The 115,343-nt window shown below is 62.0% G+C and carries 97 protein-coding genes, 1 tRNA gene and 1 riboswitch (2 of these 99 cut by a window edge); of the genes, 35 read left to right on the top strand and 63 right to left on the bottom strand.

Going from position 1 to position 115,343, the window contains the following annotated elements:
* From IPK70_16410 to fbp, 5 genes are all read right to left on the bottom strand, one after another.
* Positions 1-895: the 5' portion of a molybdopterin molybdotransferase MoeA gene (locus IPK70_16410; protein ID MBK8228746.1), read on the bottom strand. 281 nt of this gene lie to the left of the window's left edge; the window shows 895 of its 1,176 coding nt (coding positions 1-895); it begins with the start codon at positions 893-895; its stop codon lies beyond the left edge, outside the window.
* Positions 889-1,548: a ThiF family adenylyltransferase gene (locus tag IPK70_16405; protein MBK8228745.1), complete on the bottom strand. Its 660-nt coding sequence runs from the start codon at positions 1,546-1,548 to the stop codon at positions 889-891. Before IPK70_16405 ends, IPK70_16410 begins: the two co-directional genes overlap by 7 nt.
* Positions 1,549-1,662: 114 nt before the next feature.
* A complete protein-coding gene (locus IPK70_16400) occupies positions 1,663-4,479 on the bottom strand; it encodes a VCBS repeat-containing protein (GenBank protein MBK8228744.1) in 2,817 nt (938 codons plus the stop codon).
* A gap of 76 nt (positions 4,480-4,555) precedes the next feature.
* Positions 4,556-5,686: a bifunctional 3-deoxy-7-phosphoheptulonate synthase/chorismate mutase type II gene (locus tag IPK70_16395; GenBank protein ID MBK8228743.1), complete on the bottom strand. Its 1,131-nt coding sequence runs from the start codon at positions 5,684-5,686 to the stop codon at positions 4,556-4,558.
* Between the two features lie 61 nt (positions 5,687-5,747).
* Positions 5,748-6,710 carry a class 1 fructose-bisphosphatase gene (fbp, locus tag IPK70_16390; GenBank protein MBK8228742.1) on the bottom strand — a complete coding sequence of 321 codons (963 nt, stop codon included), beginning with the start codon at positions 6,708-6,710 and terminating at the stop codon, positions 5,748-5,750.
* An 84-nt stretch (positions 6,711-6,794) separates the two neighbouring features.
* Here fbp and IPK70_16385 point away from each other — a divergent pair, with 84 nt between their 5' ends.
* From IPK70_16385 to IPK70_16375, 3 genes are read left to right on the top strand one after another with little or no spacing between them, the layout of a single operon-like run.
* Positions 6,795-7,271, top strand: a complete 477-nt coding sequence (locus IPK70_16385; GenBank protein MBK8228741.1) for a GNAT family N-acetyltransferase — start codon at positions 6,795-6,797, stop codon at positions 7,269-7,271.
* Entirely contained in the window at positions 7,268-8,542 is a 1,275-nt protein-coding gene (locus IPK70_16380; protein MBK8228740.1) for an aspartate kinase, read from the top strand. The genes IPK70_16385 and IPK70_16380 overlap by 4 nt, the downstream gene beginning before the upstream one ends.
* A gap of 9 nt (positions 8,543-8,551) precedes the next feature.
* Positions 8,552-9,583, top strand: a complete 1,032-nt coding sequence (locus tag IPK70_16375; GenBank protein ID MBK8228739.1) for a hypothetical protein — start codon at positions 8,552-8,554, stop codon at positions 9,581-9,583.
* A gap of 4 nt (positions 9,584-9,587) precedes the next feature.
* Here the strand turns inward: IPK70_16375 and IPK70_16370 are convergent, their stop codons facing one another.
* The 15 genes from IPK70_16370 to IPK70_16300 form a co-directional block, all read right to left on the bottom strand.
* Complete coding sequence (locus IPK70_16370; protein MBK8228738.1) at positions 9,588-10,826, bottom strand: tetratricopeptide repeat protein; 1,239 nt, start codon at positions 10,824-10,826, stop codon at positions 9,588-9,590.
* A gap of 4 nt (positions 10,827-10,830) precedes the next feature.
* A complete protein-coding gene (locus tag IPK70_16365) occupies positions 10,831-11,145 on the bottom strand; it encodes a hypothetical protein (protein MBK8228737.1) in 315 nt (104 codons plus the stop codon).
* Between the two features lie 10 nt (positions 11,146-11,155).
* Positions 11,156-12,601, bottom strand: coding sequence for a TolC family protein (locus tag IPK70_16360; GenBank protein MBK8228736.1), 1,446 nt, complete (start codon positions 12,599-12,601; stop codon positions 11,156-11,158).
* Positions 12,598-13,968, bottom strand: a complete 1,371-nt coding sequence (locus tag IPK70_16355; GenBank protein MBK8228735.1) for an HlyD family efflux transporter periplasmic adaptor subunit — start codon at positions 13,966-13,968, stop codon at positions 12,598-12,600. Before IPK70_16355 ends, IPK70_16360 begins: the two co-directional genes overlap by 4 nt.
* A gap of 4 nt (positions 13,969-13,972) precedes the next feature.
* On the bottom strand, positions 13,973-15,640 hold the full coding sequence (locus IPK70_16350; protein MBK8228734.1) for an ATP-binding cassette domain-containing protein: 1,668 nt from the start codon (positions 15,638-15,640) through the stop codon (positions 13,973-13,975).
* Positions 15,637-16,323 carry a TetR/AcrR family transcriptional regulator gene (locus IPK70_16345; GenBank protein MBK8228733.1) on the bottom strand — a complete coding sequence of 229 codons (687 nt, stop codon included), beginning with the start codon at positions 16,321-16,323 and terminating at the stop codon, positions 15,637-15,639. The genes IPK70_16350 and IPK70_16345 overlap by 4 nt, the downstream gene beginning before the upstream one ends.
* 140 nt (positions 16,324-16,463) lie before the next feature.
* On the bottom strand, positions 16,464-17,369 hold the full coding sequence (locus IPK70_16340) for a glycerophosphodiester phosphodiesterase (GenBank protein ID MBK8228732.1): 906 nt from the start codon (positions 17,367-17,369) through the stop codon (positions 16,464-16,466).
* Entirely contained in the window at positions 17,356-18,303 is a 948-nt protein-coding gene (locus IPK70_16335; GenBank protein ID MBK8228731.1) for a phosphoglycerate dehydrogenase, read from the bottom strand. The genes IPK70_16340 and IPK70_16335 overlap by 14 nt, the downstream gene beginning before the upstream one ends.
* A gap of 3 nt (positions 18,304-18,306) precedes the next feature.
* Positions 18,307-19,701, bottom strand: coding sequence for a magnesium transporter (mgtE, locus tag IPK70_16330; GenBank protein MBK8228730.1), 1,395 nt, complete (start codon positions 19,699-19,701; stop codon positions 18,307-18,309).
* A gap of 51 nt (positions 19,702-19,752) precedes the next feature.
* Complete coding sequence (locus IPK70_16325; protein MBK8228729.1) at positions 19,753-21,015, bottom strand: HlyC/CorC family transporter; 1,263 nt, start codon at positions 21,013-21,015, stop codon at positions 19,753-19,755.
* Between the two features lie 39 nt (positions 21,016-21,054).
* Positions 21,055-21,279, bottom strand: a complete 225-nt coding sequence (locus IPK70_16320; GenBank protein MBK8228728.1) for a hypothetical protein — start codon at positions 21,277-21,279, stop codon at positions 21,055-21,057.
* Between the two features lie 2 nt (positions 21,280-21,281).
* Complete coding sequence (lptC, locus tag IPK70_16315; GenBank protein ID MBK8228727.1) at positions 21,282-21,821, bottom strand: LPS export ABC transporter periplasmic protein LptC; 540 nt, start codon at positions 21,819-21,821, stop codon at positions 21,282-21,284.
* Positions 21,822-21,855: 34 nt separating this feature from the next.
* Positions 21,856-23,175 carry a hypothetical protein gene (locus tag IPK70_16310; protein ID MBK8228726.1) on the bottom strand — a complete coding sequence of 440 codons (1,320 nt, stop codon included), beginning with the start codon at positions 23,173-23,175 and terminating at the stop codon, positions 21,856-21,858.
* On the bottom strand, positions 23,175-24,617 hold the full coding sequence (locus IPK70_16305; GenBank protein MBK8228725.1) for a hypothetical protein: 1,443 nt from the start codon (positions 24,615-24,617) through the stop codon (positions 23,175-23,177). The genes IPK70_16310 and IPK70_16305 overlap by 1 nt, the downstream gene beginning before the upstream one ends.
* Complete coding sequence (locus IPK70_16300; GenBank protein MBK8228724.1) at positions 24,562-25,332, bottom strand: type III pantothenate kinase; 771 nt, start codon at positions 25,330-25,332, stop codon at positions 24,562-24,564. The genes IPK70_16305 and IPK70_16300 overlap by 56 nt, the downstream gene beginning before the upstream one ends.
* Before the next feature lie 72 nt (positions 25,333-25,404).
* Between IPK70_16300 and IPK70_16295 the strand changes: the two genes are divergently transcribed.
* Positions 25,405-25,477 (top strand) — tRNA-Phe (locus IPK70_16295).
* A 42-nt stretch (positions 25,478-25,519) separates the two neighbouring features.
* On the opposite strand, the gene IPK70_16290 is transcribed toward IPK70_16295, so the two are convergent.
* Positions 25,520-26,107: an HD domain-containing protein gene (locus IPK70_16290; protein ID MBK8228723.1), complete on the bottom strand. Its 588-nt coding sequence runs from the start codon at positions 26,105-26,107 to the stop codon at positions 25,520-25,522.
* Positions 26,108-26,247: 140 nt separating this feature from the next.
* On the opposite strand from IPK70_16290, the gene IPK70_16285 reads away from it, so the two are divergent.
* Both IPK70_16285 and IPK70_16280 read left to right on the top strand, forming a co-directional pair.
* Positions 26,248-27,171, top strand: coding sequence for a HAMP domain-containing histidine kinase (locus tag IPK70_16285; protein MBK8228722.1), 924 nt, complete (start codon positions 26,248-26,250; stop codon positions 27,169-27,171).
* Positions 27,171-28,694, top strand: coding sequence for a 2,3-bisphosphoglycerate-independent phosphoglycerate mutase (locus tag IPK70_16280; protein MBK8228721.1), 1,524 nt, complete (start codon positions 27,171-27,173; stop codon positions 28,692-28,694). The genes IPK70_16285 and IPK70_16280 overlap by 1 nt, the downstream gene beginning before the upstream one ends.
* Positions 28,695-28,698: 4 nt before the next feature.
* On the opposite strand, the gene IPK70_16275 is transcribed toward IPK70_16280, so the two are convergent.
* Entirely contained in the window at positions 28,699-30,924 is a 2,226-nt protein-coding gene (locus tag IPK70_16275) for a choice-of-anchor L domain-containing protein (GenBank protein ID MBK8228720.1), read from the bottom strand.
* 16 nt (positions 30,925-30,940) lie between these two features.
* Positions 30,941-33,580, bottom strand: a complete 2,640-nt coding sequence (locus IPK70_16270; GenBank protein ID MBK8228719.1) for a gliding motility-associated C-terminal domain-containing protein — start codon at positions 33,578-33,580, stop codon at positions 30,941-30,943.
* 131 nt (positions 33,581-33,711) lie between these two features.
* Between IPK70_16270 and IPK70_16265 the strand changes: the two genes are divergently transcribed.
* Positions 33,712-35,079, top strand: coding sequence for a dipeptidase (locus IPK70_16265; protein MBK8228718.1), 1,368 nt, complete (start codon positions 33,712-33,714; stop codon positions 35,077-35,079).
* 58 nt (positions 35,080-35,137) lie between these two features.
* On the opposite strand, the gene IPK70_16260 is transcribed toward IPK70_16265, so the two are convergent.
* Positions 35,138-35,398, bottom strand: coding sequence for a hypothetical protein (locus tag IPK70_16260; GenBank protein MBK8228717.1), 261 nt, complete (start codon positions 35,396-35,398; stop codon positions 35,138-35,140).
* A 67-nt stretch (positions 35,399-35,465) separates the two neighbouring features.
* Here IPK70_16260 and IPK70_16255 point away from each other — a divergent pair, with 67 nt between their 5' ends.
* The 8 genes from IPK70_16255 to IPK70_16220 all read left to right on the top strand — a co-directional run bounded on the left by IPK70_16255 (position 35,466) and on the right by IPK70_16220 (position 43,497).
* Positions 35,466-35,801 (top strand): tRNA-binding protein, encoded by a 336-nt coding sequence (locus IPK70_16255; protein MBK8228716.1) that lies wholly within the window; start codon positions 35,466-35,468, stop codon positions 35,799-35,801.
* 102 nt (positions 35,802-35,903) lie between these two features.
* Positions 35,904-36,053: a hypothetical protein gene (locus IPK70_16250; GenBank protein ID MBK8228715.1), complete on the top strand. Its 150-nt coding sequence runs from the start codon at positions 35,904-35,906 to the stop codon at positions 36,051-36,053.
* 82 nt (positions 36,054-36,135) lie between these two features.
* Entirely contained in the window at positions 36,136-36,966 is an 831-nt protein-coding gene (gene cysQ, locus IPK70_16245; protein ID MBK8228714.1) for a 3'(2'),5'-bisphosphate nucleotidase CysQ, read from the top strand.
* 36 nt (positions 36,967-37,002) lie between these two features.
* Entirely contained in the window at positions 37,003-38,127 is a 1,125-nt protein-coding gene (gene gmd, locus IPK70_16240) for a GDP-mannose 4,6-dehydratase (protein MBK8228713.1), read from the top strand.
* 65 nt (positions 38,128-38,192) lie between these two features.
* Positions 38,193-39,140: a GDP-L-fucose synthase gene (locus IPK70_16235; protein MBK8228712.1), complete on the top strand. Its 948-nt coding sequence runs from the start codon at positions 38,193-38,195 to the stop codon at positions 39,138-39,140.
* Between the two features lie 76 nt (positions 39,141-39,216).
* Positions 39,217-40,782, top strand: coding sequence for a hypothetical protein (locus IPK70_16230; protein MBK8228711.1), 1,566 nt, complete (start codon positions 39,217-39,219; stop codon positions 40,780-40,782).
* Positions 40,783-40,789: 7 nt separating this feature from the next.
* Positions 40,790-41,905, top strand: a complete 1,116-nt coding sequence (locus IPK70_16225; protein ID MBK8228710.1) for an undecaprenyl/decaprenyl-phosphate alpha-N-acetylglucosaminyl 1-phosphate transferase — start codon at positions 40,790-40,792, stop codon at positions 41,903-41,905.
* Positions 41,881-43,497, top strand: a complete 1,617-nt coding sequence (locus tag IPK70_16220; GenBank protein MBK8228709.1) for a hypothetical protein — start codon at positions 41,881-41,883, stop codon at positions 43,495-43,497. Before IPK70_16225 ends, IPK70_16220 begins: the two co-directional genes overlap by 25 nt.
* Positions 43,498-43,500: 3 nt before the next feature.
* On the opposite strand, the gene IPK70_16215 is transcribed toward IPK70_16220, so the two are convergent.
* The gene (locus IPK70_16215) at positions 43,501-44,202 is read right to left on the bottom strand and encodes a lycopene cyclase domain-containing protein (protein MBK8228708.1); all 702 of its coding nucleotides are present in this window, start codon (positions 44,200-44,202) and stop codon (positions 43,501-43,503) included.
* Between the two features lie 80 nt (positions 44,203-44,282).
* Complete coding sequence (locus tag IPK70_16210; GenBank protein MBK8228707.1) at positions 44,283-46,115, bottom strand: T9SS type A sorting domain-containing protein; 1,833 nt, start codon at positions 46,113-46,115, stop codon at positions 44,283-44,285.
* 91 nt (positions 46,116-46,206) lie between these two features.
* On the opposite strand from IPK70_16210, the gene IPK70_16205 reads away from it, so the two are divergent.
* Positions 46,207-46,722: an ATP-binding protein gene (locus IPK70_16205; protein ID MBK8228706.1), complete on the top strand. Its 516-nt coding sequence runs from the start codon at positions 46,207-46,209 to the stop codon at positions 46,720-46,722.
* Positions 46,723-47,313: 591 nt separating this feature from the next.
* On the opposite strand, the gene IPK70_16200 is transcribed toward IPK70_16205, so the two are convergent.
* The 3 genes from IPK70_16200 to IPK70_16190 all read right to left on the bottom strand — a co-directional run bounded on the left by IPK70_16200 (position 47,314) and on the right by IPK70_16190 (position 50,563).
* The gene (locus tag IPK70_16200; protein MBK8228705.1) at positions 47,314-48,504 is read right to left on the bottom strand and encodes a T9SS type A sorting domain-containing protein; all 1,191 of its coding nucleotides are present in this window, start codon (positions 48,502-48,504) and stop codon (positions 47,314-47,316) included.
* A gap of 189 nt (positions 48,505-48,693) precedes the next feature.
* Entirely contained in the window at positions 48,694-50,142 is a 1,449-nt protein-coding gene (sufB, locus tag IPK70_16195) for a Fe-S cluster assembly protein SufB (GenBank protein MBK8228704.1), read from the bottom strand.
* 94 nt (positions 50,143-50,236) lie between these two features.
* On the bottom strand, positions 50,237-50,563 hold the full coding sequence (locus IPK70_16190; GenBank protein MBK8228703.1) for an iron-sulfur cluster assembly accessory protein: 327 nt from the start codon (positions 50,561-50,563) through the stop codon (positions 50,237-50,239).
* 431 nt (positions 50,564-50,994) lie between these two features.
* Between IPK70_16190 and dinB the strand changes: the two genes are divergently transcribed.
* Positions 50,995-52,221 carry a DNA polymerase IV gene (dinB, locus tag IPK70_16185; protein MBK8228702.1) on the top strand — a complete coding sequence of 409 codons (1,227 nt, stop codon included), beginning with the start codon at positions 50,995-50,997 and terminating at the stop codon, positions 52,219-52,221.
* Here the strand turns inward: dinB and IPK70_16180 are convergent.
* Positions 52,218-53,849, bottom strand: a complete 1,632-nt coding sequence (locus IPK70_16180; protein ID MBK8228701.1) for an SBBP repeat-containing protein — start codon at positions 53,847-53,849, stop codon at positions 52,218-52,220. The two genes, dinB and IPK70_16180, sit on opposite strands and share 4 nt — an antisense overlap.
* A gap of 35 nt (positions 53,850-53,884) precedes the next feature.
* On the bottom strand, positions 53,885-55,480 hold the full coding sequence (locus IPK70_16175; protein MBK8228700.1) for a hypothetical protein: 1,596 nt from the start codon (positions 55,478-55,480) through the stop codon (positions 53,885-53,887).
* 177 nt (positions 55,481-55,657) lie between these two features.
* Here IPK70_16175 and IPK70_16170 point away from each other — a divergent pair, with 177 nt between their 5' ends.
* Positions 55,658-56,548 (top strand): ABC transporter ATP-binding protein, encoded by an 891-nt coding sequence (locus IPK70_16170; GenBank protein MBK8228699.1) that lies wholly within the window; start codon positions 55,658-55,660, stop codon positions 56,546-56,548.
* Positions 56,545-60,126, top strand: coding sequence for an ABC transporter permease subunit (locus tag IPK70_16165; protein ID MBK8228698.1), 3,582 nt, complete (start codon positions 56,545-56,547; stop codon positions 60,124-60,126). The genes IPK70_16170 and IPK70_16165 overlap by 4 nt, the downstream gene beginning before the upstream one ends.
* A gap of 4 nt (positions 60,127-60,130) precedes the next feature.
* Here IPK70_16165 and IPK70_16160 read toward each other — a convergent pair whose 3' ends face one another.
* A complete protein-coding gene (locus IPK70_16160; GenBank protein ID MBK8228697.1) occupies positions 60,131-63,370 on the bottom strand; it encodes a DNA polymerase III subunit alpha in 3,240 nt (1,079 codons plus the stop codon).
* An 85-nt stretch (positions 63,371-63,455) separates the two neighbouring features.
* Between IPK70_16160 and thiL the strand changes: the two genes are divergently transcribed.
* Positions 63,456-64,499 carry a thiamine-phosphate kinase gene (gene thiL, locus IPK70_16155; GenBank protein ID MBK8228696.1) on the top strand — a complete coding sequence of 348 codons (1,044 nt, stop codon included), beginning with the start codon at positions 63,456-63,458 and terminating at the stop codon, positions 64,497-64,499.
* Here thiL and IPK70_16150 read toward each other — a convergent pair.
* The 4 genes from IPK70_16150 to IPK70_16135 all read right to left on the bottom strand — a co-directional run bounded on the left by IPK70_16150 (position 64,496) and on the right by IPK70_16135 (position 70,297).
* Positions 64,496-66,055 (bottom strand): hypothetical protein, encoded by a 1,560-nt coding sequence (locus IPK70_16150; protein MBK8228695.1) that lies wholly within the window; start codon positions 66,053-66,055, stop codon positions 64,496-64,498. The two genes, thiL and IPK70_16150, sit on opposite strands and share 4 nt — an antisense overlap.
* 148 nt (positions 66,056-66,203) lie before the next feature.
* A complete protein-coding gene (locus IPK70_16145) occupies positions 66,204-66,485 on the bottom strand; it encodes a hypothetical protein (protein MBK8228694.1) in 282 nt (93 codons plus the stop codon).
* Positions 66,482-69,532 carry a histidine kinase gene (locus tag IPK70_16140; GenBank protein ID MBK8228693.1) on the bottom strand — a complete coding sequence of 1,017 codons (3,051 nt, stop codon included), beginning with the start codon at positions 69,530-69,532 and terminating at the stop codon, positions 66,482-66,484. The genes IPK70_16145 and IPK70_16140 overlap by 4 nt, the downstream gene beginning before the upstream one ends.
* Before the next feature lie 12 nt (positions 69,533-69,544).
* The gene (locus IPK70_16135) at positions 69,545-70,297 is read right to left on the bottom strand and encodes a response regulator transcription factor (protein ID MBK8228692.1); all 753 of its coding nucleotides are present in this window, start codon (positions 70,295-70,297) and stop codon (positions 69,545-69,547) included.
* 446 nt (positions 70,298-70,743) lie between these two features.
* On the opposite strand from IPK70_16135, the gene IPK70_16130 reads away from it, so the two are divergent.
* From IPK70_16130 to IPK70_16120, 3 genes are all read left to right on the top strand, one after another.
* Positions 70,744-71,001 (top strand): hypothetical protein, encoded by a 258-nt coding sequence (locus tag IPK70_16130; protein MBK8228691.1) that lies wholly within the window; start codon positions 70,744-70,746, stop codon positions 70,999-71,001.
* Positions 70,998-71,150: a hypothetical protein gene (locus IPK70_16125; protein ID MBK8228690.1), complete on the top strand. Its 153-nt coding sequence runs from the start codon at positions 70,998-71,000 to the stop codon at positions 71,148-71,150. Before IPK70_16130 ends, IPK70_16125 begins: the two co-directional genes overlap by 4 nt.
* A 132-nt stretch (positions 71,151-71,282) precedes the next feature.
* Complete coding sequence (locus IPK70_16120) at positions 71,283-73,085, top strand: T9SS type A sorting domain-containing protein (GenBank protein ID MBK8228689.1); 1,803 nt, start codon at positions 71,283-71,285, stop codon at positions 73,083-73,085.
* 72 nt (positions 73,086-73,157) lie between these two features.
* On the opposite strand, the gene IPK70_16115 is transcribed toward IPK70_16120, so the two are convergent.
* Entirely contained in the window at positions 73,158-73,496 is a 339-nt protein-coding gene (locus tag IPK70_16115; GenBank protein MBK8228688.1) for a hypothetical protein, read from the bottom strand.
* A gap of 101 nt (positions 73,497-73,597) precedes the next feature.
* Entirely contained in the window at positions 73,598-74,902 is a 1,305-nt protein-coding gene (locus tag IPK70_16110) for an aminopeptidase P family protein (GenBank protein ID MBK8228687.1), read from the bottom strand.
* Between the two features lie 115 nt (positions 74,903-75,017).
* Here IPK70_16110 and IPK70_16105 point away from each other — a divergent pair, with 115 nt between their 5' ends.
* Positions 75,018-75,440 (top strand): DUF1801 domain-containing protein, encoded by a 423-nt coding sequence (locus tag IPK70_16105; protein MBK8228686.1) that lies wholly within the window; start codon positions 75,018-75,020, stop codon positions 75,438-75,440.
* A 4-nt stretch (positions 75,441-75,444) separates the two neighbouring features.
* On the opposite strand, the gene IPK70_16100 is transcribed toward IPK70_16105, so the two are convergent.
* Positions 75,445-76,191 carry an NYN domain-containing protein gene (locus IPK70_16100; GenBank protein MBK8228685.1) on the bottom strand — a complete coding sequence of 249 codons (747 nt, stop codon included), beginning with the start codon at positions 76,189-76,191 and terminating at the stop codon, positions 75,445-75,447.
* 116 nt (positions 76,192-76,307) lie between these two features.
* Between IPK70_16100 and IPK70_16095 the strand changes: the two genes are divergently transcribed.
* A complete protein-coding gene (locus IPK70_16095) occupies positions 76,308-76,763 on the top strand; it encodes an LEA type 2 family protein (protein ID MBK8228684.1) in 456 nt (151 codons plus the stop codon).
* Here the strand turns inward: IPK70_16095 and IPK70_16090 are convergent.
* The gene (locus tag IPK70_16090) at positions 76,753-77,340 is read right to left on the bottom strand and encodes a hypothetical protein (GenBank protein ID MBK8228683.1); all 588 of its coding nucleotides are present in this window, start codon (positions 77,338-77,340) and stop codon (positions 76,753-76,755) included. The genes IPK70_16095 and IPK70_16090 overlap by 11 nt on opposite strands.
* Here IPK70_16090 and IPK70_16085 point away from each other — a divergent pair.
* Entirely contained in the window at positions 77,339-79,363 is a 2,025-nt protein-coding gene (locus tag IPK70_16085; protein MBK8228682.1) for a thioredoxin domain-containing protein, read from the top strand. The two genes, IPK70_16090 and IPK70_16085, sit on opposite strands and share 2 nt — an antisense overlap.
* Positions 79,360-80,280, top strand: coding sequence for a hypothetical protein (locus tag IPK70_16080; protein ID MBK8228681.1), 921 nt, complete (start codon positions 79,360-79,362; stop codon positions 80,278-80,280). The genes IPK70_16085 and IPK70_16080 overlap by 4 nt, the downstream gene beginning before the upstream one ends.
* A 7-nt stretch (positions 80,281-80,287) precedes the next feature.
* Here the strand turns inward: IPK70_16080 and tsaB are convergent, their stop codons facing one another.
* The 14 genes from tsaB to IPK70_16010 form a co-directional block, all read right to left on the bottom strand.
* Entirely contained in the window at positions 80,288-80,962 is a 675-nt protein-coding gene (tsaB, locus tag IPK70_16075; protein ID MBK8228680.1) for a tRNA (adenosine(37)-N6)-threonylcarbamoyltransferase complex dimerization subunit type 1 TsaB, read from the bottom strand.
* Between the two features lie 40 nt (positions 80,963-81,002).
* A complete protein-coding gene (locus tag IPK70_16070) occupies positions 81,003-82,436 on the bottom strand; it encodes an aldehyde dehydrogenase family protein (protein MBK8228679.1) in 1,434 nt (477 codons plus the stop codon).
* Positions 82,437-82,503: 67 nt separating this feature from the next.
* On the bottom strand, positions 82,504-83,922 hold the full coding sequence (locus IPK70_16065; protein ID MBK8228678.1) for a TolC family protein: 1,419 nt from the start codon (positions 83,920-83,922) through the stop codon (positions 82,504-82,506).
* A 99-nt stretch (positions 83,923-84,021) separates the two neighbouring features.
* The gene (locus IPK70_16060) at positions 84,022-85,263 is read right to left on the bottom strand and encodes an OmpA family protein (protein MBK8228677.1); all 1,242 of its coding nucleotides are present in this window, start codon (positions 85,261-85,263) and stop codon (positions 84,022-84,024) included.
* 32 nt (positions 85,264-85,295) lie between these two features.
* Complete coding sequence (gene metH / locus IPK70_16055; protein MBK8228676.1) at positions 85,296-88,034, bottom strand: methionine synthase; 2,739 nt, start codon at positions 88,032-88,034, stop codon at positions 85,296-85,298.
* 1 nt (position 88,035) lies between these two features.
* A complete protein-coding gene (locus IPK70_16050) occupies positions 88,036-88,479 on the bottom strand; it encodes a hypothetical protein (protein ID MBK8228675.1) in 444 nt (147 codons plus the stop codon).
* Positions 88,480-88,624: 145 nt separating this feature from the next.
* Positions 88,625-89,626 (bottom strand): homocysteine S-methyltransferase family protein, encoded by a 1,002-nt coding sequence (locus IPK70_16045; protein ID MBK8228674.1) that lies wholly within the window; start codon positions 89,624-89,626, stop codon positions 88,625-88,627.
* Positions 89,627-89,839: 213 nt separating this feature from the next.
* Positions 89,840-89,954: riboswitch (SAM riboswitch) on the bottom strand.
* A gap of 77 nt (positions 89,955-90,031) precedes the next feature.
* On the bottom strand, positions 90,032-90,583 hold the full coding sequence (locus IPK70_16040) for a DUF420 domain-containing protein (protein ID MBK8228673.1): 552 nt from the start codon (positions 90,581-90,583) through the stop codon (positions 90,032-90,034).
* A 13-nt stretch (positions 90,584-90,596) separates the two neighbouring features.
* On the bottom strand, positions 90,597-91,337 hold the full coding sequence (locus IPK70_16035; protein ID MBK8228672.1) for an SCO family protein: 741 nt from the start codon (positions 91,335-91,337) through the stop codon (positions 90,597-90,599).
* Positions 91,337-91,708 (bottom strand): cytochrome C oxidase subunit IV family protein, encoded by a 372-nt coding sequence (locus IPK70_16030; GenBank protein MBK8228671.1) that lies wholly within the window; start codon positions 91,706-91,708, stop codon positions 91,337-91,339. The genes IPK70_16035 and IPK70_16030 overlap by 1 nt, the downstream gene beginning before the upstream one ends.
* A gap of 33 nt (positions 91,709-91,741) precedes the next feature.
* Positions 91,742-92,644, bottom strand: a complete 903-nt coding sequence (locus tag IPK70_16025) for a cytochrome c oxidase subunit 3 (protein MBK8228670.1) — start codon at positions 92,642-92,644, stop codon at positions 91,742-91,744.
* 23 nt (positions 92,645-92,667) lie between these two features.
* Entirely contained in the window at positions 92,668-93,396 is a 729-nt protein-coding gene (locus IPK70_16020; protein MBK8228669.1) for a heme-copper oxidase subunit III, read from the bottom strand.
* Positions 93,393-93,701, bottom strand: a complete 309-nt coding sequence (locus tag IPK70_16015; GenBank protein ID MBK8228668.1) for a hypothetical protein — start codon at positions 93,699-93,701, stop codon at positions 93,393-93,395. Before IPK70_16015 ends, IPK70_16020 begins: the two co-directional genes overlap by 4 nt.
* Complete coding sequence (locus IPK70_16010; protein ID MBK8228667.1) at positions 93,620-94,252, bottom strand: UbiA family prenyltransferase; 633 nt, start codon at positions 94,250-94,252, stop codon at positions 93,620-93,622. Before IPK70_16010 ends, IPK70_16015 begins: the two co-directional genes overlap by 82 nt.
* A gap of 156 nt (positions 94,253-94,408) precedes the next feature.
* On the opposite strand from IPK70_16010, the gene queG reads away from it, so the two are divergent.
* Positions 94,409-95,338, top strand: coding sequence for a tRNA epoxyqueuosine(34) reductase QueG (gene queG / locus IPK70_16005; protein ID MBK8228666.1), 930 nt, complete (start codon positions 94,409-94,411; stop codon positions 95,336-95,338).
* Positions 95,339-95,408: 70 nt separating this feature from the next.
* On the opposite strand, the gene IPK70_16000 is transcribed toward queG, so the two are convergent.
* From IPK70_16000 to IPK70_15980, 5 genes are all read right to left on the bottom strand, one after another.
* Complete coding sequence (locus IPK70_16000; GenBank protein MBK8228665.1) at positions 95,409-95,624, bottom strand: hypothetical protein; 216 nt, start codon at positions 95,622-95,624, stop codon at positions 95,409-95,411.
* 149 nt (positions 95,625-95,773) lie between these two features.
* The gene (locus tag IPK70_15995; GenBank protein ID MBK8228664.1) at positions 95,774-96,631 is read right to left on the bottom strand and encodes an Omp28 family outer membrane lipoprotein; all 858 of its coding nucleotides are present in this window, start codon (positions 96,629-96,631) and stop codon (positions 95,774-95,776) included.
* Positions 96,632-96,634: 3 nt separating this feature from the next.
* The gene (locus IPK70_15990; protein ID MBK8228663.1) at positions 96,635-98,329 is read right to left on the bottom strand and encodes a hypothetical protein; all 1,695 of its coding nucleotides are present in this window, start codon (positions 98,327-98,329) and stop codon (positions 96,635-96,637) included.
* A gap of 10 nt (positions 98,330-98,339) precedes the next feature.
* Entirely contained in the window at positions 98,340-98,831 is a 492-nt protein-coding gene (locus tag IPK70_15985) for a TlpA family protein disulfide reductase (GenBank protein MBK8228662.1), read from the bottom strand.
* 90 nt (positions 98,832-98,921) lie between these two features.
* Positions 98,922-100,643: an Omp28-related outer membrane protein gene (locus tag IPK70_15980; GenBank protein ID MBK8228661.1), complete on the bottom strand. Its 1,722-nt coding sequence runs from the start codon at positions 100,641-100,643 to the stop codon at positions 98,922-98,924.
* Between the two features lie 229 nt (positions 100,644-100,872).
* Between IPK70_15980 and IPK70_15975 the strand changes: the two genes are divergently transcribed.
* Positions 100,873-101,625, top strand: a complete 753-nt coding sequence (locus IPK70_15975) for a T9SS type A sorting domain-containing protein (protein ID MBK8228660.1) — start codon at positions 100,873-100,875, stop codon at positions 101,623-101,625.
* Here IPK70_15975 and IPK70_15970 read toward each other — a convergent pair.
* Positions 101,615-102,313, bottom strand: a complete 699-nt coding sequence (locus IPK70_15970; GenBank protein ID MBK8228659.1) for an NAD-dependent deacylase — start codon at positions 102,311-102,313, stop codon at positions 101,615-101,617. The two genes, IPK70_15975 and IPK70_15970, sit on opposite strands and share 11 nt — an antisense overlap.
* Positions 102,314-102,465: 152 nt before the next feature.
* Between IPK70_15970 and IPK70_15965 the strand changes: the two genes are divergently transcribed.
* From IPK70_15965 to IPK70_15945, 5 genes are all read left to right on the top strand, one after another.
* Positions 102,466-103,077: a Holliday junction branch migration protein RuvA gene (locus tag IPK70_15965; protein ID MBK8228658.1), complete on the top strand. Its 612-nt coding sequence runs from the start codon at positions 102,466-102,468 to the stop codon at positions 103,075-103,077.
* A gap of 8 nt (positions 103,078-103,085) precedes the next feature.
* Complete coding sequence (sprA, locus tag IPK70_15960) at positions 103,086-110,345, top strand: cell surface protein SprA (GenBank protein MBK8228657.1); 7,260 nt, start codon at positions 103,086-103,088, stop codon at positions 110,343-110,345.
* Positions 110,346-110,477: 132 nt separating this feature from the next.
* On the top strand, positions 110,478-110,858 hold the full coding sequence (gcvH, locus tag IPK70_15955) for a glycine cleavage system protein GcvH (protein ID MBK8228656.1): 381 nt from the start codon (positions 110,478-110,480) through the stop codon (positions 110,856-110,858).
* On the top strand, positions 110,855-111,247 hold the full coding sequence (locus tag IPK70_15950; protein ID MBK8228655.1) for a VanZ family protein: 393 nt from the start codon (positions 110,855-110,857) through the stop codon (positions 111,245-111,247). Before gcvH ends, IPK70_15950 begins: the two co-directional genes overlap by 4 nt.
* Before the next feature lie 49 nt (positions 111,248-111,296).
* Positions 111,297-111,962 (top strand): TonB family protein, encoded by a 666-nt coding sequence (locus tag IPK70_15945; GenBank protein MBK8228654.1) that lies wholly within the window; start codon positions 111,297-111,299, stop codon positions 111,960-111,962.
* A 67-nt stretch (positions 111,963-112,029) separates the two neighbouring features.
* On the opposite strand, the gene cysN is transcribed toward IPK70_15945, so the two are convergent.
* Genes cysN through cysC form a run of 3 tightly spaced genes read right to left on the bottom strand, consistent with a single transcriptional unit; the run spans position 112,030 to position 114,823 of the window.
* Positions 112,030-113,304 carry a sulfate adenylyltransferase subunit CysN gene (gene cysN / locus IPK70_15940; GenBank protein ID MBK8228653.1) on the bottom strand — a complete coding sequence of 425 codons (1,275 nt, stop codon included), beginning with the start codon at positions 113,302-113,304 and terminating at the stop codon, positions 112,030-112,032.
* 4 nt (positions 113,305-113,308) lie between these two features.
* On the bottom strand, positions 113,309-114,214 hold the full coding sequence (gene cysD / locus IPK70_15935) for a sulfate adenylyltransferase subunit CysD (GenBank protein MBK8228652.1): 906 nt from the start codon (positions 114,212-114,214) through the stop codon (positions 113,309-113,311).
* Positions 114,215-114,217: 3 nt separating this feature from the next.
* Positions 114,218-114,823, bottom strand: a complete 606-nt coding sequence (gene cysC, locus IPK70_15930; protein MBK8228651.1) for an adenylyl-sulfate kinase — start codon at positions 114,821-114,823, stop codon at positions 114,218-114,220.
* Between the two features lie 75 nt (positions 114,824-114,898).
* Here cysC and deoC point away from each other — a divergent pair, with 75 nt between their 5' ends.
* A protein-coding gene (gene deoC, locus IPK70_15925; GenBank protein ID MBK8228650.1) for a deoxyribose-phosphate aldolase crosses the window boundary here: on the top strand, positions 114,899-115,343 show its 5' portion. It continues 479 nt past the right edge of the window; 445 of the gene's 924 nt are visible here — the first part of the coding sequence; it begins with the start codon at positions 114,899-114,901; the stop codon falls past the right edge of the window.

The raw sequence follows: 115,343 nt of genomic DNA, 5'->3' as shown, positions 1-115,343 counted from the left end.
AGACCAGCACAGCGCGCGGATTGCCGGGCAGCGCGAACACCGGCTTGCCCTTGATCGTAGCGAAGAGCATGGGCTTGCCTGGCTTCTGCCTTACGCCATGGAAGTGGATGCTGGCTCCCATGCTGTCCAAGACCTGACGGATGGAATCGTGATCACCGACGGAGACGCCGCCTGTGGTGATCACCGCATCACTATCCGCCAGCGCTGCTTCCAGTACGGCGCGGATCTCCGCCGGGTCGTCGCTCGCGGTGAAGGGCGGCTCCTCCGTATGGAACCAGGCCGACCTGATGGCTGCCACCAGCATGCGCTCATTGCTGGAGTGGATCAAGCCAGCATGGTCCTCGCCCGGCTCAATGAACTCACTGCCGGTGCGCACGATCGATACGATCGGCTCCGTGACCACCATCACTTCGTCGAGCCCCCCGCAGGCCAGCAGACCCACTGCAGCGGCGTTCATGCGTTCGCCCTTGGCCACGAGCAGCTCACCTGAGCGGAACGACTCGCCGCGCCTGCGGATGTTGGTGCCAGGGAGCACCTCTGTGAGCGCACGGATGGATTGGGCTCCACCGCCCGTTCCAACGCGCTCCTGCATCACAATGCCATGCGTGCCTTCGGGCACCGCTGCACCCGTGAAGATCCGCGCGCACTCACCCGCTCCGAGCGATCGGCCAAGCACCTGTCCAGCGGCAATGCTCCCAATGCGTGTCCATGGTCCACTTGGGTCCGACACAGCGTAACCATCAACAGCGCTCACATCCATGCGCGGGTAATCGTCCGCTGCGAAAGCATCTTGGGCGAGGCAAGCGCCAATGGCATGCTCCAGCCTCCGGAACTCTGCAGGCATCGCAGGCGCATTCGCCATGCAGATCCGCTGAGCCTCCTCCACGGTCAGCATGTCAACTCGGGCTTGAAAGTGATCCAACGCCTTTCACCGCCATCATACAGGTCGAGCGACCCATTGACCATTCGTTCCCCCCGAAGCAGCGATGTGATGGTCCCGCTCATGCGCTCAGCAACGGCTTCGACCGCGTCCATCGGCACCTGTTGCATATCGCAGCCATCCTGAGCCGGACCGATGCGCCCATCGAAGACATCGGCACGCGATAGCTCGCTTCTTTCACCGCGAGCGTGCAGCAACAGCATCTGGCCTTGATCGCGGTGCAGCGCGCCGCTGACCAATGGGATCCCCAACGCTGAACATGCCCGATCAAGAAGATCCCTTGCGTGGAGGTCATCCGTGCAGTCCGCGATCAAATCGTGTCCTCTCAACGAATCCGTGGCATTCCCGGCATCGATGAACCGTGGTTCTGATTCAACCTTTGCACGAGACAGGATGGATCCGAGCCTCGCCCGTAACGCATCTGCCTTGAGCAAACCGACATCCTGCAGGGCATAGAACCGTTGCCTGACGAGGTTGCCGGCTTCAACGCGATCTCCATCGAATACGGAGATGGCTTCAATGGGCAGACCACGCAGACGGTGAAGCAGCTCACTCCCGAGCGCGCCAGCACCGATGATCGCGATGCGAGCGGTGGCCATGCCCTTCATGCGGCCGAAGTTAGCCTGAGGCCAATGGCCGGATCGATGGCATGCAACCACGAGGATGGAAAGAAGAAGCCCCGCGAGCGGATCGCGGGGCTTCCAGCAATTCCTCCGTGCGCCTTATTGCACCACGATGCGCTGATGGCTGCTGCCATCGGCATGGCGAACACGCACCACGTATTCGCCCGGCGCGATGCCTTGCAAGCTGAGCGTCAGGGTACCCGTGGTGCTCGTTCCCAAGCTGAGCGCGATGCGACCGGTCACATCCACCAGTTCGTAGCCGGTGATTCCAGCCAGGCCGTTGGCCACAACCGTGACCGACTCATGTGCCGGGTTAGGGAACACGCCTAACTGAGCCGCGCCTGCTTCGGCGATGCCCACGCCGATCTCCACGGTCGCAGGGTCGCGCAAGCTTTCGCAGGCTACGCCTTCGGCCTCCACTTCCCAATCGTAGAAGAAGTAGTAGAAGTTGAGCGCATTGGCGCCCGTTACGCTGCTGGTAGTGATGGCGCCCACGGTGCCCAAGGCATAGGGGTAGGTGGGGTTGCTGCCATTGCCGTCACGCCAGAGCTGCGGGTTGCCGCCCACGCAACGCAGGCCATATTCGCCAGGGCCGGGCACGGAGTAGTTCAAGTCGATGCGGCTCTCGCCATCGGGGATGTTGATCACCTGGCTGGCAATGGTGCTGCCATCCGCACGGTCGATGAGCGCCACGGTACGGTTGCCGGCGCCGTTGGCGTACACTTTCACGCTCACGATGGTGAAGGCCTCCGAGGCAGTGAACACCGGGTAGTTGTCGCTATTGGTGTGGTACGCGCCGGGCGCTGCGGTGGTGAGCCTGTCAACCGGCCCTCCGAACCATTCACCGCCGCCATGGATGGTGGTGGCGCTGGCGTAATAAGTGGTCGTGGAGTTCAAGAAGGGGGTGATGAACGTGTTTCCAGTGGCGATAGCAGGGCCGCCAGCGTTCTCCGCGAACCATTGGATGTTATCCCCGATCGCCTCCAAGCTCGCTGATCCAGGACCGGAGAGGATCACGTCTTCAGCCACCGGCATCGGTGCGGCAAGCACTTCGACCTCAATGGGCGCGCTGGTGAATTCGCCGCAGGTGCCCGTAATGGTCACCGTGTAAGTGCCGGACTGGGTAATGCTCGCCTGCTGGGTGGTGGCGCCATTGCTCCAGCTGTATCCGTTGGCGACTGAGCTCGTCAGCTGAACCGCGCCGCCCTGGCAGATGGTGGTAGGCCCATCGGCAGTAACGGTTGGGGTCTCGTCGGGGCTCTGTTGCACGAAGAAGCTGGTGGTACCGGTGCAGCCGCTGCCATCGTCGATCACCACCGAGTAGTTCCCCGGCGCGGTCACGTCGATGGACTGGGTGCTGGCGCCGGTGCTCCAGGTGTACTCGAAGCCGGCATTCGCCTCCAGCACCACGCTATCGCCATTGCCGCAAAGGACAGGATTGCCGATGGGCGTGATCGTCGCAACCGGGCTGATGCAGGTGTTCTCGACGATCGTGATGTACTGGTCTGCGGCGATGTTGGTGAAGGTCTCGGTGCCGCCAGCGGGCCAACGAACAGTGAGGGTGGGGATCACGGTATGCGCACCTAGGCCGAACATGCCAGCGAAGGTGGTGACCATGCCGTAGCTCTCACCCGAGCGCACCTCACGGATCTGCGTGCCCCATGGGCCGGTGATGGTGATGCGGGCCCCCACGGCGTCGCGGTTGCTCACGGTGCCTTGCAGGCGCACGCCGAACCAGTGATTGTCGTTGCCGTCGTTCAGCCAGAGGCGGTCCGGGTTGTTGTTGTCAGGGGTGATGTAATTGGAACCGTAGTTGGCGAAGACGTCCACGAAGCCATCGTTGTTCAGGTCGCCGGTCGCGAAGCTGTGCAGCGCCTTGCTGCTGGGCAGCAGGTTGGTGATACGGGTGAAGGTGCCGTCGCCGTCGTTCTTGAAGTAGTACTCCACGCCGCCAGCGATCAGGATGTCAATGAAGCCATCGTTGTCGAAATCTGCGAACTTGCTCTGGAGCATGAAGCCGCCGAACTCCAGGCCGCTGCCTGCACTGATATCGGTGAAGTGGCCGGTTCCGTCGTTCTCGAATAGCTGGATATCGTTGTCGTGGTTGGTCACAACCATGTCGAAGTCGCCATCGTTGTCGATGTCGCCGAAATCGGCCGTCCAGCTCTGGTAGCGGATCTGCACACCGTAGTCCTCCGCCTGATCCGTGTAGTTGTTGCTGCCGTCGTTCACGAAGAGGCGGTTCCAGCGGCGGGGATCGTTGGGGTCGTTCACGCCCTGGCGGCAGTGCGCGATGTAGAGGTCGAGGTCGCCGTCATTGTCGAAGTCGGTCCACACGCTGCCGTAGTTCCCGCTCATGTCGCTGGTCGGGTTGGTGGTATAGTCGATGATATCGGCGTAGGAGAGATTGCCGGTGCCGTTGTTGAGCCACTGACGTGGAGCGCCGTCGTCATGGCAGGCCCAGTAGTCGTTATGGCCGTCGTTGTTGATGTCGGCGATGTTCACGCATTGCGTGAAGAGGCTGCCATTGTTAAGGTCGCTGATCGTGCTCTGGCCAACGCCGGTGATGCGGCGGTAGTGAACGCCGTCATAGCTCCCGCCGCTCACCACGTCCTTGTGGCCATCATTGTCGATATCAGCCGCCGCGAAGCCCCATTGGCCGCTGGCGCTCATGTTGCCGTAGTTCACCGAGGTGAAGGTCCCGTTGGCGTTCTGGTAATCGACCTTGAGCACGCGCGCGTTGTCGAGCTTCACGATGTCGTCGAGCCCGTCGCCGTTCATGTCAGTCACGCCCATGCAGCCGCCGCTCACGCTGGCGCCCATCAGGGGGGTGCTGTTGGTGAAGGAGAGCTGCGCTTGCAACAGGCCTGGCAGTGAAGCGACAACTGCAGCCACGAGTAGTTTTCGTCCGTTCATCTGGGTTGGTTGGTTTCGGTTCCGGTAAAGGGTTTTGCTTGCAGGCGCGCCGAATGTAGGGGAAGGCCCTTTGGCGCTACGCTCCCTTCGATAAGATCTCTTTAGATCCTACGGGGAGCCCATCGGCGCCCTCGAAGGTCTGGCGGCGGATGCTCTCCCGGTGGATGGCATCCATGAACTCGCGGACGAAATCCTCGCTCAGCCCAAGGTGCCGGGCCATGCGGAGCTGGCGATCCATGATCCGTTCCCAGCGCTCCGGCTGCAGGATGGCCACGTTGTGCAAGCGCTTGTGGTCGCCGATTCGCTCGGCGATATCCATGCGCGTCCCGAGCTTCTGGACGATCTCCTCGTCCAATTGGTCGATCAGGTCACGAAGTTCCTCGAGGCCGTCGCGCATGGCATCAGTGGGCACGGCTTGCCGGAAGATCAACCCATCCAGGGTGTGGCCGAAGGCTTTCGGTGATAGCTGTTGGTCAGCATCGCTACGGGCCTTCGCGGGATCTGGATGCACCTCAACCATCAGCCCGGAGAAGCCCAGGTCCAGGGCCTGCTGGGCCACCTGTCCGATGCGCTCCGTACTGCCAGCGATATGACTGGGGTCGCACAACAGCTCCAACCCCGGGTGGGCGGCCTTCAAGCGGATGGGGAATTCCCACATGGGGCTGTTCCGGTAGGGCGTACGCTCGAACCAGCTGAATCCACGGTGCACGGCGGCCAGCCGCTTCAGGCCGGCCCGGCTCAAGCGCTCCAAAGCCCCCAACCACAGGTGCAGGTCCGGATTGATCGGGTTCTTCACCAGCACCGGGACATCAACACCTTGCAGGGTGTCGGCAATGGCCTGCACGCTGAATGGATTCGGTGTTGTGCGGGCCCCAATCCAAAGCATGTCGATGCCAGACTTCAGCGCAGCTTCCACATGTTCCGGGGTGGCTACCTCGGTGGCAAGCAGCAATCCGGTCTCGCGCCTGGCTTCCTCGAGCCATGCCAACGCTGATTCACCGGCTCCCTCGAAGCTGCCTGGCCGGGTGCGCGGCTTCCATACCCCGGCGCGCATCACTTGGGCGCGGCCATCGGCCTTCAAGGCCCGCGCCGCTTCCATCACCTGCGCTTGGCTCTCGGCGCTGCATGGGCCCGCAATCACCAAGGGACGTTCCAAGCCCAGGCCCCAAGCCGGAAAAGGAAGAGGCTCGAAGCCATTGGATTCCATCGCTTTCAAAAGTACGCCTTGCCCGGCGCCTATGTTCGCTCCGATCCCGGGCCTTGGCGCCCTAGGCCTTCATCGCCCCTTCCACCATGTTCTTGCTCCCGATGAAGAGCGGGCAGCGCTGGTGAAGCCCTGTGGGCTTGAGGTCCAGGATGCGCGTGGTCCCGTTCGTCGCTGCTCCTCCGGCTTGCTCAACCAAGTAGGCGAGCGGGTTGGCTTCGTACAGCAGGCGCAGCTTCCCTTGAGGCGATTTCGCCGTTGCCGGATACAGGTAGATGCCGCCCTTCATCAGGTTGCGGTGGAAATCGGCCACCAGGCTGCCGATGTAACGCGCGCTCATCTTCTGCTTCTTGCAAGCGTCGATGTAGCGCTGAACGCCGGGGTCGAAGTCGTGGAGATTGCCCTCGTTCACGGAGAAGATCTTCCCATCCGCCGGCGTCTTCATGTCGGGATGGCTCAGGCAGAATGTGCCGATGCTGGGATCCAGCGTGAAGCCATTGACGCCGTGGCCCGTCGTGTACACCAGCATGGTGCTGCTGCCATAGATGATGTAGCCTGCAGCCACTTGCGCGGTGCCCCGCTGCATGAAGTCCTCCATCGTGGCCTTGTCACCCGTGCTCACGCGCCGATAGATGCTGAAGATGGTGCCGATGCTCACGTTCACGTCGATGTTGCTGCTGCCATCGAGCGGATCCATGGCCACCACGTATTTGCCGCCGTTGTCGAAGTGCACGATGTCGTCGTTCTCCTCGCTGGCCACGGCGCACACCATGCCTTGGCTTCGCAGCAATCGGATGAAAAGGCCGTTCGCGTACACATCGAGCTTCTGTTGCTGCTCTCCTTGGATATTCTCGCTGCCTTGCGCGCCCAGGATATCCTCGGCCAGCCCGGCCTTGTTCACCTCACGGTTCACCATTTTGCCAGCCAAACGGAAGCTGGTGAGCAACTGGCTCAATTCGCCCGTGGCGTAGGTGAATTCATGCTGCCGCTCGGTGATGAACTCGGCGAGGGTCTTTACGTGGGCCATGTGATCAGGGTAGAGTGGACGAAAGCGCTTGTGGGGATGATGCGATTCCGAGGCGAAGATCGGTCGGGCGTTTCTTTGCACCGCATGGAAACGAACATTCGCCGCGCCAAGGCAGCTGACGTGCCGCGCATGCTCGAACTTGTGCGCGAGCTCGCCGTGTTCGAGCGCGCACCGGAGGAAGTGACGGTGACGCTGGACCACATGCGCGATGCCGGCTTCGGGCCGGACCCGGTCTGGGTTGGTTGGGTGGCCGAAATCGATGGCATCGTGCAAGGGATGGCGGTCTGCTATGAACGCTATTCGACCTGGAAGGGGCGCCGCCTGTACCTGGAGGACATCGTCGTGACGGAAGCTGCGAGGGGGCAAGGCCTTGGTGAAGGTCTATTCCGTGCCTGCGCGGAATTCGCACTGAGCAAGGAGCACGATGGCATGACCTGGCAAGTCCTTGATTGGAACCAAGGGGCCGTCCGTTTCTACGAGCGGCTGGGCGCCTCCTTCTCGAAGGAATGGTGGAACGGCTCGGTGAGCAAGGAACAACTCAAGACCCTCGCCGCGGGATGAAGGTCTTCAAGTTCGGCGGGGCCAGCGTGAAGGACGCGGCGGGCGTGCGCAACGTGGCGAAGGTGCTCTCCCATTTCCCGGATGATGACCTGCTGATCGTGGTGAGCGCGATGGGGAAGACGACGAATGCGCTGGAGGAGGTGGTGTGGGCCGATCTGGAGGGACGCGACCCCGCGAAAGCCATCGATGAACTGGTCGAGTTCCATAAGCGGATCAACAATGATGTTACCACGGAGGCGGCCCGTCATGGGATTGAGTTGTACGAGGCCCTTGAGAAGCCGCTCACCGCGAGGCTCATCAACGCGGACCTGCGCGTCCCTGACCGCTATTACGACCGCATCGTTTCATGGGGCGAGTTGACCAGCACGCGTATCGTGAGCAACCACCTCATGAGCATCGGCTTGCTGAACACCTGGGTCGATGCACGCGATATCATCAGGACCGATGATCTGTACCGGTCGGCCCGCGTGGACTGGAGCGCTTCAAAGGCTGCTGCCGCGTCCCGGCTGATACCACTGATGAAGAGCGGAAAGGACCCTGTACGTATCGTCACTCAAGGCTTCATCGGGAGGAGTCATCATGGCCAGACCACTACGCTCGGCCGCGAAGGCTCTGACTTCTCCGCTGCGATCTTCGCTTACTTGCTGGATGCCGAAAGCGTGACCATCTGGAAGGACGTCCCCGGCATGTTCAACGCTGACCCGAAGCGCTTTCCCGACACCAAGCTCCTCTCGCACATCAGCTACCGCGAGGCCATCGAGCTCAGCTACTTCGGCGCCAGCGTGATCCACCCGCGCACCCTGCAGCCCTTGCAGAAAAAGGGCATACCGCTCTACGTGCGCTCCTTCGTCGACCTGGACGCTCCCGGCACCACCATCGATGACCGGAGCGAGAATGACTCGCTGATCCCCTCCTTCATCGTGAAGCCGAAGCAATTGCTGATCAGCATCACGCCGCGAGACCTCAGCTTCATCGTGGAAGGGAACCTCAGCGGCATCTTCGCCCGATTCGCCCAGCAGAACGTGCGCATCGACCTCATGCAGAACAGCGCACTGGCCTTCAGCGTGGCCGTTGATGACACGCCGCGCAGCCGAGGCCTGATCGAGGAACTGCGCGCTGAGTACGAGGTGCGCTACAACGAGGGCTGCGAGCTAGTGACCGTGCGGCATTACGATGAGCCCACCTTGGCCAAGCTCCTTGAGGGCAAAGAGGTGATGCTGGAGCAGCGCAGCCGCACCACCGCGCGCTTCGTGCTGAAAGCCCAGGCCTAGCTTCGCATCATGCTCCGCCTTGCGGTCATCGTCCTTGTTCTCGTCCTCGCAGGGGAAACGTCCGCCCAATCGCGCTCAGCACGGAACGGAGCGCAACGCCCGACCAAGGCAGCGGTTGCCGCCGAACTCGCGCGCATCGATTCGGCCGGTGACGTCGCACGATCGATCGATGAGCGCATGCGCATTGCAGCATCGCTGAAGGGAAAGGAAGCACTCGCCATCCTTCGAGATGCCGCATTGCTATCGGATTCCCTGCGGGACCCTTGGCGGGGAGCCGCAGTGCGCACGAGGCTGATGGAGCGTTATCGTTCCGCCGGTGACGATAAGCGCGCGCTCAATGAAGCCGTGACCATCATCGCCTTGTGGCGCGAGGGGCGTGAGCTGGACCTCAGGGATGCGGCGGAGGAAGCCGGTGAAATGAGCCGCGGGCATCAGCATGAACTAGACAGCCTCATTGCCCTGCACGAGCATAGCGCATCCGCCTCTCGCGATGCGCTAGGCCAAGCCCAGCAGACCATCGCGCAGCGTGAGATGGCGATCATCGCTGTTGGTTCCATCGGAATCGTTCTCCTGCTGACTGCCATCCTCGTCCTGCGCCGCGGCCACCGCCGCGCCATGGAACAGGTTCGCCGGGAGCTGAGCGTCTTCCAAGCCCGCATCGCCGAAATGGCCGAGGAGATGAAGGGCTTGGCGAGCCGAATGGAAGCGCAGCGCGCAGCGCCGCCAGCGGCTCCGTCATCCGAGGCTCCAGCGCCTGCAGCAGGAAAAGAAGCTCTTTCGCCCGACCCCATGGTGCTCGCGCTCTTCATGCGCCAAGCACCCGAACGCATCGAGGCATTGGAGACCGCACGCGCGGCGAATGATCATGAGAAGGTGCTGCGCGTGCTGCATTCGTTGCGCCCGCAGCTCGATGCGCTGGATCCTGACGGGCTGGGTGCTTCATGCGCGCGATTGCGCGCCATGCGGCCTTCCGATGCTGACCGTGATGCTGGCCTCGACCGGCTGATCGCCGGCATGCGCGCCCTGATGGCGCATCGCTGAGCCCTCAATTCGCGCAGAAATAGCCCATGGCGTCGAGCGCCTTCTCGTTTCCCAATTGCGCGCTGCGCCGCAGGTCATCGCATCCTCGATCCGGCCTATAGGTCATGTGCTCGGCCATTGCGCGGTTGAAGTAGGCCTTGGAGTGCCTGTCGTCGAGCTGGATCGCCCGGTCAAAGCACTCGATGGCACGCGAGAATTCGCCGTAGAGCAAGTGGATGCTGCCCTTCATGTTCCACGCATCGGCATCATCCGGTGCGCTTTCCAGTGCTTCTTCAGCATCGGCGAAGGCTCCCGCATGGTCGCCGAGCTGCTTGCGCACGAAAGCCCGGTTGTATTGCGCTTCGAGGTAACCGGGATCGAGTTCCAAGGCGCGATCGTAATCCTCGCGAGCGCCCACGAGGTCGCCATCCTCCTTGCGCAGCAGTGCTCGCTGGAAGAAGATGTGCGGCCGATCAGAGGCCAACGCGAGCGCTTTGTCCATGTCGGCTCGAGCTTGCTGCTCGTTGCCGAGTTGCCGATGCACGAGTCCCCGGTTGAAATGCGCGAGGTCGAAATAGGGATCCAAGAGCACGGCACTATCGAGTGCTGCGAGCGCCTCCTTCCAGAGCCTGAGGCGCATGAGGGCCACTCCGCGCAGGTCGTGCGCGATGGCCAGGCGCGGCGACTGGCGCTTGGCCGCATCGAAGCTGGACAACGCTTCCCTTGGGTCATCCTGTTGCAAGCTGGCCGAACCGCGCTTGAGCAAGAGCAGCACGTCCTTGGGCTTGTCCATGAGCAGCGAGTCGAGCTGCTCGATGGCGCGCTCCACCTCGCCGGCCGCAAGCCACGCATCGATGCGGCTCTCGCGCAACAGGTTGTCGTACGGATGCAACCGAATGGCCGCGCTCCAATCCTCCTCTGCGCCCTTCACGTCGTTCATCAGGAGCTTCACCTTGGCTCGGCGGTCGAGGATGTATTCGCTGTATGGATTCAGCTCGAGGGCGCGGTTGATGTCGGCCATGGCCATCTGCGGCTGGCCGAGGCGCTCGTAGAGTGCCGCGCGCTTCATATAGGCATCCGCGAAGCCGCGGTCGGTCTCAACAGCCATGGTGTAGAGCCGCAGCGCCTGCTCGCTGTTGCCGAGGCGCAGCTGCATGTCGCCCTGCTGCACCCACTGCACGGCATCGAGCCGATTGCTGAATTGCGCGCCGCTCGCGAGAGGCAGCGCGAGCAAGAGCATGAGGAGGATCGATCTGCTGTCCATGGCTTCAAACCTTTGCGACCTGCTCCAATAAGGTGCGCTGCGCCACAGGATCCATGTGCGTTATGGGCGTGGCATGGATGCGCACGATATCGTCGCCAAGCAATTCGTAAGAGGCCGCTTCCACCTCGCGGTAGAGCAGCGCCTTGGTCATGCCCTGCAGCAGCAGCTGCTTGTCTCGCCGCAATTCGCCGTTGACGAGCAGGAGCTCCTCATGGTCGGTGTCGAGCGTCGCGAACTGGATCAGCTGCCGCTCAATGAGGTGCATGGCCAGCCGTTCGGCGGATTCGACGGTGCGGGTCTGGATGGTGAGGTGTATCATGGCGATGGTTCTAGCGCGTCCAAGCGTTCCAGAGCGTGCCCGCCTCGTGATCGAGCGCGAAGAAGGCTTTCCGCAAACGCGCTTCAAGCTCCACTTGGCGGATGCGCGCATCGATGAGCGGCACTTCGCGGGCGTTCACAAGGAAGAGCGAGCTCTCGCCGGCGGCGAAGCGCTGGTTCTCGCCATTGAGCAGGCGCTCGTTGTTCAGCACCATGCCCGCGCCAAGGTCCGCCTGCTGGCGCAGCACTGCGATGTCGTTGGCGCGCTCGCGGATCCGGTTGCGGATCACCTGGCGATCACGGTCCACGGCGAGGCCCGCATCGGAAAGGCGCAGGCGTGCCATGGCCAATTCGCCGCGCTCCCGTCGAAGCAGCAACGGCATGCTGAAGCCCACGCCAACCAATCGGCCATTGCCCGAGAGGCGGGCACCGTCATCGGTGCCAGCGACTCCTGCGTTCCCCAGCCATTGGTACTTCACATCGAGCGAAGGCTTCAGGTATTCGCTGCGCAGGCGGCGGTCCACTTCCAGCTGGTCGATCCTTGCGAGCGATTGCACCAGCAACGGATGCCCATCCACCGCAGTGGTGAGAAGCGTGTCAGGCAGCAGGAATGCGGCAGGCGAGATGAGGTCGAGCGCATCGGGCCTCACCCCATCTTGCAGCTCCAACGGACGTTGGGCGGCGTCCCACAGGTGATTGCTCAGCCTCAACGCGGCATTGCGCACATTCAACTGTGCCTGTTGCTGGCGCATCAGCCTATCCTGGAATTGAAGGTAGGCCTCGAGCGTGTCGATGGCCGGCCGGTCCCCTCCGCGCCAGCTTCCACGCACGGCATCGAGGCGTATCCGCGCGAGTGACACGGCATCGTCGCTCACGCGCAGTGCCGCGTGCGCGGCCACCCAATCGGTGTGGTCGCTCAAGGCCTGCAGCAGCAGCGCGTTCAGCAGCATGCGGCGCTCGCCTTCCGTGGCCCGCTGATACGCCTGCGCTTTCCGCAAGGCCGCCCGGCGCTCGTCGATGAAGAGCCCTTGGCCGAGCGATGCTCTCACCCCGGCCTTCAACAGGCCATCGCTCGGTGTCGCGAGCTGCGGATTGAGGAATTCGCCATCGCCTTGCTCAACGCCTGCGAGCAGGTCGATGCCGTACCAGGTGGGCAGCTTCAGCCCCGCCTGCACCAAGCTGTAGTAGTTCTTCTCATCGAAGTCCTTGGCGTCGTACGACGCGGAGGCCACCGGGTCGAATCCGCCGCGCGCGCTCCGCACCGCCGCATCGCCCATCTCGTTGCGCAAAGCGGCTTGGCGCGCCATCGGATGATGCTCGAGCACCAAGCGGACGAAGGCCTCGCGCGTAAGGGCGGCCGGCACCTGCGCCATGGCGAGCGCGCTCGCGAGCATCGCGATCGCCGCGTGGAGCGACCGCCAGATGCCCGTGCCTTCACTGTTGACCGACCGCATCATTCCTTGCCTGTTTGCTCTGCCGCACGCATGCCGTTCATAACCTGCGCGGCATCGTACAAGTCGGGCGGGAAGCCGTTGATCTGACGCCAGAGCTCGTACCAGATGGGCACATTGCTCATCAGCGCGAAGCCCACTGCGCCTCCGCCCACGCGCAGCGCGCTAGGCCAGGGATCGTCCTCCGGATCAGCGGCCACCAGGATGCGGTACTTGCCATTGGGGCTGATGAAGTTGTCGATGGCCGCCACGCGCCCGCCGAAGGTGCCGTAGCTCGAATTGGGCCAGCCGCTGAAGACGATGCTTGGCCAGCCGTCGAACATGAAGCGCACCTTCTGCCCTTTGGTGATCAGCGGCATGTCCATGGGACGCACGTAGAGCTCCACGGCGAGGTCGAACGATGCGGGCATCACGCTCACCAGCGGATCACCCTCTTTCACGGTCTCGCCCAAGCCGGTTACCACCGCACGGGTGATGTAGCCGCGTTGCGGGGCGGTGACATAGTAGTTGCCCGCGCGCACGGTGTAGTTGGCGAGGTCCACCTGCATCTTGCTCACCTCGGCTTCGGTGGTGTACATCTGGCTCATGCTCGCGAACTTCTCGCTCTCGGCCTTGCTGAGCTTGTCGCGGTAATCGTTGCGGATGCCGTTCACCTCCAGCTGCGCGTTGAGCAGCTCGTTGCGCGCGTCGAGGAGCTTGTTGCGCGCATCGATGAGCGTGGCGTTGGCGCGCTGCTGCTGCACCTGCCGCCGCTCGAGCTCCACCTTGCTCACCAGCCCCTCCTTGAATTGCTGGCCGCCGCGCGTGAGCTGCTCCTCGGCCACGCGCATCTCGGTCTCGGCCGCCTGCACGCGGATGCTGTCGCTCTGCAATTCCAGCCGGGCCTGCTGGATCTTGTTCTGGGCCTGCTCGAGCTTGATGCGAAGACCGCCGGTGAGCGCATCGATCTGCGCATCGAGCGAGCGCACTTTCTCATCGTAGCTGCGGGCGGTGAGCTCTTTGGCGGTGATCTGCTCCTGCGTGCGGTCGAGCAGCAGCGGATCGAAGTACTCAGGCTTCACCTCGCTGAGGCGCAGGATGGTGTCGCCCTTCTCCACGAGCTGGCCCTCTTGAACGAACCATTCTTCCAAGCGGCCGGGAATGATCGCGTGGATGGTCTGCGGCCGCTGGTCGGGGCTGAGGCTGGTGACGGTGCCGCGTGCCCGGATGTTCTGCGTCCACGGAAGGAAGAGGCCGATGAGCACGGTGGCACAGGCTGCGATGAGCCAGCGCGCGAATAATCGGTTGGCGCTGGCGATGCCGATGACCCGGAAGCAGCCGAAGGTGCTGCGGTCGAGCGTGTGCACGGCGTTGTGCGGGCTGAGGTCGAGCATGGCGTCAGGCGTTCTCGATGATTCGTCCATCGCGCAGGCCCAGCAAGCGCTGGCAGCGCTGCTGAAGCCAGGTGTCGTTGCTCACGGCCAGAAGGGTCCACGGGCGCTCTGGCGCGCTGATCCAGCCCAAGAGCTGCTCACGCTCCTTCTGCTCCCAGTCCTGCAGGCTGTCCTCCAGCAGGATCATGCGCGGCTTGCCCGCGATGGCCCGCGCAAGGACGATACGCTTCACCAGGCTTTTCGGCAGCCGAGCACCGTCGGGATCGAGCTGGGTGAGGAGGCCATTGGGCAGCAGAGCGAGTTGTTCCATGAGGCCGGTGACACGGCATGCCTCCACCACATCCGGCTCGGTGATCCAATCGCGGCCAACAGTGATGTTCTCCATGACCGTGCCGGTGAAGACATCGTCATCACTGAGGCAGTCGCCGATAAGCGACCTTACATGCTCCAGCTCGAGGCTGGACATGGGCTGACCGTCGAGCATCACACTGCCTTCCGTAGGCTCCATGCCGCCGCCAAGGATGCGCAGCAAGGTGGTCTTGCCCGAGCCATTGGAACCGCTCAAGCACACCTTCTCGCCGGGCGCCAGGCTGATGCTGATGTTCTCCAGCACATAGCGCCCGCTCCAGCCGCTCCGGAAGCCTAGGTCCTTGGTCATAACGGCTAGCCCGCGCTGCGGATCCGTGTCCAGCACCGTCAGCCCGCCGTTGCGCTCAAGCGCGATGTCGGTGACTGACCCGATCTTCTCCAGCGCGGTCACGAGGTCGTACACACGGTCAAGGCTGAGGATGATCTTCTCCACCGCGTTGAGCAGCACCAGGATCACGATCTCGGCCGCCACGAATTGACCCAGGTTCATCTGCTCGTTCATCACTAGCAAGCCACCAAGGGCGAGCAGCGCGAGGGTGATGATGACCTTGAAGGCCACCAGGGCGGAGTACTGGCCGACCAGCACGCTGAAATGCGCTTTCCGTTCGCGCACGTAGCTGCCCACGAGCTCGTCGGCGCGATCGATCGGAAGCCGTGTGCGCCCCACCATCTTGAACGTGTCCTGGCTGCGGCCAAGCTCTTCGAGCCAATAGGCGGTCTTGTACTTGTAGGCGCTCTCCTTCAGGCTGGTGGACAGGCCGCGCTGGCCCGTGAAGCGGAAGATGAGGATGAGAAGCAGCAGGAGCAGCAGACCGAATATGATGAAGAAGGGATGGTAGAGCGCTAGCAGGATCAGCGAGAGCATGATCTGCAGGAGGGCCAGAGGGATGTCGAGCAGGAGCTTGGCCATGCTCTTCTGCACGGTCATGGTATCGAAGAAGCGGTTCACCAGCTCAGGCAGGTAACGGCCTTGCGCGGCATCGTAGCGGATGCGCGGCAAACGGTATGCGAACTCCAAAGCGCTGCGCGCGAAGAGCCGTTGCTGGATGTTCTCGGCCAGGGCCATCTGCATGATCTGCAGAACGCCAGTGAAGCCAACACCGATGGTGACGAAAGCTATTAGCACGCCCCAGCTGGTGGCCACCTGACCGCCGCTGATCAGGTTGATGATGGCCTGGATGCCCAAGGGCAGGCTCAGTCCGATGGCCCCGCCCACGAAGGCATAGAGATAGATGTGCCCGATCTCGCGCTTATCCAGGCGCAACAAGCGGGCGAGGCGCTGCCAAGGGGTGATGGGGTTCATTCGTTCTTGGAGTCGATGGACGCGAAGACCAGGTGGATGAGCAGTTCGCCGACGCTGTCCTTGCCTTTGGGCTGCTTGCCGAATAGCGCGGGCAAGTACTCGTGGAAGAAGCGCAGGCTGCCATTGCCTTCGAGCACGAGCGCTGCCAGGTCATGCGCATGCGGATGGCCCGGTTTGGCATCCAGGACCAGGTCGCGCAACCGATGGCTCAGGCGCACGAAGCTACCGAAGTGCCCGTCGCTATCGCCCGTTGCCACTTCCTTGGTGAACCAGGCCTTGGCGCTTTCGTTCACTGCGATGCGGTAGAGCGCCTGGATGTCAACGTATTCGTGCTGGCCGCGCTCGGTGATGGGGCTGCTCACACTGCGGATGCCGCGTTCAAGCCGTTCGCGCCTGTCCGTGATGTTGGCCGTGTCGAAGGCCAGCTTGATCTCGCGCCAGGCCCAATACCAGTCCACCAAGTACACCAGCAGCCGGTGCTTGTTGGCGAAGTAGCGATAGACGCTCGCCTCGGCCGTGCCCACGGACTTGGCCAGCTTCGCCATGGTGAAGGCCTCGAAGCCCAGCTCGTCGATCAGCTGGATGCCGGTGCCGATGATGCGATGCCCAAGCTCGGTGCTGCTGGGGTCCTTGGTGTAGACGCGTTCGCGCACCTGCACATCCATGTGGAGCAATCGGTCCATGGTCCCTTCGGGGTTGGGCCGCAAAAATGGAAGGCCCGATAGTCCAAGTAACAGACATGAGTGTTAAAATGTTCAACTCGATAGCTTTACTATCACATCATTCAGGCTTCTCCGAGCCTCAGGCCAATGGCCCTCTGGCGTCATTCGCCGTGCTCCTCGATCAGTTTCAGCACCCTGTCCGGGTAATCGCTGATGATCCCATCCACTCCCAGCGCGATCATCCGCTTGATGTCGGCCGGTTCGTTCACGGTCCAGACCACGAGCTGGATGCCGCGGGCATGGAGCTCCGTGCGCAGGGCATCATCAGCCATGCTGAAATTCGGGCTGTAGATGGCCGGCGTGAAATTCAGCCGCTGCATATTGATCTCGAGGCCATCGGTGTTCTCGACGAGCAGGGCGAGCACGAGGTCCTGATCGATCGCGTGCATGGCCATGAGCACGGCCGGGTCGAACGATTGGATGATGCAGCGGTCCGTGATGCCGAGCGAGTCGATGGCAGCATGCACGATGGCCGCTAGCTGCACGGGCTTTGGCTGATACGAGCCGTAGAGAGCCGGTTCGCTCTTGACCTCGATGTTGAAGCCCGGCTGCCCGCCACCCGCCATCGCGGTCTCTTCGATCGCTTCCACCACCTCGCTCAAAGCGGGCTTGTGCGCGCGCCGCTGCTCCTGATCCGGGAACCGGGGGTGCTCGAGGCTCCCGCAATCGAAGGCACGGATCTCGGCAGCGGTCATCAGATAGAGATTCAGGTCGCGCTCGCGCTCCTGTTCAATGGCATCGCCGTTGGCATCCGTGCAGATCACATGGCTCATCCAGGGCTCATGCGACACGATCACCTGGCCGTCGGCGCTGACCACCACATCGAGCTCGATCCAATCGACGCCCAGCTCGGCCGCGTGCAGGAACGCAGGGATGGTGTTCTCCGGGAGCAGTCCGCGGCAGCCGCGGTGGCCGTGCACTTCAGGTGGATCGGTGCGGTGCTGGTTCATGCAAGCGGTGAGCGCGAGCGGGAGGAGCGCGCGCAACAGGAGTTCAGCCCTGGCCATTGGGGAATGCGTGGATGATCTTATCGGCGAGCACCTCGGCCATCCTCAGCTTGCCTTCGTGGGTGACGCCGGCGATGTGCGGCGTGAGCAGCACGCGCTCGTGCCCGAAGAGGCGGCGCTGGCTGCCGGGATCGGTTGCGGGGTCAAGTCCGCTGAGGTCGGGCCGCTCGAATTCCAGCACATCGAGCCCAGCGGCGATCACCCGGCCATGGTCGATGGCATCGAGGAGCGCTTCGGTATGCACCACGGCGCCGCGCGAGGTGTTGAGGAACCACACGGGCCGGCCTAGGCGGAGGAAGAAGTCACGGTCAGCGAAGTGGCGAGTCTCCTCGGTGAGCGGCAGGTGCAGGCTGATCACATCGCTCTCGCGCAGCAATCGCTCCAGCGAGGATTCTGTCACGCCCGCCCGCTCGAAGCCGCCGCGGTACTTATCGTGCGCCAGCACCTTCACCCCGAAGCCGCGCAGCTTGTCAGCAAAGGCGCTGCCCATGTTGCCGTAGCCGATGATGCCAACGGTCTTGCCGCGCAGGTCGGTGCCGCGGTTCTCCTCACGCAGCCAGATGCCGTGGTGCACCTGTCCGTTGGCGCGCACCAAGGCCTTCATGAGCGCGAGCAGCATCATCACGCAAGCTTCGCCCACGCCATCCCGGTTCCCTTCGGGCGAGTTCAGCACCCTCACCTGGTTCTTGCGGCACCACTCCGCGTCGATATTCTCCACGCCGCTCCCGACACGGCCGATGAAGCGCAATCCATCGACCTGCTGCAAGAGCCCGGCCTTCAGAGCGCGGCTTCGCACCACGAGGCCCTGCGCGCCCTTCAGTGCATCCGGCAGGCCATCTTCATCGACATGCTGCAATGCCAGCACCTCATGCCCGGCGCGCGTGAGGATCTCGCTCAAGCGTGGATGCACGGTATCGATGAGGGCGATGCGCATGGATCAGAGCATGATGCCGGCCAGCAGCAAGGAGGCGATGCCGAAATAGATGAGCAGGCCGGTCACATCCACCACGGTAGCCACGAAGGGCGCAGAGGAAACGGCGGGATCCCGGCCAAGTCTCTTCAGGATGAGCGGGAAGAGCGAGCCGATGAGGTTGCCCCAGAGCACAACGCCGAGCAAGGAGAGCCCGACGGCGAGGCCGATCTCGAACCAATGCTCACCATAGACATCCACGAACTGGCTCCATACCGCCACACGCAGGAAGCCGATGATGCCCAGCACGGTGCCCAGGGTGAGGCCCACGGTGAACTCGCGCTTCAGCACGCTCCACCATTCACGGATGGTGACATCGCCCAGCGCAAGCGCGCGGATTATGAGCGTGCTGGCTTGCGATCCGGTGTTGCCGCCGGAGGAGATGATCAGCGGAACGAAGAGCGCGAGCACCACGGCCCTGGCGATCTGGTCCTCGAAGAAGCTCATGGCGGTGGCCGTGAAGCTCTCGCCGATGAAGAGGATGATGAGCCAGCCCACGCGCTTTTTCATGATCTCCCACCAGCTGCTGCTCATGTAGGAGTCCTCAAGCGCTTCCATGCCCGCCATCTTCTGCACATCCTCGGTCTCCTCCTCGCGGATGACATCCACCACGTCATCGATGGTGATCCTGCCGAGCAGGCGTCCGCGCGCATCCACCACGGGCAGCACCACCAGATCGTACTTCTCCATCAGCCTGGCCGCCACCTCGGCCTCCGCATCCGCCTTCACGCTGATGAAGTCGGGATCGTACACCTCCTTCACGGCTTGGAACAAGGAAGTGGTGAGCAGGCGCTTCAATGGGATGGTGCCCATGAGGCGCTCGTGCTGGTCCACCACGTAGATCACGTACACGTTGTCGATCTCATCGGCATGCGCGCGCAGCGCCTTCACGCAATCGCGCATGCTGCCATCGACGCTCACGCGCACGAGCTCCTTGGCCATGAGGCCGCCCGCGCTGTGCTCATCATAGGTGAGCAATTCGGCGATCTCCTCGCGCTGCTCCGCGTCCTCGATGTTCGCCATCACTTCATCCTGCACGTCCTGCGGCAGGTCGGCGATCACGTCGGCGGCATCGTCACTGTCGAGCTGATCGATCACCTCTTCGGCGATCTCCTTCCCGGTGAAGGTCTCCAGTATGGCCTCCCGCTTGTCCTCGGGCAATTGGAGCAGCACCTCGGCAGCGAGCTCTTCATCGAGCGCGTCGTAGAGGGCGGTGGCCTCTTCGATCCGCAGCTGGTCCAGCACCTCGGCGATGTCTGCCGGGTGCATCTCCTTCAGGTCATCGACGACCGATTGCGCACGGCCATGCTCCAGCCCTTCGCGGATGCGGTCGATCACGGATTTGTTCACATCGAATGACATGGCGGCGCGGGGCGCGGCAAGATAGACCGTTGCCTCCGGGCGCGTTGGCGCTCACGATTCGGCTTCCGTTTCCAATCGCACCAGATCGATCCGGCCGTGGGCCACCTGCGCGATGGTGAAGCGGAAGGGCGGGATCTCGATCACCTGGCCCTGTTCGGGCAGGTCGCCTGTATGATGCAGGATGAAGCCGGCGAGCGTGCCGTACTCCTCGCTCAACGGCAGGTCCAGGGCGAAGCGCTCACGGATGCGCTCCACCTCCAGGCGGCCGCTCAGCAGGAACGCGCCATCGGCGAGCTTCTCTTCCACTTCCTCCGGCGTGTCGTGCTCATCCTCGATGTCGCCCACGATGGTCTCCACCACATCCTCCATGGTGAGCATGCCAGCGGTGCCGCCGTACTCATCCACCACCACGGCTACATGGCTGCGCTGCTTGATGAAGAGCTGCAGCACTTCATCGGCAGGCATGGTGCCAGGGATGAAGTTCACCGGGCGCATCACGGCGCGGATGCTGCGCGGGTGGCGGAAGAGCTCGTAGCCGTGCACATAGCCGATCACGTTGTCGATGCGGTCCTTGTACACGAGCAATTTGCTCAGTCCGGTATCAACGAAGCGGCGGTGCAGTTGGGCCGGGCCATCCTCGGCATCGATGGCCTCGATGCGCGCGCGCGGCACCATGATCTCGCGGGCCTTGATGTTGCTGAGCTCAAGCGTGTTCCGCAGGTACTCCACCTCAGCGTCGATCTGCTGCTCACGGGCCGGACCGCCTGACATCTCGCGCAGGAAATCGTCGAGGTCGATGCGGCCGAAGGCGATCTGGCCAGGGCGCGTGCGCACACGGAATAGGCGGAGCAGCAATTCGCTCATGCCTGTGAAGAGCATCATGGGCGGCCACAGGACAACGTAGAGCAAAGCCAAGGGCAGGGCGAAGAGCGCGAGCGCGCGATTGGGGTCGATCCCGAAGAGCGCTTTGGGCAGGAACTCAGCCACCACCAGGATCAGCAAGGTGGCAAGGGCCGTCTGCACAGCGAGCACCAGCCAAGGGCTCATGCCCATTGCAGCTAGCCAGGGGTCCAAGGCCTCTCCAACCAGCACGCCATAGACCACCAGCGCGATGTTGTTGCCCACCAGGAGCGCCCCGATCACGCGGGCGGGCCGATGCTGCAAGTAGCTCACCAGCCTGGCCCACCAGGCGCCGCGCTTGCGCTCCAGTTCGATATAGAGCTTATTGCCCGTGACGAAGGCGATCTCCAGCCCCGAGCACAGCGCTGAAAGCGCCACGGATGCGATGATCAGGAAGAGGTCGAAAGGGTTCAAAGCGTGCCGGGCGAAGATAGACGGGGCGCCGCAGGCGCTTCAGCCCCTGCGTCCAGCCTCGTGCCGTTCAATCGCCTCGAGGCGCCTGCGCGTGAAGCGCCGGAAGAAGAACATGGCCAACGCGATCACCGGATAGATGAGCCATTGCCGGCCCTGCTCCACGCCCTCGGCCACCATCACCCAAACCGATGCGATGAAGGTGCCGATGGCCACTGCCAGCCAGAAGTGCTCCATGAAGCGTGTGATGCGGTTGATGGCGGCCATGCTCAGGGCAGGGTGGACAAGGTATCGCCCAGCTGCAGCACACCCGTGACGCGCCGGATCGTGTATGCGCTGAAATCCTCGGCAGCGTCCAGGCCCTGGCCGTGGATGACATCCAAGCCGCGCTGGATGCGCACGGCCTTGTCGGTGCGCACGCGGGCACTGTCCTGCCGCCAGGTGAGCTGCTCGGTCTCCAGGCGCTCGCCCTTCGCATTCACGAACACCACTTCATCGAAGACCTGCATGCGCTGCAGTCCGGGCTCGATCAGCCCGCGGCGCGCGGTGAGCACGCTGGTCTGCTTGCCGAACGGATCGAAGAAGACGAGCTCCAAGCCATCGGTGAGCTCGGTGCGCTTGTCCGGCTCGCCCCATTCGCTGATGCGGCCCGCACGCAGGCGGTTGCGCACCACGCCAGAGTCGGTATAGAGGTATTCGGCTTGCTCGGTCACGCGGTCGGGCACGGCGGCGGGCAGCTCGATCGCAGCCACCTGATCGAGATCGTTCTTGCACGAAAGCAGCATGCCCGCCCCGAACAGGGCAGGCATGCCGATGATCCGTGCTTGACGGGCGAGCCGCACGTTATTTCTTGACGCGCACCGTGGTGCTCTCGTTGAGGCCGCCGCAGCCCACCTGGAAGCTGTCGCCCTCCTTCATGTTGCGGAAGAAGAGCTCTTCCTTGGTGGGGAATCTGGCGTTGCAGCTGCCCATGCGTTCACTGGCCTTGTCCGATACGCTGGGATCGAGGCTTCGTGCGCGCTGATAGTAATCGTAGGCCAGCCAATAAGCGCCCCAGCCATCAGGCACTTCGCAGCTGCCTGCTTGCGCCGCGATGGCATTGCCGATCAGGATCAGGGCCTCACCGTTCTTCGGCTCGATCTGCAGCACTTGGTTGGCGTAGCTCCGCGCCTTGCTGTGGTTGCCCAACGCGCTGGCCACCTGGCCGGCCTTCAGAAGGTACTTCACGCGGTCGCTGCAGCTGGTGCAGAGCTCCACGGCTTGCATCATGTATCCGCTGGCCTCGCTCAGGTTCCCAGCCCTAACATAGCTCTGACCCAGACTGTAGGCGCTCTCACTCGTTGGATTCGCCTTATGCACGTCCGTGGCGAGTTTGAGGTAGATCTTCTCCTCGGTGCAATCCTTCGCGTTGAGCACCTTCAGGAGGCGTGTTTTCAGATCCAGGTCATCAGGCTTCTCCTGCACCAGCTTCTCTGCAATGCTGCCGATGTCCTTGCACTCGGCGATGCGGAAGAAATTGCCGTTCACGTTGTCGCGCGACTTGACCCAGAGCTCGCGGTCGGTCTCTTTCAGGTTGGGGTCCGCGAGGTTCTGCTCGATCAGCGCGGAAAGGCGCACGTACTCCGAGAGCATCTGTTCCTTGGTCACAGCGCCTTCGCCAAAGAGGCAGTTGAGCGCGGTGTAATACGCGCTGATGGTGGCAGGTTCGCTCCGTGCCCCGCCCAGCTCGATGGATTCCTTCAGGATGTCGTGGGCGGCGCTGCAATTCTTCGGGCGATAGAACTGCAGGTCAACCCCTTTTCGGCCCTGCACGAAGGCCTTCTCGCCGAAGTGCGTGATGCGCATGTCATAGTTCAGCAGCAGCGAGTCGATCAGTCGCTCCTTGCGCGCGGCATCCTTCTCCTTGGCGATGAAGTCGCCGAGCATCTTGCTGCCGTTCTGGTAAAGGCTCTTGCTGTAGGCCGGGCACACGGCGATGAGCTTGCGGTAGGGGCCGTATGCATCGGCATAGCTGCCCTGCTTGATCGACTCCTGGAAGAGCGAGATGTTCTTCACGCAATCCGCGCTATCAGCGGGCGTTGCGCCGTATTTCCCTTGGGCATGCATGCTGGCGGCCGCACCGATTGCGGCGCTGAGCAGAATGGTCTTCGTAAGGTGTTTCATCAGTCTATCCGTCGTTTCTTGAACCATTGTTCCCGCAAGTCTGGGGTGATGGTGACCCCGATGTGGAGGTTGGTGTATCGTTCGCTCAGCAAGCCAGCTTCGGTGGTTCCGCGCTGGCCGTGCTCCACGGCAAGGTTGATGCGGCTTCTCGTGCTTGCTCCTGCAATTGGCAGGGAGCAGCCAAAGGACATGCCGAACTGTGAAATGGCCTGGTCTCGCAGGGCGATGGGGTCTTGCGTGTACCGCGCCCCGGCACGGTAGGTGGTGCGCTTCAGGAAGCTGCCGCCCTGCTGGCCTGCTGGACGGAAGGATGCGCCGACTGAATAGGTGGTGGCGGCGCGCAGATCCGTGCTCAGTGCATAGCCCTCCACATCGGAGCGCAATGCCGACCAATCGCGATGATGCAGTTCCGCGGCCAAGGCCCATCGGTTGTTCTCGATGCCGAATCCGGCAGCGAGCCCGAACGGCAGGCTCAGGGTCCCGAAGGCGCCATCGATCCGCTGTGCTGTATCAATCGGGTTCTCCACTGTGCCCGAGAGCCGGAATGAGGTGGCCAAACTGCTATGCTGCGCTGTGAACCCGGCTGGCAGGTCGACTCCGACGCCTGCGCGCCAACGAAGTGCCTCCCGTCGCGGTTTCGGTGCTTTACTAGGCCTGCGCTCCGCAGGGTCACGGCCGGCATTGAGCCAATCCATCTCATCTCGTTTATCCTTGGCCGAATAGCGCGCAAGTCGCTCCTTGTGTCGCTTCTCCGCACCTGCCATGGTCACAAGCTGCCCGCTTTGCATGAGCCCGAGGGTGCCGGTTGGTGCGCGCAGCACGAGCGATGAGACTACGCTGCTGTGGTAGTAACCCGAACCGAGCGGGTAATAGGCCTTGCGTGTATCGTCCACCGTTCCGAAAAGGAACTCGAAGTTGGCTCCTGCGCTCAGCCTGGAGCGGAGGCCCGTGCTATCGCGCCGTTGCCATAGGGTGCGCCCGAAGCCGAGGTAGGCGCGGTTCACACCGCCCGATCCGGTGTATTCATTGCGCAAAGCGCCCCCATCAACTTGTTGCCGATCCTCGAACTTGTATGCCACCGTGCTGAAGGGCTGCAGGCCCAAGGCCATGCCCCAACGGCCCTTCGCGAAAGGCACGCCGAGCGAGAAACCGAGCAGCCTGGTGTTGCGCCCTCGCCCGCTTTCTTCCCCGATGGTCATGCGCGTCCAACGGACGGTGGCGCCCATCTCATATGAGGTATGGTGGAGCAAGCAGTAAGTGGCCGGATTGGCGCGGGCAACGCTGAAGGGGTCGGCCACCGTGACGGCCAGCCCGCCTAAGCCCGCCAAGGTCACCTGGCCGGTGCCGGCGAGATCGCCGAGCGAATGCGCTGAATAGGGCGAGCCGCTACCCTGCTGGCCTTGTGCCAGGGCCACTCCCGGCATGCTCAAGGCCAAGGCCATGATGAAATATGATGCGCAGTCCTTCAAGGGTCAGGAAAGGGTGCGCAAAGATGCCGCTTTTCAAGGCCCGGGCGTGAGGCAGCGCATCACCGCCCGTGAGCACCACGCCTGCATCGGGATGCAAGGCCCGGGCGGCGGCGATGAAATGCTCCAATTCGCCAAGGACCCCATGCGCAACCCCAGACTGAAGGCTTGTTTCGGTGGAATCGCCAAAAGCCGGTGCCAGATGATTCAATTCCGCCAATGGCAAACGGGCGCTATAGGCATGCATGGCGCTGGCCCGCATTTGCGCGCCAGGCGAAATGGCCCCTCCGAGGTAGGTGCCATCTGGAGCCACCAGGTCATAGGTGATGCAGGTGCCCAGATCAACGGCGAGGGCTGCACGCTTCGGGAAAAGCGCGGAGGCCGCTACAGCATTGGCCCAACGATCAACTCCGAGGGTGCCTGTGGTGCCATAGGCCGAAGGGTTCGGTGCAGGGCTCGCCGCTGTGATGTGAATGACTTGGTGATGGCGGCGATTGAGCCGGCCCAGCAACTGGCTGCCATCACCGGCAACGGAACCGATCGCCACATGCACCACTTCACGTTCGCCTAGGAAGCGCTCCAAGCCCGATGCATCGTCGCTTGATAACGCCGTCAGACCAAGCAATCGGTCGCCTTGGAAGAGCGCCGCCTTGGTCCGCGTGTTGCCGATATCCAGGATGAGGTCAGCCAAGAGTGGCGCAGTTGAAGTGCTTGGTTATCTTTGCCCGCCTTTCGCGCAAGTGCTGAGCGGCGCAAAGGAAACGGTGCCTTAGCTCAGCTGGTAGAGCAATGGATTGAAAATCCATGTGTCCCCAGTTCGATTCTGGGAGGCACCACCGGAGACCCTGGCTGCGCCAGGGTCTCTTCGTTCGCAACAGTCACGGATTCCGTTCGAGCCAGGCCCGCACTTCAGCCAGATGCGCCTGCTTCAAGGGTTCGCGCAGCTGCTTATTGGTCTGTGTGAAGTACGCGTGCCGCTCAATGAAGCGCTCCTGCAGCAGATTCCATTCCCGCTCCGTGCTGAGCACGCCATAGGTTCGCATCTCCTTGAACAACGTGGCCCCGATCCGCTGGAAATCGGGCCGGCCGAGGTAGTCAAGGTCGGCATCACAAAGAATGCGCGCGAGTTTGTTCCGGGGGCTCTGTGGGATCCGCGTGGCCATGATCATGTCGCAGATCAGCCCGATCTGCCGCTCGTTGAAGCCGAAGCCCGGTAGGACTTCCTTCACTATTCGGCAACCGGCCTCTTCATGGTCCGTGTCCTGCGTCAGGAAACCCGCATCATGATACAGAGCGGCGATCTTCAATATCACCAGCCCTTCCCCGTCAACGCCCTCTTGCTCCGCGATGCTGATGGCACTTGCGTACACATCCAAGGTGTGCTCTAGGCTATGATAGGATCGCTCAACGGGCAGCCGCGTTCGCAACTGCTCCAGGATATACGCCCTCGCACCGCTGGAGTCCATGGGATGAGCGGGCAAGATAGAAACAGCGCCGGATGGCCTTCATAGGGACTCCATGCACTGATATCATATTGCCCACATGTGGGTAATGCTGCCTTGGGCAGCGCCCCCCATGCAGTCCTGCTCCGGGTAACTTCGCCGCCATGGCTCCATCGGCGAACCGCTCGTTATGGCTTCTGGGCGCTGCAATGGCCTACATCATCGCGCAATTCGGCTGGTGGGCTCTCCTGTTGCTGCGTCGCGAAGAAGAGATCGCGCGCTTATCCGGGCAGGAATTGGGCCACCAAGCTCGCAGGCTCATGGTGCTGGGTGAAGCGAGCGTTGCGCTGATGATCCTTGGTGTGGTGCTCGCCATCTCATTCCTGGCCATTCGCCGCGACCTGCGATTGGCAGCCATGCAGCGCAATTTCCTGCTTGCCATCACTCATGAGCTGCGAACCCCTATCGCTTCGATGAAACTGCAGATGCAGACGCTCTCCCGGCCGGGCTTGAGCCCATCCGATGCACGCGCGCTCCAAGCATTGGCCATCGAGGAGGCCGATCGACTCACGGCGCTGACCGACAAGGTCCTGGCGGCCACTGCTGAAGGAGCTGTCCAGATTCCCTTGCTCAAGGAACCCGTGAATGCCGCTGAAGTGGTGCGCGGCGCGGTGGTGCGCGCGCAGCAGCGCGATGGTTCAGCGCACGAATGGCAATTGGACGCGCCGGCCGCATTGCAGGTGAATGCTGATCCGCAGGCACTCAGGAGCATTGCTGAGAACCTGATAGAGAATGCCGTGAAGTACGCCCCGGCGGGAACCACCATCGAGGTGATGGTCAGTGGATCGGAAACAGCTTGGCGCTTGCGCGTAACTGACCATGGCCCAGGCATACCGAAGGCCGAGCGCAGCAAGGTCTTCGACCGCTTCTACCGGCTGGGTGATGAGGGCACCCGCAATCATAGAGGCACCGGGCTGGGGCTATTCGTCGTGCAGCGCCTCGTTCAGCGCCACGGCGGACGCATCGAATTGGGGGACACCGACCCGCATGGGGCTACCTTCGTGGCCACTTTCCCGAAAACCATGTGATGTCGAAGAAAGCCGTGCTCATCATCCTCGACGGCTGGGGCATCGGCTCTGGCGATCACAGCGACGCGATCGCCAAGGCGCGCACGCCATTCCTTGATTCTCTGATGGCCGACGCTCCGCACGCGACGTTGCGCACCGATGGACTCCATGTGGGTTTGCCTGCGGGCCAAATGGGCAACAGCGAGGTTGGGCATCTCAACATCGGCGCCGGGCGCGTGGTGCATCAGGACCTAGTGCGCATCGACCTCGCCATCGCTGATGGCAGCCTTGGCTCCAACCCATCGCTCCAAGCTGCATTCGAACAGGCCCGCAAGCCCGGCCGCCGCCTTCACCTGATGGGCCTGCTTTCCGACGGCGGGGTTCACAGCATGCGAACGCACGCCGAAGCGATCTGCAGGCTTGCGCAAGCCTCCGGCGTAAAGGAGACGCTGGTGCATGCATTCACGGATGGGCGGGATACCGATCCGCATAGCGGCCGTCCTTGCATGGAGCGCTTCCTGCAACGCATCGACGGAACCGGCGCTCGCGTGGCAAGCCTGATAGGGAGGTACTACGCCATGGACCGCGATAAGCGATGGGAGCGCGTGAAAGCGGCCTACGACCTCCTCGTGCATGGCACCGGCACTCACGTGCAAGCGCCGTTGGAGGCCTTCGACCGCAGCTACGCCGAAGGGATCACGGATGAATTCATGAAACCGCACGCCATCGTCGATGAACAAGGTCGCCCGTTGGCCATGATCGCCGAAGGCGACGCCGTCATCTGCTTCAACTTCCGCACGGACCGCTGCCGTGAGATCACGCAGGCGCTCACCCAGCAGGCCTATCCCGAGCAGGACATGGTACCGTTGCGGCTCCATTACTGCACGATGACGGAGTATGACGCGACCTACCGGGATGTGCATCCGCTCTTCCGCAAGGACGATCTGCGCATGACCTTGGGCGAAGCCGTGAGCCTTGCTGGCCGTCAGCAGATCCGAATCGCTGAAACGGAGAAGTACCCGCATGTCACCTTCTTCTTCAGCGGTGGCCGCGAAGCACCGTTCCCGGGAGAGCGCCGCCTGATGCTGCCGTCACCCAAAGTGGCCACTTACGACCTCCAGCCCGCCATGAGCGCCCAGGCCATCGTCGATGCCATCTTGCCCGAGCTGCGGACCGGCTCCCCGGACCTCGTGGTGCTCAACTTCGCTAATCCCGACATGGTGGGCCACACGGGCGTTTTCGATGCCATCGTGCAAGCCGTCGAGACCACCGATAATTGCGCCCGGCAAGTAGCCGAGGTTGCTCGTGGTTCCGGCTACCAAGTGCTGATCATCGCCGACCACGGCAATGCCGACAAAGCCGTGAACGCCGATGGCTCGCCCAACACGGCGCACACCACGAATCCGGTGCCGGTGATCGCGCTTGCCGATGCGCCCATGCGCTTGCGTGATGGGATCCTGGCCGATGTGGCACCCACCATCCTTGATCTGATGGGTATGGAAAAGCCCGTCGAGATGACGGGCTCTTCGCTGATTGTCAGATAAGCGCTCAGCGCCAGCCGTTGCGCAGGATCGTGAGATGCCCCGTGTAGGGCTCATCCTTCTTGTTGGAGAGGATCACCTCATAGAAGTAGGTGCCATCCGGGAGCTCATCGCCATCCCATTGATTCTGGTAGTTGCTCGCTTCATAGACAAGCTGGCCCCAGCGATTGTAGATGCGCACGGTGTTGCTCGTGTAGGTGATCCCATCGATCACGAAACGGTCGTTGTAACCATCGCCGTTGGGCGAGAACACATTGGGCACGACCACGTCGCAGATCAAGGAGATGGTGACCACATCCTGCACGGACCTTCCGCATCCGTCCGTCACTGTCACGGTGTAATTGGCGAACTCATTCATGCTGACATAGGTCGATGGGCCATCGGTGCCATTGGACCAGGAGTAGCTCAAGGAGCCTACGCCTCCCGTGCCAAGGGCCGTGATGAGCATGCTGTCGGGGCGGCATTCCACCGTGAAGTCCTCTGTGGTCACGAAAATCAGCGGCGCATCGATGATGGTTATCGTCACACTCGCAGAAGTGGTGCGGCCACAGCTATCGGTGTAGGTGCCGGTGATCGTCACGGTCTCGCCGTCATCAGGGATGTTATCCTCGATCGGATTGAAGGGCACGATCGTGTTCAGCACGCCATCCGGGATGACCAAGGAGCTGTTCCACACGAAATCGCTTCCATTGCTGGCGGCTCCACTGAAGGTGATGGCGATGGGCACATCACCCGGCACGCCTTGAGGGCGGATGAAATTGACGCCGGTATTGTCGCAGGACTCCATGACGGTACCCGGGCCAACAAGGGCCATGTTCAGCGGCGGCAACGGATCCAATTCAACGAAGAATTGCGCGATGGCCGTGGTGCCGCAATCGTCCGTGACCGTTGCCGTGTATACGGCACTGTTGTTCGGGCTCACCGTGATGCTGTTGCCCGTCTGGCCATCCGACCAGGAGATCGCGTAAGGCGGGTAACCACCAGAGAAAGTCGGGGTGAGCGTCGCCGAGCCTCCACAAGGTATCTGCGCGAGCCCACCCACGATGGCGAGTTGCGGCGGCTGAATGATGGTGAAGATGAACTCGTTCGTGATGGTGATGCCCGCGCAAGGGCTCGGACTGATCAAGGTCAGGATGATGGTCTCGTCTCCATCAATATCAACGGGGCAGTTGAAAGTGAACGTCTGCAGGGAATCACCCGGGAGGAACACAAGCGAATCAGGGAAGGCAGGCACGTAATCGACCCCACTGGTTGCCGTGCCGCCCGTGATGATGTACACCACGCTGGTATCGGTTCCGGCCCCGGTCTGAGCGAAGTTGATGGTGACCGGGTAGCAGCTCTCCACTATCGTATTGGTGCCGATGATGCCCGGGCCTGGCGAAAGGGTGGGCACGAAAGGCGTGCTGGTGAAGCTGCCAGCCTCAAGGAAGACGCCGCTGTCGAAGGCGCTGTCAGAGCCATCGCCAATGGCCATCTTGATGTGATACGTCTGTCCGCATTGCACAGGCCAGCGCGCTGTGAGCACCACGGTGAAACCATCATAGCAGATGCTGGCGCCCGCGCCATTATTCACGTAGTACACGCTGTTATTGGTCCAATTAGGGTCAGCGGCGGCGCAGGTAGCCGCGTTTCCCCCTGAGGTGCCCGGTACGCCAGGATTCACGGTATTGATGGCGATGGGAATGGAGGAATTCGGCACCAGCGCGATGTTGATGGCGTTGTTCTGGTATGGCCCGGTTATGCCAGGACCGCTGAGGAAGAAGCCGAACGCATCATTGAATGTGGTGCACACGTACTCGGGGTATTCTTCCGAGCCGAATACGTATCGGAACTTCACGGTATCCCCTTCAGGCACGAAATCGAATTCGAGCACTGCACGGTCGTTGATGGTCTGGTTCGCCAGAAGCGCCAAGTCAGGGTCGCTGCCCGTGCTATTGGTTCCGCTCGCGAAGAAAGAGGCGGCACCAGCCACGCCTTGCGTGACGCCGCTCGTGAGCAGGACACCAGCAGGAAGGCCCAAGTTGGTGCCCGTCTCAGTGAAACTGGCGCTTCCGGCTTGCGCAGCAGCCGGTTCGAGCACGCCATTGTAGCTGATGTTGCTCACCACCACTCCGGTGCCCAGCAATACGTCCTGCACGAGCTGGGTCGGGGTGAGCTGGTCGTCCACCAAAAGCTGTGCGTGACCAACGCCGCTGCCCAGCAGCACGAGGCCTATCGAGAGAATTCGCTTCATCACGTTCGGTTGTTGTTCAATTCTGGCTTCCACGCAACAAGGTCAAATGGCCCATGCCGTCAACCGGTGGGAAGTAATGCCCCTCCGCCCGGTACTTGTAAACGTACACGCCCGTAGGCGCCGGTGAGCCGCCATAGGTGCCGTCCCATGGCGCAAGGATATCGTTCGTCGTGTAAATGAGCTCGCCCCAGCGGTTGAAGATCTGCATCTCGAAACTATCGATGTAGTGGCCATTGGGACCGAAGAACTCGTTCCATCCATCGCCATCAGGGCTGAACGCGTTGGGGAAGTAGATGTGCGCGGGCGGCTTCAGCAGCAACGAATCCTCGCCGTGGCAGCCATTGGGCGTCACGATCTTCAGGTTCACCCAGTGCTCTTCGAGGTCGAGGTAGCTGTGTCGCACCTCATCATTGCGGTAGCGGGTGCCATCGCCCATATCCCAGATCCAGGTGCGGGCATAAGGCAACGTCGCCGCCAAGAGGTACCAGTCGTCCTGGCCCTCATTCACTTCAACGATGTCAACGGACACGTGCTCAACATCCACTTCAGTCTTGCCGAAGCGCACCTCGCCGCACTGATCGCGCACCATCACTTGGTACTCGGTGAATTCATTCGGGCTCACCCAGTAAAGCGGGTCGGTGAGGCTGTCTTCACCGGACCAAAGGATGTGGTAATAACCGCTGCCTCCATTCACCAATGCATGGATCATGGTGCTGTCGCCAGCGCACAGGATGTGATCAGGGACCATGGTGAGCACGAAGGGGTCGTATATCGGCATAACGCCATTCACTGAGGTCACACCGGTGTAGCCGCATTGATCATTGGCGGTGATGACGTATGGCGTCGTGGTGAAGACAGGAACAGTAATGGTCCAGCCCGTGCCAATCACTGAGCCGTTCGGGTCGGTCCAGGTCCAATCATACACCCCGTTACCTCCTGTGATGCCTGTAATGGTCAGCGTAGTGCTATCACCTGCGCAAATCACGCTCTGGTCGCCATCGGTGGTGATCTCGATGTCCGGCAATGGCACCGTGCCAACTTGCACGCTATCGGAAATGCTGGTGCCACATCCTTCACTCACGGTAACGGTGTAATAGACCGGCGGTGTCGAAGAGGGAACGTTCAGCACAGGTGAATTGCCTAATGGGACACCGCCTAAGCTCCACTGATAGGTGAATACGCCATCACCACCGGTGACGCTCAGCACAGAGATATCGCCATTCCCCAAGCAGTCAATCAAGGTGTCGGGCCACACCACGAGGTCCAGCGGGGGATATATGGGCAAGGTGACGGTGAAATCGGCTGAGACCGGCTCGATGTTGCAGATGTCGGTGACCGTGACCGTGAAAACCGTGGTCACGGCAGGGGATGCGTTGATCGTAGCGGTGGTCTCGCCAGTGCTCCAGTCATAGGTGTACTGGCCCATTCCACCGGATACCGACGGTATCAAGAGGTTGTTCTGCCCGCAAATGCTCGGGATGTTGGCCCCCGTCACCACGAGAGGCGGCGGACTATCGATGTTGAAAGTGAAGTTGGTCTGCAGCACCAAGCCCGCGCAAGCCACCAGCTGCTCTATGGTGATCACGATGGTCTCAGGGCCGTCTGGGTCGATCGGCACATCGAAGACGATGCTCAGGGCTTCTACATTCTCGGGGAAGATCAGCTGCGAAGGGAACACATAGGTGTAATCGACCCCTGGGGTTGCGGTGCCACCAACCATGATGTCCACCGTATCCACTTCTGAAGTATCGCCGAGACGGGTGAAGACCAATTCCACCGGGTTGCATCCCTCGAGCATGGTATTGCCGATTATCCCGGTGCTCTGCGACAAGGTGGGGAGTACTTGCCCGGTGCTCACGAAACTGCCGGCTTCAAGGAACACCGCGCTATCGAAGGTGCTGTCCAGCGCATCACCGATGGCCAGCTTGATGTGATAAGTCTGTCCGCACTGCACCAGCGCCGTGGCTTGCATCACCACGGTCATCCCATCGAATACCACGGTGGCGCCGCCCGTGTTGTCCACATAGAAACTGGCATTCTGCGCAGGGCAACCGGCATTCGTCGGGTTGTTGTTCAACCCGTTATTCACGTTGTTGATCGTCACCGGCACAGTGGTGCCGGGAATGAGGGCGATGTTGGCGGAACCACCGCTGTACGGCCCCGCGATCCCAGGTCCGCTCAGGAAGAAGCCAAAGGCATCGTTGAACGAGCACACATACTCCGGATATTCCTCCGATGCGAAGACGAAGCGGAACTTCAGCGTGTCACCCGTAGGGATGAAGTCGAATTCCAGGACAGCCCGGTCGTTGATCGTGCCACCAGAGATGCTCACCAGATCAGGGTCGCTCCCGGTTCCGTTCGCATTTCCGCTGAAACCTGACTGCGGTCCAGCCACAGCGGAAGCCTGACCAGAGGACAGGATCAAACCCGCGTCCAACCCGAGATTGCTATTGCTGGTGGTGAACGATCCACTGCCGATGACGTTCGCTGCCGGGTTAAGGACACCGTTGTAGCGCACGTTGAATGCCTGAACGCCATTCCCTAGAAGCACATCATTCACCAACTGGGCCGGTGTCTGCGTGCTATTAACGACCAATTGGGCCTTCAGGGAAATGCCCATCGCAAGGGCGGCGATCGTAAGTAGTGGTGCCTTCATAGGTAGGGGTGCCGAGGCGTTGGAAAAGTAGGGCTTCCGGACCAATCCATGACCAATGCGCCGCAGGGAAGGTTGCCCAACAGCCTGCACCTATCTTCGGCGGCCACCAAACACCCTCGCCCGTGCATCCCATCGACACCTACATCGAGAGTCATAAAGACCGCTTCCTCAACGAGTTGCTCGACCTTCTGCGCATTCCCAGCGTCAGCGCCGACCCGGCCTACAAGGGGGATGTGGCCCGCTGCGCCGAAGCCGTGAAGCAGCGGATGGAAGAGGCCGGCTTGAACAAGGTGGAGGTTTGCCCCACCAAGGGCCATCCGATCGTGTATGGTGAGAAGATCATCGACCCTGCCAAGCCTACTGTATTGGTATATGGCCATTACGACGTGCAGCCGCCCGACCCCCTCGACCTCTGGCACAGCGGCCCATTCGACCCGGTGATCAAGGACGGCCTCATCTACGCCCGCGGCAGCGCCGATGACAAGGGCCAATTCTACATGCATGTGAAGGCCATCGAGTCCATGATGAAGACCAGCGGCCTGCCTTGCAATGTGAAAGTGATGATCGAGGGAGAAGAAGAAGTCGGAAGCGACAATCTGGGCATTTTCGTTTCGCGGAACAAGGAGCGGCTGAAGGCCGACGTGGTGCTGATCAGCGACACAGCCATGATCGCGAATGATTGCCCAAGCATCAACACCGGCCTGCGCGGCCTGAGCTACGTTGAAGTTGAGGTGACCGGGCCGAACCGGGACCTGCATAGCGGGGTGTATGGCGGCGCGGTGGCCAATCCTATCAACGCCCTGTGCGAGATGATCGCCAGCCTGCACGATGCCGACCGCCGAGTGACGATCCCCGGATTCTATGATGCCGTGCTCGAACTCAGCGCCCCCGAACGCAAGGCCCTCGCCGAGGCTCCGTTCAACGAAGCGGAATACATGAAGGACCTCGGCATCGAAGCCGTGCGCGGAGAGAAGGGCTACACCAGCGAAGAGCGCAGCAGCATACGCCCCACCCTGGATGTGAACGGAATCTGGGGCGGCTACATCGGCGAGGGCGCCAAGACGGTGCTTCCTTCAAAGGCCTTCGCCAAGCTGAGCATGCGACTGGTGCCCAACCAGAAGAGCGATGCCATCACCAAGCTGTTCAAGGACCACTTCGAGAAGATCGCGCCTCCCGGCGTGAAGGTGGTGGTGCGCCCGCATCACGGTGGTGAAGCTGCGGTGACGCCCATAGACAGCCCGGCTTACCTCGCTGCCAGCAAGGCCATGGAAGAGACTTTCGGGAAGAAGCCCATTCCAACGCGCGGCGGCGGCTCCATCCCCATCGTGGCGCTCTTCGAACAGGAACTTGGCTTGAAGACCGTTCTCTTCGGATTCGGGCTCGACTCGGATAACATCCACAGCCCGAACGAGAAGTACGGCGTGTTCAACTACTTCCAGGGCATCCGCACCATCCCGCGGTTCTTCGCGCACTATGCTGCGATGAACGGGAAGGCCTGAGGCGATAGCCTTTCGCCCGGGGCACCGCACGGCAGCGGTGTCCTGGGGCGTCCGGGGCTCAGCCCTGCGCGGAGGCGAACTCCTTGATGAAGCCTACGATCTTCTTCCGGAAGAAAAGGAGCAAGAGCACATAAGGCATGGCCATCAGATAGAGGATGCCCCGATTGAGGCCCTTGCCGATGGCTTGCTCGCCACCGAACACGCCATTGCCGCCTTGGGCCACCGCCTTGCACATCGCGCAGCCTTGGGCGAGCAGATCACCCGATGGAAAGGCAACCAGGACAAAGGCCACTAGAATCAGGATTGCAGTGCGGCGCATGGGCCGGTAAATGTAGCCGCGCATTCTGAAATCGGCAGGTCAATCGCCGAAGCCATCTTCGGGCACCATGAACAACATCATCTGGAACGACTTCGAGCGGGTCCTGCTCTGTGCTGGCACAGTGCTCACCGCAGAGGACTTGCCTGCGGCACGAGTCCCCGCCTTTGTGCTCACCATCGATTTTGGCCCTTACGGACACCGGCGTAGCAGTGCACGCATCACAGAGCGGTATTCCAAGGAGGCACTGATCGGGAGCCAGGTGATCGCCGTGCTCAACTTCCCGCCGAAGCAGATCGGCCACATAATGAGCGAATGCCTGGTGACCGGCTTCCCAGATGCCCAAGGGGCGATCGTCCTTGCCCGACCGGAGCAAATGGTACCCAATGGAAGCCGGTTGTGCTAACCGAACGGTTGATGGCCTGTTGATAACCTGCCCGCCATGCGACCCGCTCACGCTCATGGGCCGGGTACCTTGCCCACACGTAAACCACTAAAACCCGAAGACATGCCAGCTGTACAAGGTTACTGCGTGAAATGCAAGGACAAGCGCGACATCAAGGACGCCAAAGAAGTGACCATGGCCAATGGACGCAAAGCCATGAAAGGGGTGTGCCCGAAATGCGGCACGGGCATGTTCAAGATCATGGGCAAATAAGGGGCGACCAGGCCCCCTTTCCAGGTTTCGAGGGCCAGGCATCCTCGGGAGCGCGGGTTTGCGCGCGGATACATTTGCCGGCATGCAGCACGACTTAATCCCGTTGGTGAATGCAGCGATCAACGCAGCCTTCGCCGCCGGGCGAGAGATCCTGGAGGTGTACGGCACTGAATTCAGCTCCGAGCAAAAAGCCGATAAGAGTCCGCTGACCGAAGCAGACAAGAGGGCGCATGCCGCCATCGTTTCCGCATTAGCAGTGACCGGGATTCCGGTGCTCAGCGAAGAAGGCAGAGAATCAGCCTTGGAAGACCGGCAGTGCTGGGAGCGCTACTGGCTGGTCGATCCGCTCGATGGAACCAAGGAGTTCATCAAGCGCAACGGCGAATTCACGGTGAACATCGCGTTGATGGAACGAGATGGCCTTCCTGCCGGGGCGCTCGGATCAGCAAGGCCCATCGCCGGGGTGCTCTTCGTCCCCGTGAAAGACAACCTGTATTTCGCTTGGCAGGGCGGCGGGGCGTATCGCCAGTCGGCGGCAACCCATGCGCAGGGTGGAGCGTATGAACGCGCCTTGTCCGCCGAACGCCTCCCCGTGCAGCACGACCGCAGCGCCTTCACCATCGTGGCCAGCCGCTCCCACCCGAGCCCGGAGACCGAGGCCTACATCGCGCGCATGGAGCAAGAGCATGGATCAGTGGCCCTCACCAGCATGGGCAGCGCCCTGAAGATCTGCCTGGTGGCCGAGGGCGCCGCCGATGCCTACCCGCGCTACGCCCCCACCATGGAATGGGATACCGCTGCAGGCCATGCCATCGTGAACGAAGCGGGCAAGCAGCTCATCGACATCACCACCGGCGCGCCCATGCGCTACAACAAGGCCTCATTGGTGAACAACTGGTTCATCGTCAACTGAAACCTAAACAGCGCTGCGGGCAGCAGCGCGCGCAACATGTCCAAGAAGAACGGATCATCGAAGAAGAACGGCAAGCGCAAAGTGGCGCTGATCACCGGCGTAACAGGCCAGGACGGCGCCTACCTCAGCGAGCTCCTGTTGAACAAGGGCTATGAGGTGCATGGCGTGAAGCGCCGCAGCTCGCTCTTCAACACGGACCGCATCGATCACCTGTACCACGACATGCACGAGAAGGGCCGTCCCTTCTACCTCCATTACGGCGACCTCACCGACAGCGTCAACTGCCTCCGTCTGGTGAAAGAGATCCAGCCGGATGAGATCTATAATCTCGCCGCCATGAGCCATGTGGCCGTGAGCTTCGAGATGCCTGAGTACACGGCTAACGCCGACGGCATCGGGACGTTGCGCTTCCTGGAGGCCATCCGCATCCTCGGCATGGAGAAGAAGACGCGTTTCTATCAGGCCAGCACCAGTGAACTGTATGGCGGCGTATTGCCGCGCGCTCAGAACGAAGAGACGCCCTTCTACCCGAAGAGCCCCTATGGCGTGGCCAAGCTCTACGGATTCTGGATCACCAAGAACTATCGCGAGAGCTACGGCATCTTCGCCTGCAACGGCATCCTCTTCAACCACGAAAGCCCCTTGCGCGGCGAGACCTTCGTGACCCGCAAGATCACGCGCGCCGTGGCCAAGATCAAGCTAGGCCTGCAACAGACCCTCTACCTCGGCAACCTCGACGCCAAGCGCGACTGGGGCCACGCCAAGGACTATGTGGAAGGCATGTGGCTGATGCTGCAGGCCGACAAACCCGATGACTTCGTGCTGGCCACCGGCAAGACCTACACCGTGCGCCATTTCATCGACCTGGCCTTCGCAGAGGTCGGCATCAAGCTCGATTGGAAAGGTAGGGGCGAGAAGGAGAAGGGCATCGATAAGAGGACCGGCAAGACGCTGGTGGCCATCGACAAGCGCTATTACCGCCCAGCTGAAGTGGATCACCTCGAGGGCGATCCTTCCAAGGCCAAGCGCGTGCTGGGCTGGAAGCACAAGTACGACCTGAAGGCCCTGGTGACCGAGATGGTGCAGAGCGACCTCGAGCTCTTCAAGCGCGACGTTTACCTGAAGAAGGGCGGACACAAGATCCTGCACGAGCAGGAATGATCGGAGATCATTCCTGCTCCATGCAGCGTCGAACCATTGGGTGGACTTCACCTTTGAATGCGATCATGAACAAGCAAGACAAGATCTACGTGGCTGGCCACCGCGGCATGGTGGGCTCGGCCATCGTGCGCCGCCTGCAGAAGGATGGCTTCAGCAACATCGTGGTGCGCACCAGCAAGGAGCTCGACCTGAAGGAGCAGCAGGCCGTGCGCGACTTCTTCGCGCAGGAGAAGCCCGACCATGTGGTGCTCGCCGCGGCGAAGGTGGGCGGCATCCACGCCAATAACGTCTATCGCGCGCAGTTCCTGTACGAGAACCTGATGATGGAGAGCAACGTCATCCATTCGGCCTACGAGAACGGGGTGAAGAAGCTGCTCTTCCTGGGCTCCTCGTGCATCTATCCGAAGATGGCCCCGCAGCCGCTGAAGGAGGAGAGCCTGCTGAGCGGCTTCCTCGAGCAGACCAACGAGCCCTACGCCATCGCCAAGATCGCGGGCATCAAGCTGGCTGAGAGCTACCGCCGCCAGTACGGCTGCAACTTCATCAGCGCCATGCCCACCAACCTCTATGGGCCCAACGACAATTACGACCTCAACAACAGCCATGTGCTGCCCGCGCTGATCCGAAAGTTCCATACGGCCAAGGTGAACGGCGCACCCAGCGTCGAGGTCTGGGGGACCGGTTCGCCGATGCGTGAATTCCTGCACGTCGACGACCTCGCCGACGCATGCTTCTTCCTCATGCAGAACTACGACGAAGAGATGTTCGTGAACATCGGTACCGGGGTCGACCTGACGATCAAGGAACTCGCGGAAATGATCAAGGGCATCGTGGGCTACGCCGGCGAACTGAAGTGGAACACCGAGAAGCCCGATGGCACGCCCCGCAAGCTCATGGATGTCTCCCGCCTGCACAACCTGGGCTGGAAGCACCGCATCGGCTTGCGCGAAGGAATCACGGCGGTTTACGCGGAGTTCGCGAAGAGCGAGCTGGCGAGGACGCAGGCGGGATAGCGGGGACCTGAGGCTCCTTGCCGCTGCAGGAGCGTGTTGCTACCGCGCTCCGGGCACATCGCTACTTTCGGCGGCCATGAGCCGCCGCTGCCTCTTCCTCTTCATGCTTGTGCACGGCACCCTGCTCCGCGCCCAGCAGAACGATGTGCCCTTGCAGCGCGATTTCTCCATCGACCTGGAGCGCAATGCAGCGAAGAAGGGGGCGCGCATCCACAGCGGCCTGAAGCCGATGATCGAGAGCCGGGCCGACCTCACCAACGTGCAGGGCTTCCGGAAGGACAGCACGCGCTACTATTACGTGCTCACCACCAAGCTCTTCCGCGACCGTTTGCTCACCGTGCGTGAAGGGGATGCGCTGCTGAGTGTCGATCCCATCCTTTCCCTCGAGTACGGAGCTGATGAGGGCGATGCCTCCGCCTATGCCGATACCAACCAGTACTATTTCAATACGCGGGGCTTCCTGGTTCGCGGTGACCTTGGGCCGAAGGTCTCCTTCTACACCATGTTCCACGAGAACCTGGGGCGCGTGCCGCAATACCTCTACCGCAAGACACTGGAAACGCTCGTGCTGCCCGGGCAGGGCCGCGTGAAACTGGTGGATGGCAACCGATTCGATTACGGCTGGAGCCAAGGCGTGCTCAGCTATAGCCCCAGCACATGGCTCAATGTGCAGGCCGGCCACGGCAAGCACTTCGTCGGCCACGGTTACCGCAGCGTGCTGCTCAGCGACAACGCCATCAACTCGCCCTTCCTGAAGTTCAGCCTGCTCAGCCGCAACAAGCGCTGGCAGTATACCTGGTGGTACTCCAAGCTCATGCATGGCGTCACCGAAGATGACCGCCTTGCAGGAGGCGCCAGCAGCGAGAACCTATTCCACTGGATGCGCGGCACCTTCCACCACCTCTCCATCGATCTGGGGCGCGTGCAACTCGGCCTATTCGAGGCCACGCTCTTCCGCAGCATCACCAATCGAGTGGAACCGATGGACCCGCTCGCGATCAATCCGGTCATCGGCCTGAACACCGCGGCCAAGGGATTCTCCGGCGCAGCGAATTGCCTTGTCGGCACCGACTTGCGCCTGAAGATAACCGACCGCGCATATGCGTACGGGCAATTCGCCACCGATGGCCCCGGCCGCTATGCGTGGCAGGCTGGTGCACGCGCCTTCGATGTGGGCGTGCGAGGGCTCCACCTGCAAGCCGAATACAACACCGCCTCGCCCTTCATGTACATGGGCGAGCGGCGCAGGGAAGCATACATGCATGCCGGTCAGCCATTGGCCAATCCGTTGGGCACCGCATACGGCGAAGCGGTGGGCATCGTGGAAATGAATTACAGGCGCTGGATGCTGCGCGGCCAGGTGAACTTGAGCACCTGGAAGCGCGACCCTGCGGACTCGCTGAACCTGGGCACCGACCTGGACAAGCCCGACATCGGCAGCCCAACCGAAGGCGAATCGCGCCTGTTCAGCATGACTTGGATCGACGCCAGCCTGCAATGGCTCGTGAACCCCAACACCAATGCGCGGCTGATGGGCGGAATCATGCGCCGCGACCTCCCCAGCGCTGCCGACATCGTGCAGAGCAGCTACTGGTACGTAGGGCTGCGCACCTTCCTCTTCAACCGCTATTACGACCTTTGACGACCGCGTGAACCCCCACCAGCAAATCCTGCTCTTCAGCGCGCTCACCGCATTCACGGTGGTCCTGCTCACCATGCCCTCACTGATCAAGGTGGCGCGCATGAAGCACTTGGTCGACGAGCCCGGCGAGAACCGCAAGCTTCATCAACGCAGCGTGCCCACCATCGGCGGCATCATCATCTTCGCCGCCATCATCTTCAGTTACGCCCTCTGGTTCCCGCGCGGAGAGGCCTTGGATACAACCGATGCGGGCTATCGCGAGCTCTATCGGCTGATGGGGGCCGCCTACGGCGATTTCAAGCACGTGATCGCGGCCATGGTCCTGCTCTTCTTCATCGGAGTGAAGGATGACATCATCGGCTTCTCACCCGTGAAGAAGCTATTCGGCCACATGATCGTCGGTTACATCCTGGTGGTCATGGCCGGGATCCGAATCAGCGATATGCATGGGGTGCTGGGCTTCTATGAGCTCCCTCCTTCGGTGAGCATCGCATTCTCCTTCTTCGTGTACGTGGTGGTGGTGAACGCCATGAACCTGATCGATGGCGTTGACGGCCTCGCGGGCGGCGTGGGGCTCATCGCCGCGCTCGCCTACGGCACCTGGCTCTACCTCGCCGGTGATGTGGCCTTGGCGCTCCTGGCCTTCGTGCTCGCCGGTGCGCTGGCTGCCTTCCTGGTCTTCAACATGCACCCGGCCCGTGTCTTCATGGGTGATAGCGGCTCGTTGATCATCGGTGCCATCCTGGCCGTATTGGCCATGAAGGTGGTGGACCACGATACCGCCAAGCTGCCTTTGAAGCTGCAGCAATTGCCTACACCCATCTTCGCCATGAGCGTGCTCGCCTACCCGCTGGTCGACACCTTGCGTGTCTTCGTGGTCCGCATGGCGCGGGGGAACTCGCCTTTCGCTGCGGACCGCAACCACATCCACCACCGGCTGCTCGCTCTCGGCTTGGGACATCGCGGCACCACGTTCTCCATATACCTGTACGCCTTGGCAATCATCGCCCTCAGCTTGGTGACGCGGAAGTGGCACCCGAACATCGGCCTGATGGTGCTCGGCGTCACCGCGCTGGCGCTGGCGCTTCTGCCCTTCGCATGGCCCAAGTCGAACAAGGGATGAGATGGAGCGCCGCGGCTCAAGCGATGCTGCTCGCATGCGCATGCACTGCGCAAGCAGGCTGGATGCCCGTTAGCCGTGAGGTGGAGCGGCCATTCGCTGCGGAGCTGGGCCGTTGGAAATCCGATGTGCATACCGGCATCCGGCCGTACCGCATAAAGGACCTCCGTGCCATCGATGCCAAGGACACGTTGCGCCCGCACGCCGCAATGCCTGCGCTGGACCGATGGGCCGGCGCTCGGAACGGCCGCCGATTCCGTTGGGGCCCCTTATTCGACCTGCAAGGCGGAATGGGCATGGATTCCGCGCAAGTGGCCACCCATCGCATCGGAGGCGGTGCCTGGATCGAAGGCGACATCGGGAAGCGCCTCACGCTTCATGCGAGCGGACAGCTTTGGAACGAACGCTACCCGCGCTACATGGACAGCCTCGCGCGCGCCACGCAGATGAGCGCCGGCGAAGGCTACGCGACTCAGGAAGGCAACGCATTCACCCATGGCGATTGGAACGCCTATGCAAGCTGGGACCCCGGCAAGTACTTCAACTTCACCCTCGGCCGCGGCAAGCACTTCATCGGCGAAGGGCACCGCTCGCTCTTCCTCAGCGATGAGGCCAGCGCCTACCCCTACCTGCGCATCACCACCTCGGTATGGCGCGCCAAGTACGTGAACCTGTTCACGATGATGAACGACATACGGGGCGCGCAGGGCGATCCGTCGCGCTTCCAGCGGAAGTACGCGAGCATGCACTACCTCAGCGTGAACGCATCGCGCCGCATCAACCTCGCGCTCTTCGAGGCCATCGTCTGGAGCCAGGGTGACAGCCTGTACCCGCGCGGCTTTGACGTGAATTACCTCAATCCCATCATCTTCTACCGGCCTGTGGAATTCGCGCAGGGGTCTCCGGACAATGCGCTGCTGGGCTTCTCCGCAAGCGTGAAAGCCGGCCATTTCACGCTGTTCTATGCGCAAGTGATGCTGGATGAGTTCCTCTTGCGCGAAGTGCGTGCCGGCGACGGTTGGTACGCGAACAAGCAGGCCCTGCAGGCGGGGGTGGTCGCACGGAATGCCTTCAAGGTGGATGGCCTCACGCTGCGCGGCGAATGGAACATGGTGCGTCCTTTCATGTACACGCACAGCGATACGCGGCAGAACTATGCGCACTTCGGCCAGCCGTTGGCCCATCCCTACGGCTCGAACTTCCAGGAAGCGCTAGGGCATATCGAATGGTCGCGCGGGCGCATGCTCTATGCGTTGCGGGGCAGCATGGCCTGGCTAGGCAGTGATTCCACCGAGAGCTGGGGCAACAACATCTTCCGACCCGAGAGCGACCGGCCGAACCTGCCGAACTACGGTTACCGCAACTACAATTACCGCATCGGCGAAGCGCTTGAGTACACCCTGTTCCAGGGCGAGTTGCGCGCGGGCTGGCTCATCGACCCGGCCAGCGCAACGCGCATCGAGGCCAGTTGGATCTCGAGGGCGCGAACACGTGAGGCTGGGTCGCCGGATTGGCAGCATGCCTTCCGCATCGGCATCAGCTGCTGGTTCCGTGAGCGCCATGCCGAGCAGGAGCCTCGCTATGTGCTCAATTGACGGTCACGCCCGATCACCATGCGCACGCTTGAGCGCGCGTTCATGAAAGGTGATCGTGAGCAGAAGGAAGAACAGCAGATAGACGCTGTCCTCCACAGGAATGGTGCCGAGGCGAATCCCGAGATTCTCGGCATCATCGTACCATACGATGGGTTCCGGCAATAGCCACCCTGTCAGGACGCCATTCACCAGGAAGAACGGGACAAGGCTCAACGCATAGCCGATGAAGAAGCGGCCCAAGTAGGCGCTGCGCAGCACCAGCGCATGGAGCGCGAGCATGGCAGCAGCGCTGATGAAGGTGATGGCCGTGTAGAACCGATCAAGGTTCAGCAGACCGATGATCAACAGCGCGATCGCCATCACAATGGCCAGCGGGCCGGCGATGCGGCCGAGGACATCCTTGCGCAAGGCATAGCGCATCACCTCATACAGGTACACGCAGGCATAGGGCACGCACACGAAGAAGAGCCATTCCTCGATCGGCAAGCCCAGGAAACGCACGCCGAGCGTGTACCGGTCGCTGAAGCCCCAAACGCCATGCGCGGTGAAGGCCGCATCCCATGCCACGAAAACGACCATCATCACACCGATCCCGGTGAACAGGCCGCGCCACTTGCGCCAATAGGCGATGCGCGGCTCGAAGCTGGCGGCCAACGGGAACGCGATGCTGAAGAGATCCAAGCCGAGGTAGTACCAGCGCTCCATGTGCCGCAAAGCAACACCCTACGGCCGGAAAAGTGCGGAGGCGGCGAAATGCGCCGCCTCCGCACCTGACAACCAATCGATCACTGCTTCACGAACCGCGCGGTCGCAGGTCCTTGGGCGGTCATGATCCGGACGGTGTACGCGCCGGAAGCGAGCGCCGCGGTACTCAGCACGACCGCATCATCCATGTGCGTGGCCTCGACGGGATGCTCACGACCTGCCGCATCGATGATGCCAACAGGTGCTTTGCCGACGCCCGGCAATCCGCTGATCCGCACATGCTCCCGCGCGGGGTTCGGCGATGCGAGGATCGCTTGACCCGCTCCCGCTGAAGGAATGCCGGTGCTCAGACCAAGCACAGCCAGATGAGGCAGCCAATTGGTGAAGGCGCCGCCGATCACGAGTTCCCCATCATGCACAACCGCTGCATGCACGGCGGCCTCAGGCACGGCGAGCTCAGCCACCGCATCAACCCCATCCCACCGGCCCACGTTGTATCCGAACAGCATCATGCTGCTCGAGATCCCGAATTCGCCCACGAAGTAGATGCTCCCCTCGTGATGCACGATGCGCTCGATGCGCTGGACTCCCAAGGTCGGGAACATGTAGTTCGTAAGGCTCGGCATCATCTGTTCCCATGAAGGGGCCCCTGCGGCCACACGCGCCATCCCGAAGACAGGCGCTATGTTCACGAACAGGTCACCCGCGGCATGCAGGACGCCATCCACGCTGAGCAGGTCGCGCACGGTAGCGTTCAGTCCGTCGGCGAGCTGGCTCCATTCATTGCCCTCCAGTTCTGCCACGTGCGATAAGGAAGGAAGCGGGTCATAAGCGAAGCCCGTGAACGCCCCAGCTGCTACCAAGCGGCCGGCGTGCGTATCGAGCGCGTGCACGGTGCCATTCAACGCGCTTCCTACCGGCTGCCATAGCCCGCTTTCCAATCGCGCCACATGGTCCGTGCTCCCGGCGAATCCGGAAATGGTGCCTGCTGCGTGCAACTCGCCGCTATGCACGTGCAGAGCGGTCACCACCGGATACTTGCCATCGAATACCGTCTGGAACGTCCAACTCGCGCCATCCCAACGCGCAAGATCGTTGGACCCATTCAGCATGGCTCCACCGATATAGATGTCGCCCTCGAACTCCACTGCGCAATTCACGGTGCCCTGAAGGCCATTGCCTAGTGCAACGAAGGTGGTCCCATTCCATACCGCAACGTGGTTCGCAGCGGTTCCGCCGGCATCGGTGAACGCGCCTGCAACCAGCAAGTGGCCATTCGCCAGGTTCTCCAGCACTGTGACGTCGCCATTCGCCCCGCCGCCAAAGGGCTGCCATGGCAATGACGGCGGATAGCCCGGTTGTATCCAAGCGAGCTCGTCGGCCGTGAAGCCGTGCGCGCTTGCCCATTCGGCAACAGGCGTCGCGAATCGCGGATCCGCGATGATCTCGTGCACATAGCCCAGATTGAAGCCGGCGCTAATGGCCTTTGCCAGGTCGCTGTGGCCGCTCTCGATCATGAGCCAGCCGACGGCGCATGCGGTGCTGAACGGATCGATGAAGACCGGATTGCGCTTCGCCATCACCAGGTTCTGCGGGAAGCGCCGGCCTTCTGCATATGCCGCTAAACGTTTGAGCAGATGCGCGCGATTGGCACGTTGACCATCCGTTAGGCTGATCGTGCTCCGCAACAGCAATCGCTCGCGAACCATCACGAGGTGCCGCTGGATACGCTCCGATTCATGCGCGAAGGCCGCGGTTGCAAATCCTCCATCTGGAGCGGGGTCCTGCTTTACCCACTGCGCATTCACCTCGCGGAGGTGCTCATTCAATGGTGCCGAGGCAAAGGGCGGCAGCGCGGCGCTGGCGGCCTGGCACACTGCGAAACAGAGAAACAGGGTAAAGGCGTTCTTCATGTGACTGGCTTTCGTTGACCCCATTGACAGCCGCCGCAGCACGGGCGCTGCCCGAGGGGTGATGGAAAGTTACTTCGCGTGACCAAACGCCATGACCAAGATCGCCATCGTAGGACCCGAGAGCAGCGGCAAGAGCACGCTCGCCCAAGAGCTGATGCTGCGCGCGCGTGCCTGGTACGTGAGCGAAGCAGCCAGGGAGTACATCGATGGACTGGACAGGCCGTACGAGGAGGCTGACCTGTTGGAGATCGCCCGCGCACAGGCCAGCAACGAAGCGATGATCAGCAGTCAATCCAAGGGTCTCATGGTGTGCGACACGGACCTGATCACCATCCGCATCTGGAGTGAGGAGAAGTTCGGCCGCTGCCACCCCTGGATCCTGGAGCAGAGCGAGAAGCGCCAGTACGACCACTGGCTGCTATGCAAGCCCGATATCCCTTGGGAGCCGGATCCACAGCGCGAGAACCCGCACGACCGCGACCGGCTGTTCGAGAAATACAAGGCCCTGCTCGACTGGCTGGAGAAGCCCTACACGATCATCAGCGGAAATCGGAATGCACGTGTGAAGACTGCTTTGGGCGTGGTGAAAACCGTGATGGCGCGCTGACTGGTGATTCCGGGCCGAGAGTCCTACATGGAGGCTGGTCAGAATAGGTAAGGCGGCGAATCAGCAACAAGGAATCATCCCACGCTGCCTTCCAACAGCCCTAATAAAACACTCCAACGTAGCAACGGTTCGAGCGTAGTCCTTAGCAAGCCTATTCCAGAAGGATACCTTCCTTGATAAAGCGCTCTTCGAGAATACTCAGATGCTCATCTCGTGCTTGATTCCGGCTTAGACCGATGATACACCAATCGTCGAGATTCAGACCTAACCTTGAGACCACCTGATAGAGGTGTGCTTCGACCGACTGTGCAGTCCTGCTGCTCGATTGAGTTGGCTCAACTAGAACAATTAGCATCTTCTTTCTTCGAGGGTGTATCATCAGATCGGTTATCACACCTCGAACTTGCTTTGTTGTTCTTGCCTCAAGCTCAACAACCCAATCGACCCCGAATACGGCGTCGGGAATCACTCGATGTACCTCGAATGACGGGACTCTCGTTTCGGCCTCAATGAACGAGAGCCGGTCCAGGTTCAAAGCACTCAGCAAGCCTTTGAGATATCCCTCGTGAGAGCAAGTGCTCGATTGGGCTGTCATTGCCTCACTAGCAACTGTTGAGAAGAGCCTTGGTCGGTGTTCACCCGTAGCGAATAGGTTCCCGAAGCCTCTTGGCTCAAGTCAACCACGTGAAGGGTCTTGCTGCCATTAGCCATGAACGTTCGGTTCATTACCTGCCTGCCACGACTATCGACAACTAACAGGGATACCATTCCTTGGAGTTCCAGTTCGAGATTGAACAGACCGTCTGCAGGATTGGGGAATACTCGTACTCCTTGAAGCTGTAGGTCATCATCGTTGAAGCCAATGCCAAGAGAAACGTTCGTGCAAAGGCCCGTAGAGTTTACGCAGCCGTTCACATCGACATAGGTATAGATGATAGTGTGCGTTCCGGGTCCGGCAACTGAGGGTGTGAATGTGGATTCGGAAACGCCTGGACCGATGAAGATTCCGCCCGAGGGTGTTCCAACGAGGGCTGCAGGTGGGTCCGATGTCAAGTACGAAGTATTCAAACCGCTCAAACTCGTCGCGGTCGGGGAAAGGCATGGACCTAGACCATTGAAGAGGCTGAAAATCTCTTGGGGTGAGAGCACACGGTCCCAAATCCCAATGTCATCGATGTCGCCGAGGAAGTTGGGATTGATACTCGGGTTGCAGTTGCTCTCTCCAACGAAGATTGGCAAAGCTGTGTTGACGAAAGATCCAGCCGGGAACGTGATGGTGCTTGCCAATTGTCCATCTACATACAATCGCAGTTCGCTTGCGGTAACATCTCTAACGGCGACAGCATGATGCCATGCACCGACGCTAGCGCTAACGCCTTGAATGAAGTAATCAGGTCCATTCATTCCATAACGCAAGCCGATCTCTCCGTTGTCTGACCAATAGATTGCCCAATCATTGGCGGCATTGCAGATGTCTCTATCCAGGAGATATCCGTCAGCCGTGTTGACCGGTTTCATCCAAAAGCTCAGAGAAACATCATTCACGATGCCGGTGTTGCCCGAAAGGCTGATGAACGAACTGGTACCATTGAACGAGTATGCCGCATTCGCTGCACCCACGCGATTGGTCGTGAGCACAGCGCCGTTGACTGTACCATTGTTTCCGTTGCCGCTCTCATCGTTAGCGTTTCCGTTGAACGGATACCAGCTCTGAAGGCCATTTGTCGGAACGTAAGCTGGAACTTGAGCACTGGCAGCGATGCTCAGAGAGGTGAAGGCCAAAGATAAAGGAGGCGCATGGACACCGGTGTTTGTTGTGGCAAGGTACTGCGCATCTTTGAAATGGTGGCGAACATCATTCGGGACGGTTGCGTGAGCGATTGAAGCGAATACCCCGCAGCGACGAAGGAGCGAGGAGTAGCAGCGAAAAGCGCGACCCCGAGGCTTTTGCGAGGGGGCACGCCCAAACTCCTATCCTACAGATCCTTCAAGGCTTACAGCCAACAGCTTCTGGGCTTCAACAGCGAACTCCATCGGTAACTGGTTCAACACCTCTTTACAGTATCCGTTGACGATCAACGACACGGCCTTCTCCGTTTCGATGCCCCGCTGGTTCAGGTAGAAGATCTGGTCCTCGCCGATCTTGCTCGTAGTGGCCTCATGCTCCACCATCGCGGTCGGGTTCTCGCTCTCGATGTAGGGGAAGGTGTGCGCGCCGCAGCGGTCGCCGAGCAGCAGTGAATCGCACTGGCTGAAGTTGCGCGCGCCCTTCGCGCCACGGCCGATCTTCACCAGGCCGCGGTAGCTGTTGTTGCTAAGGCCGGCGCTGATGCCCTTGCTCACGATGGTGCTCTTCGTGCCCTTGCCGATGTGCACCATCTTGGTGCCGGTGTCGGCCTGCTGCCGGTTGTTGGTCACCGCCACGCTGTAGAACTCGCCGATGCTGTTATCGCCCTTCAGCACGCAGCTGGGGTACTTCCAGGTGATGGCGCTGCCGGTCTCCACCTGCGTCCAGCTGATCTTGCTGCGCTCGCCCAGGCACAGGCCGCGCTTGGTGACGAAGTTGTAGATGCCGCCCTTACCCTCCTTGTCGCCGGGGTACCAGTTCTGGACGGTGCTGTACTTGATCTCGGCGTCCTTCAAGGCCACGAGTTCAACCACGGCGGCGTGCAGCTGGTGCTCGTCGCGGATGGGGGCGGTGCAGCCTTCGAGGTAGCTCACGTACGCGCCCTCGTCGGCGATCAGCAGCGTGCGCTCGAACTGGCCGGTCATGGCCTCGTTGATGCGGAAGTAGGTGCTGAGCTCCATGGGGCAGCGCACGCCCGGCGGGATGTAGCAGAAGCTGCCGTCGCTGAACACGGCGCTGTTGAGCGCGGCGAAGTAGTTGTCCGTGCGCGGCACTACGCTGCCGATGTACTTCTTCACCAGCTCGGGGTGCTCGTGCACGGCCTCGCTGAACGCGCAGAAGATGATGCCCTTCTCCTTCAGCGTCTCCTTAAAGGTGGTCTTCACGCTCACGCTGTCGAACACCACGTCCACCGCCACACCGGCCAAGCGCTTCTGCTCTTCCAGCGAGATGCCCAGCTTCTCGAAGGTCTTCACCAGCTCGGGATCGGCCTCGTCCAGGCTGTTGAGCGTGGGCTTCTTCTTGGGCGCGCTGTAGTAGTAGGCGTTCTGGTAGTCGATCTTGGGGTAGTGCACATGGGCCCATTCGGGCTCTTCCATCTTCTGCCACAAGCGGTAGGCTTCGAGCCGCCACTCCAGCATCCACTCGGGCTCGTTCTTCTTCGCGCTGATGAAGCGAACGATGTCCTCGTTCAGGCCTTTGGCGGACTTCTCGCTTTCGATGTCCGTGACGAAACCGTAGGCGTATTCCTTCTCGGTGACCTCGCGGAGGATGTCGTCGGTGTCTTGGGGCATGGCTCAAATACTGGCCGCAGAGGCGCAGAGGCGCTGAGGTTGCTTTCTGTGGCTGCGGTCAGATTTCATCTTGGTTCTCTCTGCAGCTATTTCCTCAGATGCTGAAGCTCTCCCCGCACCCGCAGGTCCGGTTGGCGTTGGGGTTCACGAATTGGAAGCCCTTGCCGTTGAGGCCGCCGCTGAAGTCGAGGGTGGTGCCGAGCAGGTAGAGCAGGCTCTTCTTGTCAACCACCACCTTGACGCCATTGTCCTCGAAGACCTTATCGCCGTCCTTCATCTCGTTGTCGAAGTCCAGGTCGTACATCAGGCCGGAGCAGCCGCCGCCCTTCACACCTACGCGCACAAAGTGGTCGGGGCCACGGCCCTCTTGCCCAAGGAGTTTGATGACTTCCGCCTTAGCGGGCTCGGAGACTTTGATCATGGGTGCCAATTGTTTAGAAACGGTCTAAACAGTGTTCTGAGGCAAAGGTAGGCGCTGGGCTTGCGATGGCGAAGGTGAACAGCGAGGCGGGCAAGAGGTTCGGGTGACGGAGCGCATGGCTTGACGCGCTACATTATTGGCCACAGGATCGACGGGATATGCGTCAGCCCGCCAGGGATGGGAGCGATAGCCTGCCGAAGGCGAAGCGCAGGTGCGATGCCGAATGAGGACGCGACCGGAGGAAGCGCCCGGAATGGCAACCGCACCCGCTGAGCCGAGGCAGCTGAAGCGGACAGCCCGCAGGCGGCCAGAACACACACATTGATCGAAGCACCTGTAGAGTCGACCCCGTCATCCCGGCCCTGAGCCGGGAGTGCCGACATGACCCGGCGCCGATCGGAGAATGAAGAATGCAAAATGAAGAATGCAGAATGAAGAACAGCGAACGAACCATCCTGCACCTCGACCTGAATACCTTCTTCGTTTCGGTGGAACGCATGCGCGAGCCGAAGCTGAACGGCAAGCCCGTGCTGATCGGCGCCGACAGCGACCGCGGCGTGGTGGCCAGTTGCAGCTACGAGGCGCGGGCTTATGGCGTGCGCAGCGCGATGCCGATGAAGATGGCCAAGCAGCTGTGCCCGGAGGCGATCATCCTGCGCGGCGATAGCGGCGCGTACCTGAAGAAGAGCGACGAGGTGACCGAGATCATCCGCGCGCATGTGCCGCTGTTCGAGAAGAGCAGCGTGGACGAGTTCTATGCGGACCTGAGCGGCACCGACAAGTTCCACGGCAGCCGCAAGCTGGCGGCGGAGCTGCGGCAACGCATCATCAAAGAGAGCGGCCTGCCGAACAGCTTCGGCATGAGCATCAACAAAACGGTGAGCAAGGTGGCCACCGGCGAGGCGAAGCACGGCCCGGGCGAATGGTACGTGGAGCGCGGCACGGAGAAGCCCTTCCTGGCACCGATGCCGATCGAGCGCATCCCCGGCGTGGGCGAGAAGACCGCGCACCTGCTGCGCAGCATGGGCGTGGCGAAGATCCACACCATGCAGGAGCTGCCGATCGACCTGATGCAACGCCTGCTGGGCGAGCATGGCCCCATGCTCTGGCGCAAGGCCAACGGGATCGATGACAGTCCAGTGATCGCGTGGCACGAGCGCAAGAGCATCAGCACGGAGCGCACCTTCGAGCGCGACACCATCGATGTGGTGAAGCTGAAGGGCATGCTCACCGCCATGGCCGAGAGCCTCGCCTTCCAACTGCGCAAGGGCAGCAAGCTCACCAGTTGCGTGGCGGTGAAGATCCGCTACGCCGATTTCAACACGCACCTGAAGCAGCAGCGCATCGGCTACACGGCCTGCGACCACATCATCCTGCCGATCGTTCAGGATCTCTTCCGCACGCTGTACGATCGGCGGCAGCGCATCCGTTTGATCGGCGTGCGCTTCTCGCACCTGGTTGGCGGCGGCCACCAGATGGATGCCTTCACGGATACCGAGGAGGCCATGAACCTCTACCAGGCGATGGACAGGATCCGCAAGCGCTTCGGCGACCGCACCGTGATGCGCGCGGCCGGCATGGGGGCGCGCAGCATCGGAAGGATGGACGACCCGTTCGATGGGCAGGCGCCGGTGCTGCTGGCGAACAGGAGGAGCTAGTCCTTCACGAACGCCTCGTTGAACATGCTGCCATCATCCAGCGCGGCACACAGGAAGTAAAGCCCAGGTGAAAGGTGCCGCACATCGATGTTGCCGCTCGCATCGTACTGCACCGGCACGATGCACCCGAACGAAGAGACGACCTGCATCCGCACGATCGGCCGCGCGGTGCGCAGCGTGATGCGATCACCCGCGGGCGAGGGGAACAAGAGGACCTCCGCATCGCGTTCGCTCCACGGCGCGGCGGTGACGATGTCCACAAGGGTGGTATCGGATAGCTGGATCATCATCGCGTCACCGTTCTGAACATCGTCTATGGTGCTGCCGCCGTAGGTGGCCGGCCCGAAGTAGTAGCCCCCCACATAGACCGGATTCGAGCCCGCGGTGCTGCGGTGCACGCACAGGCCGATGTCGCGCATGAAGCCGCCGCCTTGCTTCACCCACGAGATATCGCCCCAGTTGGTGACACGCGCCACGAGCAGGTCCTCGCTGCCGAGCGCGGTGAGCGGGGTGCCGAAGAAGTCGATGGTCTGCAGGAATTGCGCGCTCACATAGGCGTTGCCCAGGCCGTCCGCTGCCACGCCGTAGGCCACATCGTTCTGTGCGGAACCCGTGCTCATGGCCCAACGGAAGGTGCCCGCCGTATCCAGGCCCATGAGGAGGATGTCGTTGTTGGCGGAGACGGAGTTCAGCGTGTCATCGGGCAGGTACAGCGCGCCCCACATGCGGCCGCTCACGAACACGTTGCCCAGCGTATCGGCAGCGATGCCCATGCCTTCATGCTCGCCGGAACCATAGGCCCTCGCCCAAAGGGCGTCGCCATCAAGGTCACAGGCGAGCACGTAGAGCTTGGAAGCGATGGCATCCGTGGTGATGGCGAGCCCATCGAAAGCGGCGGCCGTGAAGCTGAGCCACCCCGTGATGTACAGGCGGTCGTTCGCGATGCTGATGGCACGGGCCGATTTCCCCTGGCCGTTGCCGGTGCTCGCCTTCGCCCATTGCACCGTGCCTGTGCTGTCGTAGCGCGCCAAGATGATCTGCCGCCAATTGCTCGCGTTCGGGATGCTGATCGCATCGAAGTTGATGGTGGCGCCACCGCTGACTCCCGTGATGAATACGCCGCCGTCATCGGAGACCGCTACGCCGCGGGCCTCATCGTTCGACCCGCTGCTGCCGGCCCTGTGCGCCCAAAGGCAGTTGCCATCCGCATCGTAGCGCGCCAGGAAGATGTCGTCGCCGCCCAGGCTGTTCAGCATGATGCCGTTGCCGAAGTCGGCATTGCCGTCGTAGCTGCCGGTGACGTAGATCCGATCCTGGGCGTCAATGGCGATGCCATAGGCCCACGCGTCGTTGAAGCCGACCGTGATGCCGCGCACCCATTGGCACACGCCCGTGCTGTCGTACTTCGCGAGCGCCCCGGCGATGGTCGTTCCGGATGCCAGTGAGCCGCAGCCGAAATCGGCGGTTCCGCTCACGCTTCCAGCCCAATAGGCATTGCCTTGGCTGTCCGTGGCGATGCCGAAGCAAAAGTCGGTGTTGCCGCCGCCGCCAGCATCGACGGCCCAGTTCCATTGCTGCGCGAACAATGGCAAGTGCAAGAAGAGGAATGGGATCAGGATCCTTCGCATCCGGCAAAAATGGTTCAATGCCGTGCGTCCAGCGTTCATTCCACCATGAACCTCAACAGCGCGCCTTCGCTTCCGCGGAGCAGGTACAGGCCCGGGGCGAATCCGCTCACATCCATCGCATTCACTCCGGCCAGGAGCTTCAGCGACCGTACGTGCAGTCCAGCGGCATTGATCACGTTGCCGGCTTGTGGTTCCGCTGCCTGGATCGTGAGCGTGCCGCGCACTGGATTCGGCCACGCGCTCAAATGAGCTTCGGAGTCCAGCTCGCCAAGGTCGGTGCTCAGGTCTCCGATGCGCCCGACCATGGCCGCCTGCTGTCCGCCGGCATTCACGGTGTGCGCGCCATACGTAAGCGTCCCATTGGTGTGCCCCGCGAAGTGCAGCGCATCGGTCTCGGCTAGCGCGGTGATCGCTTGTGACTCCTGAAAGGGCCCAGGCGTGCTGGTTGCGGCCCATTGGGGAATGCCATCCTGCGCGAAGGCGACGACGCTCATGGTCTGCGCGCCAAGGGTGAGCCCATTGCTCACCACGCCATTGCCCCAATCCACCATGCCGCGCAGGGTGCCGAAGAAGTAGGGGTTGTCGCTCGCATCGACCGCGACGCAAGGGCCCTTGGCCCGGTGCATATCACCGATGATCGCGCCTCCCGACGGTGCGCTTTGCAAGCCCCACAGGAATTGCCCGGTGCTATCGAGCTTGGCGAGGAAGACGTCGTACACCCAATTCGGTCCTCCGAAGACTATGCCACCCCAATCGGTGCCTTGCAGGAAGAGGTCACCCGCGAGGTAGGCATGCCCATCGGTCGTGGCCACGACGGTCGGATTCGTGAAGGTGACATCATCCGCGAACTCGGCGAAGCCCGCCGTACCGTCCGGCTTGTACCGTAGCACGAACATGTTATAGCCCTCACCGCTCTCTACGGAGAAATCCTGCCCACCGAACGTGAGCATGCCATTCTCACAGGAACCGCTCACGTAAAGGCCGCCCCAGGGATCGAAGCTGATGGTGCCGAAGCGCCGGATCCCGCTGATGTCACGCACCTCCGCATCGTTGCCCGATGCATCCACGCGCACCACGCGGCCATCGAAGAAGTCCTGCATGATGAACCAGAGGCTGCCGTCGGGATCAATGGCCAATGAAGGGACATCCGCAGCTTCAGGGTAATAGATGGAGAGGTTGCGCATCCAGAGCGCCGAACCGCTCGTGAGGTCCCAGGCCAGTAGGAAGTGATTCTCGGTGAGCGGATCGCCGCCGATCCCCGCCAATTGCGATCCATCGCAGAACTCGAGCGCATCACCCATGAAGCGGCCCGTGAAAAAGGCGATGCCCGCCGCGTCAACGGCTGCAGCGCCCACGGAGGCCGAATCGCCGAGGAGGCATGACAGGAGCACACCACCGGTCACGGGGTCGAGCGCATCCAGCGCCACTTCGCCGTATAGGGTTTGACCAAAGATCAGCGAGTTGCTCACCGTGCGCATGCCCACCAGCCGGCCTGGCGCCGATGCGAGGGCTTGGTCCGGCATGGCTGGATTCAGGCTGAAGGCCATCGGTGCGGACGTGAGCCAATCGACTTGCTGGGCATGGAGCAGAGCCGCCGAAAACAGGGCGAAGAAGAGTATGGCGTTTCTCATGAGCATGGGTTGTACCTGAAGACACGCTTGCTATGGTTCACGTTGCCTTATTCCAAGGCCCCTCTGCGACTCCCGTGTGCGACCATCATCCTTGCCATTCGACCGCTCATGTGATCCGGGGATGATTCCCAAGTTGAATGTCAAGCTTCGCCATTCACCTAGCGACACCCTCGTACCATGGAACTCACCATCACTGGCCTCAGCAAGACTTACGGCAATGGCGTGAAGGCGCTGGACAATGTCAGCCTCACCATCCCGACTGGCATGTTCGGCCTCTTGGGGCCCAACGGCGCGGGGAAAAGCACCTTGATGCGCATCCTGGCGACCTTGCAGGAAGCGGATAGCGGAAGCGCGATGCTGGGGGGCATCGATGTGCTCGAACAGAAGGATGAGGTGCGCAAGGTGCTCGGCTATCTCCCGCAGGAATTCGGGGTGTACCCGCGCGTGAACGCCTACGAGATGCTTGATCATATCGCCCTGCTGAAGGGCGTGGTGAACAAGGGCGAACGGAGATCGCTCGTGGAATCGCTGCTGCACAAGGTGAACCTGTGGGAGCACCGGAAGCGTCGCTTGAGCGGGTACAGCGGTGGCATGAAGCAGCGCTTCGGCATCGCGCAGTCCTTGATCGGTGAGCCCAAGCTCATCATCGTGGACGAGCCCACGGCGGGCCTGGATCCCGGCGAGCGCAACCGCTTCTACAACCTGCTCACGGAGATCGGCGAGAACGTGGTGGTGATCCTCAGCACGCACATCGTTCAGGATGTGCGGGAGCTCTGCTCGAGCATGGCCATCATCAACCGGGGCAAGCTGCTGTTCGCGGGCCCGCCCGACGAATCGCTGCGCGCGATCAAGGGCCGCGTTTGGGAGAAGACCATCACCAAAGCCGAGCTGGACGGTTTCGCTGCAGGCGGCAGCATGATCAGCAACAAGCTGATCGCGGGCAAGCCGGTGATCCGCCTTCTGAATGACGCCATGCCCGCCGAAGGTTTCGCACCTGCGGAGCCGGGTCTCGAGGATGTGTTCTTCAGCGCGATCCACAAGAGCAACCTCGAAGCCGCCGCACGATGATCCTCCGTATGTTCCTCTTCGAGGTGCGCTATTGGCTCAGGCAGCCCATGGTCTACATCTTCCTGCTGGTGAACGCGCTGCTCACCTTCGGCGCCACCAGTTCCGATGCCGTGCAGATCGGCGGAGGCGTGGGCAATGTGCTGAAGAACGCCCCCTACGTCACCTACACGTTCTATGGCATCCTCTCCTTCCTCGCGCTGCTCATGGTCACGGCCTTCGTGAACGGAACCGCCATCCGCGACTTCGCGAGCAACACAGCCCAGATCGTCTTCTCCACGCCGGTGAGCAAGGCAGCCTATCTCATCGGCAAGTTCATGGGCAGCGCCTTCGTGGCTTCGCTGCCGTTGATCGGCGTCTCGCTCGGCATCGTGCTGGGAAGCGTCATGCCGTGGGTCGATCCCTTGCGCATGGGGCCCAATCCGCTCTTCGCGCACGCGCAAGGCTTCTTGGTGATGGGTCTGCCGAACGTGCTCTTTTCGGCCGCCATCATCTTCGCCGTGGCCGTGCTGCAGCGAAGCACCATGGCCTCCTTCGTAACGGCCATCGTGCTCTTCGTGGGTTATTCCATCGCGAGCAGCCTGATGGAGGACATGGAGAACCAGAACGTGGCCGCCATGCTGGATCCCTTCGGCACCACTGCCCTCAGCGAGATGACCCAGTACTGGACCGTGGACCAGAAGAACACCGCGGGGATCCCGTTCCATGGCCTGCTGCTCTGGAACCGCATCGTGTGGATCGCCGTGTCTATAGGGGTGTTCGCCCTCGGCTACTGGCGCTTCTCGTTCACGGACCGCAAGCAGAAAGCGGCCATGCTCCAGCCGGAGGCTGCGCCAGCGCGCTCAGCCGCAACCGTACCGCTGCCCACGGTGCGCTTGTCGCACACGGGATCCGCGCGGCGTGCCCAGTTCCGCGCGCTCTTCTGGACCGACCTGAAAGGGATCCTGCGCAGCACGCCCTTCATCATCATCATGATCCTCGGGGTGTTCCAGCTGATCGCGTCGCTGAGCCTGGTCACGAGCATGTACGGCAACACGACCTATCCGGTCACCTACGCCGTGATCGATATGATCCAGGGCTCGCTCTTCATCTACCTGATCATCATCGTCACCTTCTACTCGGGTCAACTGATCTGGAAGGAGCGCGACCCGCGCATCGATGGCATCGTGAACGCCCTGCCCATGGCCACGCGCACTCCGCTGCTGGCCAAACTGCTGGCGATGATGGGCGTGGTGCTCGTGGTGCTGCTCTTCGCCGTGGCGGCCGGCATGGTCACGCAGCTGGTGCACGGATACACACGACTGCAGCCGATGGTGTACCTGACCTACTACATCATCCCGGCCTTGCTCGGCTTCGCCTTCTTCACCGCGCTGGCCATGCTCGTTCACGTGCTGGTGAACAACAAGTACCTCGGCTTCTTTCTGTTCATCCTCATCGTGGTGCTCAACATCTTCGCTTGGACCATCGCTGACGTGGAAAGCAACCTGGTGGTGCTGAACGGAAGTCCGGGGCTGCGCTACTCGGATATGAATGGCGTGGCACCCTTCCTGCGGAATTGGCTCTTCTTCAAGGGCTATTGGCTTGTCTTCGCGGCGCTGCTCGTGCTGGCGGCCTACCTCTTCGTCGTACGCGGCAACGACACGTCATGGTCCTTGAGGTGGCGCACGGCCAAGGCGCGCTTGAGCGGTGCCAAGCCGCTCGCCCTAGTGCTGACGGTCGCTTGGATCACCCTGGCGGGTTTCGGATACTACCAGACCAAGGTGGTGAACGAATACACCACGGAGGACGAGCAGGAGGAGCTCCTGGTGGATTACGAGAAGACATACAAGCGTTACGCGTCGATGCCGCAGCCGCATTTCACCGATGTGGCCTACACCATCGACCTGTATCCGGAGGCCCGCGCGATCGAATACGGCATCGAGGCCGTGCTGCGGAACAAGAGCGCGCTGCCCATGGATACCGTATGGTTCAGCATGCCGGATGGAATGAAGGCGGAAATGACGGTGCCGGGTGGGACCGTTGTCCTCGATGACACGGAATTGGACCAGCGCATGTACAGGCTCAGTCCTCCGCTCGCTCCTGGGGCGGAACTCCGGTTCAAGGTGAAGGGCAGCTGGCGCAGGAAGGGCATCCAGAACGCGACGGACCGCACCACGATCGTTCAGAACGGCAGCTTCTTCAACAATATGGAGCTGCTGCCCACGCTGGGCTACAACGAAGGCGCCGAGCTCACCGACAAGGCTGATCGCCGAAAGCATGGCCTGCCTCCGAACGAACGCATGCCCGGGCTTACGGATGACCCCGCCCTGCGCATGCACAATTACCTGATGAAGCACAGCGATTGGGTGACCGTGCGCACGACCATCAGCACCGCGCCGGACCAGATCGCCATCGCGCCCGGCTCCTTGAAGAAGGAATGGCTGGCGGGGGGCAGGCGATTCTTCACTTACGAGCTGGACCATCCGGCACTGAACTTCTATGCCTTCATGAGCGCGCGCTATGAAGTGGCCCGCGAGAAATGGAATGATGTGGACCTGGAGGTATACTACCAGAAGGAGCACGCTGTGAACGTTCCGCGCATGCTCAACTCCATGCGCAAGTCGCTGGAGTACTACACCGCGCACTTCGGGCCGTACCGGCACAAGCAGGCGCGCATCATCGAGTTCCCGCGCTACGCCTCGTTCGCGCAGGCCTTCCCCGGCACGATGCCGTACAGCGAGAGCATCGGCTTCATCACCGACCTCACGGCCGATGAGGACATCGACATGGTGTTCTATGTGGTGGCGCACGAGATGGGGCACCAATGGTGGGCCCACCAGGTGATCGGTGCGGACATGCAGGGCAGCACCCTGTTGAGCGAGAGCATGGCACAATACAGCGCGCTCATGGTTATGGAGCGTGAATACGGCCGCGCGCACATGCGCAAGTTCCTCAAGTACGAGAGCGACAAGTACCTGGAGGCGCGTGGCAGCGAGTCCATCGGCGAACGGCCGCTCCTGCAGGTGGAGAACCAGGGCTACATCCACTACAACAAGGCGAGCGTGATCCTCTACTGCCTGCGCGACTTCGTGGGCGAGGACAGCTTGAACCAGGCCTTCCGCGCACTAGTGGACACCTTCGGTTACGCAGAGCCGCCCTGGCCCACCGCGCTGGACCTGTACCGCGAGCTGGAGCGCGTGGTGCCGGATAGCCTTGACTACCTGCTCGAGGACGGCTTGAAGCACATCACCGTCTACGACAACAGCTTGACCAGCGCACGCGCAGTGATGAACACGGACAGCTCATGGACCGTGGAGATTGAGGTGAATGGACGGAAGGTGCGTGCTGATTCGCTCGGTCGGGAGACGGAGGTGCCCATGCATGACTGGATCGACATCGCAGTGGAACCCAAGCCGGTTCTTGGAGAGGAAGCCGATAAGTCACGGAACGACGAGCCATTGGCGCAGCGCCGCGAGCGGATACGGACCGGAGCGAACCGGTTCTCCTTCACGGTGCCGGAGCGTCCGCAAGCCGTGGTGATCGACCGGGACCACTTGTTCTTCGACAGCCGACCGGACGACAACACCAAGCGGGTGGAATAGCCGCTCACTTCTCCCCATACCGCGGATCCGGCTTCCACGGCAGCTTCTCCATGCTGACCGTGCGCAGCGCGCAATGCCCGAATTCCTCCTCCACGACCCCGGTCAAACGGTACACGCCACGGCCACGGAACGGGAAGCGCTCCGCCACGCTGGGGAACTGCGTGCTGTCCCAGAAGTCGCCCGCGGGGTCGATGAAAGAGCCGAAGCTCATGTAGCTCCCCGATTGCGTGGTGGTGGTCTTCACGTGGATCATGTAGCCGAGCATCGTCACGCGCAGGCCGATGTGCTTGTCCATGTCGCGCTTGAGGATGAACTGAGGGGCAGAGGCGAATGGCGAAAGGGAGTTGGTGAATGGGGCCTGAGCGCGCATTTCCCATTCGCCATTCGCCACCGACCATTCGCCGCACTCCACCAACGAGAACGGATCGCACAACGGGAAGCCGAGCAGCTCCAGCTCATCGTAGGCGTCGGCGAGCGGGTAGAACTGCAGGTCGGGCAGCTTGGGCTCCTCCACGCGCGTGATGAAGAGGTCGCCATCGCTTGAGACCGCAGCGGGGCGGTGCAGCAGGGTGAGGTCCCACAGCAACTGCGGCTTGCTCTTGCCGGTGAAGCGCAAGGCGCCCACGCGAATGAGGATGCGCGCCTGCTCGATGCCCAGCGGCACGCGCTTCAAGAGGTCCTGCAGATCGGCGAAGGGGCCGTGGCGGCGGCGCTCGTTCAGGATCAGTTGCACGGTGTCGCCCTCAAGGCTCTTGATGTTGGAGAGGCCGAGGAAGATGCGGGGAGGAGGTGAATGGCGAATAGGAGTTGGCGTATGGTGATCTCCTCCATTCGCCATTCGCCATTGACCATTCACCTGCCGGTCTTTTACCAAGGAGCACAGCTCTTCACTCCGGTTCACGCACGGCGCCTCGATCACAGCACCCGCGCGCTTCGCCTCGTGCAGGTAGAACTCCGTTCGGTAGAAGCCGCCGAAGTTGTTGGCCACGCCCACGAGGAACTCCAGCGGATGGTGCGCCTTCAGGTAGAGGCTCTGGTAGCTCTCCACGGCATAGCTGGCGCTGTGGCCCTTCGCGAAGCTGAAGCTGGCGAAGCTCTGGATCTGCCGCCACACCTCTTCGGCCTCTCCGGGCGGATAACCGAAAGCCTTGCAGTTTGCGAAGAACTTCTGCTCCACCACCTTGAACTCCGGCCGGTCGCGGTAGCGGATGTTCATGCCGCGCCGCACCGTGTCCGATTCCTCCAGGTCCAGCCCGCCGTAGAGATGCACCACCCTGATCACATCCTCCTGGTAGACCATCACGCCATAGGTCTCGGGCATGATCTCCAGCAAGCGTTTGGGCGCGAGCTTGCGGCGCTCGGGATCGTTGTGGCGCAGCAGGTATTCGCGCATCATGCCGCTCTCCGCCACACCAGGACGGATGATGCTGCTCGCCGCCACCAGCCCGAGGTAATCGTCCACCTTCAGCTTCTTCAGCAGCATGCGCATGGCGGGGCTCTCCACATAGAAGCAGCCGATGGTATCACCCTTGCGCAACAGCTCCTTGATGGCGGGATCCTGCTTGAAGCGCGGGATGTCGTGGATGTCGACCGCTGCGCGGAAGCCACAAGGCTCAAGCTCCTGGTCACAAGCTTCAAGGGAATGCGCCCCGGCATTGAAGCTTGGGACTTGAGCCTTGTGGCTTGAAGCTTGACTCACCAGCTCCACCGCATCCCGGATATGCCCCAGCCCGCGCTGGCTCAGCAGGTCGAACTTGTGCAGGCCCATGTCCTCGCATTCCAGCATGCTGATCTGCGTCACGGGGAATCCCTTCGGCGGACGGAACAGCGCCGTGAAACGCGTGACGGGCCTCTCCGTGATCACGATCCCGCCCGCATGGATGCCCAGGTGGTGAGGCATGCCGATGAGTCGCTTGCTGTAGCTGATCACGGCTTTCGCCACTTTGTCCAGCTCGCCGCTCTTGGCGTAGCTGCTCGGCCGCCCGCGTGCGTAGTAGCCGTGGCTGCCCTCGCTCAGCGCATCGATCTCCGCCGGCGGAAGCCCCACGGCCTTGCCCAGCTCGCGGATGGCGCCGCGCCATTGGAAGGTCGTGTAGGTGGCGATCTGCGCGGCGTGGATTCCGCCCGCACGGCCATCGGCTGTGTTGTACTTGTTGAACACGTAGCGGTACACTTCGTCGCGGTCCTTCCAGCTGAAGTCGATGTCGAAGTCGGGCGGCTTCTTGCGCGCGGGGTTGATGAAGCGCTCGAAGTAGAGGTCGAGCTCCATGGGGTCCACATCGGTGATGCGCAGGCAATAGGCCACCAGGCTGTTGGCGCCGCTGCCCCTCCCCACGTGGAAGAAGCCCCGGCTGCGCGCGTAGTCCACGATGTCCTGGTTGATGAGGAAGTAGCTGATGAAGCCCATGCGCTCGATCACGTCCAGCTCGTGGTGCATGCGCGCCAGCACCTTCGGCGTCACCTCCGGGTAGCGGTAGCGCAGGCCCTCACGCGCATCGCGATGCAGCTTCTCCCGGTCGGCGCGCAGATCGCTGGTGAAGGCCGCGCGCGTCTTGTCGCTGCCATCGAAGGCGATGCTGCATTGCTCCAGCAGGCGTTCAGCGTTCCCCAGCAGTTGCGGCCATTCGCGGTAGATGCGGCGCGCTTCCTCCTCGCTGCGGAAGCACTCATCGGGTCCGGCCAATTCCTCCTTCGGCAGCATGCTCAACACGGTGTTCTTCGCCACGGTGCGCAGCAGGCGATGCACGTTGTGATCGCTCTTGTTGCGCAGCGTCACCGGCATCAGGGCCACCAGGTCCTGCGTGCGCTTCGCCCAAGGCGAGAAAGGCAGGCGCGTGAGCTCGCCGGGTTTCACGCCCACACGCTCATTGGGCTTCAATTGCTCCGGCGCATGCGCGAACGGGTAGATGAAGAACGCATCATCCAGCTCCGGCGCGCGCTCCGGGATCGCCTCGTCATCCAGCAAGTGCGGGCTCAGCAATTCGTTCAGCCGCTGGAAGCCGTTGTTGTTCTTCGCGATGCCGATGTAGAGCAGCCGCGCGCCCTGCCGGAACTCGATGCCCGCGACAGGCCGGATGCCGAACCGCTGCTGCGCATCGCGCACGAGGTCGGGGATGCCCGCTGAGCAATGGATGTCGGTGAGCGCGAAGGAGCGCACACCGGCCTTCGCCGCTTCTTCAAGCAGCGCCTCCGGCTTCATCACGCCGTGCTTGAAGCTGAACCAGCTGTGGCAGTTGAGGTACATGAGTAGATTGACGCTTTCCCCGTCGATCGCGGGCCCCAGAAGGTATGGTGCGCGAACACGTGCCGAAAACGGAACTTCGCGCCCGATGTCAGACACCCCCTCCCGCACCGAGCTCTCCGCCCTCGGCGAATTCGGCCTCATCGAGCGCATCGCCTCGCGCATCCGGTTGCACAACACCAGCTCCATCAAGGGCATTGGCGATGACGCCGCCGTGATCGACCCGCAAGGGCTGCACCAAGTGGTCACCACTGACATGCTCCTTGAGGGCGTGCACTTCGACCTGGGCTATGCTTCGCTTCGCCACTTGGGCTACAAGGCCGTGGTGGTGAACCTCAGCGATGTGTACGCCATGAACGCTGAGCCACGGCAGGTCACGGTGGCGCTGGGCCTCAGCAACCGGTTCCCGGTGGAGGCCGTGGACGAACTGTACGCGGGCATGCTGCTGGCGTGCAAGAACTACGGCGTCGATCTCGTGGGCGGAGATACGAGCAGCAGCCGGAGCGGGCTGGTCATCGGCATCACCGCCATTGGATCGGCCAAGCCGGAGGAACTCGTGTACCGCAACGGCGCCAAGGAAAACGACCTGCTCGTGGTGAGCGGCGACCTCGGAGGCGCATACATGGGCCTGCAGGTGCTGGAACGTGAAAAGGCCGTGTTCACCGAGACAGGCGCTCAGCCGGAGCTCACCGGCCATGAGTACATCCTGGAGCGCCAGCTGAAACCTGAAGCGCGCAAGGACATCATCGCCTTGCTGCGGAAATTGGGGGTAAGGCCCACCAGCATGATCGACATCAGCGATGGACTCGCCAGCGAGTCCATCCATATCGCGCTCAGCTCCGGCCTTGGCGTGAAGATCTACGACGAGAAGATCCCGATCGACCCGGCCACGTACCAGACCGCCCGCGACTTCAACCTCGACCCCACCACATGCGCGCTCAATGGCGGTGAGGATTACGAACTGCTATTCACCATCGCTCAAGCCGATTACGAGAAGGTGAAGGGCAACCCCAGCCTGACCGTGGTGGGCCACATGACCGATGAAGCCAGCGGTCATCAGCTCGTGGATAAGCAGGGCGGGCAGCACGAGCTGCGCGCGCAGGGCTGGGATGCGTTCATGAAGAAGGCCTAAGCCGCCCGTCCCATGCGCTTTGCCCTTTCGCGGATGCAATCCGCGAAAGGCGATCCGGTCAATCTGCTTTCGGCCCATGCCACTGGATCCATGTAGTCGAGCACGCCGCGCTCCATCGGGTCGTCAAGAAGGACCAGCGCATCATCGCGGAAGGCGGTGAGCCTGGCCCGCGCATCATCCTCGCCGCGCGCTTGCGTCAGCTGCGCGATCAGCCTCAGCAGGCGCGGCTCGAAGCGATGCTTCCGCCCGTGGAGCTTCATGAAACGCTCCGTGTTCCGGTGCGCGTAAGCGAGCAGTTCGCGCTTGCCGCAATCGTATAGCAGCAGCAGGTGCATGAGACGGGTGAAGCAGCTCACATCGCTGAGGTCGTCGTGCCGCGCGGCGTTCAGCAACGCGTTGGTCCAGCGCAGCGCCTTTTCAAGCTGGCCCGAGCAGAAGAGGGCATAGGCGCATTCGTACTGAAGGACCGCGCGCCGCACCGGACCAAGCCGTTGTGCATGATCGCGCAGGCCGCGTTCCACCACCGGGATCAGCTCAACTGCTTTCGCTGCTTCGCCCAGCCGCAGATGCATGCTCAACTCCAGGCTAGTGGTCGTGGCGAACAGTTTCAGGTCAAGGTCGTCGTTCTCCGGCATGCCCCATTGGCCGGGCAGCGAGCGGAAACGCTTCAGCAACGCGAACGCCTCCTGGTATTGGCCGCACTGGGCGGTCACATAGGCCAGGTTGCTGATCACGCCGAGGATCAAGTTCGGTTCGTCCATGAAGGCGGCGCGCTCCCTCTCGAGAAGTGCGGCATTGGCTACGAGCTGCGCGCGGCATTCGTGGTTCATGCCCAAGGCGAATGCTGCAGCCGCTCGGATGTGATGATGCAGGAATCGCGCACGGGCGGATAGCAGCGTGGCGCCATCCTGCAGCAGCGGCTCGCTCAGCAATTCCCGGATACGGGCGGTTGATTCCGATTCCCTCGCCGCGCCTTGATGATACATGCGCAGGAACACCTTGCTCTTGATGGACCAGAGGCGGTCCACTTCGGCTTGCGAACGGCGGGCGGAATCGTCCTCGACGGCGATGGCATCGATTCCTTTTTCATCGATTCCGCTGTAGTTCCGGCATTCCAGCAAGCGACGCTCCCATTCTCGCACAGCCCCCAACGAAGCCTGCCGCTCATGCCGCAGCGCTAGCCGTCGCGCGCTCTGCAGCACCTTCAGCGCATCCGCGTAGAGCGCGCGCTGGTGCAGGATCTCCGCCTGGTGCAGGTGCCGATGGATTCGCGCATCAACGGAGCTCTCCGCATGGAAGGCCTCAAGGCTGTGCAGGATGGCTTCGTACAGGCGCCGCTTAGTGATGGCGAAATGGCGGGTAAAGGGTTCTCCTTGGAATCGATCGATCAGCGCTTCCTCGTTGTAACGCTCCATGTCAGCAATGGCATTGAAGAGCAGCTCCTGGTTGCCGTGCTCATGCCCGCCGCGGGCGACGTGAAGCTTGAAATAGCGCTTCTCCGCCGGGCTCATCGACGCGATGAGCCGATGCACATGATCCTGTGTCCTTGCTGGCATGCGGTATCCGCTTCGCAAGTGAAACTAGAGCGCCTCCCTCAAGGGGGTGCACGTCAATCGGGCAACGGCTTCCCGTGATCAGCGAAGGGAGGAAATGAAAACGCCCGGGTAACCGGGCGCTCATGCAAAGTACCGAATGCTGGGGGGGTCAGTTATTCGGCTTCTTCTTCTTGTTGCGCTCACCATCGCCGACATCGTCGCCATCGTCGCTGATGGAGCTTCCGCCAGAGGTGCCGCGCAGATTCCCGGGCTTGCCAGCGGCATCGTTTGAATCGAGGGATGCACCGCCCGAGCTCTTCGTGTCCCCGAGGTTCTCTTCCTCATGCTGGCAAGGAGCGAACCCATCATCCTTGGAGCAACCTGAAACGGCGAGCATGGCCAAGATGGCTATCGCGCTGAACAGGTTAAGGAAGGTGCTTTGGCGTTTCATGACGGACCAAATGTATAGTCGTCGTGGGGCGTTTGCAAGCCTTCAACGCGATTTGTTACGACCTGTTGCACAGGGAGTTCTATGAGCACGATGGTGCCTCTTTGCCGTTCGCTGGCCGCGTGCGACCGTTCCTTGGGGCCGTCTATCCGGATATCCGTCAGCTCAAGCCTGCGCAGCACATCGGCCCTGCCCTTCGTGATCTCGATCCCGCGGGAAATGTGGTCGTTCTCAACCCCCGATTTCGCTCTTTGGCTCTGCTCCACGCCGATGCCATCATCCTCGATCCGAACCACTACCCTGCCCGGCTCAAGAGCGGGTGCCGCCGTTATGGCCACATGCCCCTGGCCCTCCATCGGCAGGATGCCATGCCAGATGCTGTTCTCCACATAGGGCTGCAGCATCATGGCTGGCAGGCGCACCTGATTCGCATCCACTCCGGCATCAACGGTGATGGTATACCGGAACTTGTCCTTGAAGCGCATGTGCTCAAGCTTCAGGTAGAGTTCAAGGCGCTCCAATTCCTCGGCGAGGGTGGTGGTATCGCTCTGGCTGGCATCGAGGTTCTTGCGGATCAGCTTCGCGAAACTGGTCAGATAGCGGCTGGCGGTGGCGCGGTCCTGACGATTGATGTGGAACTGGATGCTGTTCAGCGCATTGAACACGAAGTGGCGGTTCATGTTGGCATTGAGCGCCTGCTGCTCCAATTGCAGCATCCGCGAGCGCAGCATCAGTTGGCGGGTCTTCTCGCGCCGTGCCCTGCGCGACGCTCGGATGCGATGGATGGCGTACGCGACGGACGCCATTGCAATCGCGCACAACGCGAAGAACCACCAGCGGGCCCAGTAAGGCGGGTCGATCCGGAAACTGAACGCAGCCGGCTCGCTCCAAGGCCCATCGCCGGCGGCCGCGATCACTTCAAAGGTGTACTGGCCATGCGGCAGGTTGCTGAAAGAAGCAAAGCGTGCATCGGTGGGCGGCAGCCAGTCCGGATCGAGGCCCACCAGGCGATAGCGGTAACGCACCTCTTCCGGGCGGGCGAATGCCGTGGCCGAGTAGTCGAAGGTGAGGTAGTGCCGCCGGTAGTCCACATGCAGTCCGATCGGAAGGCCCTCGGCATCGAGGCTGTCGCATTGGTCCTTCCAGAATGACGGCTGCAAGAATGAGCGGACGCCATGGATGCTGATTCCCGGTGCCGTCGCATGCGCGGCACGAATGCCAGGAATCACAGGCCCCTGGTAGAGCACCAGCCCTGTCGCGCTGCCGAAGAGCATGCGGCCATGCGTCCAGGCGTGCGCCGAATTCAGGTTGAACTCGAGACCGCGCAGGCCATCGCTCATGGTCACGTGCTGGCGTGCCGACGAATCCGTCAGGATGCTATCGGCATCGAACCGGAACAGGCCATTGTTGGTGCCGGCCCAGATTCTACCAGCTTCATCCGAACGGAGGAAGTTGATGTAATTCGATCCGAAATCATCGGCGAACCGGATGGTGCGGACACCGCCCGGCAGCAGGCAAGAGACCCCGTTGGCGGTGCCCACCCAGGTACGTTGCGCTCGATCCCGGACCATGCAGAGCGCCGTATGATCGCTCAGTCCTTGATCCATGCCGATCCGATTGAAGCGACCCTCCCGGAAGGTGAAGAAGCCGTCATCGCCCACCATCTCCAACCCGTCATCAGCAGAGGCCATGATCGCACGCACGGACCGCTGAGGACCGTGATCACCTGTTTCGTGGCGGAACTGCCCGGTGCCCGGATCGAAGGAGTAGAGCCCTTCGCGCGTGCCGCACCAGATGCGCCCGGTGCTGTCTTGATGCAAGGCGAACACCCTTGACCCTGCTAATGGCGCATCGCCGCGCTGGCGCTGCACCACGCCGTTCACCACATGCGCCAGGCCTTCGCTGGTGCCGAACCAGAGCGAGCCATCGCGATCAAGGAGACCGCACCATACCGTGTTGTTCGGAAGGCCATCGAAGGTGGTGATCATGGCCATGCCGTCCATGCGGCAAATGCCATTGTCGTATGTGCCGAGCCAGAGGTCGCCTAGGGCATCGGCCGTGATGCTCATCACCAGGTCGCTGCAAAGGCCGTCCTTCACCGTGAAGGTGACGAACCGATCCCCAAGATACCTGAGCGCGCCTGCGCCGTCGGTCCCGAACCACAGGTTTCCCTCACGGTCCTGGTAAGCGCACTGGATATTATCGTTCGGAAGTCCTTGATGCACCGTGAAGGTCCGGAGGCGCTTCCCTTCAAGCATGTTCAGGCCCAGCTTCGAGCCTATCCACAATCTGCCCCGGTCGTCGCGCAGCAAGCAACGGACGTTATTCTGCAGCAGCCCGTTCTCCTCATCGTATTCCGCGAGCAATGCGCCGTTCGTCGCCACGCGATAAAGGCCGCTGCCAAGGGTGCCGACCCACCAGCTGCCGTCATCGGCCTCAGCCAAAGCGCTCACAAGCTTCGGCTCAGCGTCGCCGACCGGGACATCTGCACAACGGCCATCGGCGCAATGCAACAGGCCGGTGCGATGCCCAACGAGCAGGGAACCATCGCGCAAGAGCAGCATGGCACGCACATTCGGTGCTCCGATAGGATACCCGGCCATGAGGTGCACGCCCTTCGAATCTCGATGGTACACGCCGCTTCCATCCGTTCCTATGTACAGGTCTCCGCCAGGCGCCGCAGCCATGCTGAGCACGCGTGCTGCGCGATCACTGCCTGGCAGGCGCTCTTCGATCAACCTCTTCCCCTGGACCCGCACGATGGCATTGCCGGAGCCCAGCCAGAGCGTGCCTTCTGCATCAAGTGCGATGGCGCTCACCAAAGGGTCCGGCAGGCCGTCCTGCACAGAGCGGTTCTGGAACACAAGGCCATCGAACCGGCTGGCTCCGCCCAAGGTGCCGTACCAGAGGAAGCCGTCGGCATCGTGGGCGATCGCGCGCACCTGGCTCTGCGCGAGGCCATCACGCGTCGTGACCTGTCTGAACGCATGCTGTTGCGCTTCGCTCGCAGAAGCGGCGGCTAAGGCAACAAGCAGGGCGCAGGCACGCATCGCCCGCAAATCTCAGAACGTATTGATCAATCCGAGGAAATCGGGCAAACGCCGGCGCGACACGGGGATCATGGTGCCATTGTCGAGCATGGCCATGTTGCCTTCGGTGCGGCTGAAGCCCTTCAGGTGCTCGAGGTTGATGATGTACGACTTGTGCACGCGGAAGAAGGTCTTGGGGTCCAGGTTGTCCTCGAACACCCGGATGTGCTTGCTGCTCACGCTGCGCTTGCCGTCCTTCAAGTGCACGGTGGTATAGCTGTCGTTGGCCTCCAGGTACATGATGTCCTCCTGCTTCAGCAGCACCAGGCCATCGCGACCGGGGATGGCCACGCGCGTGCTCAAGGGTGAGGCCGGATCCTTCATCAGGGCCGCGATCGCCGAGGGCTGATTGCTATGGAGCTCTCCGGCAGCCTTCGCCATTTTCTTCACCGCACGCTCCAGTTCCTCATGGTCGATGGGCTTCTCCAGGTAATCGAGCGCGTTCTCCTTGAAGGCCTTGAGCGCGTATTCATCATAGGCCGTGGTGAAGACCACCGGCAGATCGAGCTCCGCGATGGAGGCGAGCAGCTGGAAGCCATCCTCACCGGGCATCTTGATATCGAGGAAGAGGGCATTGGGCTGCAGCTCCTGGATGCGCTGTCGGGCCTCGGCAGCGCTCCCCGCTTGTCCAACCACTTGCACCTCGGGGCAATGCTCTTCGAGCATCATGCGGAGGTTCTCCCGGGCATCGGCCTCGTCGTCAACGATCAGCGCGCGCAGTGACATGGTGTTCTGGTTTGGCGAAAAGATAGACTGAAGGCGCTGCGCGGAAGTCGATCGCCAGCCTTCGGCAAGGGTGGGGCGAGCAACGGCGAAGGCATCATCCGTCGCACTGCGCCCATAACCCGCTTCGCAACGTGCACGCCCGATCGGCGCATTGAGCGTATCCCCCGCTCACTTGACGGGCTTTGCCGCTCCTCGTTCATCACCTCCGCGACGCGCTGCCCCACGCTAGCTTGGTGCCACGAACGCCGGAAAAACCCCTCGTTGCCATGCGTACTGAAAGGACTTCACTCTGGATCTTCAATGATCAGGGCAGCTAGCCTGCCCATGGGATAGGGTTTGGTTTTGGTTTGGTGGTGGGAGGCCCGGTCGGCAAGAGCTGATCGGGCCTTCGGCCTTCAGGAACCCGCTAAGGCCAGTTGGCGTATGAAGCCCAATTCCACCCTGGCATGGCCCACCAGCCCCTCGAGCTCCGCTTGCGCATCGACCAGATCGAGCGCCTGCTCATGTTCGATTACGAGCCCGGCACCGAGGGCGCGCTGTTCGATATCTGCGATGCCAGCGGCCACATCGTGAAGTCAGGCGATGTGCGCGGTCCGGTGACCCGCGTGCGCATCACCGACCTGATGGGTGAGGACTACTACCTCATGGTGCTCGACGGAGAGACCTCCGCCGTGCAGCCTTTCCAACTCCGCCGCGTCGCTTGACCTCCTCCACGCCGATCGTTCCCACGTACCGCGCCCTGACCATCGCCGGCAATGTGCTGGAGAAGGATGAGCAGGGGGAGGCGGTGTACTCGCTTGTGGTGGATACCACGCTGCCCGATGCGGTGGAGGTGGTGTACGAGCTGCGCTGATTCCCGCTTCTGTTTCCAAGTTTCACGACCGTTCGTGTGATAGGACGTTTCGTTCCTCGTAGGGCATGCATGAGACTTGGCGCCTCGCGCTAGGTTGGCGTTGCGCACCGGTCACATCCGGCGCCGAATACCATGACCGCTCGGTACTCCTTCCTGCCCGGCATTCTCCTGCTCGCGCTGAATACGGCCCATGCACAAGCCTTCTCCGAACTGGATATCGGTGACGTGCGCGCCCGGTTCTTCTCGAATGGCCGCGTAGCCGGTGGCGGCAGCCAGAGTACCTCCCAGTACGAGGTGCCCATTGGTGAACCCGCGAGCCCGCTCTATGCCGGCGGCCTCTGGCTCGGAGGACAGGATGCCAATGGCGGCTTGCGCGTCTCGAGCACGCTCTATGATTCTTTCGGCACCATGCACTTCTTCCCAGGGCCCCTCAAACTCAATGGCACAACGGACGAAGCCACTTCAGCGACCTACGACCAAGTGTGGCGCGTGAGCCGGGCCGAAGTGGATGCGCACCACGCATATTTCCTATGCCTGAATGACCCTGGCTGCGACCCATCCATCCTTTTCCCGAATGGATACACTATCCCGGCGTCCTTCACCGCTTGGCCCGCCATGGGCGATATAGCTGCGGGCTACGACGCATACCTCGCGCCATTCCACGACTTCAACCAAGATGGCTACTACGACCCGGCCGATGGCGATGCACCTTGCATCATGGGCGACCAAGCGCTCTTCAGCGTCTTCAATGACTACCTCGGCGTCGCGAACGGCAACACGGGCCTGGGGGTCGAAGTGCAACAGATGCCATTCGCGTTCAACAGCTCGGATCCTGCCATCAGCCAGTCCGTGTTCGTGTCCTACCGCCTGATCAACCGCAGCGCGCAGACCTACACCAGCACCATGCTCGGGTTCTTCAACGACTTCGATATCGGCTGCGCCAGCAACGACTTCATCGGCTGCGACCCATCGCGTAACCTGGCCTACGCCTACAATTGGGACAACTTCGATGCGAGTTGCACGGGCCAAGCCGGATATGGGGTGCAGCCACCGGCGTTCGGCATGGCTGTGATCAAAGGACCACTGGTCGAACCCGACGGGTCGGATGATGCGCAATCCAACGCGCTGCCCAATTGGAACGGCCGGGGCTTCGGCGATGGGATCATCGACAACGAGCGCTACGGGCTTTCTCACTTCATGTACTTCAACAGCTACTCATCATCCTGCTGCAACGACCCGGCAACGACGGTGCATGCCTACAACTACTTGCGCGGCATCTGGAAGGATGGTACGCCCATGAGCTATGGCGGGTCGGGCTACGATCCGGACCCTGATGCGCTGCTCTGCGCGTTCATGTTCCCCGGCGATGGCGACCCTGTAGGAGCGGGCACCGGTGGACAAGTGCAGGCGCCGTGGAGCGAAACCGCCCAGACACCAGCCACACCGGATCGCCGCGGACTCATGGGCATGGGAGCCTTCACGTTGGAACCCGGTGAGAACATGCACCTCCTATTCGCTTACGTGTATGCGCGCGCTTCGAGCGGCGGACCAGAAGCGAGTGTGGTTGCATTGCGCTCTCGCGTGGATAGCGTACTGGCGTTCGCGCAGACCCTGCCTGTTTGGAATGTCGGCGAGACAATGGCCTTCGGCAATGGTTGTGCGGATTACACCTCGGTGAATGTGAGTGAGCCGCATAGCACGCTCCAGCTCGCGCTCTTCCCCATCCCCGTTTCCGACGCGGTACACTTCCAAGCGCCGAACGACCTTGCTGGTGGTGCATTCACCCTGCGCGATGCCACGGGCCGCACTATCCTGCGGCAGCGCATACAGCCTGATCGCAACAGCATCGATGTGCGCGCGCTTGCGGAAGGCGTTTACCTCTACGAGGCCGTTGCAAGGAATGCACGGCACACGGGGCGCATCCTGAAGGAGTGATGGCGAGATATCGGAATGAGCGACAGCCCCTCGAACGCCTCGAGGGGCTGTCAAGCACATAGGCTGTTCCGTCTAGGTGGTCGCTTGCGGGCGTAGTGCACGCCGCAGCTGCGTGGCCAGCACCCAAGCCGCCGTCGCGATCATGCCTACCATGAGCAGGATGTCCGCTCCGGGCCAGTGCAACGTCTTGAACATCATGCCGCAGAGCGCTGTGACGATCGATGGGGCGAACCAGCCCGGCTTGCTGATCTCGATGGTCCATGGCACGCGTCTTCGAGCGATTCGAAGCACAATGGCCACGGCGGTGAGCAGAGCGCTGAACAGCACGATGGTGCCCGCTCCCGGCCAGTGAAGGAGCTTGAAAAGAACGCCTACGATGAGGCCGGCCAATCCTAGTGCGCGCAGGTTCATAGTGGTGCGGTTTGCAAGCTGAATGCGCGCGCAAGGCTGAGGTAACGCGAAACGAGGCTGGTGCCCGAAGCCCCTGCACCATGTCGCGGGGCCGAATCGATCTAGGCCGGTACCACTTTCCTGTTCATCATCTCCTCCACCGCATCCGCTTCAACGGGAATGTCAGCGAACAGGTCAATCGGGGTGTCGCGTGTAACGAGGATGTTGTTCTCCAGGCGGATGCCCAGTTTCTCCTCGCGGATGTAGATGCCCGGCTCCACGGTGAAGACCATGTCCGGCTGGATCATCTCGTTCCACAGTCCCACATCGTGCACATCCAAGCCGAGGAAGTGGCTGGTGCCGTGCATGAAGTACTTCTTGTACAGCGGCTTCTCCGGATCCTGCTTCGCCACATCGTTCTTGTCGATGAGCCCGAGACCGATCAGTTCGCTCTCCATGATCTTGCCCACCTGCTTGTGGTAGTCGGCGAGCAGGGTGCCGGGGCGCAGCAACTGCGTGGCCTCATTCTTCACGCGCAGCACCGCGTCGTATACATCGCGCTGGCGCTTGGTGAAACGGCCGTTCACGGGGACGCACCGCGTCAGGTCGCTCGCGTAGCCGCCGTACTCGCAGCCGAAGTCCATCAGGATCACATCGCCGTCGTTGCACATCTGGTCATTGGTGATGTAGTGCAGCACGCAGGCGTTGTAGCCGCTGGCGATGATCGGCGTGTAGGCGTGCCCGCGCGAGCCGTTGCGCAGGAACTCGTGCGTGATCTCCGCCTCGATCTCGTACTCCTTCACGCCGGGCTTCACGAAACCGCATACGCGCTCGAAGGCCTTGCCCGTGATCGCGATCGCGCGTTGGATCTGCGGCACCTCCTCCTTCGTCTTGCGACTGCGGATGCGGTGCATGATCGGCGCGCTCCGCTTCACGCTGTGCAGCGGATATTGGGCGCGCAGTTCCTTGTTCTTGCGCTCCTCGCGCGTCTCCACCTCGTTGCCTTGGCGCAGGTGCTCGTTGCTGTTCAGGTACAGGTGCTCGCATTGCGGGACCAGCCGCTTGATCGTGGCCTCGTAGCTCGTGGTCCACAGCACGGTGGCGATGCCGCTCAGCTCGCTCGCTTCCTTCTGGCTGAACTTGGCGCCTTCCCAGATCGCGATCAGCTCGCTGGTCTCGCGCACGAAGAGGATCTCGCGGTCCTTGGGATCCATCGCATCGGGGAAGAGCAGCAGGATCGTCTCCTCCTGATCGATACCGCTGAGGTAGAAGATATCGCTGGCCTGCTTGAATGGCATCGAACCATCAGCGCTCGTGGGCATGATATCGTTGCTGTGGAAGATGGCAAGGCCGCCTTTCTCCATGGCTTGGCGGAAACGGAGGCGGTGCTCGCGGTAGGTGGCGGCGGAAAGGGGGGCGTAACGCATGGCTGGGAACTGTGAATGGCGAAGGTAGTAGAGGTATGTCTTGGGCTGCCGGCAGCAGTCCTCGCCGATCATCGGACTACTTGCTGCTATCCTTGGCGCATCTGAACTTCACACCATGCCAAAGCCCAACAAGACCCACGCCACCGCCGCCAGCGTCGATGCCTTCATCGACAAGCAGCCGAAGGAGGAGGTGCGCGACGATTGCCGCGCGCTGATGAAGCTGATGCATGAGCTCACCGGCGAGGAGCCGCACATGTACGGCCCGAGCATCGTTGGCTTTGGCGCCTACCACTATACCTACGCCAGCGGCCATTCGGGCAGCGCGCCCTTGGCGGCCTTCAGTCCGCGCAAACCGGATCTGGTGATCTACCTGGGTCAGGAAGCCTTGGATTCGACGACACTGGCTAAGCTGGGCAAGTCGCGGGCCACCAAAGGCTGCCTGTACGTGCGGCGCCTCGCCGACATCGACCTGAAGGTGCTGAAGGGGATGATCAAGAAATCGATCGCGGCCACAAGGAAGGCCTATCCGCAGCGCTGAAGGCCTAACCCCTGAACCGCACCATCACCGTGTTCCCTTTCTCCTCGCGCGTGATCTCCAGCTTGTCCTTCAGCGCATTCACCAAGGAAGAGAGCGAGGCGTGACCGTAGCTGCGCGGATCGAAGCCGGGATCGAGGCGGCGCAGGGCTTGACCGATCTTGCTGAGCGAAGCGGAATCCTCTTCGCCACTGGCGATGGTGAACGCCTTGCGCAGCTTGTTCATCAGTGCGGTGTTGGCCGAAAGCGGACTGGAGGCGCTGCCCTTCCGGCGGTCGTTGGCGGGCCGGGCCGGGGTCGCCGGTGACTCATGCACATCGAGGTTCTCAACGTAGATGAAGCGCTCGCATGCTTTCACGAAGGCATCGGGGGTCTTCTTCTCGCCCACGCCCATCACGAAGATGCCGCTCTCGCGCAAGCGCGTGGCCAGGCGCGTGTAGTCGCTGTCGCTGCTCACGATGCAGAAGGCATCCACCAGTTCACCGTGGAGGATGTCCATGGCGTCGATGATCAGGGCGCTGTCCGTGCTGTTCTTGCCCTTGGTGTAGGCGAACTGCTGGACGGGCTGGATCGCATTCGCGTTGAGCAGCTCCTTCCATCCGCTCATCCCGGTGGTGGTCCAATCGCCGTAGATGCGGCGGATGGTGATGGTGCCTTGCTTCGAGACTTCTTCCAGGATGGCGGCGAGGCGCTTCGGAGCCGCGTTGTCGCCATCGATCAAGAGCGCGATGGTGGTGTCGTTGATCTTCTTCATGCGGGGACAAGGTAGAGCGGGCCCCGGTGCAAGGAAGACGCACCAAGGGAGACCGATGACGCAGGGCCCCGCTCTGTTTACCGTTGAACGGCACGACCTTCGCCACGCCGCGGACCATGAGACCCACGCGCCTCCTCTCCTATTCAGCCATCGCCCTGCTCCTCGCCTCCTGCTCCCGCTATCAGGACGTGGTGCTGCATGAGATCACCGATGCCGAGCTGATCAGCATGAATGCGAAGTCCATCGCCTTGCGGGTCGATGCGCGGATCGAGAATCCCAACGGTTTCCGGATCCATGTGGAAGAGCCCGATGTGGACCTCTTCCTGAACGACCGTTACATCGGCAAGGCACTGCTCGATTCGGCGTTGGTGATAGACAAGAAGACCACCTCGGTCTATCCGGTGTACATGCACGCCGACCTCGCAGGCGGGCCATTAGTGGCCATGCTCATCACCAGTGCGCTGAGCGGCGAGGTTAAAGTGGGCGCGAAGGGCTCCGCTGCTGGCCGCGCCGGTGCGTTGAAGAAACGCTTCCCCTTCGATGTGAGCCAGGTGATCAGCCTCAGGGACTGACCACCGGCCGTTTCTGCACCACTACTTCGAATCCGAGGAGGCCGTCGGCGATGCTCACTTCCTGCATGTGGCCATGCGCACCGGGCAGGTCGGGGTAGATGCTGCGCGCCATCCAATGGTCATGCAGGAAGTCATCGGTGAATGTGTACGTCCAATACGTGCGGTGATTCTCGACATCCATCACCTGATGCGTGCTGGCCGATGGAGGGCCATGCCCGATGTAATTGGACCAGAGCAGCGCACTGGTCACCAGCGGACCGATGGCCAGGAGGTTGAATAGGAACCACTCCAAGCGCTCCATGCCCATGCGCAGCCCTGAGCGAGCATAGGGAAGCAGGTTGCCCACGAAGCAGAGGCCGATGAAGAAGCGCATCAGCAGGCCATGGTCGATGAGCGTCCAGGGCACCACCGTGAGCGCGCTCACCAATCCAACGAAGACACCGAGGGCCATGAAGGTGCCGGGCCAGCTGCGGTCGAGCACCTCCGATGGGGGGCCTGATCCAACGGCGAATGGTTGATCGCGCCGCCGGGCATCAGTCAGGACCGGTGCGCGAGCGACTTCCTTTGAAGGATCCATGACGCTCGGACAAAGTAATCCGCCCAACCGGCTCGCACGCGAAAGCAGCCCCTACCTCCTGCAGCATGCGCACAACCCGGTGGATTGGTTCCCCTGGGGCGAGGAGGCCCTCGCTAAAGCACGCTCGGAGAACAAGCTGCTGCTGGTGAGCATCGGCTACAGCAGCTGCCATTGGTGCCATGTGATGGAGCGCGAGAGCTTCGTTGATCCCGCGATCGCCGCGCTGATGAATGCGCGGTACATATGCGTTAAGGTGGATCGCGAGGAACGGCCCGATGTGGACCACGTGTACATGACCGCCGTGCAGCTGATGACCGGCCGGGGCGGCTGGCCCTTGAACTGCTTCGCATTGCCCGATGGCCGCCCAGTGTATGGCGGCACCTACTTCCCGCCGGAGCAATGGAGCCGTGTGCTCACCGACCTGAATCGGACATGGCAGGCAGAGCCGACCCGCGTGATGGAGCAAGCGGCACGGCTGCAGCGCGGGGTCGCTGGCAGCATGATCGCTCCAGACGAGGCAGCGCCCATCGCCGAAGCGCGAGCAACCGTGCTGCGCATGGCCGAGGCCTGGAAGCCGCGGCTCGATCAGCAGCATGGCGGCGCCGACCGCGTGCCCAAGTTCCCCATGCCAAACAACTACCAGTTCCTGCTTCGCTTGGCGGTGCTCACCAACGACAGGGAATTGCTTCAGCACGTGGAGCTCACGCTCGACCGCATGGCCATGGGGGGCATCTTCGATTGGGTGGGCGGCGGCTTCGCACGCTACAGCACCGATACCCTGTGGAAGGTGCCGCACTTCGAGAAGATGCTGTACGACAGCGCGCAGCTCGTATCGCTCTACAGCCAAGCCTATCAAGTGCTGAAGAAGGCGATCTACAAGGAGGTGGTCACCCTCACCATCAGCTTCATCGAGCATGAGATGTCATCGCCTGAAGGCGCGTTCTTCAGCGCGATCGATGCCGACAGCGAGGGCGAGGAAGGCCTCTTCTACGTGTGGTCCGATGACGACCTGCAGGAAGCGCTCGGCCCCGAATACGATCTGGCCCGCGCCTACTTCGACATCGGCGGGAAAGCCTTGTGGGAGCATGGCCGCAACATCCTGAGGCGCGGCATGCCCGATGCCGACTTCGCGCGCGCATTCGGCATCGGCGAAGCGGAGCTGGGTGAGCGCCTCGCGCGGATCCGGACCTTGCTGATGCAGGCGCGCAACAAGCGCGTGCGCCCGGGCCTCGACGATAAATCGCTCACCAGCTGGAACGCGCTCATGGTCACCGGCCTGTGCGATGCCCACGAGGTCTTCGGCGAGGAGCGATGGCTCAGCCGAGCGGAGCGTTGCATGGAGCACTTGATGAAGGAGTGCCGCAAGACCGATGGCGGCTTGCGTCATAGTTGGAAGGCGGGAACCGCTTCCATCAATGGCTACCTGGAGGACTATGCGTTCACGATCGAGGCCCTATTGGCGCTCTATGGCCTCACCTTCAATGAGCGCTGGCTCACCGATGCCTTGGCACTGGCCGAACATGCCATCCGCCACTTCCGCGATGAGTCCACCGGCTTCTTCCACTTCACCAGTGACCAGGATGCGCCCTTGATCGCGCGCCCCATGGAGCTCGACGACAATGTGATCCCGGCGAGCAACTCCGCGATGGCGCGCTGCCTATCCGCGTTGGGCACCTATCACGACGATGCCCGATTGGGCGGCATGGCCGAAGCGATGCTCGCGCGCATGCTCCCGCGCATCGCCGAGCATCCATCAGGCTTCAGCAATTGGGGCCATCTCGCGCTGATGCGCGGATGGCCTCTGCACGAGATCGCCATTACGGGGCCTGAAGCGCTGCGCCTGCGGCGCGATTTCGCGGAGCGGTACATCGCCAATCGGCTCTTCCTGGGCACAACGGGTCGTTCGCAATTGCCCTTGCTGCGCGACAAGGCCCTGCCCGGGAGCATGATCTTTGTATGCGTGGAAAAGAGCTGCCAGCTTCCCGTACCCACTGTTCAGGAAGCCCTCTCCCAGCTGCGATGACGATGTTCCCCGGACTGCGCCTCCTCCTCCCTTCAACTGCACTGTTCCTGGCCGTATGCGAAGCCCTCCCGCAAGCACTGCTCGTGATCCCGGGCGCCGAGGAAACGGATCTTCCAGCCTTCAACGAACGCTTCATCGCGCGCAACGGGATCGCCAGCATCGTGGGTGAGCGCCTGGTGAAGCGCGACGGTGAACCCATGCGCACCGAGCGGGAACGACTGCTCTATCGCTTCGATGACGCGGGCCGGCTGACCTACAGCAACAACTCCTACGGCCAGCCGGGCACCGGGCGCGACACGGCTTCCATCGCCTACGAGCACGATGCCGATGGCCGGGTGGTTCGGCGCTTGCGCAACGACCTCGGCGGCCACTTCGCGTATGTGGTGGATCATGATGCGGAGGGACGTGTGGTCCGGGAGACCTATCAGCGGATCGAGAACCTGGGGAGCAACCGCTACGAATTGGTGCCCGGCGCCGTCATCGAGGTGAGCGACGAGCACTTCCGCTATGCGCGCCTGAACGACAGCACGGAGCTCAAGTCCTACTTGAATAACCTTGACCTGCCCTATCGTGAGCAGCTCTTCACCAGTGATCGGCGCGGTTACCTGCTCGCCATCGACGACCATTACCTGGTGAGCAACCGGCGCGGTCGGATCGCCTTCCGATACGATGAGCAGGGCCGCTTGGCCGAACGCACGGAACAACCCGACCTGGCTCAGGCCCGGATCACGCGGCGTCTTTGGCGCTACGATGCTGCTGGCAATGTGATCGCGGGCGAGTACTGGCTCGGCGAAAAGCAGGTCTCACGGGACGAGTACGTGTACGAGGAAGGCACCATGCTGCCCAAAGCACGGCTGCGCAAGGACATGTCCTCGGGCAATATCCATGTGCTGAAGTTCGTAACGACCCGGCGCTGAGCCGAGCTCAAGCTCCCTTCTTCCGGGGCTGGGTCACCTTGGCCTCTTTGCCATAGAGGGGCACCAGGTAGGCGAGGTCGTCCATTGCACCATCACGCAATCGCTCGTCCGCTATTGCGAGCATGGCGCGCGCATGCGGACGAACGCCTGGCCTATGCGTGATCAACGGGTGCCGGGACCACAGCTCCGTGGCCTTGTCAGCGCCATCTCCGAACACAGCGCATGATCCGGCGCTCTCGGCCCATGCCTCTTCGAGCAGCAGGGGCGCGGCTTCGCCATGCACGCGTCCATCCGGACCGAACGCTTGGGCGAACACCTCCATCCGACGCGCGTCGATCATGGGCCATGACGCGTGGCCCTTCAATCCCGCCGACTGCACCAGGGTCTCCAGGGTGGACACGCCGATGATCGGGATGCCGAGCGCATAGCAGAGGCCCTTGGCCGCGCTGAGCCCGATGCGCAGTCCCGTGTAGCTGCCCGGCCCGATGCCGACGGCCACCGCCCCGAGCATGCGCATGTCAGCGCCGGCTTCGCGCAGCACCGCATCGATGAACACATTGATCTTCTCGGCATGCACCAGGCGATCGCTCGCAAGCTCCTGCTCAGCCAGCAGCACGCCGTCGCGGCCCAAGGCCACGGAGCAGAGCTTGGTGGCGGTCTCGATGCAGAGGATCACGGGCACGGCGGCGAAGATGGCAAGGCGATGCGTGGCAACGCGCGCATCATAGGCGCGCCAAGCGCATGGCCCACCGGATGAAGAAGGGCTTGAAGGGCGGCCTCAGCGGAGCGAGCGTTCCCCACGCCCGCTTCTGCACGCTGCGCTCATTGCTGAAGGCGAGGAAGGAATGGCGGCCACCGCTCTTGCCGAGGCCGCTGTGATTCACGCCGCCGAAGGGCTGCCACGGATTCGAGCTCACGGCCATCAATTCATTGATGGCCGTGGTGCCGGCCGTGGTTCTGCGCATGATCGCCTCGGTCGCGCGCTTGTCGTTGCTGAGGATGTAGAATGAAAGCGGCCGCTCCAGCTTCTCGATCACCGCCAGGGCCTCATCCAGTCCGGTGTATGCGATCACGGGCAGCACCGGGCCGAAGACCTCTTCCTGCATCACGGCCATGTCCGTGGTCACCCCCGTGATCACGTGGGGGGCCATGAAGCGCTCGCCTTCGCGCAGCCCGCCGCCGATGGCCACGCGCGCGCCCTTCGCCACCGCATCGTCGATCAAGGCCTTCACGCGCTGGAAGTTGCGCTCGTTCACGATCCGGCCATAGTCAGGTGAGGATTCGAGGCCTTCCCCGGAGGAGTCATACAACCGTGGGATCTCTTCCGCGCAGGCAGCGATGAACGCATCGACCTGACCTTCATGCACCAGCGCGTAATCGGGGGCGATGCAGGTCTGGCCCGTGTTCATGCACTTGCCCCAGATGATCAGGTTGGCCGCCTTCCGGACATCGAAGCTCTTATGCAGGACCACCGGCGATTTGCCGCCAAGCTCCAGCGTCACCGATGTGAGGTGCTCCGCGGCGGCGCGCATCACCACCTTGCCCACGGCCGGGCTCCCGGTGAAGTAGATGTGGTGGAAGGGCTTGGCCAGCAGCGCCGTGGTGGTGGGAACATCACCCTCGATCACCGCCACGTCCGCTTCATCGAAGAGATCGGTGATCATGCGCTTGATGAAGGCGGAGATATGCGCGGAGACCTCCGAGGGCTTCACGACCACCGCATTGCCCGCAGCGATGGCGTGCATGAGCGGCAGGACGGTGAGCTGCAGCGGATAATTCCAAGGGGCGATGATGAGCACATGCCCTTTCGGCTCGTAGCGCGTCCATGCCTTCAGGCCGGACATCGCCAAAGGCACCGGTGCGGGCTGGTCCTTCACCCATTCGCGCAGATTGACATGCACATGCCGGAATGCCGCGAGCATGGGCAGCAGCTCGATCACCTTGCTCTCTTCGGGCGAACGGCCGAGGTCCAGGCGCAGGGCCTCGGTCCACTCCCGCATCCTGTCCTTGTCAAGCAGGTATCGCTCGATGCCCCGGATGCGCTCGAGCCGATCCTTCACGGCGGAATCCTTGAGGCGCTGCAGATTCCCGGGAGCGCGCTGCAACGCGTAAAGACGGTCGGCCTCGGCCACATTGCTGAATCGCTGGTCGGTCATGCGGATGGCGCTTGCGCAGCGCCGTGCGCAAATGTCCGTAAGAACGGGCCCGAGGCGGATGCACTGATCAGAGCGCCACGGGCATGCCTTGGAGGATCTCGAGGTACTTCTGCGCCATCAGGTACTGGTACTTGGCGGCGATCAGGTCGGCCTGCGAGCGGTTCACCGTGGCCTTGATGGTGGCCAGCTCCATGCTGGTGATGGCTCCTTGCGCGAAGCGCTCGGTGGCATACGCCTCGTTGAGGGCTGCGGCATCCACCGCTTTCTGGGCAGCAAGGAACTGCTTGTAGGCCGAGCGTTGCGCCACGATGGCATCGAGCACATTGCGCTGCAGGTCGTTGCGCACGGCAACGAGGCTGTTGCGTGCGCGTTCGTGCTGCACGCGCGCGCGGTCGATGGACAGCCGGTTCTGCATCTGGTTGAAGACGGGGACGTTGAGCTGGAAGAGCAGGCTCTGGTTGAGGTTCTGGTCGAGCTGCTTGCCGAAGGGCGTGAGCTCCGTGTTCACATTGAAGGTGGGCGCGTACACCAGATCGCCGCCGAGCGTGCTGCCGATCACCACCGGATCGCCGATGATGGGCTCTCCCACTTGCTGGAAGTTGCGCCCGCTGTAGCCCGTGCCGACGGATCCGCTCAGCCCAAGCGTGGGCATGCTGCCGGATCGCGCGATGCCGATGCCTTTCTCAGCGCTCTGGGCCTGAGCTTCGGCCTGCGCGAAGCTGGGGTTGCTGCGCAGGACATTGGCCAGCACCTCAGCGGGGTCCGCTGTGGGCTCGGTGATCCGCAGGCCGGTGATCGCCGGTGCCTGGATGTCGAAGCTGAGCATCTCTTGCGGCTCCAATTGCAGCGCACGGCCAAGGGCGAGCATGCGCTGGTCGGACTGATTGCCCAGGTCAACGACGGAGAATTCCTCCTGCGCCAGTTGCGATTCGATGGCCAGGAGGTCGGCGCGAGCGAGCCGGCCCGCCTCCACGAGCGCTTGGGTGCGTGCGATCTGCTCGCGCGTGCTGGCGGCCTGCGCCTCCGCTGCGGCCTTGCGCTCGCGCAGCGCCACCACATCGAGGAAGGCCTGCACGGATTCGAGGCGGGCCTGATTGCGCGCTGCGTCGATGCCCAGGCGCGCGGCCTTCGCATCCACCTCATTCCGCCTGATCACCGATTGCTTGCGGAAGCCCTCGAACAAGCTGAGCGTGCTGCTCAGGAAGAAGTTGTTCGTGCGCACCCGGTCGTTGGCGAAGGTGTTCGTGAAGCGGTCGATCACGCGCCCATAATTGTAGCCGTGCGTGGCTCCGCCGTTCAGGTCGGGCGCGAGCGACCAATAGCCCTGGTCCTTGGTCTTGTCGGCCAGCTCGGCATCGAGCTGGGCATTGAGCACGGAGAGGCTGCGCTCTTCGGCGCGCTTCACGCATTGCTCCAGGGTCCATGCTTGCTGCGCGGCGGCGGGGATCGAAAGGGCGATGGATGCGATGACGGGGATGGCTCTCATGGTCCGGTTCTCCCGCCTGCAATGCGGGTGCGGACCAAAAGTACCGGGGACGGTTGGCTGCCGAAGGCCGCTGTGATGAGCGGCGCATCGCCGGGGCGATCAGTTGCCGACCACCTTGATCTCAACCCGGCGGTTGGCCTCGCTCTCCTCCTTGTTCTTCGGATTGGGGTAGAGCATCTGCGCATTGCCGATACCCACATAGCCGAGACGTTCCGGCTCCACATCGTTCACCACGAGGAAGTCGTAAACGCTCTTCGAGCGGGCAGTGCTCAGGTCAATGAACTCTTTCTTGTTCTTGAAGGTGGGGCCGTTCACATGGCCTTCGATCTCGATGCGCACCTTGGGATTCAGCTGCATGAACCGGAGCAGGAGCAGCAGGCTGGCCTCGCTCTGACGCATCACCTTGTCCTCGTTGCCCACGAAACGGATATCGTCAAGCACCACCCGCTCGCCAGCCCCCACAGGGTTCAGCTTCAGCTGGACCTTCACCTCTGGCTCGGTGCTGCCCTTCACGCGCATGGACTGGAACATGTAGCCCGCGCGCACGCATCCGATCTTCAGGTTGCGGTACATGTCCATCTCGAACTCGTAGACGCTCTTGCCCTTGGCTTCCACCACTTCGCTGAAGCGCATGCCGTCGATGGTGAGGTTGGCATCCACGGGCTTGCCGGTCTTGGCATCGAGGACCTCCACGATCAGTTTCTGCTTCTTCTTCGTTGCCTCCTCTGGATCCGGCTCGGGCGGCGGTGGCGGCGGATCATAGTGGAACTTGATGGTGTAGCCCGCCAGCGGCCGGTCCTGGTAGTCGACCACCAGATAAAAGAGGTCGCCCTGCTTCACCTCCATGCCGCGGCTGAAGCTGCTGCCCACGCCGCTTCGGACATATTGGTCGGGTGCGTCCTTTCGCAGGCCGCAGATCGAGCGGTTGCTCTTGTCGTTGCGTGAGATGTTGCTCCGGATCGGCATCACCGCCTTGGTGGCCACTTTATCGCAGATGCCAGGTATTGCGCCTTCGAAAACCAGGAAGTCGATGTCGTCATCGATGTTGTCGGGGATGATCTCGAAAGTGAGGATGGTGGTGGCCGGGCTACGGAACTTGTACCAGGTGCTGTGGTGCTCGCGCTCGAACCACTGGGTGTGGTCGCTGGGATTCTCCTTGATCTCGAGCTTGTTGCCGAAGCCGCGCACCGCTTGCGGCTGGTGGTAAACCGAATCCGCGATGAAGATGGCGCCGGAACAATCACCGTTGTCCTGGGTCAAAGGGGCTGCAGGTCGCTGCGCCAACGCGCCATGCGAAGCAGCAGCGACGACCAGCATGGAGAGGCTGCGGGCCAATTTCACGGCCCGTTCATACGGGGAATGCCGCCCGGGGTTCAGTACCCCAGATTGCTGCCCAGCCAGCGCTCCATCCAAGCCACATCCTGGCCCTTGCGCCGAGCCAGGTCCTCGATCTGGTCCTTGGCCACGCGCCCCACGCCGAAGTACTTGCTCTGGGGGTGGGCGAAGTAAAAGCCGCTGACGGCAGCCGCCGGGCTCATGGCCAGTCCTTCGGTAAGGGTGATGCCCGTGTGCTTGGTGGCGTCGAGCAGTCGGAAGAGCTCGGGCTTCTCGGTATGGTCCGGGCAGGCGGGGTAGCCCGGCGCCGGACGGATGCCCTGGTACTCCTCCTTGATCAGTTGCTCGTTGCTGAGGCGGGTGGACTCGTAGCCCCAGAGCTCCTCACGCACCACCTCGTGCAGCTTCTCGGCGAAGGCTTCCGCGAGGCGATCGGCCAGGGCTTTCAGCAGGATGGCGCTGTAGTCGTCGTGCGCGGCCTCGAAGCGCTTGACGCGTTCGTCCACGCCGTGGCCAGCGCTCACCGCGAAGCCGCCGAGGAAGTCGGGCGTGCCTTGGGGGGCGATGAAGTCGGCGAGGGCGATGTAGGGCACACCGGGCGCCTTCTTGCTCTGCTGGCGAAGCGTGTGGAAACGACCGATCACCTTGGTGCGGGATGGGTCGGAGTAGAGTTCGATGTCGTCATGCGTTGAAGGTGCAACAGGCGTCCCACCTGTTGAGCCGCCCGCAACAGGCAGGATGCCTGTTGGACGATTCGCCGGCCAGATGCCTGCGACACCATGCGCTTGGATCCACTGCTCTTTCACAATACGGTCCAGCATCTTCTGGGCATCGCTGTACAGACGCATGGCTTCAGCGCCCACCACTTCGTCCTCCAGGATGCGTGGGAACTTGCCGGCCAGCTCCCAGGCCATGAAGAAGGGCGTCCAGTCGATGTAGGGCACCAGCTCAGCCAGCGGGTAATTGCGGTAGGTGAAGATTCCGGTGCTCTTGGGCACCACGGGCGGTTCTGCAGCGAAGTCGATCGCGAACTTCTTCGCGCGGGCCTCCTCCAGCGGGACGTACTCCTTCTCGCGCTGGCTGCCCTCGTACTGCGTGCGCACCTTGGCGTACTCCTCCAGCACCTCGGCGGCGAAGCGGTCGCGTTCGTTGTCACTGAGCAGGTTGCTCACCACGGGCACGCTGCGGCTGGCGTCGATCACGTGCACCACGGGCTTGCTGTAGTGCGGGGCGATCTTCACGGCGGTATGCACGCGACTGGTGGTGGCCCCTCCGATCAAGAGCGGGGTCTCAAAACCCTCGCGCTCCATCTCCTTGGCCACGTGCACCATCTCGTCCAGTGAAGGCGTGATCAGGCCGCTGAGGCCGATGATATCCACCTTCATCTCGCGCGCGGTTTTCAGGATGGTGGCGCTCTGCACCATCACGCCCAGATCGATCACCTGCCAGCCGTTGCAGGCGAGGATCACACCCACGATGTTCTTGCCGATGTCGTGTACGTCGCCCTTCACGGTGGCGAGCAGCACCTTCTTAGCGCCCTCCTTCTGCGTGCCGATCACCTGCGCGGCCTTCTTCTCCTGCAGGAAGGGCTCGAGGTAGGCCACGGCGCGCTTCATCACGCGGGCGCTCTTCACCACCTGGGGCAGGAACATCTTGCCGCTGCCGAAGAGGTCGCCCACCACGTTCATGCCGGCCATCAGCGGACCCTCGATCACCAGTACGGGGTCCACGTATTTCACGCGGGCCTCCTCCACGTCAATGTCGATGAAGTCCGTTACGCCATGCACCAAGGCGTGCTTCAAGCGTTCTTCCACTGAGCCTTCGCGCCATGCGGCTTGCGCGGCCACGACTTCGGCTGAAGGCGCGCCCTTGAACTGTTCGGCGAAGGCCACCATGCGCTCGGTGGCATCGGGGCGACGCGCGAGCAATACATCCTCCACGTGCTCGAGAAGGTCCTTGGGAATGTCGTCGTACACGCCGATCTGCCCGGCGTTGACGATGCCCATGTCGAGGCCCGCCTTGATGGCGTGGTAGAGGAAAGCGGTGTGGATGGCCTCGCGCACGGGCTCGTTGCCGCGGAAGCTGAAGCTGACGTTGCTGACGCCGCCGCTGGTGAGCGCACCGGGCAGGTTCCGCTTGATCCAGCGCACGGCCTCGATGAAGTCGATGGCGTAGCGGTCGTGCTCGGCCATGCCGGTGGCCACGGTGAGGATGTTGGCGTCGATGATGATGTCGTGCGGCGCGAAGCCGGCCTTCTGTGTGAGCAGATCATAGCTCCGTTGCGCGATGGCGATGCGGCGCTCGTAATTGTCCGCCTGGCCCTGCTCATCGAAGCACATGACCACGGTGGCGGCGCCGAGGCGGTGGATGATCTTGGCCTGCCGCAGGAACTCGGCCTCCCCTTCCTTCAGGCTGATGCTGTTGGCGATGCCCTTGCCCTGCAGGCATTTCAGGCCCGCTTCGATCACGCTGAACTTCGAGGAGTCGACCATCACCGGCACACGCGCGATGTCGGGTTCGGCGGCGATGAGGTTGAGGAAGCGCGTCATGGCCTGCACGCCATCGATCAAGCCCTCGTCCATGTTCACGTCGATCACCTGCGCGCCGTTCTCCACCTGCTGGCGGGCCACGCTCACGGCCTCGTCGTACTGGCCGTTCTTGATCAGCTTGCGGAAGGCCGCGCTGCCCGTGACGTTGGTGCGCTCGCCGATATTGACGAAGTTGGAACCCGGGAAGATGCGGAGGGGTTCGAGGCCGGAGTAGGTGGGGATGGACATGCTAGCCACGATGTGCGATGAACCTCTCGTATTCTCGCTTAACCTCTTTCATGATGTCGAAGGACATTTCATCTGTTGGCATACGCCCTTTCCGTTGTTCGTACAAACTGACAAGCACCTCTCGCTGGTCCGGATGTGACCTCCAGTAATTCGGCTCGTTGTTGATTTGGAATAGGGCGCATAGAAGGTCGCCCGGGTAGTACTCCGCTTCCACGAATGGGTCCTTGCGAAGCTGATCGAACGCCATTGGCACGAGATATTCCAATGCGCTGTTCTGACCGATCAGGAATCGCAGATCACCAATCTCTAGGTCTTTGATGGGCGTTCGATGGAGCCTGTAGAAGCGGAGCACGGTACCGGACGAATCATCAGCAGAGGGAACCGGATCTTTCCAATTCCAACCTTCCAGTTCACTGATGCTTTTTTCGTGAGTGCCCTTCTTCATGCGATGATAGCTTCTGGTCAGAACGGGATACGCGTGAGCGATTGGAGCGGCACCCCGCAGCGAGGAACGAGCGAGGAGTACAGCGGAAAGCGCGACCCCGAGGCTTTGCGAGGGGGCACGCCCAAAGAACCACAGGGAGAATCGATCATGCCAATACCGGTGTTGCGCGTGGTGCGTGCCGTTTGGCCTCGGCGGCTAATGCAGCGATATGCTCCGGCGTGGTTCCGCAGCACCCGCCCACCACGTTCACCCAGCCGTTGGCCATGAACTCGCCCACGAGGCGCGCGGTGACATCGGGGGTTTCGCGGTACTCGCCCATCTGGTCGGGCAGGCCGGCGTTCGGGTAGATGCTGACACGCGAGGGGCTCTGCTCGGCGATCACCTCCAGGTAGGGCCGCATCTGGGCCGCGCCCAGAGCGCAGTTGAGGCCCATGCTGAAGAGCGGCACATGCTGCATGCTGATGAGGAAGGCCTCGATGGTCTGGCCGCTGAGCGTGCGCCCACTGGCGTCGGTGATGGTGACGCTGCACATGAGCGGCACACGTGTGTTGCGCGCCTCGAACACCTCCTCGATGGCGTAGAAGGCGGCCTTGGCGTTGAGCGTGTCGAAGATGGTCTCCACCAGCAGCAGGTCCACGCCGCCGTCGAGCAGGGCTTCCACCTGTTCCTTGTAGGCGGCCACGAGCTGGTCGAAGGTGACGGCGCGGTAGCCGGGGTCGTTCACGTCGGGGCTGAGCGAGGCGGTCTTGTTCATGGGCCCGATGGCACCGGCCACGTAGCGCGGCTTGCTCGGGTCCTTCTTGGTGTATTCTTCACAGGCCTCCTTGGCCAGTCGCGCCGAGGTGAGGTTGAGTTCGCGCACGAGGTGGCTGCACTCGTGCTCTGCTTGCGCGATGCTGGTGGCGCTGAAGGTGTTCGTCTCCACGATATCGGCGCCGGCCTCGAGGTATTGCTCGTGGATGCGCTTGATGGCCTCGGGGCGCGAGAGCGAGAGCAGTTCGTTGTTGCCTTTCAGCAGGATCTTGTGGTCCTCCATGCCCTTGGGATGGAAGTCCTCCTCGGTGAGGCCGAGGCGCTGGATCATGGTGCCCATGGCCCCGTCGAGGACGAGGATGCGTTGGGCGACGATGCGTTCTAGTTCGGTCATCGGTTCACAAGTGTGCGTGCTTTCCGGTCGCTCATTCAAAATGCAGGCGAATGGGAGTTGGTGAATGGTGAATGGGACTGAGCGGTTCGGCGATGGGGTCTCCCCATTCACCATCGACCATTCGCCATTCACCACTCCCAAAAAAAGGAAAGCCCCATCCGATGGACCGGATGAGGCATCAATATTCCCTTGCGGGACTTGCTTCCTGATCGCGGCTCATCTTTCCCCGAATCGTTCCGAGGCTGGATTTAGCACCTACCCGATGGTTGCCCAACGGACGGTTGCCAAGGCTTCACAGGGCCAGTCCCTCTGCCTTTCTGGATAAGCGTCCCGGCCCAAGGACCGGGATGACGGAAAGAACGTGGCGCGAATGTAGGAGCGCGGAGCGGGAATGCGGAGACGGACTCAGTAATACGGCGAGATCATCATGTACACCACCACGCCACTGATGCTCACGTAAAGCCAGATGGGCCAGGTGCGGCGCGCGAGCTTGCGGTGCTCGGCATAGCGGCCGCTGAGCGCGCGATAGGCCGTGAAGAGGATGTAGGGCAATGATCCCGCCGCGAGCAGGATGTGCGTGGCGAGGATGATGTAGTAGAGCACCTTGATCGCGCCTTCACCGCCGAAGGGCGTATCGCCGGCGAAGAGGTGGTGCAGGATGTAGGACACCAGGAAGAGCACGGAGAGCACCATCGCCGCGAGCATCACGCTGCGGTGCGCGGTCCATCGGCCGGAGCGCGCGGTGAAGAGGCCCGCGATGAGCAGCGCGCTCACCAGCGAGTTGATGGCCGCGTTGATCCGCGCGAACACATGCGGGTCGAAGCCACCGGGCGTGGCCACCTTCACGCGGTTGAGCACCAACACGGCCAGGAACACGATGGCCGAGAAGATCCAGATGATGCGCTTCGCCTTCGCATCGGCGAGGGTGAGCGAGGCCTTGGGATAGGGCTGCTTCATGGCTCCTGCCGCCTCACTGCTTCTTCCGCTCTGCACGCACGGCCTCGGCGCGCTTCACCTTCTCCTCCTTCAGCAGCATCTTGATGTCGTTTGCGCAATCCGTCATGCCCTTCATGGTGGTGCCGTCGTACATGCCGCGGATGTGCCGGTCCTTGTCGACCAGGACGAAAGTCTCGGAGTGCAGGAAACCGCCCGGCGCCATCACGTCCTCACGCGCCGCCACATGGTAGCCTTCGCTGCCTTGCAGGTAGATGGCCTCCTTGTCGCCGGTGAGGAACTTCCAGCGCGCGGTATCGGCTTGCAGCTTGCGCGCGTGCTCGTTCAGCACCTCGGGCGTGTCGTGCTCCGGATCAACGGTATGACTGAGGAAGACCACATCCTTGAAGGCGGGGTCGTCGAGCTTGAGCTGCATCTGCTGCATCTGGCCGCTCATCTTCGGGCAGATGGTGCCGCAGCGCGTGAAGAAGAAATCGGCCACGATGATCTTGCCCTCGACCTGCTCATCGGTGAAGGGCCGGCCGAACTGATCGATGAAGCTGAACGGCGGCAGCTCGTGGTAAACCGTGTCGATGATGACCTGGCCGTCGCGCTCAATGGCCACCACTTCCTTGGGGCCGTAGTAAGGCAGGAAGTTGAACTTGTGCTTCGCCATGCCCAGCCACGGCGAGAAGAACACGAATAGGCCAAGGACGAAAGCAGCGATGCCGCCCAGGATGAGGATCTTCTTGCGACGGCCCGAGGGCTCCAACAGCATCAGAGGTAAGTCTCCCAGAGGTAGTGGACGTACTGCGATTCCCAGATCCCGATGAAGAGCAGGTAGAGGATGAACAAGGCGTAGGGCAACAGGATGATCGCACGGATGTTGCGGCGCTCATCGCCCAGGTGCATGAAGGTCATCACGATGTAGGCGGCCTTGACCAAGGTGAGCACCACGTAGGTCCACTTGATGGTGTTCCAGGCGCTCAGGTCGAACCAGGTCTTCCAGTATGCGCCCAAGGTCACTTCCACGGTGGTCACCACGGCCAGCAGCAGGGTCACCATCCAGATCTTCTGGCGGACCTTCTTGCCATGCTCTTCGCTGTGGTGTGCGTCCAGGCTGTATTCGATGATGTCGTCGCGCTCCATTGCAAGCCGCCGTAGCCCGGCGAAGGCGTTTGGTCAGAGGAGGTAGAAGAAGGTGAACACGAACACCCACACCAGGTCAACGAAGTGCCAGTAGAGGCCGGCCTTCTCCACCATCTCGTAATGGCCGCGGCGGTGGAAGATGCCCTTCATCACCATGATCAGCACGATGAGGTTGATGACCACCCCGCTGAACACGTGGAAGCCGTGGAAGCCGGTGATGAAGTAGAAGAAATTGGCGTACTGCTGCGGGCCGTACTCATTGAACTCGATGCCATGTGCGCTCCACGGGAAGGGCGCACCGGCCATGTACACCACCTTCTCCTTCCAGAGCTTCTGGGCGGCGTCGCCGGTCAAAGGAGCCACTTCGGCGCCACCGGGCAGGGTGTCGGGCAGCAGGTAATGCCCGGGAAGGGCCTTCACCAAGTGGAACCCTTCGGCATGCGCGGGGTCGTGGGTATCGTGCGCATCGTTGTGCACCCAGTACTTGTCACCGTTGTCGATGGTGATGTAGCCGCCGCTTCCGTGGTTGAAGTGGTACCACTCCCAAGCCTGGCTCCCCACGAAGAAGGCACCGCCGATCACCGTGGCGAAGAGCCATTTGATCACGCCGCTCTTATCCATGCGGTGGCCGGCCTCAACGGCCAGCACCATGGTCACGGAACTGAAGATCAGGATGGCCGTCATCAGGGCCACGTAGATGAGCGGGAAGCTGCCATGCAGCCAAGGCAGGGCGCGGAACACCTCCTCGCCGATGGGCCAGGCCTCGGTGGTGCTGTGGCGAACGAAGCCGTAGCCCACCAGCAAGCCGCTGAAGGTGAGGGCGTCGGACACCAGGAAGAACCACATCATCATCTTCCCGTAGCTGATGCTGAACGGGGAGCGGCCGCCGCCCCAGAGGACGTCGTTGCTAAGGGCTTTTGTAGCGTCTCCTGCCATGGCCTGTTTATGCGGCGGCAATGTTAGTGAACGTACTTCAGGAACAAAAAGAGGAATACCCACAAGGCTCCGAGGAAATGCCAGTAAACTGCCCCGGCCCAGAGGCCCACATGGTCTTGATCGGTGTAACGCCCTTTGAAGGCCATCAAGGCCATGATCAGCAGGCTGAGCAGCCCGAAGGCCACATGAAAGGCGTGCGCTAGGGTCAGGATGTAGAAATAGGGCCCGGTGCGGTCCTTCTGCTCTGCGATCTCAGCATCCAACGCGAATTGCTTCGCGGAATCGTTGGCTGCGTACCAATGCCCATCGGCCGGGACCAAGGGCTGCCCATCCTTGCTCACGCTGAAATCGGTGCCGTAGACCCCGCCGATCTCCAATAGCATGTTCGGGCTCATGGTGATTCCGATCTGCACCAAACGGGACCAGCCCTTCACTTGAGATGCCGTGAAGGCTGCACCGAGCCCCAACGTGGCCAGGATCAAGGGAAGAACCAGCTTGGTTCGGCCTTTTGCTGCGCTGGATAAGGCCAGATGAAGGGTGAGGCTTCCTGCCAGCACGAAGGCGGTGCTCCAGTAAAAGGGCTCAGGCATGGCGATGATCGTCCAGTAGCCGCCACTCATGCTCACGATGTACGCGCTGGTGAGGCCTGCGAAGAACATCACGATCGCGAAGCAGAGGAGCCAGGTAAGGGTGCGCCTAGCGCGGGCGGCACGGGAGCGCTCCTCGGCCGGGGTGAAGGGGTCAGCGGTCATAAGCGGTCGAGCACATAGGCCACCTGCACGATGGGCAGGTAGAGGAAGCTGGCGAACATCAAGCGCCGGGCATCGGTTCGCTCATGGGAGCGGAAGAGCTTAAGCGCCGGCCAGAGCATCACAAGCCCCATGACAACTGAAACGATTGCGGCCACGGGACCTACGAAGCCGAAGGTCCAAGGGAGCAGGCCCACCGGGATAACGAAGAGCGTGTAGAGCAGGATCAGGAAGGCGCTGCGGCCATCGGTGCCGCCGGGCGAGGGGAGCAGGCGGAAGCCGCCGCGTGCATAATCCTCATCGAGCACCCACGCAATGGCCCAGAAGTGCGGGAATTGCCACATGAATTGCATGGCGAAGAGCAGGCCAGGGCCAAGACCGAAATGACCCGTAGCCGCCACGTACCCCAGCATCGGCGGGAAGGCGCCTGGGAAAGCGCCAATGAATACCGCCCAAGGCGAGCGCTTCTTGAGCGGCGTGTAAAGCGCGGCGTACATGAATAGGGAGAGGAAGCCCAGGATGCCCGTGAGCGGGCCGAAGGCCAGCCACAGCAAGACGATACCAGCGCTTCCCGCCACGAAAGCGCACCGATGGCCTCAGCCATGCCCAAGGTGCGCCTCACCAAAGGGCGCTCGGCGGTGCGGTGCATGAGGCCATCCTCCTGAACCTCGAACACTTGGTTCAGCGCATTGCTGGCTCCGGTGAGCAAGGTGCCGCCCAGCACCAGCATGAGCAGGTCGATTCCGCTGAAGGCGCCCGGGGCGATGCCCAAAAGGTAGCCGAGCACGGCGCTCACGACCACCAAGGAAGCCAGACGCAGCTTGAACAGCGCCATGACCTCGCGCAGCCAAAAGGCCATGCTACGGGTGCCAACGTATGCGTGCGACTTGCTCAACGGCCCTTGCCTTCGGCAGGCGGGCGCGAAAGTACCCCGCTGCGCCGAACCGTCGACGCTCTTGAATAGCACCAAGGTCCAAGTGGTCCTCAGCCGAGCACGCGCTCCTACCTTCCCCCCATGTCCGACGTGGGCGCACGTGCCGCGCAGATCAAGGCGGAGGCCCATCGGCTGGGCTTCCAGGCCTGCGGAATCGCCGTTGCCGGCTTCTTGGAAGAGGAAGCGCCCCGCTTGGAGAATTGGTTGAAGCAGGGCAAGCATGGCCAGATGGCCTACATGGCCAACCACTTCGACTTGCGGCTCGATCCCAGGAAGCTAGTGCCCGGGGCCAAGAGCGTGATCAGCCTGGCCTTCAACTACCACACGGATCAGAAGCAGCTCCGCCCCGAGGCGCCCAAGCTGAGCACCTATGCATTCGGTCGCGATTATCACAAGGTGGTGAAGAAGCGGCTGAAGCCCTTGGTGGAATTCATCGCGCAGCGCTTCGGCCAGGTGGCCATCCGCGCATTCGTGGATAGTGCGCCGGTGTTGGAGAAGGCATGGGCCCAGCGCGCAGGCATCGGCTGGCTCGGCAAGCACACCAACGTGATCAGGCAAGGCGAGGGCTCCTTCTTCTTTCTATGCGAGTTGATCACGGATCTGGAGCTCACGCCCGATGCTCCTGCCACCGACCATTGCGGCACATGCCGCCGGTGCATCGATGCTTGCCCAACGGAGGCGATCACACCTTACGGGGTCGATGGAAGCCGCTGCATCAGCTATCTCACCATCGAGCTGAAGGAAGCCATCCCGGAGGAGTTCGCGGGCAAACTGAACGGCTGGGCCTTCGGCTGCGACATCTGCCAGCAGGTATGCCCGTGGAACCGGTTCTCCGAAGCGCATCACGAGGAAGAGTTCAAGCCCAAGGCCGAATTGATGGCCCTCACGAAGGATGAGTGGCATGGCCTCACCGAAATCGTATTCGATCGCCTATTCGAAGGCAGTGCGGTGAAGCGCACGAAGTTCAATGGGCTGAAGCGGAATCTGGAGTTCCTGCGGTTGGAGGGTTGAGGGTTGATGCCCGGTTGGGAATCGCTGCTAGCGCAACGCGCGACCTTCAACCTCCAGCTTTCAACCAGCCTCAGGTCCTCATGGTGCTCTGGAACACCTCGACGATCACGTCCTTGTATAAATGACCGAAGGTGGCCAAGCACCAAGCCTTCAGGACCAACTGATCGCTTTGGCCCACCCATTTGCGGGCCTTGATCAACTCCTTCCGGAACAGGCGAGGGTCAAAACTGACCTTCTGGAGAACCTGCTTGCTGAACTCCATCATCTTCCTTCCTTGGTCCATCATCACGATTCGGGTTTAGCAGGGCTGAAAGTAGTGCATGCTGCGCGGAAAAGAGGCCCGGGGATGGTCGGTTTTTCCACAAGCGGCCGAAGCACCGTGTAGGGGAACGGTTGATAACCCGGATCGGTATCCGGAGCGCTCCCCTCGAATTGTTAAGGCTGGAACTTCCGCTCGGCGGCCTGCATCACGGCATTGGTAGCCGCGTCGTACACATAGGTGACCAGCTCGCAATTGGCAGCCACCCACGCCGGATTCATGGAGACCCCCGTGTATGAGAAGGTGAGCGTATCGCCCTGGTTGGCCGTAGCGGCAATGGCCACTTGCCCCCAGGCCCCATCCAAGGTCTTGCGGAACACATGGCGGTGGTCATAGTTGGGCACGTCGGGTGGTGTTGCCTGCGAGTTGTACTGCCAATCCACGATGTGGTCCTCGGTCAGGTAGGTAGTGAGCTTGAATTCCCCGGTGACATCCTCCAGCACGGCCACTTTCACCGTAGCGCTCACCGTATTGGCTCCGGCGTCGTGCTGCAAATCGCTGATCCACACATCGAACTTGGCATCCTCGTTCACGATTTCCTCGATCGCACTGCCCCAACTCGCGCTCGAAAGCACCGTGGAGCTGTTGTAAGGAGCTCGGTTCACCATGCCCGAGGGCAGAAAGGTCACCGCGAAGTTGGTGGCGTAGGTCTGACCTTCGGCGGTCCTGAAATCGGTGGCATAGCTGCCATCGGCATTGCTCTGCGGGAGAATGAAGCTCGAGTTGATGTTGGCCGCAGCGTGGAGCCCGACCAGGATCAGATCATCACCATACAAGGTCTTGAGCTGCGCAGCAACGGCATGGGCTGCAGGGCAGTTGTTGCAATGGTGGCCGGTGAATTCCTCGAGCAAGGCGCGGCGCTTCACGGACTCCCCGCTTCCGCCGGAGTCATTGCGCTGTTCAACAGGGTTCTCCACTTTGTCGCAGCTGACTGCCAACAGGCCAATCGTCGCGCATAGGATCAGCGGTCGCATGATTCAGAACGTGCTGGTGATGGACAAGGTAAGGCCGTTTGCAGCGGGCACTTGCCGGCAAACACCGCCCACGCAGAAGATCCCTGCGCGCTGGCGGCCGTAATTCACTTGGAACCGGTTGCCTCCGTGGATATAGCCCACCGAGCCGATGGGGTAATGCAGCGCTTCCTGGCCTTTGGCTTCCAGCTCGGGATTGCCCACATAGTTGTACTGATCCATGGCAGCCAGGAACCAATGCGGGCTGAAAGTGAGCTCGGCCAGCGCCGTGGCCCAATTGCCCTGATCCTGCTTGGTGCTCAGGTGCTGCAGCTCGAAGCGCAAAGAGGTGCGGTCGCTGAATTTGTGAAGGCCCTCAATGATGATGATGTCCGTGTACACAACCGGCTTCCCTGGCTTGCCCTGGATAACATCGATGTCATACGCGAGATTCAAGTACGTGACGGCCAGTTCCCAGGAGTCTGATATCTTCTTGCGCAGCTCCACGTTGATGTCCTGGAAGTAGCGCCGATCACTTGCCCCGAAGATCCGGCTCGTGTAGCCCAATCGCTGCGTCGTGTCGTCGGCGGCGCCCAACCGGGTAGTGTCGAGCGCATAGGCCACACTGGCATTCACGGCGAGCTTGGTGCCGTACTTGCCGCCCAATGCGGTGCCCTTCTTGAATTTGTAGAACAGTTCTCCTTGCGCGGCCACTTCGCCGTTGGGCTGCGTGGCGTAGGGATAGAGCGTTGCGGGCAGGTTGTAGGTGTGCTGCTTGGCACGCGGCGGCAGGAAGTTGATGTTGAGGTCGAAAGGAGTCGGAGCGGCGCGATCGCTCTGGAAGAACATGTTGTCGAAGCTGTGGGCCCCGACCGAGGCTCCGAATCCCTTGGAGGAATAGGTGGCATTCAACAGCAGGGCTTCCCCGGGCTTATAGATGAAGCCGTTCTTGCCGTTGGGGTCGTTGATCTTGTAGGCGTACTCCCCATATAGGTCCCATCGCGACGAGGTGAAGTTGATCCTGACCGCACCGGCCCCCACGTTCTGCGGCAGCTCCAGCAGCGGGTCGCGATCCTCCTGGTACTTGCTCACGAAGCTCCCGCCGATGATCAGATTGCCCCGGCAGGTCCAAAGGCTGTCGAGCAGTTCGGCGAGGTTCACTTCGGCATCGGCGCCGCGCACGAGGCCAACGCCCTTCACCTGGCCGTTGTCGAAGTTGAAGCGCTGCCTCCCGGCGAGGGCCTTCAGGTATATGCCGCGGAATGGCTTGTACTTCACGCGCACCCCATCCATGGCATTGTCCACGCCGAGGTAGCGCTCCTCGTAGCTGCGGAACACGAGGCCCTGCCCGAATTGCTCGAAGAAATTACCGGCTGTCACCTCCAAGTCGCTCAGCTTGTACTTGGCGTAACGGTAGCCGATGCCTGAGCCGGAGTACGGCTGGCCAGCAGGGTATCCTGCAAGGGACGGCTCATAGCTTTCCACACGGGTTCCCGCCTCAAAAGCGCCGCTCGTGTAGATCAAGTTCATCCATGCATTGTAGGCCAGCCGCTGTGCAGGCACGATGGCGCCGATGTCGTCGTCCTCGTTGTAGTACTGGGCGTCGGTACTGAAGTTCCCGTGGAGTTGCCCCCCTTCAGCTTGCTGCTGCGCGAATGCCATGAAAGGCATTGCACAGGCTGCAACAGCGATCAGGCCGTTGCGGATCTCGCTCAATCGCATGCGGCGAAGGTCACTTCTTTCCGGCTAGCTCCTGCACCTTGCGGTAGAGCTCATTCTCGTCGCCCGGCTCGTAGTTGTTGTGCTGCCACACGATCTCACCAGCGCCATTCAGCAGGAAGGTGTGCGGCACGTTGTTCACGTTCAGCGCGCGCTTGAGGTCGCCGTTGGGGTCGAGATACACGTCGTAGTCCCAATCCTGGCCGCTCACATAGGGTTTCACGCGCGCGCTGGTGCGGGCATCGTCGATGCTCACGGCGATCAGCTTCACGCCGGTCTTCGCCTGCCATTCGTCGTATTTCTCCGCTACGGCGCTCAGTTCCTTCTTGCAGGGTGCGCACCAAGTGGCCCAGAAGTTCAGGATGATGGGCTTGCCATTGTTGCTGAAGCTCTTGGTATCCACCTTCTTGCCTTCAAGGGTCTGCACCATCACGCTGGGCAGGGTGCTTTGGGCTGCGCCTTGGATCGCAATGGCGAGCAGGACGAGTAGTATCGAGGTTCTCATGTTGTGATTCAGGTCTCAAAGTGAAAGGCCAGCGGCCAACGCAATCATCGCGCCGTGCCGCTGGCCCTCCCGGTCAGGTCAATTCATGTGCTACTTGCTCACCGTCACTTTGCGGGTGGCGGTCAAGCCATCGGCGGTCACCACCACCATGTAGCTGCCGTTCGCAAGCGCGCTCAGGTCAAGGTCGTGGCGCTGCTCGCCGCTGCCGAAGCCACGGTTGGCCACCATCACCTCCTGGCCCGCGAGATCGAGCACTTGGAAGCGCACGTTGGTGGCGCTGGGCAGGTCGAAGCTCAGGTTCATGAGGCCGTCGGTGGGGTTCGGGAACAGGGTGAGGCGGCGATCGAGGGCGTTGACCTCATCGACGCCCACTGCGAGCTGGCCAACGAAAGCGGCTTGCAGCACCTGCTTGGTGGAGGTGTTCTGCACGAAGGCCACCACTTTCACATTGGCGATCTGGCCCCACAGGTTGTAGTTGCCTTGAGCAACGCCGCCTTGGGTGAAGTTGTAGCTCTGGGTGAAGTTCTGGGCCACGCCATCCTGCAGGGTCGTGAGGGTGATCCCGCTGCCATTGGGGAGCATCTTGCGCTGGGCGTGCTTGAACTGGTTCTGCGACGTGGTGCCCTGGTAAGAATAGCTCTCGACTGCGACGATGAAGAGCTTGTGGTTGGCCCCGAAATTCGCATGAGGGGTCACCGTGGCATTCACCGTAAGGGTGTTCCCAGCGTACGAAGCATTAAGGTCGATGCTGCAGAAGGCCGGCAAGGCAGCCTCATTGTTCAGGTTGGTGGCGTTGTTCGCGTAGGCATTCTGGATCGCGGCGCCATTGAGGAACACATCAGGGATACCGCTCACGCCATAGAACGTGCGGCGGGTAACGCCATCGGGATTGTAGCTCGGGTCGGTGCCAGGGCTGGGCCAGTTCATCTGGTATTTCACCGCAGCGATATTCGAGGATCCCGTGTTGGTGCTCAAGCTGGTGAGCAACGGGTCGAACGTGTTGTTATAGCTGGCGCAGGGTGCACAGGTGCTGCTGGTGAATTCCTCGATGAGCACTTTGCGCTGCACGCTTTGCGAAGCAACGCTGACGGTGGTGCTCATCTGGTCGTTCGCTGCGTTGCCATCGGTGCCGCCGTTCGGGGAGCTGGTCCAAACATTGATCACATGGCTGCCCGTGGTGGCCGCCCATGCCGTGGGGTGCGAGAACGTATAGTTAGAGGCCGGAGCGATGTTGGCGCTGATCGGCGCAGAGACCGTAGCGCCGCCATCGACGCTGTAGTTCAGGGTGAAGCCCGTGATGGCCGTGCTGCCGAAGTTGCGAACCACGCCTCCGATGGTCACGTTGCCCTGAGCCACAACGGCTGGAAGGTTCACCGAGAGCGGTGCCAGGTCGAGCGCGCTCTGGCCGCCGGTGATGAAGTAAGAGATGTCCTGCGAACCGGTGAAGTTCGTGTTGCCGGCCAGGGCTGTAGCACCAGCGGTCACGCTGTAACTGCCAGAGCCGTATGCGCAGCACATGCCATCACCGTAAGAATCGTTCATGGTGAACACCAGCACGACCCCATCGGGCACGCAAGCGTTGACCGAAGGCTGATCCGTGGTTCCAGCCGCACCCAGATTCGTGTATGGACCACCCGAAGCGTACACCGGCGTGCCGCCCAAACCGGTAAGCGACCACGTGGTCTCCGTGCCCCATTGGTCAGTGGTAACGCTCACCGTCACTTGGGTCTCCCCGGTGGGGCATTGCGCTTGGGCGCTGGAGAACGCCACGAGCGCTAGGGCCATGGCAACGAAGCGTAAAGACTTCTTCATCAGTTAAGGGTTGTTGGTTGCGGGTTGGTGAAAACTCCTCCACTGAGGGGAGCCTTATTTCAGGGAGGCCAAACGTAGTCGGCATTGTGCAGAGGTCCAAGGTCCTCGATCGGTTTTTCGTTGGGATCCTATCCAGTTGCAAGGAACAACCTAATTGCCATCCCATGGACCAAGAGTCTGGTACATTTGAGGCCGCACCCGGACGAGGAAGCAACGAATCACGAGCCGCATGAATGCACGATACACCGTTTTCGCCCTGCTCATCGCCTCCCTTGGAGCACAGGCCCAGATTATCAACGTCACCAACAGCCAAAGCCAAGTAGTGAACGGGCAAATGGTCACTGTGACCGGTGATGCGAACGCGGCGCTGCTAACCAGCAGTCTGTTCACCGCTCGCAACGGCAGCACGTCGATCAACGTGAACGTGAAACGCTATGAGCTGAGCGCGCAGGCCGGCACGCAGAATTACTTCTGCTGGGGTGTCTGCTACGACGCGATCCCAGCAGGCACCTTGCCGTTCTGGAGCGCCGGTCAAGAGGCGATGCTGCCTATGGCGCCTGGCGCAACATTGGACAACTTCCACGCCTACCATGTGCCGCTCGGGAACGCCGGAATCAGCACGTACCGGTACGTGTGGTACAACACTGCGGCGCCTACGGATACGGTGTATGTCGATATCCGCTTCGAAGCGACGGCTGTGGGAATTGAAGAATCCAGCAAGCCTGCAGCGCAGATCCTGGCTTACCCGAACCCCACAAGCGGCAACGATGTGCAGCTTGAAGTGAGCATGGACCGCGCCTCTGCTGGCACACAGGTGGTGGCTTACGATATGCTCGGTGGGGCCGTGCGCCGCTTAGCGCTCAGTGCCCAACAGAATCGTGTGCTCCTGCCCACTAGTGAGTGGACCCCAGGCGTGTACTTCGTGAGCATCGAGCGCAATGGCGCGACCTTGGCAACGCGCCGGGTGGTGGTCACGCGCTAGGCTCAATCAGCCATTCCTCGGCGATTCCAGGCACGCCTTCAGTGGCCGATGCTCGGATGATGCGCGCGCCCATACGGTTCAGTCCAACGGCTTGGGGGTCAACCAGGACCATCGAAGCCGAACGGGGGGCGTGGTGCACCAAGCCTGCTGCGGGGTAGACATGGAGTGATGTGCCCACCACCAGCACGCGGTTGGCACGGGACATTTCATCGGTCGCCCTCTCCATCATCGGCACGGCTTCACCGAACCACACGATGTGCGGGCGAAGTTGGGATCCCAGCGCGCACATGTCGCCCAAACGTAGTGACGGCCCGTTGATGCGGGTGACCAAGGTGGGGTCAGCCGTGCTGCGGGCCAGCAGGATTTCGCCATGCAGATGCAGAACCTGCGTGCTCCCTGCCCGCTCATGAAGGTCATCGATGTTCTGGGTAATCACCATGACATCGAAGCGCTCCTGCAATCGCGCAATGGCCGAATGCGCCGCATTGGGCTGGGCGGCGAGCACCTGCGCTCGGCGCTCATCATAGAAGCGAAGCACCAAGGCCGGGTCGCGTCGCCAAGCCTCCGGTGTTGCTACCTCCTCCACACGGTGCTGCTCCCAAAGGCCACCGCTATCGCGGAAGGTGCGCAACCCGCTCTCGGCACTGACCCCGGCCCCCGTGAAGACGACGATGCGCTCACGGCCCATGCGGCAAGTTTATCCAATGATCATCGAGTGCGCTGTTCGGCTTGGGCCACCTATTTTCGGGCCCTTCATTCCGGCCCCCTCCGGAGAACCCGCAGCCGATCGATACCACTTTACCCCCTTTGTAGGATCCCATACGTGCACGAAGGGACAGGATGATCGACAGCCTGAACGGAGAGCTATTGGAGCGTGGAATCGACCATGCCGTCATCGATTGCCATGGGGTGGGCTACCTCGTGCATCTGCCAGCAACCGTCATGGTTCATCTCCCAACACGCGGCAACTGCCGGTTGTTCATCCACTACAGCGTGAGCGTCGATGTTCGTTCCGGGCAAAGCGAGCACCGGCTATTCGGCTTCCGCCAGGCAGATGAACGGCAGCTGTTCCGCAAGCTGATCGAGGTGCAAGGGGTGAGCGCCACTTTGGCCCTGGCGATCATGAGTGCCCGCAGCGCCGACGATGTGCGCTCATCGATCATCCTCGGCGATGAAGGCGCACTGAAAGGAATCAAGGGAATCGGGCCGAAGCTGGCTCAGCGCATCATCGGAGAGCTGCAGGGCAAATTGGGCCTGGGCGGAGCGGCCTTGCCTTCAGGCCTGCCAGCCGGGTCGGGCAATACGCTGCGGGCCGAGGCGTTATCGGCGCTGGTCTCGCTCGGCATGGACCGCGCGAAGGCTGAACGGGCCCTGCAAGGCGTGCTGAGCGAGCGCGGATCGGAACCTCCGCAACTGGAAGAGTTGATCAAGCTGACATTGAAGAACCTGTGAGCCGGGCCGTGCATCTCCTTTCCTTTCCGCTCTTCGCGAAGCCCATGATCGCTCTGCGCGGCTTGCTTGCGCTCGCGCTGCTGCTGGCGGGTGCTGACGCTGAAGCCGGATTGGTGCTCCAGGTGGATACGCCGGAAGTGGATCTCGTGTACCCGATCACGGATCCCACTGCGCCGGGCGCAGGCAGTTCGGGCCTGGTGAATCTGGGCGACCCTGCCAACATCCAGAATGATGTGATCTACGACCCCGTGACGGGCCAGTACATCGTGAACAGCAGCGTGGGCGGGAGCTTCGACTACCGGCCGCCCATGAGCCTCTCCCTCGAGGAGTACCTCAATTACGACATGGAGCAATCCATCCAGACCTTCTGGCTGAACAAGGTGGAAGAGGAGAGCGAGAGCGCGAAGAAGCGCATGATCCCCGCGCTGAAGGTGCGCGGCAAGGTGTTCGATCGGATCTTCGGCGGCAACACCATCGACATCAAGCCGCGCGGCTCCGCAGAGATCATCTTCGGCCTGAACGTGAGCCGCACGGACAATCCACGGATCCCGATCCAGCAGCGGCGCATCACCACCTTCAACTTCGACCAGCGCATCCAGCTCAACCTCGTGGGCAACATCGGCGAGAAGCTGAAGATCACCACGAACTACAACACGCAGGCGACCTTCGATTTCGAGAACCAGGTGAAGCTCGACTACACCGGGTACGAGGACGAGATCATCCAGAAGATCGAGGCCGGCAATGTGAGCCTGCCCCTGCGGGGCACCCTGATCCAGGGCAGCCAGAGCCTCTTCGGCATCAAGACCCAATTGAAGTTCGGCCGCCTCACCGCCACAGGGATCTTCAGCCAGGAGAAGGGCCAGCGCCGGAACGTGCAGACCCAAGGCGGCGCGCAGACCACCAACTTCGATATCAAGACCGACGAGTACGAGGCCAACAAGCACTACTTCCTCAGCTACGCCTTCCGCGACCAATACGAAGCCGCCCTGCGCACGCTGCCCACCGTGAACAGCGGCGTGATGGTCACTCGCGTGGAGGTCTGGGTGACCAACCTGCGGCAGGACTTCAACCAGAACCGCAACGTGGTGGCATTCACCGACCTGGGCGAGGACGCCAGCCAGGCCAGCCGCGATGCGGGCCGCGTCAGCAACGACATGCCCCCCGGACTGCTGATCGACAACCCCGGAACCGCAGCGGACAACGCCGCGAACAACCTGTATGGCGCCGTGAGCACCAATGCCGGCATCCGCAGCTTCGTGAACGCCAGCGGCGCCCTGCAAGCGCTGGGCCTGTTGCCCGCGCGCCATTTCGAGAAGCTTGAGAGCGCGCGGCTGCTCAACCAGAACGAATACACGCTGAACATGCGTTTGGGCTTCATCACCCTGAACCAGCAGCTCAACAATGATGAGGTGCTGGCGGTGGCCTACCAGTACACCCTCGATGGCCAGACCTTCCAGGTGGGCGAGTTCAGCACCGACGGCATCAGCCCGCCCGACGCGCTGATCCTCCGTTTGCTGAAGGCCACCATCACCAACCCGCGCATTCCGCTATGGGACTTGATGATGAAGAACGTGTACTCCTTGGGCGCCTTCCAGGTGAACCGGGAGAACTTCCGCCTGGACGTGGTGTACAACAACCCCGTCACCGGCGTCGATATCAACTACATCCCTCGAGCGCCTGTCGATCAGATCCCGCTGATCCAGACCGTGGGCCTGGACCGCTTGGACCCGAACAACGCGCCCAATCCCGATGGCTGGTTCGACTTCATCGACGGCGCGGCCACCAATGGCGGCACCATCAACACGCAGAACGGCCGCATCTTCTTCCCGGTGCTCGAGCCCTTCGGCAGTTATCTGGACCAGCAGCTCATCGGGCCGAACCCGGCCAGCCCGGTGCAGCCGGAAGCGATCCGCAAGACGATCGTGTACCAGCAGCTCTACGACAGCACCAAGATCGCCGCGCAGAACATCCCCGAGCTCAACCGCTTCAAGCTGAAGGGCAGTTACCGCAGCGCCAGCAGCGACGTGATCAACCTCAATAGCGTGAACATCCCGCAGGGCAGCGTGGTGGTCACCGCCGGCGGCGTGCGCCTGGTGGAGAACCAGGACTACACCGTGGATTACAACCTCGGGCGCGTGCGCATCCTCAACCAAGGGATCCTCGAGAGCGGCACGCCTGTGAACATCGCTCTCGAGAGCAACTCGCTCTTCAGCATCCAGACGCGCACGCTGGCTGGTGCTCGCTTCGACTACACCATCAACAAGGACTTCGTGATCGGCGGCACCATCATGAACCTGTATGAGCGTCCGCTCACGCAGAAGGTGAACGCCGGCGAAGAGCCCATCGCCAACACCATCGTTGGCCTCGACGCCAACTGGCAGAGCAAATCGCAATGGCTCACCAACGTGGTGGACAAGCTGCCCTTCTTCGCCACGAAGCAAGAGAGCAGCGTGAATGCCAGCATCGAGGGCGCCTACCTGATCCCCGGCCACAGCCGCGCCATCGGGAACGCGGGCACGAGCTATATCGACGACTTCGAGGGCAGCGTGAGCACCATCGACCTGCGCACCCAGAGCCTATGGTTCCATGCCAGCACGCCGCAAGGCCTGCCCGACCTGTTCGATGAGGGCCAATACGTCAACGATCTGCGGAACGGATTCCGCCGCGCGCAGCTCAGCTGGTACGTGATCGATCCGCTCTTCTTCCGCAACAACAACCTCACCCCTTCGCACATCGCCGGGCAGTCCGGCGTGGCCATGCGCAGCGATCACCGCATGCGCGAAGTGCTGGAGAACGAGGTGTTCCCCTTCCGCCAGCTCCCCGCCGGCACTCCGAACAACATCCCTGTGCTCGACCTCACCTACTACCCGAATGAGCGCGGGCCTTACAACTACTATGAGGATGCGGACCGGCTCAATCCGGACGGCTCCTTCAACGATCCGGAGAACAACTGGGCGGGGATCATGCGGCGGATCACCACCACCGACTTCGAGAGCAGCAACATCGAGAGCATCCAGTTCTGGCTGATGGACCCCTTCAGCGAGGCAGCGCCCAATGGCAGCAACGAGGACAGCCAGAACACCACCGGAGGCACGCTCTACCTCGATCTGGGCAACATCAGCGAGGACATCCTGCGCGATGGTCGCAAGGCATTCGAGAACGGGCTGCCCAAGGATGCGCAGGATGCGGCGGCGCCCTTCGACCCGACAGCGTGGGGCGTTGTGCCCACCACCCAGAACGTGGTGAACGCCTTCGCTCTTCTGGAAAGCAACAGCAACAAGTACCAGGACTTGGGCATGGACGGCCTTCCCAGCAGCCTCAATGATGCACTGCAGGGCACCGAGCAGCAGTTCTTCAGCAGCTATGTGAACGGCGTGGCCGGCGCGGTCTCGGACCCGGACGCCCTGAGCCGCATCCAAGCAGACCCCAGCAACGACGATTACCAGTTCTTCCGCGGAACCTCGCTCGACAATCAGCAGGCCAGCATCCTCGACCGCTACAAGCGCTTCAACAACCCCGAGGGCAACAGCGTCACCGACGAGGACAGCCCGGAGAACTACCCCACCCAGCAAACGGTGATCCCCACCACGGAGGACATCAACCTGGACCAGAACCTGGCCGAGGGCGAGAGCTACTTCCACTACGCGCTGCCGCTGCGCCCGGAGGACATGGTGGTGGGCCGCAATTTCATCACCGACCGCATCGAGGCCGATGCCAGCACGCCGGCCGGCACCAAGCGGGTGTACTGGTACCAGTTCAAGATTCCGGTACGCCAGCCCACGGCGCGGGTGAACGGCATCCAGGACTTCCGCAGCATCCGCTTCATGCGCATGTACCTGCAGGGCTGGCAGCAGCAGGCCACCCTGCGCTTCGCGCGATTGGAATTCGTGCGCGGCGAATGGCGCAAGTACGCCAGCTCATTGCTCTCGCCCCAGGAAGTGCCCGCCGTCGATAACGACCCCACCACCTTCAACGTGGCGGCGGTGAACATCGAGGAGAACGGATCGCGCTACCCGATCAACTACGTGCTCCCGCCGGGCATCAACAAAGAGGTTGACGTGGCCAGCGCCAACCTGCGCAACCTGAACGAGCAGAGCCTGCAGCTGCAGGTGTGCAACCTGCGCGACGGCGATGCGCGCGGCGCATTCCGCAACGTGAGCTTCGACATCCGCAGCTATAAGAAGATGCGCATGTTCATCCACGCCGAGAGCAGCGACCCCAATAACCCGCTCACCTACGGAGACGTCACCGTGTTCGTGCGGATCGGCAACGACCTCGATGCCAACTACTACGAGTACGAGGTGCCCGTGGCCATCAGCACGCCCTTCAACAACGACCCTTACAACGTGTGGCCGGAGGTGAACGACATGGTGATCGAATTCGCGAAGCTCAACGACCTGAAGATCCAGCGCGACCAGAGCGCATTCCCGCGCAACCTGCGATACCAAGGCGCCGATGGCGACCGCCGCGTGTTCATCAAGGGCAGCCCCAACCTCAGCCAGCTGCGCAGCATCATGATCGGCATCCGCAACCCTGGCAAGGACGGTGAGGAGGCCAACCCCTACGGCCCGGACAACGGGCTGGCCAAATGCGCCGAGGTATGGGTGAACGAATTGCGCCTCACCGACTTCGACCAGCGCGGGGGCTGGGCCGCCATCGCCCGCGTGAACGCCCAATTGGCCGACCTGGGGACGGTGAGCGTGGCCGGCAACTACAGCACGCCCTTCTGGGGCAGCATCGACAAGCGCGTGAGCGAGCGCCAGCGCGAGACCAAGTACGGCATCGATGTGGCCGCCAACCTGGAGATGGGCAAGTTCCTGCCCGAGAGCACCAAGCTCCGCGTACCGCTCTACCTCGGGTACAGCGAGCAGGTGAGCAATCCGCAGTTCGACCCGCTCAACCCCGACATCGAATGGAACGACGCCACGCGCGCGCTCACGCCCGATGAGCGGCGGCAGCGCTTGAAAGCCTCCCGAACCTACACGCGCAGGCGCAGCATGAACCTGACCAACGTGCGCAAGGAGCGCGGCGAGGGCAAGAAGGAACGCGCATGGGACGTGGAGAACCTAGCCCTCACCTACAGCTACACCGACCAGGAGTACTTCGATGTGAACACCGCATTCGAGAACACGCGCACCTATCGCGGCAGCATCGCGTATCAATTCGCGCCGAAGCCCCTGGCCATCGAGCCGTTCAAGGACATCGGGCTGATCGGGAAGACCAAGTGGCTCAAGCTGCTCAAGGACTTCAATGTGAACCTGGGCTTCAAGCAGATCAACCTGCGCACCAGCATGGACCGCATGTACCTGGAGCGGCTCGTGCGCCCCAACCCCGACATCGAATCGCTTCCGCCCCGGCCCACCTACAACAAGAACTTCAATTGGGTGAGCCAGTACGGATTCAAGTACGACATCACCAAATCCCTCAAGGTCGACTTCAATGCCAACAACATGGCCGTGGTGGGGGAGACGCCGGGCCGCGTGAAGCCGAAGGAAGTGGACGAGTACGCCCTATGGAAGGACAGCGTGCTCACCAGCCTGCAGCAGTGGGGCGAGGTGACCCGCTACGACCATACCACCGCCATCACCTACACGCTGCCCTTCGATAAGCTGCCGCTCACCGATTGGATCACCTCCAACGCGGGCTACACCGCCGGCTACCAATGGGACCGTGCGCCCTTCACGCAGGATACGCTGGGCAACACCGTGCAGAACTCGCGCAACCTCTCGCTCAACAGCCAGCTCAACTTCGTCTCGCTGTACAACAAGAGCAAGTGGCTCAAGAAGATCAACGACAAGGCCAAGCGACCGGCCGCACGTCCGCAGACAGCGCCAGCGCGCGGGGGAGCAGCACCGAAGCCCGAGGACGACAAGAAGGAACCGAAGGAGAAGTTCAATGTGCTCGAGAACCTGGCACGCATGCTCATGGCCCTCCGCACCGGGTCCTTCACGTACAGCCAGACCAATGGCACCCTGTTGCCCGGCTATGGCCGCACCACCAACATCATCGGCATGGACAACTTCGGTGCGCCGGGGCTGGGCTTCGTGCTGGGGCAGCAGAACGACGACCTCAACGGCGATCAAGTGCGCGACTTCGCCCGCACCGCTGCGGCCAACGGCTGGCTCGTGCAGAATGAGTCCATCTTCAATCCCTACACCACCACCCGCAACGAGAACATCACCGCGCGCCTGAGCCTGGAGCCCTTCAAAGGCATGCGCATCGAGCTCAACGCCAACCGAACCAGTGCTCGGAGCACGCGCTCCTTCTTCCGCTGGAACGAGGACCTTGGCAGCTATGTGAACGATAATCCCAACGAGACCGGCAGCTTCAGCGTGAGCATGCTCACCTGGCGCACGGCGTTCAAGCGCGACGACGGCAACGCCGTGAACCAGGTCTTCAACGAACTGCTCACCAACCGGCAGGTGATCAGCGGCCGCTTGGGCGCCACGAACCCCGAATCGGTGCTCGATACCACGGGCTACTTCACGGGCTATGGCAGCACCAATCAGGATGTGGTGATCCCCGCCTTCATCGCAGCGTACACGGGGCGTTCGGCCAGCTCGGTGAACCTCAACCCCTTCAAGCAGGCGCCGATGCCCAACTGGGACATCACCTACGATGGCCTCACCAAGATGGAGCCCTTCAGCAAGTGGTTCCGGACCTTCACGCTGAAGAACAGCTACCGAAGCACTTTCAGCGTGGCCAGCTACCAGACCAACCTGCTCTATGTGCCGGGTGCCAATGCGGTTGATGCCGCCGGCAACTACATCCCCCAACGGCAGATCATGGCCGTTACCATGCAGGAGGCCATGCGGCCGCTGATCGGCTTCGATGCCACTTTGAAGAACGGCCTGCTGGCGAAGGTCGAGCACAACCGGGACCGCAACCTGAGCCTGGGCCTCACCAATTACCAGGTGACCGAGACGCGCGGAAAGGAATACGTGGTGGGCACGGGCTATCGCTTCAAGAACGTGAAGCTCCCCTTCAGCGTAGGCGACAAGAAACCCAACAGCGACCTGAACATCCGCGTGGACCTGAGCATCCGCGAGAACGTGACCGTGATCCGGCAGATGGAGCAGCGCCTCAACCAGATCACCGCCGGCCAACGGGTGCTCTCCATCAAGACCAGCGCCGATTACGTGCTGAATGAGCGACTGAACGTGCGCCTGTTCTACGACCGTGTGGTGAACAAGCCGCTGATCACCACCTCCTTCCCCAGCGCCAACTCCAACTTCGGCATAAGCCTGCGCTTCACGCTCACGGAATAGGGGTCCAGCCCATGGTCGAGAGTTGTTCGTTGTCAGGCTCGGTGATTCGGGTTCGTTTCTACTTTCGGCCGCCTTCTCCGACACCGAATCGAGCAACATCCCGCTACCGGCTCAACCTCCAACCTCTGCCCGATGAACATCCCCTCTGACCTCAAGTACACCAAAGACCACGAATGGCTGCGCATCGAAGGCGAGAGCGCCGTGGTGGGCATTACCGACTTCGCGCAGGGCGAGCTCGGCGACATCGTGTTCGTGGACATCAACTCCGTTGGCCAATCGCTGGACCGCGAGGCCGTATTCGGCACCGTGGAGGCCGTGAAGACCGTGAGCGACCTCTTCATGCCCGTGAGCGGCACGGTGCAAGAGGTGAACCCCGGATTGGCTGACGATCCCGCCAGCGTGAACAAGGACCCTTACGGTTCCGGCTGGATGGTTCGCGTGAAGCTGAGCGATCCTGCCCAAGCCGCTGATCTGCTAAGCCCAGAGCAGTACAGCGCACTGGTGGGCGCGTGACCTTCATGCGGCCCAAGCGGCGCTGGCCCGTGCTCTGGGCCTTGCTCATCCTGCTGCTATGCCTGATGCCCGGCGCGGCGCTGCCCACTTGGCATTGGGCCGACCTCTTCAGCGTGGACAAGCTGGTGCATGCTGGCCTTTTCGGCGTGCTCGCGGTGCTGGCTCTCCGTGCGTTGCCGCATCGTTCCACGGTGAGCATCGCGGTCACCGCCCTGGCTTGCGCCGCCTATGGCGGAGCGCTGGAGCTGATGCAGCAGCTGCCCGCGCTCGGACGCCGCGGCGACTGGAACGACTTCCTGGCCAATGGCATCGGCGTATGCTTGGGCCTGGCTTGGCAATGGCGGTCTTGGGGCAAGGGACGGCTGATCGCCGCTCGATCCAATGCCTAGTTTTGAACCCCAGCCCGGGATGCGGGTACCGAACCGAAACACGATCACCATGCAAGCGCGCAAGAACCCCGATGCCGACCTTGAGCGGCGCAAGACCAGTTTCCTGGCCATTGGCCTGCTCACCGCACTGGCCTTCACTTTGGTGGCCTTCGAATGGACGGCCTTCGACCGGAGCCAGGAGGGGTTGGGTGCTCTGGTGCTCGACCTCATCGAGGAGGAGGTGATCCCGCCCAGCGCCACTCCGCCCCCACCGCCACCGCCCCCCCCCGCTCCCACCCAAGTGATCGAGATCGTGGAAGACGATGTGGAGGTGCAGGAGACCGAGGTGGTGGAAATGGAAGTGACGGAGAACACCCAAGTGGAAGCGCCGGTGCAGCGGGAAGAAGAAGTGGTGGAGGAGCAGATCTTCACCATCGTGGAGGAGATGCCTGCCTTCCCCGGAGGGGAGGTGGAGATGCGCAAGTACCTGGGCAAGGCCATCAAATACCCGCAGATGGCACAGGACGCTGGCATCAGCGGCACCGTGTTCCTCACCTTCGAGGTGGATAAGGATGGCAAGATCAAGGACGTGAAAGTGCTGCGCGGGATCGGCGGCGGCTGCGACGAGGAGGCCATGCGCGTGGTGAAGGCCATGCCGCAATGGACCCCCGGCAAGCAGCGCGGCAAATCGGTGCGCGTGCAGTTCACGCTGCCCGTGAAGTTCACGCTGCGCTGAGCAGGCCGCAACGGAATGAAGAAGGCCCCGGAGATCCGGGGCCTTCTTCATTGTGAGCTGGGGCTGATCACACGATCATCCCTGCAGCAACGGTCTCGTTGGTGCCCTCATCGATGAGGATGATGCTGCCGGTGTAGCGGTTGCGCGCGTATTTGTCGAAGTGCAGCGGCACGGTGGTGCGAAGATGAACCCGGCCGATGTCGTTCATGCGGATCGTCTGGTCACCCTCGGCCTTGTGCAGGGTGCTGATGTCCATCTTGTACTTCACCTCCTTCACCATCGCGCGGCAATCACGGCTGGTGTGCTTGAGGGCGTACTTGCCACCGGGCTGAAGCGGCCGTTCGTTGAACCAGCAGAGCATCACGTCCACGTCCTGCGTGCTTTCCGGCGCATTGTTCGGGCTCACGATCATGTCGCCGCGACTGATATCGATTTCATCTGCGAGCGTCATCACCAAGCTCTGCGGCGCGAAGGCCTCCTCCACCTCGCGCTCACCGAGGCTGATGCTCTTGATGGTGCTCTGGAAGCCGCTGGGCAATACCTGCACTGCATCGCCCTTGCGGAAGATGCCGCCTTGCACCCGGCCCGCGAAGCCGCGGAAGTCGTGGTGCTCATCGGTCATCGGACGCACCACGTACTGCACAGGGAAGCGGCGATCGATGTGGTTGAGGTCGCCTGCTATGTGGATGTTCTCCAGCAGGTACATCAGCGTGGGGCCCTGGTACCAAGGCATCCGATCACTGCGGTCCACCACATTATCGCCCTTCAGCGCGCTGATGGGAATGTAGCGGATGTCGCGCACCTCGAGCTTGCTGCTGAAGTCCTCCAGTTCCTTCTGGATGCGTGTGAAGACGGCCTCGTCGTAGTCCACCAGGTCCATCTTGTTGATGCAGAAAACCACGTGCGGGATGCCGAGCAGCGAGGCGATGAAGCTGTGCCGGCAGGTCTGCTCCAGGATGCCCTTGCGCGCGTCCACGAGGATGATCGCCAGGTTGGCCGTGCTGGCGCCCGTGACCATGTTGCGCGTGTACTGGATGTGGCCCGGCGTATCAGCGATGATGAATTTCCGCTTCGGCGTAGCGAAGTAGCGGTACGCCACATCGATGGTGATGCCCTGCTCGCGTTCGGCACGCAGGCCATCGGTGAGCAGCGAGAGATCGACCTCACCCGTGCCGCGCTTGGAACTGGCCTTCTCCATCGCCTCCATCTGGTCGTCGAAGATGGCTTTGCTGTCGTACAGCAGGCGACCAATGAGCGTGCTCTTGCCATCGTCGACGCTGCCCGCCGTCGTGAAACGGAGAAGATCCATGTCGAGATAGCCGTGCGTCGAGTTGTCCTTCATCGCTTCAGAAATAACCTTCCTTCTTCCGATCCTCCATCGCCGCCTCGCTCCGCTTATCGTCCATCCGCGAGCCGCGTTCAGTCACACGCGAAGACGCCACCTCCTCGATGATCTCTTCCAGCGTGCTCGCCGGCGAATCCACGGCTCCGGTGCAGCTCATGTCTCCGATGGTGCGGAAACGCACCTGCTTCATGTAGGGCTTCTCCTCCGGCTTCAAGCGCATGAAGGAACTGTTCGCATAGATCACGCCGTCGCGGTCGAACACCTCGCGCTGGTGGCTGAAGTAGATGCTGGGGATGGGGATGTTCTCCAGCAGGATGTACTGCCACACGTCCATCTCCGTCCAGTTGCTGATGGGGAAGGCGCGGAAGTGCTCACCTGGGCGTTTCTTGCCATTGTACAGGTTCCACAGCTCGGGCCGTTGATTCTTGGGGTCCCACTGGCCGAACTCGTCGCGGTGGCTGAACACGCGCTCCTTGGCACGGGCCTTCTCTTCATCACGACGACCGCCGCCGATGGCGCAATCGATCTTGTGCTTCTCGATGGTATCGAGCAGCGTTACCGTCTGCAGCTTGTTCCGGCTGGCGTAGAAACCGGTCTCCTCCTGCACTTTGCCTTGATCGATGCTCTCCTGCACGCTGCCCACGATCAGCTTGGCGCCATGCTCCTTCACGAGGTCATCGCGGAAGGTCATGGTCTCCTCGAAGTTGTGGCCGGTGTCCACGTGCACGAGCGGGAAGGGGACCTTGGCGGGGAAGAAGGCCTTGCGGGCCAGGTGGAAGCACACGATGGAATCCTTGCCACCGCTGAAGAGCAGGGCGGGGTTCTCGAATTGGGCGGCCACCTCGCGCAGGATGTGGATGCTTTCGCTCTCCAGTTCCTTCAGGTGGGTGAGTCGGTAGGAATGCATGGGTCAGCTCCGCGAGATGCGCGGAAGGATGAAGTTCAAGAGTTCGGCGGTGCTCGCCTCTTCGCTGCGGCCGGCGGTGGCAACGCGGATGGCTGGGGCAAGGGGCGATTCGAATGGAGCGCTGATGCCCGTGAAGTCCTTCACCTCGCCAGCACGTGCCTTCGCATAAAGGCCCTTGACGTCCCGTGCCTCGCAGACCTCGATTGGCGTATCGATGAAGGCCTCGATGAAGTCTCCTTCGCCGATGATCGCCTTGGCCTGTTCCCGCATCGCGACCGTTGGTGAGACGAAGCAGCAGATCACCACCGCGCCATTCTGCACGAAGAGCTTCGCCACTTCGGCAATGCGCCGGATGTTCTCCATGCGATCGGCATCGCTGAAGCCCAGGTTGCTGTTGATGCCCGTGCGCACATTATCGCCATCGAGCACTGCGCAGAAGCGGCCGCGCTGATGAAGCTCCCTTTCCAGGGCGATGGCGATGGTGCTCTTGCCACTGCCGCTAAGGCCGGTCATCCATACCGCACAGCCACGCTGCCCGAGGAGAGCCTCCTTGTCCGCCCGTTGGAGCAGGCGGTCATGAACAGGATGAATGTGCGCTGGCGAAGGCATTCCGATTCGGGTCGCGAAAGTAGCGGTTCCGCTGAGGCTGGCAGGGGCTGCGCACCGTGCTCCTATCTTGGCGCCATGGCCCTGAAAACCGTCGCCGCACAAGGCTCGCGCGTGCCGCTTTCCGCCCCCACCATCGACCAGGTGGGCATTGAGGAGCGCGTGGCCCGCATCAAGGCGCGCAGCATCAAGAAGGAGGCGAAAGTGCAGGGCATGAAGCTCGCCCTGAGCATGATCGACCTCACCACCTTGGAAGGCGCCGACACGCCCGGCAAGGTGAAGCAGCTCTGCTACAAGGGCATGCACCTGCATGATCAGCTCCAGGGCCTGCCCACCGTGGCCGCCATCTGCGTGTATCCCTCCATGGTGAAGGTGGCGAAGAGGGCCTTGGGCGACAGCGGCGTGAAGGTGGCCTCCGTTTCAACGGCCTTCCCCAGCGGGCAGGCGCCCAGGTCCGTGAAGATCGCCGACACCCGGTTCGCCGTGAACGAGGGCGCCGATGAGATCGACATGGTGATCAGCC

This window comes from Flavobacteriales bacterium, assembly GCA_016712535.1.
Classification (GTDB): domain Bacteria; phylum Bacteroidota; class Bacteroidia; order Flavobacteriales_F; family PHOS-HE28; genus PHOS-HE28.
This window is presented reverse-complemented; position numbering and strand designations above follow the sequence as displayed.

Bases quoted from the DNA above. Each gene is read 5' to 3' on its own strand.
- IPK70_16040 (MBK8228673.1), bottom strand. From the start codon at position 90,583: ATGAAGCAGCCCTATCCCAAGGCCTCGCTCACCCTCGCCGATGCGAAG.
- IPK70_16350 (MBK8228734.1), bottom strand. From the start codon at position 15,640: ATGAACCCCATCACCCCTTGGCAGCGCCTCGCCCGCTTGTTGCGCCTG.
- IPK70_16305 (MBK8228725.1), bottom strand. From the start codon at position 24,617: ATGGCCTTGGCCTTGAGCATGCCGGGAGTGGCCCTGGCACAAGGCCAG.
- lptC (MBK8228727.1), bottom strand. From the start codon at position 21,821: ATGCCTGCCCTGTTCGGGGCGGGCATGCTGCTTTCGTGCAAGAACGAT.
- IPK70_16270 (MBK8228719.1), bottom strand. From the start codon at position 33,580: ATGAAGGCACCACTACTTACGATCGCCGCCCTTGCGATGGGCATTTCC.
- gmd (MBK8228713.1), top strand. From the start codon at position 37,003: ATGTCCAAGAAGAACGGATCATCGAAGAAGAACGGCAAGCGCAAAGTG.
- IPK70_15985 (MBK8228662.1), bottom strand. From the start codon at position 98,831: ATGAGAACCTCGATACTACTCGTCCTGCTCGCCATTGCGATCCAAGGC.
- IPK70_16375 (MBK8228739.1), top strand. From the start codon at position 8,552: ATGCTCCGCCTTGCGGTCATCGTCCTTGTTCTCGTCCTCGCAGGGGAA.
- thiL (MBK8228696.1), top strand. From the start codon at position 63,456: ATGTCAGACACCCCCTCCCGCACCGAGCTCTCCGCCCTCGGCGAATTC.
- IPK70_16250 (MBK8228715.1), top strand. From the start codon at position 35,904: ATGCCAGCTGTACAAGGTTACTGCGTGAAATGCAAGGACAAGCGCGAC.
- IPK70_16365 (MBK8228737.1), bottom strand. From the start codon at position 11,145: ATGATACACCTCACCATCCAGACCCGCACCGTCGAATCCGCCGAACGG.
- IPK70_16235 (MBK8228712.1), top strand. From the start codon at position 38,193: ATGAACAAGCAAGACAAGATCTACGTGGCTGGCCACCGCGGCATGGTG.
- IPK70_16025 (MBK8228670.1), bottom strand. From the start codon at position 92,644: ATGGCAGGAGACGCTACAAAAGCCCTTAGCAACGACGTCCTCTGGGGC.
- IPK70_16175 (MBK8228700.1), bottom strand. From the start codon at position 55,480: ATGAGAAACGCCATACTCTTCTTCGCCCTGTTTTCGGCGGCTCTGCTC.
- IPK70_16085 (MBK8228682.1), top strand. From the start codon at position 77,339: ATGACGCTCGGACAAAGTAATCCGCCCAACCGGCTCGCACGCGAAAGC.
- IPK70_16020 (MBK8228669.1), bottom strand. From the start codon at position 93,396: ATGACCGCTGACCCCTTCACCCCGGCCGAGGAGCGCTCCCGTGCCGCC.
- IPK70_15975 (MBK8228660.1), top strand. From the start codon at position 100,873: ATGAATGCACGATACACCGTTTTCGCCCTGCTCATCGCCTCCCTTGGA.
- IPK70_16010 (MBK8228667.1), bottom strand. From the start codon at position 94,252: ATGGCCTTTTGGCTGCGCGAGGTCATGGCGCTGTTCAAGCTGCGTCTG.
- IPK70_16385 (MBK8228741.1), top strand. From the start codon at position 6,795: ATGGAAACGAACATTCGCCGCGCCAAGGCAGCTGACGTGCCGCGCATG.
- IPK70_16065 (MBK8228678.1), bottom strand. From the start codon at position 83,922: ATGAGAGCCATCCCCGTCATCGCATCCATCGCCCTTTCGATCCCCGCC.
- IPK70_16095 (MBK8228684.1), top strand. From the start codon at position 76,308: ATGAGACCCACGCGCCTCCTCTCCTATTCAGCCATCGCCCTGCTCCTC.
- IPK70_16070 (MBK8228679.1), bottom strand. From the start codon at position 82,436: ATGACCGACCAGCGATTCAGCAATGTGGCCGAGGCCGACCGTCTTTAC.
- IPK70_16115 (MBK8228688.1), bottom strand. From the start codon at position 73,496: ATGAACCTGCGCGCACTAGGATTGGCCGGCCTCATCGTAGGCGTTCTT.
- IPK70_16165 (MBK8228698.1), top strand. From the start codon at position 56,545: ATGATCCTCCGTATGTTCCTCTTCGAGGTGCGCTATTGGCTCAGGCAG.
- IPK70_16230 (MBK8228711.1), top strand. From the start codon at position 39,217: ATGAGCCGCCGCTGCCTCTTCCTCTTCATGCTTGTGCACGGCACCCTG.
- IPK70_16360 (MBK8228736.1), bottom strand. From the start codon at position 12,601: ATGATGCGGTCGGTCAACAGTGAAGGCACGGGCATCTGGCGGTCGCTC.
- IPK70_16105 (MBK8228686.1), top strand. From the start codon at position 75,018: ATGCCAAAGCCCAACAAGACCCACGCCACCGCCGCCAGCGTCGATGCC.
- IPK70_16260 (MBK8228717.1), bottom strand. From the start codon at position 35,398: ATGCGCCGCACTGCAATCCTGATTCTAGTGGCCTTTGTCCTGGTTGCC.
- IPK70_16310 (MBK8228726.1), bottom strand. From the start codon at position 23,175: ATGAAACACCTTACGAAGACCATTCTGCTCAGCGCCGCAATCGGTGCG.
- IPK70_16180 (MBK8228701.1), bottom strand. From the start codon at position 53,849: ATGCGAAGGATCCTGATCCCATTCCTCTTCTTGCACTTGCCATTGTTC.
- IPK70_16100 (MBK8228685.1), bottom strand. From the start codon at position 76,191: ATGAAGAAGATCAACGACACCACCATCGCGCTCTTGATCGATGGCGAC.
- IPK70_15970 (MBK8228659.1), bottom strand. From the start codon at position 102,313: ATGGGCCGTGAGCGCATCGTCGTCTTCACGGGGGCCGGGGTCAGTGCC.
- IPK70_16210 (MBK8228707.1), bottom strand. From the start codon at position 46,115: ATGAAGAACGCCTTTACCCTGTTTCTCTGTTTCGCAGTGTGCCAGGCC.
- IPK70_16400 (MBK8228744.1), bottom strand. From the start codon at position 4,479: ATGAACGGACGAAAACTACTCGTGGCTGCAGTTGTCGCTTCACTGCCA.
- cysD (MBK8228652.1), bottom strand. From the start codon at position 114,214: ATGCATTCCTACCGACTCACCCACCTGAAGGAACTGGAGAGCGAAAGC.
- IPK70_16320 (MBK8228728.1), bottom strand. From the start codon at position 21,279: ATGGCCGCCATCAACCGCATCACACGCTTCATGGAGCACTTCTGGCTG.
- IPK70_16135 (MBK8228692.1), bottom strand. From the start codon at position 70,297: ATGTCACTGCGCGCGCTGATCGTTGACGACGAGGCCGATGCCCGGGAG.
- IPK70_16255 (MBK8228716.1), top strand. From the start codon at position 35,466: ATGAACAACATCATCTGGAACGACTTCGAGCGGGTCCTGCTCTGTGCT.
- mgtE (MBK8228730.1), bottom strand. From the start codon at position 19,701: ATGTCATTCGATGTGAACAAATCCGTGATCGACCGCATCCGCGAAGGG.
- dinB (MBK8228702.1), top strand. From the start codon at position 50,995: ATGAAGAACAGCGAACGAACCATCCTGCACCTCGACCTGAATACCTTC.
- IPK70_16280 (MBK8228721.1), top strand. From the start codon at position 27,171: ATGTCGAAGAAAGCCGTGCTCATCATCCTCGACGGCTGGGGCATCGGC.
- IPK70_15965 (MBK8228658.1), top strand. From the start codon at position 102,466: ATGATCGACAGCCTGAACGGAGAGCTATTGGAGCGTGGAATCGACCAT.
- IPK70_16120 (MBK8228689.1), top strand. From the start codon at position 71,283: ATGACCGCTCGGTACTCCTTCCTGCCCGGCATTCTCCTGCTCGCGCTG.
- IPK70_16355 (MBK8228735.1), bottom strand. From the start codon at position 13,968: ATGCTCGACCTCAGCCCGCACAACGCCGTGCACACGCTCGACCGCAGC.
- IPK70_16190 (MBK8228703.1), bottom strand. From the start codon at position 50,563: ATGATCAAAGTCTCCGAGCCCGCTAAGGCGGAAGTCATCAAACTCCTT.
- IPK70_16205 (MBK8228706.1), top strand. From the start codon at position 46,207: ATGACCAAGATCGCCATCGTAGGACCCGAGAGCAGCGGCAAGAGCACG.
- IPK70_16335 (MBK8228731.1), bottom strand. From the start codon at position 18,303: ATGCGCATCGCCCTCATCGATACCGTGCATCCACGCTTGAGCGAGATC.
- IPK70_16035 (MBK8228672.1), bottom strand. From the start codon at position 91,337: ATGCTGTTGGAGCCCTCGGGCCGTCGCAAGAAGATCCTCATCCTGGGC.
- metH (MBK8228676.1), bottom strand. From the start codon at position 88,034: ATGTCCATCCCCACCTACTCCGGCCTCGAACCCCTCCGCATCTTCCCG.
- IPK70_16290 (MBK8228723.1), bottom strand. From the start codon at position 26,107: ATGGACTCCAGCGGTGCGAGGGCGTATATCCTGGAGCAGTTGCGAACG.
- IPK70_16130 (MBK8228691.1), top strand. From the start codon at position 70,744: ATGGCCCACCAGCCCCTCGAGCTCCGCTTGCGCATCGACCAGATCGAG.
- cysN (MBK8228653.1), bottom strand. From the start codon at position 113,304: ATGAAGGACAACTCGACGCACGGCTATCTCGACATGGATCTTCTCCGT.
- IPK70_16340 (MBK8228732.1), bottom strand. From the start codon at position 17,369: ATGGCCAGGGCTGAACTCCTGTTGCGCGCGCTCCTCCCGCTCGCGCTC.
- queG (MBK8228666.1), top strand. From the start codon at position 94,409: ATGTCCGACGTGGGCGCACGTGCCGCGCAGATCAAGGCGGAGGCCCAT.
- IPK70_15945 (MBK8228654.1), top strand. From the start codon at position 111,297: ATGCAAGCGCGCAAGAACCCCGATGCCGACCTTGAGCGGCGCAAGACC.
- IPK70_16045 (MBK8228674.1), bottom strand. From the start codon at position 89,626: ATGACCGAACTAGAACGCATCGTCGCCCAACGCATCCTCGTCCTCGAC.
- IPK70_16380 (MBK8228740.1), top strand. From the start codon at position 7,268: ATGAAGGTCTTCAAGTTCGGCGGGGCCAGCGTGAAGGACGCGGCGGGC.
- IPK70_15990 (MBK8228663.1), bottom strand. From the start codon at position 98,329: ATGCGATTGAGCGAGATCCGCAACGGCCTGATCGCTGTTGCAGCCTGT.
- IPK70_16150 (MBK8228695.1), bottom strand. From the start codon at position 66,055: ATGCCAGCAAGGACACAGGATCATGTGCATCGGCTCATCGCGTCGATG.
- IPK70_16215 (MBK8228708.1), bottom strand. From the start codon at position 44,202: ATGGAGCGCTGGTACTACCTCGGCTTGGATCTCTTCAGCATCGCGTTC.
- IPK70_16170 (MBK8228699.1), top strand. From the start codon at position 55,658: ATGGAACTCACCATCACTGGCCTCAGCAAGACTTACGGCAATGGCGTG.
- cysQ (MBK8228714.1), top strand. From the start codon at position 36,136: ATGCAGCACGACTTAATCCCGTTGGTGAATGCAGCGATCAACGCAGCC.
- IPK70_16000 (MBK8228665.1), bottom strand. From the start codon at position 95,624: ATGATGGACCAAGGAAGGAAGATGATGGAGTTCAGCAAGCAGGTTCTC.
- IPK70_16110 (MBK8228687.1), bottom strand. From the start codon at position 74,902: ATGCGTTACGCCCCCCTTTCCGCCGCCACCTACCGCGAGCACCGCCTC.
- IPK70_16285 (MBK8228722.1), top strand. From the start codon at position 26,248: ATGGCTCCATCGGCGAACCGCTCGTTATGGCTTCTGGGCGCTGCAATG.
- IPK70_16370 (MBK8228738.1), bottom strand. From the start codon at position 10,826: ATGGACAGCAGATCGATCCTCCTCATGCTCTTGCTCGCGCTGCCTCTC.
- IPK70_16345 (MBK8228733.1), bottom strand. From the start codon at position 16,323: ATGGACCGATTGCTCCACATGGATGTGCAGGTGCGCGAACGCGTCTAC.
- IPK70_16220 (MBK8228709.1), top strand. From the start codon at position 41,881: ATGGCCCAAGTCGAACAAGGGATGAGATGGAGCGCCGCGGCTCAAGCG.
- fbp (MBK8228742.1), bottom strand. From the start codon at position 6,710: ATGGCCCACGTAAAGACCCTCGCCGAGTTCATCACCGAGCGGCAGCAT.
- IPK70_16030 (MBK8228671.1), bottom strand. From the start codon at position 91,708: ATGGAGCGCGACGACATCATCGAATACAGCCTGGACGCACACCACAGC.
- cysC (MBK8228651.1), bottom strand. From the start codon at position 114,823: ATGCCTTCGCCAGCGCACATTCATCCTGTTCATGACCGCCTGCTCCAA.
- IPK70_16395 (MBK8228743.1), bottom strand. From the start codon at position 5,686: ATGGAATCCAATGGCTTCGAGCCTCTTCCTTTTCCGGCTTGGGGCCTG.
- IPK70_16140 (MBK8228693.1), bottom strand. From the start codon at position 69,532: ATGCGTGCCTGCGCCCTGCTTGTTGCCTTAGCCGCCGCTTCTGCGAGC.
- IPK70_16050 (MBK8228675.1), bottom strand. From the start codon at position 88,479: ATGAAGAAGGGCACTCACGAAAAAAGCATCAGTGAACTGGAAGGTTGG.
- IPK70_16145 (MBK8228694.1), bottom strand. From the start codon at position 66,485: ATGAAACGCCAAAGCACCTTCCTTAACCTGTTCAGCGCGATAGCCATC.
- IPK70_15995 (MBK8228664.1), bottom strand. From the start codon at position 96,631: ATGCGACCGCTGATCCTATGCGCGACGATTGGCCTGTTGGCAGTCAGC.
- IPK70_15980 (MBK8228661.1), bottom strand. From the start codon at position 100,643: ATGAAGAAGTCTTTACGCTTCGTTGCCATGGCCCTAGCGCTCGTGGCG.
- IPK70_16160 (MBK8228697.1), bottom strand. From the start codon at position 63,370: ATGTACCTCAACTGCCACAGCTGGTTCAGCTTCAAGCACGGCGTGATG.
- IPK70_16080 (MBK8228681.1), top strand. From the start codon at position 79,360: ATGACGATGTTCCCCGGACTGCGCCTCCTCCTCCCTTCAACTGCACTG.
- gcvH (MBK8228656.1), top strand. From the start codon at position 110,478: ATGAACATCCCCTCTGACCTCAAGTACACCAAAGACCACGAATGGCTG.
- IPK70_16405 (MBK8228745.1), bottom strand. From the start codon at position 1,548: ATGAAGGGCATGGCCACCGCTCGCATCGCGATCATCGGTGCTGGCGCG.
- IPK70_16275 (MBK8228720.1), bottom strand. From the start codon at position 30,924: ATGAAGCGAATTCTCTCGATAGGCCTCGTGCTGCTGGGCAGCGGCGTT.
- IPK70_16090 (MBK8228683.1), bottom strand. From the start codon at position 77,340: ATGGATCCTTCAAAGGAAGTCGCTCGCGCACCGGTCCTGACTGATGCC.
- sufB (MBK8228704.1), bottom strand. From the start codon at position 50,142: ATGCCCCAAGACACCGACGACATCCTCCGCGAGGTCACCGAGAAGGAA.